The following is a 110,521-nucleotide window of genomic DNA, read 5'->3' on the forward strand; positions in this document are numbered from 1 at the left end:
GCGAGACCCAGCTGGCGGGTCAGATCGACCACGCGGGCCTCACCCCGGCCGAGCCGCAGCACGATGGCCAGCCGTGCCGGGTCGGCCAGCGATCGGAACAGCGCCACCGCCGGGCCGACATCAGGGCAACAATTCATCGCCATGGGGCAATGTTAGTCAGAGAGAACGATGAAGAAACACCGTGAGCCGGTCTCAGCGGGCGGGCCCCGGTGTCCGGTCCGTTCCCGGGCCGTTCTCAGGGGCCACTCGTCGTGGCCGGCCGCAGCATCGACCAGGTGCGGGGCCCGCCGCGCGGCCGGTCGACCTCGGCGGTGACCCGGGAGCCGGGGCGGGTGCGGAGCCGCACGTCCGACGCGAGCGAGGGCCGGGAGTCCGTCGCGGTCCACCCGGCCCGGCCCGTGCGGGACACCGACCTCGCGCACCAGCAGCTCCTGGCCGGCGCCCGGGCGTCGCGAGTGCTCGACCGCATCGATCGTGTGACGGGTGAACGGGTGGTCGAGGAGCGCCGCGCAGAGCAGTTCCGCGGCGGCGGGGACGTCGGAGGTCGTGGCGATCCCGGCGGTGCGTGTCGTCGGCGGCGGACGTCGACGGTGGCACGCCGCGCACGAGCCGGTTCCGGCCCACTCTTCCGGGGCGGATCCGTCCGTCGGGGGGTGCGATCCGGTGCCGGGAGTTCCCCCGGGTCAATACGACAGGGTGACGCGGTGACACGGCCGTGCAGAGGGTGCATCACGGAGCGTGTTCCGGGAAAAAGGTACGCGTCCGTTCGGGTCCACCGTGGTGACGATCCGTCGCGGACAGCGTCCGGAAGCGACGTCCACGCGGATTCCCGGCTGCCGGAAGAGAGCAATAACCTCGCGGGCAGTAATGCCCATCGTCCGATAGTGGTAGAAAGTTCGTTGGATCGGGGATGGACCGGATAGCGTTCTGTGCATCGGCGGGGCTCCCGAACCCACGCCGAACACGCCGGTCCGACATCGGACCCCGTACACGACGGAGAAATAACTGTGCTGAAGAAGGCTGGAATCCTGACCGCCGGCGTCACCGCTGGTCTGCTCGCCATCTCCCCGCTCGCCTTCGCGGGTGACGGCGGCTGGGACAAGGGCCACGGGCACGGCCACGGCGGCGACCGCATCAACGCCGACCAGATCAACAACCTGGAGAAGGACCGCGTCAGCGGCGACCAGACCGGTCTGGTCAACGTCGGCGACGTCAACGCCCTCAACAACGCCAACGTGCTCAGCTGCTCGCTGAACAGCGCCGACGTCGCCGCCAGCGTCCTCGGCATCCTGGGTGGCCAGGCCACCAACGGTGAGGACGCCCCGAGCTTCAGCGACTGCTCGCAGGGTGACAACCAGACCAACATCCAGGACTGAGTGCACCTGCACCACCGGGCACGATGACGGGACCGTCTTCCCGTCATCCGTGACCCTGCACTTCCGGAGATCCCCCGCTCTTCCGACCGGAGCGGGGGATATCCGCATTTCCGGGGACGACCGGAAAGACGAATGGTGGACCCGGAATTCAGGGGTGGTGCGGCAGGACCACGTGCGAGGGGTGCTCGGAATCGTGCAGGATCTCGTAGGAGATCCGTTCCCCGCCGACCGCGGTCGCCGTCCGTTCACCGGTTCCCGGGTTGCGGGCGAAGCGCGGGAACGCCGCGCCGGCGACCTGCACCCGGAGCCGGTGCCCGGCCCGCACGCGGTACCCGGTCGGGCTCAGCGTCATCCGGACGACCGTCGTGCCGTCCGGGGCGGTGGCCTCCCGGTCGGGCACCAGCCGGTGCATCGCGTCGGTGATGTTCATCGAGGTCCCGTCGGGGCCGACGTCGCACAGGCGTACGAACACGTCGCCGATCCCCGTCCCGGTCCGCACGTAGACCACGGCCGACACCGGACCGAGCAGGTCCAGGTCGGACTCCAGCGGCGGGCCGGTCCAGACGCACACGTCGTCGCGGGCCTCGACGGCGCGGTTGTCCAGCTGCTTGGACGGCGGCTGGAGCATCGGGCCCCCGACCGTCGGTGTCGGGTCGGCGGGGTCGTAGACGAACCGCGACGGCGGGGGTGTCCCGGCCGGCCGGTCCGGGCCCAGCCCGCCGTCGGCGTCGAGGTACCACTCGGTCGGGCGGGCCTCCGGCGGCGGCCAGCACGGCAGGTCGGTCCAGCGGTCGGCGTGCTGCACGTACACCCGGACCGGCGCGCGCTCGTCGTGCTCGCCGCCGTGCAGGTGCACGCCCAGCCAGTGGACCATCTCGTGGGCGATGGTCGACAGTGAGCCGCGGTCGCCGTGGGTCCACGGGCCGATCGTGATCCGCGCCGTCGCCCCGCCCCGCTGCAGCGCGGTGAAGTCCACCAGCTGACGGTCCAGGAACAGGTCCCACCAGCCGGTCACCATGCAGACCGGCGGCATCGCGGCGGCGTCGAAACCGTCGTGCTCGGCGGGCGCCCAGAACTCGCGCGGCTGCTCGGCGTGCTCGACGAAGTCCCGCCAGAACACCACCGGCGCCCCGGTCAGCGCGACGTCCGCGGCCTGCAGCGGCTGGGAGGTCACCGCGCGGCGCTTGCGACGGCTGAACACCGGCGTCGCGAGGAAGCCGGTGACCGCGCCGATGCGCTCCTGGCGGCCGATCTGGTTCACCCAGGTCGCGAGGTTGAGCAGGCCGGGCGCGCCGCCCGGGTAGAAGGTGCTGGTGAACTCCGACGCGGTGATGTCGGCGTTCATCGAGCACAGACCCGGGTCGGCGTAGGGGGCGACCGCCCACTGGGTGTGCCCGACGTAGCTGGGGCCGACCATCGAGACGCGGCCGTCGCACCAGCTCTGCCCGCGCACCCAGGCGAGCGTGTCCAGACCGTCGGAGCTCTCGTGCAGGAACGGGCGGAACTGCCCGCCCGAGCCGAAGGTGCCCCGGGTGGACTGCACCAGCACCTGGAACCCGCGGCGCGCCAGCAGCGAACCGATGATCGACCCGAGGCCGTCGCGGCCGTAGGGGGTGCGCATCAGCACCGTCGGACGCGGCCGGAGCGGGCCGGGGGCCCGGTAGAGGTCGGCGAGCAGGACGACACCGTCGGAGAGCGGGACCCGCAGGTCACGCTCGCGCACGTACGGCTCGTCGGCACCGAAGCCCAGCCTGCGGTCGACCAGTCGCTCCGTGAGCGCGGCCATGACACCTCCCCCTCGCCCGCCCCCTGCGGACAGGTCCGATCGTAGGAGAACCCGGTTGCCCCGACCGGGCGTGGCCGGTGACGGTGTCGACGTGACCGTCCCTCCCGTACTCACCGACGGGGTCGTGACCCTGCGCGCGCACACCGGATCCGACGTCCCCGGGATGCTCGAGGTGTACCGCGACCCCGACGTGCACCGCTGGACGTCGCTCGACCCGACCTCCGGGGAGGGCCGGGCCCGGGAGTGGATCGACCTCGCCCGTCGCCGGTGGGCCGACGGCCGTCAGTACGTGTGGGCGGTGGAGGCCGAGTGCGACGGCCGCCCGCGCTACGCGGGCTCGATCGACCTGCGTCGCGACCCGCTGCCGTCGGTCGGCTACCTGCTCGCGCCGTGGGCGCGCGGACGGGGGTTCGCGAGCCGTGCGCTGCGGCTGGCCGCGGACTGGGGCTTCGACGTCGCCGGGTTCGCCGCGCTGCACTGGGACTGCCGTGCCGGGCACGTCGCGTCCTGGCGGGTGGCACACGCCTGCGGGTTCCGGTTCGAGGGTGTCCGCACCCGCGCGCTGCGGGCCGGCGACGACCTCGTCGACGCCTGGACCGCCGTGCTGCTGCCCGGCACACCCGTCGCCGACCGGCCCCCGGCGACGACGTGGTGGCCGCACCCGGTGCTCGACGGCGACGGCGTCCGGCTCCGCCCGCCCACCGGGGCCGACCTCGCCCGGCACGTCGAGGCGTGCAACGACCCCCTCGCCCGCTGGTGGAGCGCCACCCTCCCGGTGCCCTACACCGACGACGACGCCCGTCGCTGGCTGCGCGACCACCCGCTGGAACGCTCCCTGGGCTCCGGTGTCGGCTGGGTGATCGCCGACCCGGACGACGACCGCTACCTCGGCACCGTCTCGGTGTTCGGCACCGACCGGGCCTACACCCCGACCGGTGGCGAGGTCGGCTACCGCGCCCACCCCGACGCCCGCGGCCGCGGCGCGGTGTCCGCCGCGGTCCGCCGGGTGGTGCGGCACGCGTTCACCCCGGTCGCCGACGGCGGGATGGGCCGGCACCGGCTGCAGCTCGGCGCCGCGGCGGACAACACCGCCAGCCGCCGCGTCGCCGAGCGCGCCGGGTTCCGGCTGTGGGGCCGCCCGCGGGCCGACGGTGTGCACGGCACGGAGAACGAGATCGTCGACGACGGGGTCTGGTACGACCTCCTCGCCACCGACCCGATCCCGGCGCCCACCGGAACTGTCGGGGGTGCCCCGTAGCCTGCCCGCCGTGCGGATCATGCGGATGTCCTGTTGCGGTACCGAGTGGGTGGGGCCGGACCGGGCGCACTGCTGCCGCCGGTTCGGCGGCTGCGGAGCCGTCTTCGACGACGCGCAGCTGTGGGACACCCACCGTCCCCGCGGGGTGTGCGTGACCGACCCGCGCGAGCTCGGCCTCGTCGCCACGCGCAACGGGATCTGGCAGCGGGCGCTCGACGCGGCGGGCTGACCCGACGCAGCGGACGCTCGACGCGGCGGGCCGGCTCGACACGGCGGGCCGAGGGGGACCGGGTCAGGGCGGCCCGCGGGTGATGCCGCGGAACACCGCCTCGTCCCGCCCGGGGTTGCGGACCCGGACCAGGTTCAGCCCGGTGAACCACAGCACCGACCCGGTACCGAAGGTCCGGCTCCCGCCCGCGGCGCAGCAGAGCTCGATCCGGCCGGCGTCGACCACGACGACGGCGCCCCGCCACTCGTCCTCGACGTGCGGGTGGACCTCGCCGGGGGCGAGCACGACGGTGCGGGTCCGCACCCGCGACGGCGCGTCGTCGTGCATGGGCCACCCCCCGGGTCCGGTGCGGGGCACGGTGCCCACACCGGTTCCGACCGCCCGGCCGCGCCGAAGTCATCGGCGCACGGGCAGGAGGGGGCTCAGGCCGCGGCGGCCGGGCCGTCGCGGACAGCACCGTCTCGTAGCCGATCCGGGCCGCGGCGGCGACCCGCCCGGGGTCGGTGGACAGGCCGTGGACGCCGGCGGGGGAGTGCGGACTCAGCGTCAGCAGGTGCGCCCCGGCCCGGTCCGGGTGCGCGGCGTCGGCGAGCAGGGGCAGGCACTCGCCGTGCCGGGCGGCGTCCTGCGCCATCCGGCCCAGGCCCGGCGCGAGCCGGTCCAGTGAGCGGGCCCACAGCGGGGTGCGGGCGTCCGGCGGGATGCCGGTGAGGTCGTCGGCGGTGCGCGTGAGCAGGGCCAGGACGTGCGTGGCGCCGTCGCGCAGGGCCCGTGCGACCGGGAGCGGGTCGCCGACCGAGCCGTCGATGAAGTCCTCGGCGTCCTCGCCCGAGCCGACACGTACCGCGGGGCCCGCCAGCAGCGGGATCGCCGCCGTCGCCCGCATCGCGGCCCTCCACGTGGCCCCGTCGGGCAGCGCGGTCAGCACCCGCGGACGCAGGTCGACCGCACCGGTGACCACGACGTTCAGCGGGACCGGCGGGTCCACCAGCCGCGACCAGTCGGTGGGGAGGGAGTCGACCAGGATCCGGTCGAACAGGTGGTCCAGCGACACCATCGGGCGACGGGTGCCGAACCGGCGCGGGTCGATGAACTCGCGGCAGGCCATGTCCCGTTCGAACACCCGGGACACCTCGGCTCCGTGCCCCATGACCAGCGCCGTCCCGACGAACGCCCCGGCCGAGCTGCCCCACACCTCGTCGACGCCGGCGGCGAGCCCGAGGTCGGACAGCGCGTGCACCATCCCGGCCGCGTAGGAGCCGCGCATCCCGCCCCCGCCGACGACCAGCGCGATCCGTGCCCCGTCGGCGTGCCGGCCGGGGCGGCGCCCGGTGTCGCGGCGGCGCTCGAGCAGGCGCAGGACCTCGGCGTCGCCGTGCGCGGCGGAGGTGAGGAGGGCGGGGGGCACGCCCCCATCATGGAGGTCCGCGGCCCGGCGGCGGCGGCGACCCGGTGTCCGGGGACCGCTCACGAGCCACCGACCGCGGGCCGTCCACCGCCCGGCGCCTCCCGGGTCGGGTGCCTCGCCTGCCAACTAGTACGTTCGCGCGACCAGCGCCGACGCCCTCGCGGAGGCCCGCTGGAGGGGGGAAGGACACCGTGACGCAACGACGCCGCCCGCGGTTGCAGGCGCTCGAGGCGACGTCACTGCCCGCGGCACACGCCAGGGCCCGCGACGCCCGTCGCCGCCATCCGGTGGTCGGGGACCACGCCGCCGCCGTCGTCGCGGACGACCTCGACCTGGGCTCGGCGCCCGGGCGGGCCGACACGCTCTCCACGCTGCTGCGGGTCGCCGTCCTCGACGAGTGGGTGCGCGGGTTCGCACGACGGCACCCGGGCGGGACCGTCGTCGAGCTGGGACCGGGGCTGGGTGACCGCGCGGGACGGCTCGGCGACGACGGCCCGGCGCACTGGGTCGACGTCGAGCTGCCCGGGGTGGCCGAGCTGCGCCGCGAGCTGCTGGCGGGCCCGGCGCACCTGGTGGCCGGGTCCGCGCTCGACGAGGACTGGCTGGAGCTGGCCCGCGACCTGCCGGGCCCGCACCTGGTCGTCTCCGACCGGGTGCTGACGCTGCTGCCCGAGCAGGGCGTGCAGCGGATCGTGTTCACCGCCGCGCGGATGCTCCCGGGCGCCGAGCTCGTCACCGACCTGCTGTCCCGGGGCGCGGCCGGGCGGCTCGCCGCGGGCCCGCTGCGCGAGCTGGAGGTCGACTGGACCTGCGAGGACCCGCGCGAGCTGGAGCCGTGGGGGCTGCGCCTGGCCGCCTCCTGCGACGCCGCGTCCCCACCCGCCGAGGTCGCGGCCCGGCTGCCGCGGGCGTCGCGGGCACTGGCGGCGGCGCTGCGGGCGACCGCGCTGCGCGGCGAGCGCCTGGCCCGCTACGAGATCGTGCCGGTCTGAGCCGCTCGGGTCCGCGTCGCTCCGGCCCGGCCGCGCCGTGGCCCGCCCGGGCTCCCCGTTCGGACCGGCCACGACGCGCGGGCGGGCACCGGCCCCCGCCGGCGTCCGCGTGCCCCGCAGGGCACTCCCGGTAGTACGAGCGGGCGTCCGCGGGGTGACGCGCCGGGCCGCAGGATCGTCAGAACTGTGGACGCGGCCCGCGGGTAGGGTCGTGATCGTGACCTCCCCGACCTTCGGCACGCTCGAGGCGGACCCGGCGGAGGTCGGCCTCGACCCCGCCCGGCTGGCCCGGATCGACAGCCACTTCCGCCGCTACGTCGACGACGGCCGCCTCGCCGGCGCGACGATCGCCGTCGCCCGGCACGACCGGCTCGCGCACCTGACCCACCTCGGCGTCCGCGACCTCGACTCCGCCGCTCCGGTGACCGACGACACGCTCTGGCGCATCTACTCGATGACCAAGCCGATCACCTCGGTCGCGGTCCTGATGCTCGCCGAGCGGGGCGCCCTGGAGCTCACCGACCCGGTGTCGCGCTACATCCCGGCGTTCGCCGAGCAGCGCGTCTACCGCGGTGGCTCGGCGCTCAACCCGGGGACCGACGCGGCCGTCGAGCCGATGCGGGTGCACCACCTGCTGACCCACACCGCGGGCCTGACCTACGGCTTCCACCACGCCCACCCCGTCGACGAGATGTACCGCTCCAAGGGCTTCGAGTTCGGCGCCCCGTCCGGGATGGACCTCGCGGCCGCGAGCGAGCACTTCGCGTCGTTCCCGCTGCTGTTCCAGCCGGGTCGCGAGTGGAACTACTCGGTGGCCACCGACGTGCTCGGCCGGGTCGTCGAGGTCGCGTCCGGGCGCCGGCTCGACGAGTTCCTCCGCGAGGAGATCACCGGCCCGCTCGGGATGACCGACACCGCGTTCTGGGTGCCGGAGGGGTCCGCGCAGGCCGGCAGGCTCGCGACGCTCTACAACGCCCGCCCCGGCGGCGGTCTGGTCGAGAACAAGGTGCTCGCCCGGTCCGCGACCCGCGAGCCCACCTTCCTCTCCGGCGGCGGCGGACTGCTGTCCACCACCGGCGACTACCTGCGGTTCGCCCGGATGCTCGCCCGCGGCGGCGAGCTCGACGGCGCTCGCATCCTCGGCCCGCGCACCCTGGCCCGGGCCACCCGCAACCACCTGCCCGGCGGCGCCGACCTCGACACCGTCGGGCGGCCCATCTTCTCCGAGTCGGCGTTCGCCGGTGTCGGTTTCGGGCTCGGCTTCTCCGTCGTCGTCGACGGGGCGGCGACGAAGGGCTTCGCCAACGAGGGCACCTTCGCCTGGGGCGGGCTGGCCTCCACCGCGTTCTGGGTGGACCCCGTCGACGACCTGGTGGTCGTCTTCATGACCCAGCTCGTCCCCTCCAGCACCTATCCGATCCGATCCCAGCTCCAGACGCTGGTCCAGCAGGCGGTGACCGACCGATGACCCCACCGAGCCCCGTGCTCACCTTCACCATCCGCACGCTCGTCGTCGCCGCCTCGTTGTGGGTGGCGACGGTGCTGGTCGGCGGCATCCGGCTGGACAGCGCCGGCACCTCCACCTCGATCCTCACGTTGATCGGCGTGGCCCTGGTGTTCGGCCTGGTCAACGCCGTGGTCAAACCGATCGTGGCGACGCTGGGCTGCCCGCTCTACATCCTCACGCTGGGTCTGTTCGCGCTCGTGGTGAACGCGCTCATGTTCCTGCTGACGGGCTGGCTGTCGTCGGTGCTGAACCTGCCGTTCACCGTCGACGGGTTCTGGGCGGCGTTCTGGGGCGCGATCGTCGTCGGGATCGTGTCGTTCTTCCTGCACCTGGTGATCCCGGACCGGCTCGACAACCGCTGAGGCGACCGGCCGGGCTCAGACCGGCCAGGTCTCCCGGCGGTACGCGCCGTCCCAGAACATCCACTCGTAGCGCGAGGTCGTCGTGAAGTGCTCGCGCATGCGGGCGAGCTCCGACGTCGACGCGGCGGCGCCGACCCGGTCGGTCGCGTCCAGCACGGCCTCGACGACGGCGTGGTACTCCTCGCCCGCGTACATGTCGATCCAGCGCTGGTAGACCGGGTCGGGGGAGCCTGCGCCGACCAGGTGCTCGCCGACCCGGCCGTAGATCCAGTAGCAGGGCAGCACCGCGGCGACGCCCTCGGCGTAGGACCCGCCGTAGGCGGCCGCCAGCAGGTAGCTGACGTAGGCGCGGGTGGCCGGGGCGACCGGCAGCTCGCGGGCCTGTTCCGAGGTGAGGCCGAGCGCGCCGAGCAGGTCGGCGTGCAGCTCCCGCTCGGCGGCGATCGCGCCGGCGGCGTGCTCGGCGAACATGAGGGTGTCGTCGTCGGTCGGGGCCTTCGCCGCGCACACGGCGAGCGCGGTGGCGTAGCCGCGCAGGTAGTGCGCGTCCTGGACGATGTAGTGCCGGAACGTCTCGTGCGGCAACGAGCCGTCGGTCAGCCCGGTGACGAACGGGTGGGCGAGGATCGCCCCGTACAGGGTGTCGACGTCGGACCAGAGCAGGTCGCGGGTGCGGTCGGCCATGCGGCCACGGTATCCACCGGGGCCCGGGCGGTCGTGTGATCGACCCCGCAACGCCGGCGTGACCGGCGGGGAACACCCCGGTGACACGGCGCCTGAGATCCTGCGCACGTCGCCCGGTACTGCGGCGTGGGGGTGTCACGATGGAACGCAGGCGAGCCACTCAGTGTGGAGGACGCGCCACGTCCAGTCCCCCTGACGTGGAGGTGAGGGTATGAGCGACCCGCAACCCATGGATCACCACGAGAAGATGCGGATCCGCGCGGCCGCGTTCCGTGCGACCCGGATCTACCCCGGGCCGGTCGGCGAGCTGATCTCGCGCGAGCTGCTCGGCTGGGAGGACTTCGGGTACCGCCTCGGCGGGAACCGCATGGTCCTGGACCTGGTCGACCACGTCATGAAGGCGGTGCCGCCGGACCGGGCGGCGCGCTCCGACGCGGCCTGACCCCGCTCAGCGCAGGGTCGTCACGGCCACCTCGGCGGCCGCACCGCTCGGCGGGGTGCCGTCGGCGAGCCCGGCCAGCGCGGCGGACAGGACCAGCATCGCCGCGATCGTGGTGATGCTTCCGACCCGGCCCAGGACGTCCAGGGTGCGTGCGACGGCCGACGGCCCGCCGGTGCGTCCGGCGCCGTCCCGGTCCGGGGCGACCGGGCCCCGCGCCGGGGTGCCGCCGAGCGGCCGGGCCGGGGTGCCGGTGCGGCGGGGCTCCGGGACGGAGCCGCCGGCCGGACGCGGTGCGGGGACGGTGCGGTGCTGCGCCGCCGGGCCCGGACGCGACGCCGACGACCCGGGCGACGCCGGTCGCGGTGCGGGGATGCCCGGCGCCAGCGGCGAGGTCGACCGCGGACGCTCCCGGCGCGGCGCCGGCAGGTCGACGTGGTCCTCGCGACGGCGGTGCCGCCCCTCGACCCGGTCCGCACGCCCGGTCCCACCGGCCCGCGGTGCGGGGACCGACGGGGTGGCGGGGGCGGCGCCCAGGGGACGGCGCGGGCTGGGGATGTGGACGGCGGGCGCGGACATGACGATCACCACGATCTCGGGGGAGTCGATACGGGGTTCTTCGGGATCCGGTGCGCGCCGCCGGCTCCTGCTTCCACCCGTCTGTCGTGTCGTACGACCAGCCTGTTATCCGGTCATCCCCTACGCCAACCGTAGGAGTGACTACTCCACCCATCGGACCTACTCGTCCACCCGTGCAGCGCCCGTTCCCTCACACAGAGTGGTTGATCGTCACTCCTTCGCCACGTCCGGGGACAGGGCCGGCAGCTGCTCGCGGAGGTCCCGCTTGAGCACCTTCCCCGCCGCCGAGACCGGGATCGCCCCGACGAGGTGCACCTCCCGCAGCCGCTGGTAGGGCAGCAGGCGCTCGTTCAGCCCGCCGACGGCGGCGCGGACCGCGGCCCCGTCGGCGCCGGGCACGGTGGTCAGGAACGCGACCGGGTGCTCGCCGTCGACCCCCACCGGGCGCCCGACGACGGCTGCACCGGTCACGCCCGGCAGCGCCAGCAGCCGCTCCTCCAGGTCGCGCGGGTACACGTTGTAGCCCTTGTGGAGCAGCATGTCCTTGAGCCGGTCCACGATGCGCAGGTAGCCGTCGCCGTCGAGGACGCCGACGTCGCCGGTGTGCAGCCACCCGTCGCCGTCGAAGGCGGCCGCGGTCTCGGCCGGGCGCCGGTGGTAGCCGCCGGTGACCTGCGGCCCGCGGATCCACACCTCGCCCTCGGCGCCGGCGTCGAGCTCCTCGCCGTCCGGTCCGGAGATGCGGATCTCGGTGCCCGCGATCGGCAGCCCGACGGTGCCCGGGCGCCGGTCCGCGGACCGGGCGGCGGGACCGAGGGTGGCGGCCATCGTGACCTCGGTCAGGCCGTAGCCCTCGGAGATGACCAGGTCCTCGCCGAACCAGTCGCGCAGCGCCCGGATGATCTCGACCGGCAGCGGTGCCGCGCCCGAGGTCAGCGACCGCACCGAGGACAGGTCCCCGGCGGCCTCGCGGTGAGCGAGCAGCGCCGCGTACACCGGTGGCGCGCCGGACAGCGAGGTGACGGCGAACCGGGTGGCGTCGGCCAGGTAGGCGCGCGGATCGAAGCGGGCGTGCACGATCGTCGTCGTCCCGGTGAGCAGCGGGACGTTGAGCCCGCCGATCGTGCCCATGGCGTGGAACCAGGGGGCGATGCCGATCGCCCGTCCGGTGCCGATCGGGGTCGGGAACTCCGACGCCGGACCGGGGTCGGCCAGGACGACGCCGGGCCCGTGCACGGTGGCGGTCACGTCCGGCCGGGCGCCGGTGCCCCAGCAGGCGGCCTGCAGCGCGTTGGTGAGCACGTGCCGGTGGGTGACCCGCACACCCTTGGACCGGCCGGTGGTGCCGCCGGTGTAGGCCAGGTGGGCGAGGTCGCGGTCCGGGTCCACCTCCAGGTCGGTGCCCGGCGGGGTGGCCGGCCTGCCGTCGAGGTGCGCGGAGAACCCGGTCACCTCCGGGGGCAGCTGCTCCGGGTCGCCGTGGGCACCGGTGACGAGCACGCGCTTCAGCGACGTCGCCGGCCGCGCGGCGAGCACCGCGGGCAGTGCCGCCTTCCAGCTGACGACGACGGCCGCCCCCGCGTCCGCGAGCTGTGCGCCCAGGTCGTCCGGGGCGAGCAGCGGGTTCGCCGGGGTGACGGTCGCCCCGGCCAGCAGCGTCCCCCAGTAGCCGATCGCGTACTGCGGGCAGTTCGGCAGGTGCAGCGCGACGACGTCGCCGCGGCCGACCCCGTCGGCGTGCAGCGCATGCGCGAACGCCGAGGCGCGGGCCAGCAGTCCGTGGAAGGTGACCTCGTGCCCGGCCTGGTGCAGGACCGTCGCGTCGCCGAACCGGTCGGCCGCGCCGCGGAGCGTCGCGGACGCGGGCAGGGCGGGCACGTCCAGGTCCGGGGCGGGCGAACGGGCGATCATGCGGTCACCCCCGCCCCGCTACCGGTCCGGGACGACGGGACGACCCCGTGGACGACCATGCGACCTCCATCGGTCTGCCGGTGACGTGCGGCACGACCGACCCTAGGCACGGCGGGTGGCACACGTCACGGCCCGCACGGGCCCGGTCCGGTCCGGAGGGGACAGACCGGCGGGCCCCGGCCCTCAGTCGCGGGGGCCGAGCAGACCCCGGGAGTGCGCGAGGGCGACCGCCTCGGCACGGCCGGAGGCGCCGAGTTTCGCCATCACCCGGGACAGGTGCACGCTCACGGTCTTCTCGGAGATGAACAGCCGCTCGCCGACGGCCCGGTTGGTCAGCCCGTGCGCGACCAGCTCCAGCACCGCGTGCTCGCGCGGGGTGAGCGGGGAACCACCGGCGCCCGACGGCGGTGCGGGCCGGGGACCGCCGTCGCCGGCCCGCAGCCGCAGCGCGGCGACGGCCTCGGCGAGCGGGCGCGCCCCGAGCCGGTCGGCCCCGGTGGCGGCGACGGCCAGGTCCTCGGCGGCGGCGCGGCGGTCGGCCTCGCCGTCGGTGCCGGGGCCACCGCGGTGCGCCCGTCCGAGCAGGGCCTCGGCCCGCCGCCACCGGGCCTCCGCGGCGCGGTAGCCGTCGCCGTACCCGGCGAAGGTCTCCACGACGGCGTCCCAGACCTGTGGTGCCGCCTCGCCGTGGGCCCGGGCGGCCTCGGCGCGGGCCCGGGCCAGCCACGCCCGGCCCTCCGGCCCGACCGCGGTCCCGCGGGGCAGGCCGCGCTCGGCGGTGAGCGCGGCCTCGTCGGCGAGGCCGGCCGCCGCCCGGCGTGCGCCTGCGCCCCCGCCGGGTCGCCCGCGGTACGGGCGGCCTCCGCGAGGTCGGCACGGGCCGCTGCGCCCAGTGCGCACAGCGCCAGCTCGCCGAGGTGGTGCGGGTACTCCGCCCGCAGCACCCCGAGCGCGGTGGCGACGCGGTCCACGGCCAGGGCCGCGTCGCCCCGCCAGCGCGCCGACTCGGCCCCGACGACGCCCTGCAGCAGCGCGGCCTGGTCGTGCACCGGTGGCTCGGTGGCCAGCACGGAGAGCAGCTCCTCGGCGCCGTCGAGGTCGCCGCGGGCCACGCCGACCAGCGCCCCCGCCACCGCCAGCTGCCCGGTGACGCGCAGCGGGAGCGTGGGGTCGACGTCCGCGGCGGTCCGGACGGCGGCGTCCCACTCCCCGCGCTGGACGTCGACGCGGACCTGCGCGATCCGGAACTCCAGGCCGTACCCGCCCCAGAGCAGGCCGTACGCGGCGGCCCGGCGGGCCCCCTCGGCGAGCTCGTCCGCGGCGGCGTCGAGCAGGCCGTCCTCGATGAACGACACCCCGCGGTTCCACACCGTCCGCAGCTCGACGACCCGGTTCCCCGACGCGGCGGCCAGCGAGGACGCCCCGGCGAGCCGGTCCCGGGCCGCCTGCGGGTCCCCCTCCATCCGGGCGCAGAAGGCCAGGGTGATCAGCGCGTCCGCGCAGACCGCGCTGAGGTCGCGGTAGGCGGCCGACCCCTCCGCGGGCGGTGCGGTGTCGTGGACGGCACGGGCCACCGCCAGCGACGCGCGGGCGTGCGACCAGGCGGGCTCGGCGTGGTCGGCGTTGAGGTGCGCCCGCGCGAGCACGGCGTGCGCCCAGGCCGGCTCCGTGCCGGGCGGGCCCCGGCCAGCAGCTCGACGGCCTCGGTGGCCGCGGCCACCGCCGCGTCCACCCGGGCCCCGCTGTCGAGCAGCCGCATCGCGTAGTGCCGGCGCGATTCGGCCCTGGCGTGCGGATCCTCGCCGAGGTCGGCGACCCGGACCGCGCGGGCCCCGAGGGCGATGCCCCGTTCCGGGTCGCCCGAGGCGCTCGCCGCCCAGGCCGCCTCCCGGGTCAGCGCGCTCTCGGAGACCCCGGTGAGCCGCTCGGGGTCCTCGACGGCGGACCACAGCTCCAGTGCCCGCTCGGCGTGGGCCAGCATCTCGGCCGGTCCGTGCCGCCGGTGGGCCTCCTCGGCGGCACGCACCGACGCCGCGAGCGCCCGCGGCAGGTCGTGCGCGGCCAGCGCGTGCCGGGCGAGCGCGGCGGCCACCCCGGGGTCGTCGTCCCGGCCGGCGAGCAGCGCGGTGAGCCGGGCGTGCAGCCGGACCCGTTCGGCCGGGAGCAGGTCGTCGTGGACGGCCTCGCGGAGCAGGGCGTGCCGGAAGGCGTAGGACTCCGCGCCCGGCGCCGGGTCCGGGACGAGCAGGTGGTGCGAGACCGCCTCCCGCAGCCCCGCCTCCAGGTCGGCCGCGGACAGCTCGGCCGCGTCGCGCAGCAGGTCGTGGGGGATGCTCCGCTCGGCCAGCGAGGCCACCCGCAGCACCTCGCGCGCCGGTCCGCCGAGCCGGTCCAGCCGGGTGAGCAGTACGTCGGCCAGGCCGCCCGGCAGGCCGTCGGACCCCGCCGCGACCAGCTCCTCGGCGTAGAAGGCGTTCCCCTCGCTGCGGGCGGCGATCCGGTGCAGGGTGGCCTCGTCGACACCCCCGGTGGCCGCCCGGGCCCGGACCAGGGCCAGTACGGCGTCGGGCGTGAGCGGGCCCAGCTCGACCCGGCGGACGGCGGGCAGCCGGATGAGCTCGGCCAGCGACGCGCGCAGCGGGTGCCTGCGGTGCAGGTCGTCGGAGCGGTAGGTGCCCAGCACCAGCAGCCGCTGCGAGCCCAGCCGGGCGAGCAGGAACGCGAGCAGCTCGCGGGTGGAGCGGTCCGCCCAGTGCAGGTCCTCCAGCACGACCAGCAGCGGCGCAGTCGCGGCCGCGTCGCGCACCGCACCGGCCACCGCGTCGAACACCTGCAGGCGCCCGGAGTCCCCGTCGCCCGCCGCGGGACGGGGTGCCTCCGCCGCGCCGGGAAGCAGCCCGTGCAGCACCGGCCGCAGCGCGGTGCCCGCCCGGGCCAGCGCGTCGAGCACCTCGGAGAAGGGCAGGTAGGGGAGTGCGGCGCCGCCTGCGTCGAGACACCGCCCGACGACGACCTGCGCGCCCGCCTCCGCAGCGGCCCGGCCGAGTGCGGTGGCGAGCCGGGACTTGCCGATCCCCGCCTCCCCGGCGAGCAGCACGGCGCGGGCCCGCCCGGACCGGGCGGCGTCGAGGTCGCGGAGCAGACCGGCGAGCTCGTCCGCGCGGCCCACCAGCTCGTCCGGGTCCGGGCCGGTCGCCCCGTCCCCGTGGGTCGCTCCCGCCGTCATGGAGCGCATCGTGGCACGGGCCACCGACACCCCGGGGGCGCGACGGCGGCACCCGACCGTCCGCGCGGTTCAGGCACGCGGCCCGGCCGGGACCCGCCCGTCCGGTGCCGCCGGGTCCCGCCCGGTCCCTACCGCGCCGCGGGGGGCCGCCGGGTGGGGTGCCCGGTGCGGTGCCGGTCCGGCGACGGCGGTCCCGCGGGGGCCCGGCCGCCGGGCGGTGAGCCGGGCCCGCAGCCGCAGCCACAGCCGTCCCACCGGCGACGGGCCGGCGGCGCCGCGCGCCAGCCGCTCCGTGCGGTACCGGTCCGCCTCCTCCCGCAGCCGGGCCTGCCGCTGCTCGGCGAGGGCGACGAGATGGTCCATCGGGATGTGCGTCATCAGCATGACGACGACACTGCGGCTGAGGGGCCGGCCGGGGCATCGGGCGATCACGCCGTCCCGCGGGCCGCCCGGGGCCCGCGGGTAAGGGGTGCCCTCAGCCCCGTCCGGCGGGCGGGGGCAGCAGGCCCCGGCGGTAGGCCGGGACGAGGGCGCGCGGCACCAGGTGACGGCGTCCCTCCAGGGTGAGCGGCACCAGGTCGGGTGTGGTCGCCTTCCACTGCGACCGGCGGTGCCGGGTGTTCGATCGCGACGTCCGTCGCTTGGGAACGGCCATCAGAGGTCTCCTTCTCGGTCGGAACGGACGGTGGGGTCGTCCAGGGCGGCGGGCCCCACGGGCTCGGACTCGGCGCAGGGCTCGTCGTGGGCCCAGCCGAACGGGTCGGGCAGGGCGGCCCAGGCGTCCTCGCCCGCGGCGATCTCGGCGTCGGTGAGCAGCGCGGAGCGCAGGGCGGCGTCGATCTCGTCGGGGTCGGCGTCGTGGCAGATCGCGACGATGTCCTGGGCGCGGTCGCCCCAGCGCGGGTGCCAGGCCAGGGCGGCCAGCGCCCGGCGCTGGTCGCCGGCCTCGGTCCACGCCTGCTCGTCGGCGCCGGCCAGCCAGTCGCCGGCGTGGCCGATCCGCATGCCGCCGCCCGCGCTCTCCACCCACAGCACCGCGTCGGGACGGGTGGCGAGCCAGACCCGGCCGCGGGCCCGCACGACGCCGTCGAGCAGGCTGTCGATCGCGTCGTGCAGCCGGTCCGGGTGGAACGGGCGTCGGGCGGAGAACAGCAGGGTGCGGACGCCGCTGTCGGCCTCCAGCGGGGGTGTCCCGCGCAGCAGCGGGTCGTGCACCCCGCCCGGGACACCGCGGCGGGACGCGGGGTCGAGCCCGTCGCAGAAGACCCGGTGGTCGGCCCGCCCGGCGAGCAGCCGGGGTGCGGTCGGGCACAGCCGGTCCAGGACGGCGGCGGTCCGGTCCGCGCCCCCGGGCCCGACCGCGCGGGTCAGCACCAGGACGTCGGCGAACTCGGCCTGCCCCACGGCGAGCTGGGCGACGGTCCGCTCGTCGTCGGGCAGCGTGGACAGCCCGCGCTCGGGCAGGGTCGCGTCCCCGGTGGCGTCGTCCAGCCAGTGGTCCGGGTCGAGCACGGCCACCACCCCGCGCAGGTCGACGAGGTCGGTCGCGGTGCAGGCCTCGCCGCCACCCGGCGGCTCGAACACCACCGCCCCCAGCGCCCAGCACACCGGCTCCGGCTCCAGGCGCGGGTCCAGGTGCAGCACCACCCGGTCCACCGTCCCGGCCAGCGCGGCCAGGGTCGGCAGCACGTCCTCGCGGATGGTGCAGCTCACACAGCCGTGGGCGAGCTCCAGCACGGTGCGCTCGTCGCGGCCCGCGTCCCGCAGCCGCCGGTGCACCACACCGCGGCCGAGGTCACGCAGATCGTGGTGGAGCACGACGACACCCGGGTCCAGCTCGCGCATCCGCGTGATCGTCCGCTCCACCCCGTCGGGCTCGGTCCCGCACAGGACCACCAGCTCGGTCATGTCTTCCTCCCGGAGTCGGACGTGGTCGCGGTCCGGTGTAGCGTAAACGAAAACGATTCCCATGTTGAGAGGAGGGGCGCGATGGCCAAGTCGACCGACGTCCGGCCGATCGTGAAGCTGCGCTCGACGGCGGGGACGGGCACGACCTACGTGACCCGCAAGAACCGCCGCAACGACCCGGACCGCCTGGTCCTGCGCAAGTACGACCCGAAGGTGCGCAGGCACGTCGAGTTCAAGGAGGAGCGCTGATGCCCGCACGTCCCAAGCCGGTGCGCGCGCCGCGACGCAAGGCCAACCCGTTGAAGCAGCGGGGGATCGAGCACGTGGACTGGAAGGACGCCGCGCTGCTGCGCACGTTCATCTCCGACCGCGGCAAGATCCGCGCCCGCCGGGTGACCGGACTCACCGGCCAGCAGCAGCGGCAGGTGGCCACCGCGATCCGCAACGCGCGGGAGATGGCCCTGCTGCCCTACCCGCACGCGGGACGGTGAGCGATGGCGAAGCGCTGTGACCTGACCGGCCGCGAGCCGGGCTTCGGCAAGTCGGTCTCGCACTCCCACCGGCGCACCAGCCGGCGCTGGGACCCCAACGTGCAGACCCGCCGCTACTGGCTGGCCGAGGAGAACCGCTGGGTGCGGCTCACGCTCTCGGTGAAGGGGATCAGGACGGTGGACCGGATCGGCGTCTCCGCCGCGGTGGCGAAGATCCGGGCGAACGGGGTGAAGGTCTGATGGCCACGACCGGACAGATCGCGAAGAACGAGCGGCGAAAGGAGATCGTCGCCCGCTACGCCGAGCGGCGGGCCGAGCTCAAGGCGCTCATCGCCCGCCCGTCGACGCCGGAGCCGGAGCGGGCCGCCGCGGTCGCCGAGCTGCGCCGCCAGCCACGCGACGCCAGCGCGACCCGGGTCCGCAACCGCGACTCGGTCGACGGGCGTCCCCGCGGGCACCTCCGCAAGTTCGGGGTGTCCCGGGTCCGGCTGCGCGAGCTCGCACACGACGGCGCACTGCCGGGTGTCCGCAAGTCGAGCTGGTGACGAACAGCGGTTGACCTGCAGGAACCGGGTTCCGGGACCCCCCGTTCGGGGGCCCGGGACCCCGGTGTAAAGTTCTTCCCGTCGGTGAGAGCGAGGCCCTCGGGCCCGCGTGACACCGGTGCTGCCGCCCCCTTAGCTCAGTCGGCAGAGCGTCTCCATGGTAAGGAGAAGGTCTACGGTTCGATTCCGTAAGGGGGCTCTACAAGGGGCCTCGCCGCATGCGGCGGGGCTTCTTGCATGACGGTGTAGCTCAGTTGGTAGAGCAAGCGGCTCATAATCGCTGTGTCGCCGGTTCAAGTCCGGCCATCGTCACCACGTTGGCGCATCATTCACGAGACATGCTGGGAGGCACCCGCGATGGCCAAGGCCACGGACGTGCGGCCGAAGATCACTCTGGCCTGCGAGGAGTGCAAGCACCGCAACTACATCACCAAGAAGAACCGGCGGAACGACCCCGACCGGCTCGAGATCAAGAAGTTCTGCCCGAACTGCGGCACCCACCGGGCGCACCGCGAGACCCGCTGAGTGCGTAGCGACTCCCGGAGCTGACGGTGGTCGACCAGTCCTGGGTCGGGCACAGCTCGGACCCGGTCGGGCCGTACCAGGTCGGTCGCGAGAAGATCCGCGAGTTCGCCGTCGCCATCGGTGACGGCGATCCGCTCTTCCGTGACGTGGACGCGGCACGTGCCGCGGGTCACGCGGACCTGGTGGCCCCGCCGACGTTCCCGACCTGCTTCACGATGCCGGTCATCGAGGGCTTCCTCCGGGAGCCCGCCTTCGGGTGGGACTACACCCGCATGGTCCACGGGGACCAGCGGATCACGTTCCGCAGGCCGGTCGTCGCCGGCGACGAGCTCACCACGGTGCTGCACGTCGACGAGCTGCGCACCCGGGCCGGCAACCACATGCTGACGCTGCGCTGCGAGGTCACCGACGCGGCGGGCGAGCCGGTGGCGACCACGCACTCGATGCTGGTCAGTCCCGCCGGTGAGGACACGGGCGGCGAGGGGGACGCGTGAGTGCACCGCTGACCCCGCAGACCGCCGCCGCCTGCGCCAAGGGCGACGCGCTGCCGTCGCTGACCGTGCAGGTCACCCGCGCCGACCTGGTGCGCTACGCCGGTGCCTCCGGCGACCTCAACCCGATCCACTGGAGCGACCGCGTCGCCGCGGTCGCCGGGCTGCCCGGTGTGATCGCGCACGGGATGCTCTCGATGGCCCTCGCCGGCCGCGTGCTGACCGCGTGGACCGGGGACCCGGCCGCGATCCGCAGCTACGGCACCCGCTTCACACGGCCCGTCGTCGTCCCGGACGACGATGCCGGCGCCACCGTCGAGCTCTCCGGCACCGTCGCCGAGGTGCGCGAGGAGGGCGGGGAGCGGATCGCCGTCGTCGATCTCAAGGCGGCCTTCGAGGGGAAGACGGTGCTCGGCCGCGCCCGCGCCGAGGTCGTCCTCCCGGGGTGAGGCGACCCGGGGTACGGGCCCGCGGAAGCGGGTGCGTACACTCGTTCCAGCCGGACGCACCGGACGATCCGTTGCGTCCGCCCCGCCGCCACGTGGCGGATCGGGGCAAAGGGGTGTAGCTCAATTGGCAGAGCAGCGGTCTCCAAAACCGCAGGTTGCAGGTTCAAGTCCTGTCACCCCTGCCACGACGCCGCAGGCTGCCGGAGATCACGGCGGCGCGGCCGACGGCACGGACGGCGAAGCGACGAGGGTTCTCCCGAAGCGGAGGACGTGACCGAGGGCGGGCGGACGCCCGCCACGTGCGGAGGGCGACACGCGTGAGCGACGAGCACGAGTCGGAGCGGCCCGGGCGGGAGCGCCCGAGCAACGCCGCCGACCGTCGTGGGCGGCGGGCCTCCGGCTCCGCGAGCACCCCCGGCAAGGGCCGTGCCACCCCGACCCGCGCCACCGCGGCGACGAAGGAGAAGAAGCCGTCGCTCTTCGCCCGGCTCGCCCGGTTCCTGCGGGAGGTCGTCGCCGAGCTCCGCAAGGTCATCTGGCCCGACCGCGGCCAGATGGTGAAGTACACCATCGCGGTCCTGATCTTCGTGTCGATCATGGTGGCGCTGGTGTTCGTGCTGGACTCGGCGTTCGCCGAGGGCGTCGCCCTGCTGTTCGGCAACTGACGCGAGTACGAACGCCGACCGGCTCCGACCGACACCGAACAATGGAAGCGAGTAGGACGTGACCTCCGACAGCAAGGCGTACGACGAGGCGGCCGACGAGGCCGCGATCGACGCCGTCGCCGAGAACGCGGCCGACGAGACGCTGCCCGAGCAGTCCGTCCAGGACGCCGACGTCGAGGCGGCGCACGGTGAGGACGCCGTCTCCGGCGACTACACCGAGGCCGACGACGACAGCACCCCCGGCGCCGAGGCGGAGACGCTGGACGGCGAGGGCGAGACGGTCCCGACCGCCGGGGACGCGGACGACGCCGACTCCGGGGACGCCGACACCGAGGGTGCCGACGCCGTCGCGGAGGAGCCGGCCGAGGACGTGGACCCGGAGGAGGAGCTGCGCGCCGCACTGCGTCGCGCGCCCGGCGACTGGTACGTCGTCCACTCCTACGCGGGCTACGAGAACAAGGTGAAGTCGAACCTCGAGACTCGGGCGCAGACCCTGGACGTCGAGGACTACATCTTCCAGGTCGAGGTGCCCACCGAGGAGGTCACCGAGATCAAGAACGGGCAGCGCAAGAAGGTCCAGCGCAAGGTGCTGCCCGGCTACATCCTGGTGCGGATGGAGCTCAACGACCAGTCCTGGGGCGCGGTGCGGAACACGCCGGGCGTCACCGGTTTCGTCGGCGCGACGTCCAAGCCGTCGCCGCTGACGATCAACGAGGTCGTGAAGTTCCTGCTGCCGAAGGTCGAGGCCCCCAAGAAGGAGGCCGAGGCCGGCAGGACCGCGTCCGGCGGCGGCTCCGGCTCGTCCGGCGGCGCCCCCACCATCGAGGTCGACTTCGAGGTCGGCGAGTCGGTCACCGTCATGGACGGCCCGTTCGCCACGCTCCCCGCGAGCATCTCCGAGGTCAACGTCGACGCCCAGAAGCTCAAGGTGCTGGTCTCGATCTTCGGCCGGGAGACCCCGGTCGAGCTCGGGTTCAACCAGGTCTCCAAGATCTGATCGCACCCGTGAGGAACGTCCGCGGCATGGCAGGGCCGCGCGGCGTGCACATCGATCACTGAGGAACGGACATGCCCCCCAAGAAGCGGAAGCTCTCCGCGATCATCAAGCTCCAGATCCAGGCAGGCGCAGCGACGCCGGCCCCGCCGGTCGGCCCCGCACTGGGCCAGCACGGCGTCAACATCATGGAGTTCTGCAAGGCCTACAACGCGGCGACCGAGGCCCAGCGCGGCAACATCGTGCCGGTCGAGATCTCGGTCTTCGAGGACCGGTCGTTCTCCTTCGAGCTGAAGACCCCGCCCGCGGCGCGGCTCCTGCTGAAGGCGGCCGGTGTCGAGAAGGGCTCCGGCGAGCCGCACAAGACCAAGGTCGCCAGCGTGACCATGGCCCAGGTCCGGGAGATCGCCCAGGTCAAGATGAACGACCTGAACGCGAACGACCTCGACCAGGCCGCCAAGATCATCGCCGGCACCGCCCGGTCGATGGGCATCACGGTCGACGGCTGAGCGAGCCCCCCACACCACCCGTACGCGTGGGAGAGCCGGGCGCGGCTCCGACCACGACCTGACCTCTCTAAGGAGACGAGGACAGATGGCACAGCGCAGCAAGGCCTACCGTGAGGCCGCCGCGAAGATCGACGCGGACCGCCTCTACTCGCCGCTCTCGGCGGCGAAGCTGGCCCAGGAGACGTCCAGCAAGAACACCGACGCGACCGTCGAGGTCGCGATGCGGCTGGGCGTCGACCCCCGCAAGGCGGACCAGATGGTCCGCGGCACCGTGAACCTGCCGCACGGTACCGGCAAGACCGCCCGGGTGATCGTGTTCGCCACCGGTGACAAGGCCGCCGAGGCCGAGGCCGCCGGCGCCGACGCCGTGGGCGCCGAGGACCTCATCGAGCGGATCCAGGGCGGGTGGCTCGACTTCGACGCCGCCATCGCGACCCCGGACCAGATGGCCAAGGTCGGCCGCATCGCCCGCATCCTCGGCCCGCGTGGCCTGATGCCGAACCCGAAGACGGGCACCGTGACGCCGGACGTCACGAAGGCCATCAACGAGATCAAGGGCGGCAAGGTCAACTTCCGGGTCGACAAGCAGGCCAACCTGCACCTCGTCATCGGCAAGGCCTCGTTCGACACCGAGAAGCTGGTGGAGAACTACGGCGCCGCCTACGACGAGATCCTGCGGCTCAAGCCGTCGGCGGCCAAGGGCCGCTACGTCAAGAAGATCACCGTCTCCACCACCACCGGGCCGGGCATCCCGGTGGACCCGAACCGCACCCGCAACCTGCTGGTCGCGGACGAGGAGACCGACTGATCGTCTGATCAGCGCCTGACCCGACGACGCCCCCGGTTCCCTGCGGAACCGGGGGCGTCGTCGTGTGCGGGGTCAGGCCCAGTCGCGCAGGACGTCCTCGACGCTCTCCGGGCCGGTGCCGCGACCGGCGGTCTCGGTGAGCGTGCGGGAGAAGCGCGGTGCCGGGGCGGCCTGGGGCACGCCGTCGGAGGTGACGATGGTGCCGCGCGCGGTCAGGTGCGCGTTCTCGCGGGCCTCGGCGAACGACAGCACCGGGGTGGTGCAGGCGTCGGTGCCCTCGAAGACCGCGGCCCACTCGTCGCGGGGCTTGGAGGCGAACACCTCGGCGAACCGGGCCCGCATGGCCGGCCAGCCGCCGCGGTCGTACTGCGGGCCGAGCTCGTCCTCGGTGAGCCCCAGGCCGGCGACGAGCTGGGCGTAGAACTGCGGCTCCAGTGCCCCTACGGCCATGTGCCTGCCGTCGGCGCAGGTGTAGGTGTCGTAGAACGGGGCGTGCCCGTCGAGCAGGTTGGAGTCGCGCTCGTCGACCCAGGCGTCCTGGGACAGGAAGCCCCAGAACATCTGGTTCAGCACGCTGACGCCGTCGACCATGGCGGCGTCGACGACCTGGCCCTGCCCGGAGGCCTTCGCCTCCCAGATCGCGGCCAGCACGCCGACGACGAGCAGCATCGACCCGCCGCCGAAGTCCCCGACCAGGTTCAGGGGCGGGACCGGACGCTCCCCGGCGCGGCCGATCGCGTGCAGCGCACCGGTCAGCGAGATGTAGTTCAGGTCGTGCCCGGCGCGCGGCGCCATCGGGCCGTCCTGGCCCCAGCCGGTCATCCGCCCGTAGACCAGGCGCGGGTTGCGGGCGTGGCAGTCCTCGGGGCCGACGCCGAGGCGCTCGGTGACGCCCGGCCGGTAGCCCTCCAGGAGGACGTCGGCGGACTCGACCAGCCGCAGCACGGTCTCCCGGCCCGCCGGGTCCTTCAGGTCCGCGGTGACCGAGCGCCGACCGCGCGCCGTCGGGTCGGGTACCGCGTCGGACCCGAGCTTCAGCCCGCCCGACGGCCGGTCGACGCGGACGACGTCCGCCCCGAGATCGCCCAGGATCATCGCCGCGTGCGGCCCCGGCCCGATCCCGGCCAGCTCGATCACCTTCAGTCCGGCCAGCGGACCCTTGCCCCGTGTCACCGTGGACCTCCTCGTCGCGCGATCGGTTCCCGGCGACGGTAGCGACCCGGCGCCGGTGCTCAGCCGGTCGACTCGCGAGCCGGCTCCTCGTAGTCCCAGATGTCCTTGCCGATCTCACGGACGGGATGGTCGGTCGCGTCCCGTTCCTGGATCGTGTAGGCGTAGCGGCCGTGCTGCCAGCCGTCCCGCGTCGCGACCTCCAGCAGGCAGGCCTCGGCCCAGCCGTGCCACTCGTCGAAGTCGCGGGGCAGCGGGTCGGGTGCGTCGCACTCGATCTCGGTCATCCGGTGCAGCACGCCCCGCAGGGGCTGCCAGGCGTGCACGTCCAGCCAGATGTTGTCCATCGCCGGCGCCTCCGTCGGGTGGGGTCGACCCCAGTCTCGGCGGGCGCCGTCGTGGCGGGCCCGACGGCCGGGGGTCTTCACCCGATCGTGGTCAGGCCTTCAGCAGGTCCTCGCGGCCCTCGGCCTCGAGCTTCGCCTTGTACGGGCCGAAGAGCTGCTTGGCGATCGGCAGCAGCTTGAGGACCTTCGAGACCGGGCCCTTGGCGCGGACGTCGCCCTTGGCCATCGCGACCGGGAGGATGACCTTGCCCAGCCAGAACCGGTTGCCGGTGTCGGCGGACATGAACAGCTCGATGTTCGGGTCGGGGCCCTGCCCGGCGCCGGTGTGGATCTCGGAGTTCGGCATGTCCACGGTCAGGACGGCGTCCGGGTTCGTGTACGTGATCCGCAGGACGACCCCGGACGGCTGCAGCTTCGCCACCAGGTCCGGATCGGCCATCCCGATCCGGAACACCCCGCCCAGGTACTCGTAGACCTCGGCCTCGTCGGCGAACACGGCCATCAGCGCCTCCTCGCGAGATGTGGCCGGGCAGGATGCCGCCCGGCACGTCGCCGCGAGTCTGTCCCGCGCCGTCCGGGGCGCGCAGCCGATCACCGGGCCAGGCTTGGCCCGTCCGGGCCGTGCGGCGCGCCGTCGCGGACCTCAGCGGCCGGCCGGGTGCTCGTCGAGCAGCCCGCAGCGCCCCGCCAGCGCGGCCGCCTCGATCCGGTTCGCCGCGCCCAGCTTGTGCAGCAGGGAGGCGATCATGCGCTTGGCGGTGCGCTCGCTGACCAGCATCGGGCGGGCGATGTCGGCGGTCTCCAGGCCCCGCGCCAGCAGCGTCCACAGCTCGATGTCGCGCTCACCGAGCCGGTCGAGCAGGCCGTCGGCGGTGCGGTCGGCCGCGACGAGCAGCGCGTCGAGCAGCTCCGCACGCAGTACCCGCACTCCGGCCACGATCGACAGCAGCGGCGCGATGAGCACCTCCGGGTCGGCGGACTTGCCCAGGTAGCCGTCGGCGCCGGCGCGCATCGCGGCGGCGGCGAGGTCCAGGTCCTCGGTGCCCGACAGCGCCAGCACCCGGGTGGCGGGGTAGGCGGCCTTGACCCGGCGGATCGTCTCCACCCCACCCAGCGGGGGGAGCGCGAGGTCGACGATCGCGATCCCGGCCCGGTGCCTCCCGACCAGCGCGACGGCGTCCTCCCCGGCGGTGGTCGAGCCCGCGACCCGGAAGGTGTCCCCGGCGCGGGACTCCAGCAGCAGAGCGAGGCCCTGTGCGAACAGGGCGTGGTCGTCGACGATGACGACCACGTGCGGTGCTGTCGGCACGGGCGGCATGGTCGGTGAGCCTAGTGTGGCCGCCGACCCCGTCCGCTCCCGAGAGGCCCCGACCGTGACCGCGCACGCCGGTGAACTGCCCGAACGCACCCGGGAGGAGCGCCAGGCCGTCGTCCTGAGGATCTGCGTCGTGCTCGGCGCTGTCGGCCTGCTGGTGGCCCGGCCGGACCTCACCGGAGCCCGGCCGGTCGTCGCCGCCGTCCTGATCGGGCTGAGCGCGGTCTACGCGGCCGCGCTCGGCGTCGTCTCGGTGCTCCGCGGGCGGCTGCCCGTCCCGCCGGCCGTGCTGACCGGGATCGACGGTCTGCTCGCCCTGCTCGCCTGCGGACTCACCGGCGGGGTGGCGAGCCCGATGGTGGCCGCGCTGCCGCTGGTCGTCATCGCGATCGCGCTCCGCGGCGGGCACCGGCTCGGGCAGCTCGTCGCGCTCGGTCTCGGCGTCGGCTACACCGTGGCGGCGCTGCTCGGCTCCGACCCGGGGGTCACGGTCGGCGCCGCGGTCGTCGCGGGACTGTGGTGGACCGGTTTCCTGTTCGCGACGGCGGTGCTCACCGGGGTGCTCGTGCGCCTGCTGGAACGCCAGCTCGCCGACATCGCCACCACCCGGGCCCGGGCCGAGAGCGAGCACGAGCGTTACCTGTCCGAGCGCGCGCTGCGGGACCGGATCGTGTCCCAGAGCCGGGCCCGGCTGGACGGGGCCCGCGTCGTGCTGCACGAGTTCCGGACCCCGGTCGCCTCGCTGACCGCGCTGTCGGCCGACCTCGCCGCGGGCAGGCTGGGCGGGGACGCCGCCCGGCGGGCGTCGCGGCTGCTCGCCGACCACGCCGCCCACCTCCAGGACATGCTCGACGGGCTGGCCGACCTGGCCGTCGCCGACGGCAGCCCGCTCGGGCGCGACCGGCCCCGCCGCGTCGCGCTCGCCGAGCTGGCCGACGCCGTGCTCGACGCCGCCGGGATCGCCGCGCACCGGCGGCACCCGGTCGTCGAACCGGCCGGGGCCGCGGTCCACTGCGACCCGCAGCGGCTGCGCCGGATGCTCACCAACCTGGCCGAGAACGCCGCCCGGCACTCCGGTGACGAGGTCGTGGAGCTGCACCTGGCCCACGACGGCGCCGTGCTCACCGCCGAGGTCCGCGACCGCGGGCCCGGGCTGCCCGCGGGTCAGGAGGGCGTCGTGACGGCCAAGGGAGTCGCGCTGGGGGAGCGCCGCGGTACCGCCGGGCTGGGCCTGTGGATCGCCGAGGCGCTCGCGTCCGCGATGGACGGTGAGCTGAGCCTGCTCCCGCGTGAGGGCGGCGGGCTGGTCGCCCGGCTCACCCTGCCGCTCGCCGGCGCCTGAGGACCTCCCCTGGCACCCGGGGGCCAGCGCTGGCGCGGGCGACGGCTGTGCCGGAGGTCTCCGCACGGCCAGGATCGACCGCCATGCGTACGACGGCAGCGGTGCTGTGGGAACCCGGTGGCAAGTGGGAGATCGAGGAGGTCGAGCTCGACTCCCCGAACGCCGGGGAGGTCATGGTCGAGCTGACCGCATCGGGGCTGTGCCACTCCGACGAGCACCTCGTGACCGGTGACCTACCCGCGGTCCTGCCGATGGTCGGCGGCCACGAGGGCGCGGGCCGGGTCATCGAGGTCGGCCCGGGCGTCACCGAGCTCGAGGTCGGCGACCCGGTCGTCATGACCTTCCTGCCCTCCTGCGGGCGCTGCCCGTACTGCTCCAAGGGCCAGCCGAACCTCTGCAACGACGGCGCCGGCGCCACCCTCGGCCCGCAGCTCGACGGCACCTACCGGTTCCACGCCCGTGGCGAGGACCTGGGCCAGATGTGCCTGCTCGGCACGTTCGCCCGGCACACCGTGGTCCCGGTGAAGTCCGCCGTGAAGATCGACGAGGGCTTCCCGCTGGACCTGGCCGCGCTGGTCGGCTGCGGCGTCACCACCGGCTTCGGCTCCTCGGTGCGCACCGCGGACCTGCGGGCCGGGGACACCGCCGTGGTCATCGGGATCGGCGGCATCGGCGCGAACGCGGTGCAGGGCGCCCGAGCGGCGGGCTGCCGGTACGTCGTGGCCGTCGACCCGGTCGAGCACAAGCGTGAGCGCTCCCGCGAGCTGGGCGCCACGCACGTCGCCGCGAGCATCGACGAGGCCTGGGAGATCGTCAGCGAGCTGACCCGCGGGCAGATGGCCGAGGCGGCGGTCCTGTGCACGGGCGTCGCGATGGGCGATGACCTGCAGCCCGCGCTGCAGCTGGTCGGCAAGCGCGGCCGGGTCGTCGTCACGGCGCTGGCCCGGGCCGAGGAGGAGACGGCGTCGCTGTCGCTGCTCGACCTCACGCTCTACGAGAAGCAGATCCGCGGCGCGCTGTTCGGCAGCTCCGCGGCCCAGTTCGACATCCCGCGGCTGCTGGAGATGCACAACCTCGGCCACCTCAAGCTCCGTGAGCTGATCACCAAGGAGTACACCCTCGACCAGGTCAACGAGGGCTACGAGGACATGCGTTCCGGACGCAACATCCGTGGACTGATCCGCTACTGACCGCCCCCGGCGCGCACCGACGGCCCCGGCCCGCACGAGCGGGACCGGGGCCGTCGGCGTGGGGGAGCGGGTCAGCCGTCGACGAGCTCGCGCACGGTGCGCAGCTGCTCCGGGCTGCCGTCGACGACCATCGTCGTGACCAGCGAGTCGCGGAACACCGGTAGCTCCTCGGCGATCTTCGCCTTCGGGCCGATCAGGGCCACCTGCTCGACCATCGAGGTCGGGACGGCCTTCGCGGCCGCGTCCTTGTCCCCGCCCAGGTAGAGCTCCTGGATGCGGGCGCACTCGTCGTCGTAGCCCATGCGGGCGAAGACCTCGTAGTGGAAGTTCGCGCCCTTGGCGCCCATCCCGCCGATGTAGAGCGCGAGGAACGGGCGGATCCGGTCCGCGGCGGCCTCGACGACGTCGTCGACGACGACCTGCACCATGCAGACGACCTCGAAGCCGTCCGGGCGCCCGCCGCGGGCGGCGAACCCGGCGTCGAGGGACTCACGGTAGTGCGCGTCGTGCCGGGGCGCGTAGAACAGCGGCTGCCAGCCGTCGGCGATCTCGGCGGCCAGCGCGACGTTCTTCGGGCCCTCGGCCGCGAGCAGGATCGGCAGGTCGGTCCGGTACGGGTGCAGCGTCGAGCGCAGCGGCTTGCCCAGCCCGGTGCCGCCCGGGTACGGGATCGGGTAGTGCGGCCCGTCGGAGCCGACCTTCTCCCGGGCGATCGTGTCCCGCAGGACCCGCACGTACTCCCGGGTGCGGGCCAGCGGCCTCGGGTACGGCTGCCCGTACCACCCCTCGACGACCTGCGGCCCGGACGCGCCGATGCCCAGCACCATCCGGCCGCCGGACAGGTGGTCCAGGGTCATGGCGGCCATCGCCGTCGCGGTCGGGGTGCGCGCGGACATCTGCACGACCGAGGTGCCCAGGCGCATCCGCGTGGTCCGGGAACCGAGCCAGGACAGCGGGGTGAACGCGTCCGAGCCGTAGGCCTCGGCCGTCCACATCGAGTCGAAGCCGAGGTCCTCGGCGGCGTCGACCTTCTCCACGGTCCCCGGCGGCGGCCCGGCACCCCAGTAGCCGAGTGCCAGACCGAGCTTCACGTGCCCGTCCCGAAGGTCACCGGCAGCCGCTTGATGCCGTTGATGAAGTTGCCGGTCAGCCACTCCGGCTCGCCGACCGACAGGTCCGGGACGCGGGTGAGCAGCTGGTGGAACAGCGCCCGCAGCTGGGTCTTGGCCAGGTGGTGGCCCAGGCAGAAGTGCGGGCCACCGCCGCCGAAGCCGACGTGCGGGTTCTCGGACCGGGTGATGTCGAAGACGTGCGGGTCGGCGAACACGGCGTCGTCGCGGTTGCCGGAGTGGTAGAACAGCACGACCCGCTCGCCCTCGGCGATCCTCTGCCCGCGGATCTCGGTGTCCCGGGTCGCGGTGCGCCGGAAGGTCAGCACGGGGCTGGCCCAGCGGACGAACTCCTCGACGGCCGGCGTGATCCGGTCGTCGAACTCCTCGGTCAGCAGCCGCTTCTGCCCGGGGTTGCGGTCCAGCGCGAGGATCGCGTGGCTGGAGGTCTGCCGGGTGGTGTCGTTGCCCGCGACGCAGAGCAGGACGAAGAACGCCGCGATCTCCTCGTCGGTCAGCGCGTCGCCGTCGACCTCGGCCTGCACCAGGGCGGTCATCAGGTCGTCGGCGGGGTCCTCGCGGCGCAGCGCGGACAGCTCGAACGACGCCGTGTGCAGCGTCATCAGCCCGTTGAGCAGCACCGCCATCGGGTCGCCCTCGCCGATGTAGTCCGGGTCGTTCCAGCCGACCATGGCGTTGGCGGCGTCGGCGACCTCCTGCCGCTTCTCCGGCGGGATGCCGATCATCTGCGAGATCGTCCACATCGGCAGCCGCGCCGCGACCGCGGTCACGAAGTCCGCCGAGCCGTCGCCGGCGAGCAGGTCGTCGACGATGAGCCGGGCCTGCTCGGCGATCTGCTCCTCGATCTGCCGGACCCGGCGCGGGGTGAACACCGAGCTGATGACCTTGCGCTGGCGGTGGTGGCGCGGTGCGTCCATCGCGAGGATGGAGTGCGCGGCCTCCAGCATGTCCTCGGGCACGTCCTCCAGCATCACGCCGCCGTACTGCTGGCCGGACGCGAAGGTCTCGGCGTCGCGGCTGACGGCCTGGATGTCGGCGTGGGTGACCAGCGCCCAGAACCCGGGGGCGTCCGGGTCGGGCAGCAGATCGGTCTCGGCCGGCGGGTGCCAGGACAGCGGGCGCTCGCGGCGCAGCTCGGCGAACCGCTCCTCGCGGGCGTCCGGGGTCTGTGCCCAGAACGCCTGGGTGGAGATGTCGAGCGGGTCGTACGGGCGCTTCTCCGTGGTGGTCACGGGGTTGCCTCCTCGCGGTTGCGTCGTCGGAACCGGATCAGATCTCGGGTGGGGGGATCATGCCCGTCAGCACGGCACCGTTGATGCCGCCGTCGGCGACGAGCGCGTGCCCGTTGATCCAGGCGGACTCCGGGCCGGCCAGGAACAGCACCGGTCCGGCGATGTCGGCGGGGTCCGCGTGCCTGCCGAGGAACGCGGCGAGCGCGTCGAGGTTCTCCTTGCCCATGGACTCCTCGAAGTCGCCGAGGACGGGTGTCTCGACCGGTCCGGGGCAGACGGCGTTCATCCGCACCCGACGTTCACGATCGCGCCACCGGGGCGGATCCGTTCGACGACCGACTCGGTGAGATGACGGAGCCCGAGCAGGTTCACCCGCAGCACGAGCTCCGCGGGCGCGGTGCCGGGTACCCCGGCCACGTTGCAGAGGGCGTCGAACTCCCCGTCCAGGGCGGCGACGGCGGCGTCGATCGACGCGACGTCGGACAGGTCGCAGTGCACGTGCCGCGCGACGCCGACGGAGGTGTCCTTCAGGTCCAGCGAGACGACCTCGTCGCCGGCGTCGACGAACCGGCGCGCGACCTCGGCGCCGATCCCGGACGCGGCACCGGTCACCAGTACCCGGCGGCTCACGTGGTGATCAGGAGGTCCTCGCGGCCGTCGGCCTCGAGGCGCTCGACGTAGGTCGGGAACAGGCGCTTGGACAGCGGCGCGAGCTGCAGGAGCTTGGTGACGGTGCCGTCGACCTTCACCTTGCCCTTGGCCATGGCGAAGGTCAGGTTGACGGTGCCCTGCCAGTAGGCGTTCGCGGTCTCGGTGGACATGGTCATCGTGGCCTGCGGCTCGGGGGCGCCGGCGTCGGAGCCCTTCCAGACCTTCGCACCGGGCAGGTCGATGATCAGCGCGGAGTCGGGGTCGGTGCACTGCTGGCGCAGGACCAGTCCGGTGCCGCGGAGCTTGGGCTCCAGTTCGGGGTCGGCCAGTGCGGCCTCGAAGATGCCACCGATGTAGCGGTACAGCTCGTCCTCGTCGGCGAATCCGGGCACGGTTCCTCCACGTCGTCGTGAGTGTGTGACCTTATACCCGGAACGTAACGTAGATTATGTTACTGGGGAATTACCCGACCCCGACGACGTGGGAGAGCCGCCGATGAGCGTGACCGAGACCGGTGGGCCCACCGGTGCCGTGGGAGCGGACGCCGGCGGGCCGTCCGTCGCCGAGCAGGTGGCCCGGCTGCGCGCCACGTTCCGTGGTGGCCGGACCCGTGACCGGAGCTGGCGGCTGCGCCAGCTGGGCGGTCTGGAGCGGATGCTCACCGAGGCCGAGGACGAGTTCGTCGCGGCCCTGGCCGCGGACCTCGGCCGTCCCCGCGTCGAGGCATGGATGGCCGACCTGGCCCCGACCGTCGCGGAGTCCCGCCACGCCCGGAGGCACCTGCGCCGCTGGATGCGCCCGCACCGGGTCGGTCTGCCGCTGTCGGTGCAACCGGGGTCGGCGCGCTGGGTGCACGAGCCGCTCGGGGTCGTGCTGGTCATCGGGCCGTGGAACTACCCGGCATACCTCACGCTCGCGCCGCTGGTCGCCGCGTTCGCGGCCGGGAACTGCGCCGTGGTGAAGCCGTCGGAGTACGCGCCCGCGACCGCCGAGGTGCTCGCCCGGCTGCTGCCGCGCTACACCGATCCGGACGCCGTCGCCGTCGTCACCGGGGGGCCGGGGGAGACCCAGGAGCTGCTCGCGCAGGGCCTGGACCACGCGTTCTTCACCGGTAGCCCGGAGGTCGGGGCGAAGGTGATGGCCGCCGCGGCGCCGCACCTGACCCCGGTCACGCTCGAGCTGGGCGGGAAGAGCCCGGTGATCGTCGCCGCGGACGCCGACGTCGAGGTCGCCGCGCGCCGGATCGCCTGGACCAAGCTCATGAACTCCGGCCAGACCTGCGTCGCCCCGGACTACCTGCTCGTCGACTCCGCCGTCCGCGACGAGCTGGTCGAGCGGCTCGTCGCCGAGACCGCGCGGATGCGCGGCGGCGCGGGCGGGGGCGTGCGGATCGTCGACGCCCGGCAGGCGGCGCGGCTCGCGGGCCTGCTCGCCGACGACCACGGGGGCACCGTGGTGGCCGGCGGCACGATCGACCCGGAGGCCCGCACCGGGGAGCCGACGGTCGTGCTCGACCCGCGGCCGGGGTCCCGGCTGCTGACCGAGGAGATCTTCGGCCCGATCCTGCCGGTGCTGACCGTCGACGGTGTCGACGCCGCGATCGCGCACGTCAACGCCGGCCCGAAGCCCCTGGCCGCCTACGTGTTCACCGGCTCGTCGCGCACCGCGGAGCGGGTCACCCGCGAGGTCCCCGCCGGGGCGACCGTCGTCAACCACCTGATGTTCCACGTGCTGGTGCCCCGGCTGCCCTTCGGGGGAGTGGGGCGCAGCGGTTCCGGCGCCTACCACGGGCGGTTCGGGTTCGAGACCTTCTCGCACCGGCGGGCGGTGCTGCGCAAGCCGGCCCGGCCCGATCCCGGCATCGTCTACCCGCCCTACGACGGGCGGACCGAACGCCTGCTGCGCAGGATCTTCTGATCGGACACGCGTCCGGCGTGGCACCCTGGTGGGTCGGCACGGGTCGTGGAGAGGGGGCGGGCGGGTGGCCAGGAGAGCGGGTCGGCAGATCGCTGCCGAGCAGTACTACGACGCCGCGATGTCGATCCTCGCGCGCGAGGGCGCGGCCGGGCTCAAGATCGGTCCGTTGTGCCGGTCGCTCGGCGTGACCAGCGGGTCGTTCTACCACCACTTCGGCGGCTGGGCGGGCTTCGTCCGTGGCCTGCTGCGCTACTGGGAGGCCGAGCAGACCGACCGGATCGTCGAGCTGGCCCGGGCGACCGCGGACCCGGTCGAGCGGATCGACGTGGTCAAGCAGCTCACGGTGGCCCTGCGGCACGACGCCGAGGCCGCGATCCGGGCGTGGGCGCAGATCGACCCCGAGGTCGGCCGCGCCCAGGCGCGGGTGGACGTGCAGCGCCGGATCGCGCTGGAGCAGGTGGTGGCCGACGTCGTGCCCGACCCGGACGACGCCCGCAGGCTCGCCGTCTTCGGCATCTCGCTGATGGCCGGCTACCAGCAGACCTGCGACCCCCGCGACCGGGATCTCCTGCGTGCCCTGTTCGACGACTACCAGCGCCTCATCCTGTCGCACGCCCCGCACGTGACGCCGCCGATCGGGTGATCCTCCGTGCGGGTGGGGGCGTGGTCGCCGACTCGGTCGTACCGCGGCAATCGGGCCGTTCGGACCAGCGCTGCTACCCGGCCGGGAGCACTGTTACCCACGGTCCGCAACATTGCACGGTAATCTGTAACCCACGGTAACCATAACTTAGATTACGGCATGGTCACCGATCGGCGACCCCGCCGACCCGCCAGTAACCCCCGACGCGCAGACTCGTTGTGCCGTTCAGCACCGACAACTGGCCCCCGCTCCCCAGCGTTCCCGGGCCCCGGTGCGGTTCGTCGGTCTATTGCGCGAGGAGGCGACACGTGACCGGTGTCGAGGTGAAGGTCGAGGGGCTGACGAAGTCCTTCGGTCGGGCCAACATCTGGTCGGACGTGACCCTGACGCTGCCCGCGGGCGAGGTGTCGGTGCTGCTCGGACCGTCGGGTACCGGTAAGTCGGTGTTCCTGAAGTCCCTGATCGGGCTGCTCAAGCCGGAGCGGGGATCGATCGTCATCGAGGGCGTCGACCTGTGCAAGTGCTCGGAGTCCGAGCTGTACGAGATCCGGAAGCTGTTCGGGGTGCTGTTCCAGGACGGTGCGTTGTTCGGGTCGATGAACCTGTTCGACAACATCGCGTTCCCGTTGCGGGAGCACACGCGTAAGTCGGAGTCGGCGATCCGGGACATCGTCATGGAGAAGATCGACATGGTCGGTCTGGTCGGTGCCGAGGGCAAGCTGCCGGGTGAGATCTCGGGTGGTATGCGTAAGCGGGCGGGGCTGGCGCGGGCGTTGGTGCTGGATCCGAAGATCATTCTTTTCGACGAGCCGGACTCGGGTCTGGACCCGGTGCGCACGGCGTATCTGAACCAGCTGATCATCGATCTGAACGCGATGACGGACTCGACGTTCCTGATCGTGACCCATGACATCAACTCGGCGCAGACGGTGCCGGACAACATCGGGCTGCTCTACCGCAAGCATCTGTCGATGTTCGGTCCGCGGGAGGTGTTGCTGACCTCCGACGAGCCGGTGGTGGCGCAGTTCCTGAACGGGCGTCGGGAGGGGCCGATCGGGATGTCGGAGGAGAAGGACGCCGCGCAGGCCGCCCGTGAGATGGAGGAGGCCGGTGAGCTCGAGGGCCGTCCGCCGATGAAGCCGCAGCTCGTCGCGTCGACCGGGATGCCCGACCGGCAGGCGGTGCACCGTCGTCGGGAGCGGGTGGAGGCGATGATGCACGAGCTGCCGGAGTCGGCGCAGGAGGCGATCCGGGAGCAGCACGCCGACAGCGACGCGCAGGCCGGCGGCGGTCCGTCGCAGGACGGCACCACCCGTCAGATGGCCCGCAGCGGCGCGACGGTGAGCGACGACCGTCCCACCGACATCCACCCGCGCATCACCGACGACACCCCCGACCCCGGCGGTCGTCACCAGCTCTCCGGCGGTGACCGGTGAGCATCCCCAGCCCCGTCACGCGGGCGCTCACCCCGGTCGGCAAGTTCTTCGGCCTGTTCGCCGAGATCGGCCGCCAGGGACTGCGCCGGCCGTTCCAGTGGCGCGAGCTCGTCGAGCAGACCTGGTTCGTCACCAAGGTCTCGGCGCTGCCGACCGCCCTGTTCACCATCCCGTTCGGCGCGACGATCGCGCTGCTGCTCGGTGAGCTGACCCGCCAGTTCGGCGCCCAGTCCCAGACCGGCGCCGGTGCGGTCCTCGCGATCGTGCAGCAGGCCGCCCCCATCGTCACCGCGCTGCTGATCTCCGGCGCCGGTGGCTCCGCGGTCTGCGCGGACCTCGGAGCCCGGACCATCCGCGAGGAGATCGCGGCGATGGAGGTGCTCGGCATCTCACCGATCCAGCGCCTGGTCGTGCCGCGGGTGCTCGCCATGGGCATCACCGCGCTGGTCCTGAACGGGCTCGCGACCTGCGTCGGCGTCGCGGGCGGCTACTTCTTCAACGTGATCATCCAGGGCGGGTCGCCCGGTGCGTACATCAACAGCTTCTCGGCGATCGCGCAGGTCAGCGACATCGTCGTGTCGGAGCTGAAGGCGTTCCTGTTCGGCATCGTCGCCGGTGTCGTCGCCGCTTTCCGCGGCCTCAACCCGCCGCCCGGTGCGAAGGGTGTCGGTGACGCGGTGAACCAGGCCGTCGTCATCTCCTTCGTGCTCGTCTTCCTGATCAACCTCGTGCTCACCGCCCTGTACCTCGAGCTCGTCCCGCCGAAGGGCTTCTGATCCATGGCCACCCCACTCGGAACGCGGGCCCGACGGGCCGCCCAGGCGCCGCTGAACCAGCTCGAGGAGCTCGGCGACCAGCTGTCGCTCTACGTCCGGTCGATCCTCTGGATCCCGAAGACGCTGACCCGGTACAAGAAGGAGGTCGCCCGGCTGCTCGCCGAGGTCTCCTTCGGCTCCGGGGCGCTGATCGTCATCCTCGGGACCGTCGGCGTGATGGCGTCGTTGTCGCTGTTCGTCGGCTCGCTGGTCGGCCTGCAGGGCTTCCGGGCCCTGGACGCCCTGGGCGTCGAGGCGCTGACCGGCTTCATCACCGCTTACTTCAACACCCGCTCGATCGCCCCGCTGGTCGCCGCCTCGGCGCTGACCGCGACGCTCGGCGCGGGCTTCACCGCCCAGCTGGGCGCCATGCGGATCTCCGAGGAGATCGACGCGCTGGAGGTCATGGCGGTGCCCTCGGTGCCCTACCTGGTGACCACCCGGGTGGTCGCCGGCATCGTCGCGATCATCCCGATCTACACGCTCGGCCTGCTCGCCAGCTACGCCGCCTCGCGGATCAACGTCACGCTGATCAACGGTCTGCCCGGTGGTACCTACGACCACTACTTCGACCTGTTCCTACCGGTCAGTGACGTACTGCTGTCCTACCTCAAGGTGATCGTGTTCGCGACGGTGATCATCCTGATCCACTGCCACTACGGCTACTCCGCCAAGGGCGGCCCCGCCGGCGTCGGTGTCGCGGTCGGTCGGGCGGTGCGGCTGTCGATCGTGAGCACCGCCATCCTGGACTTCTTCCTGACGCTGGTCATGTTCGGCACCTCGACCTCGGTGCGGGTGGCCGGATGAGGTCCCCGAAGCGAGTGCTGCAGGGCCTGGCCTTCGTCTCGGTCATCGTCGTCCTGCTCGGGCTGGCCGTCGCCCAGTACGTCGGCGCCTTCTCCTCCGGTGTCCCGGTGACCCTGAACGTCGCCCGGGTCGGCACCCAGATGCAGGAGCGCTCCGACGTCAAGGTCAACGGCCTGATCGTCGGCCAGGTCGACCAGGTCGTCTCGAACGGCACGGACACCAGCATCGAGATGTCGATGGACCCGCAGTTCCTCGACCAGATCCCGGAGAACGTCACCGCCCAGCTGCTGCCCAAGACGCTGTTCGGCGAGAAGTTCGTGTCGCTGGTCCCGCCGGCCGCGCCGTCGACGGCCCGGCTGGCCGCGGGCGACGTCATCCCCGAGGACCGCAGCCAGGCCGCGCTGGAGGTCGAGCGGGTGCTCGACGAGCTGCTGCCGCTGCTGCAGACCGTCCGTCCGCAGGACCTGGCGACCACGCTCGGCTCGCTCTCCCAGGCCCTGCAGGGCCGGGGCAACCAGCTCGGGGAGACCCTGACCCAGCTGAACACGCTGGTCGAGGGCCTGAACCCGGCCGTGCCGGACCTGCAGGAGGACATCCGCCAGCTGGCGACCTTCTCCGACAACCTGAACCAGGCCGCGCCCGACCTGCTCGACGCGCTCGACAACCTCACGGTCACCAGCCGCACCGTCGTCGAGAAGCGCGAGGGTCTGCGGAACCTCTACCGCTCCATCACCGGTGCCTCGGACGACCTGCGGGCCTTCCTCGACGCGAACGGCGAGAACATCATCGGGCTCTCCGCCGCGAGCCGGCCGACGCTGGAGACCCTGGCCCGGTACTCGCCGGAGTTCCCCTGCCTGACCCGCCAGCTCGTCGAGCTGATCCCGAAGATCAACGACGCGTTCCGGCCGGGCACCGACCGGGTGGGCGTCAACATCACCCTCGAGATCGTGGCGAGCAAGGGCAAGTACCTGCCGAACCAGGACGAGCCCGAGTACGGCGACGACCGCGGTCCGCGCTGCTACCCGATCCCGGTCCCGACCGGCACCCAGTACCCGCCGGACGGCCCGTTCCGGGACGGCTCCGTCCCGGGCCCGGCCCCGGCCGGGCAGCCGATGGGCAACCCCGAGGACTTCGGGGTCGACACCTTCGGCACCTACGACGGCACCGACAGCTTCGGTCTCATCCAGGACCAGAGCGCGGAGAACGGCGCGGGCGTGCTCCCCCCGCTGACCACCGCGCTCGGTCAGGCGGGCATCCAGCCGTCGTCCTACGACGGGACGCACCAGAGCGGCTCGGTCGACATGGGCGTCGCGAACTCCGCCGGTGAGCAGGACGTCGTCGCGCAGCTGCTGGCCGCCCAGCAGGGCGGCTCCCCGCAGGCCGTGCCGGCCTGGAGCAGCACGATGGTCGGCCCGCTCCTGCGCGGCACGGAGGTGACGCTGACGTGAGCAGGCTCCCGATCTCGGCGCTGGTCAAGTTCCTGGTCTTCGCGCTGGTCACGGCGCTGGGCACGACGCTGCTCGGCCTGACCATCGCGAACGCCCGGGGCGGTCAGGTCACCGAGTACACCGCCCGGTTCAGCGACGCGACCGGTCTGCTGGCCGGCGACGACGTCCGCATCGCCGGCGTCGTCGTCGGATCGATCAAGGACGTCCGCATCGTCGACCAGCGGGTCGCCGAGGTGGCGTTCGACGTCGACTCGTCGAACCCGCTGCCGTCGACGGTCGGCGCGACCCTGAAGTACAAGAACCTCATCGGCCAGCGGTACATGGCGCTGGACCAGGGCGCGGGCCCGACCGGGGAGGACCTCCCCGCCGGCGGTCAGATCCCGATCGACCGGACCCGCCCCGCGGTCAACCTGACCGTGCTGTTCAACGGCTTCCAGCCGCTGTTCCAGGGCCTGGACCCGGACCAGATCAACAAGCTGTCGATGGAGATCGTCCAGGTCCTGCAGGGCGAGGGCGGCACGGTGCAGAGCCTGCTGGCCTCGACGTCGTCGCTGACCAACTCGATCGCCGACCGCGACCAGGTCATCGGCCAGGTCATCGACAACCTGAACCTGACCCTCGACACCGTCAACCGCAACGACGAGGGCCTCAACGAGCTGATCAGCTCGCTGCAGGCGCTGGTGTCCGGGCTGGCCCAGGACCGCGAGCCCATCGGCAACGCGATCCAGTCCATCGGCGAGCTGACCCAGGTCACGGGGTCGTTCCTGGAGGACGCCCGCCCGCCGCTGCGCGACGACATCCGCAACCTCGGCGACCTCGCGACCCAGCTCGACCAGGGCCGCCCCGCGATCGAGCGGTTCCTGCAGTACACGCCGTTCAAGCTGAACCGGATCGCCCGCGTCGGCTCGTACGGCAGCTGGTTCAACTTCTACCTCTGCGGCCTCGACGGCCAGATCGGCATCTCGCCGATCCTGCAGCCGACCTCGCTGGAGGACCTGGGCATCGGCCCGATCAGCAACCCCGAGCGGCGCTGCGGCCCGGACCCGTCCGGGATCGGGGCCGGCAACACCGTCCCGACCGACGGTTCGCAGCCCGGCGACCCCGCGGACAACCGCGCCGAGGACAACCCGTTGATGCGTGAGCCGACCACCGAGTCGGTCGGCGGCCTGCTGGACCAGGCGGCCGGCCGTGGCCCGGTCGACTCGAGCAGCGACCCGACCGCAGCGCTGCAGCCGGGAGGCAACTGATGGCACAGGCAGGGCAGAAGCGCCCCGTCCTGACGGCGGTGATCGGACTCGTGCTGATCGCGGCGCTGACACTGGCCGCGTTCAACTACGAGGCGATCTTCTCCGGGGCCACCCGCTACACCGCGGAGTTCCCCGAGGCGGCGGGCCTGCAGGCCAACGACCGCGTCACCGTGGCCGGGGTCGAGGCGGGCCGGGTGCAGGACGTCTCCCTCGACGGCGACCACGTGAAGGTCGAGTTCACCGTCGAGGACGCCTGGGTCGGCAACCGGACCACGGCGTCGATCGAGATCGCCACGCTGCTGGGGTCGAAGTTCCTCGCCCTCGACCCGCGCGGCGACGCCGAGCAGGACCCCGACCAGCCGATCGGCCGGGACCGGACCAAGTCCCCGTTCGACGTCGTCGACGCCTTCAACGGCCTCTCCGGCACGATCGACCAGCTCGACACCACGCAGCTCGCGTCGAGCCTGACCACGCTCTCGGACACCTTCCGCGACACCCCGCCGGAGATCCGCGGGGCCCTCGATGGGCTGTCCCGCCTGTCGAACACGATCTCCAGCCGGGACGCCGAGCTGAAGAAGCTGCTCGCCAACACCCGGCAGCTGTCGACCACGCTGGCCGACCGCCGCGGCGACGTCGTGAAGCTGGTGAACGACGGCAACCTGCTGCTCGGTGAGCTGCAGCGGCGCAAGGACGCGATCGCGAACCTGCTCGACGGCGTGCAGCGCCTGTCGATCCAGCTGCGCGGACTCGTCGCCGACAACCAGGCGCAGCTGCGCCCGGCCCTGGAGACCCTCGACCGCGTGCTGGCGGTACTCGAGGAGAACCGCGACAACCTCGGCGAGATCCTCGACAAGGAAGCGGTGTTCGTCCGCGTGTTCGGCAACGTCCTCGGCAACGGCCGTTGGCTCGACAACTACCTGTGCGGCCTGCTGCCGCCGGTCGTGCCGCTCGGGGGTGACTGCTGATGGGGTCCTGGGCCAACGACCGGCGCCAGATCCAGTTCGGTGCCCTGATCGCCGTCGTCGCCGTCCTGGTGGCGAGCGCGATCTGGCTGATCACCTCCGGCGGCGGCCGTCCGGTCACCGCCTACTTCACCAGCTCCGCCGCGCTGTTCCAGGACAACGACGTGCGGGTGCTCGGCGTCCCGGTCGGCAAGATCGACCGGATCACGCCCGAGGGGGACCGGGTGCGGGTCGACATGACCATCACCGACGACGAGGTGCGCCTGCCCGCCGACGTCAAGGCCGCCGTCGTCTCGCCGAGCCTGGTCACCGGCCGCTACGTGCAGCTGACCCCGGTGTGGACCGGCGGCCCGGAGTGGAACGGCGAGCCGATCCCGCTGGAGCGCACCGCGTTCCCGCTCGGTGTCGACGACCTCACCCGGACCGCGACCGAGCTCTCCCGGGCGCTGGGCCCGCAGGGAGCGAACAAGGACGGCGCGCTCAACGACGTCCTGGACGTCACCGCACAGAACCTCGACGGCAACGGGCGCGCACTCAACGACACCATCCGCAACCTCGGTGGGCTCTCGGCGACGCTGAACGGGTCCAGCGGCGACCTGTTCGGCACCATCACCGAGCTGCAGAAGTTCGTCGGGACGCTGCGCGAGAACGACCCCGGCATCCGCGAGCTCAACGGGAAGCTGGCCGACGTGACCGGCTTCCTCGCGAGCCAGCGTGGCGAGCTCGGTGGCGCGCTGAACCAGCTGTCCTTCGCGCTCGGCGAGGTCGCCGACTTCGTGCAGGACAACCGGTCGACGCTGCGGTCGAACGTGGACAAGCTCGCGAGCGTCTCGCAGGAGGTCGTCGACCACCAGCGGGCGCTGTCCGAGATCGCCGACGTGGCCCCGGCCGCGCTGGGCAACCTCACCAACATCTACAACGGCTCGTCGGAGACCCTCGACACCCGGGCCAACATCAACGAGCTGGCCTACCCGCTGCCGGTCGCGATCTGCGAGATCCTCCGCCGCGGCGCGGGTGCGATCCCGGGTGGCCTGGACCAGCCCACCGCCGCGCTCTGCGACGGCCTGGCCCCGATCCTCGACGGCGCGGTGCCGCTGCCGACCCCGCAGCAGGTGCTCGAGCAGCTCCAGGCCGGCGGCTCCGGGGTCAACCCGGCGGTGCCCCAGCTGATGCCGGGCTCGCCGCTGTCGCTGACCGACCCGGGCTCGCAGCTGCGCGCCCCGGCCGACCCGCAGGCTCCCGCCCCCGGTGGGCAGCCCGCACCGGGCGCCACCGGCGCCCCGGCCACCCCGGCGCCGTCGACGACGACGGCCCCGCAGGCCACTCCCACCCCGGTCCCCGAGACCGAGGAGCGCGGGGGCGGCGGACTGTTCGGCCTGTTCGGAGGTGGATCGTGATCGGCTCCAGCGGCCGTGTCGGCCGGGTGTCGGCGCTGCTGACCGCCGTGGCCCTGTTCGCGGGCGGCTGCGGCGCGGTGGACGGCGGCCTCCGGGGCATCCCGCTGCCCGGTGGCGCGAACCTGGGCGACGACCCGTACTCGGTGCAGATCGAGTTCGCCGACGTCGTCGACCTCGTCCCGCAGTCGATCGTGCGCGTCGGTGACGTGCCGGTCGGCGCGGTCGAGACCGTCGCCGTCGAGCCGGGGTCGTGGAACGCGCTGGTCACCGTCGCGGTGAACCGCGACGTCACGCTCCCGGCCAACGCCACCGCGCGGGTCCGCACGACCTCGCTGCTCGGTGAGAAGTTCGTCGAGCTGTCCCAGCCGACCGTCCCCGCCGAGGGCGACCTCGCCCGGAGCGGGAGGATCGGACTGCAGGCCAGCGGGCGCGCGGCCGAGGTCGAGGAGGTCCTCGGGGCCCTGTCGCTGCTGCTCAACGGCGGCGGCGTGGCCCAGATCCGGACCATCTCCACCGAGCTGAACAACGCACTGTCCGGTCGCGAGCCGCAGATCCGCGGTCTGCTGGACAACCTGGACCGGCTCGTCGGCTCGCTCGACAGCTCCAAGGACGACATCAACCGCGCCCTCGACGGCCTCAACCGGCTCTCGGCCACCCTCGCCGAGCGTCGCCCGCAGATCGAGAACGCCCTGCAGAACATCAGCCCCGGCCTGCGTGAGCTCGAGTCCCAGCGCACCCAGCTCGTCGGCATGCTGCAGGCCCTCGACCGGCTGTCCGGCGTCGCCACCAACGTGGTCAACCGGTCCCGCGACGACCTGCTGGCCGACCTGGAGGCGCTGCGCCCGGTGCTGCGGAACCTGGCCGACTCCGGCCAGAACCTGCCGGACTCGCTGCAGCTGCTGCTGTCGATCCCGTTCACCGATGCGGCCACCGACGCCGTCGCCGGTGACTACGCCAACCTGTACGTGGACCTGGACCTGGACCTCGGTTCGGTCCTGCGCAACATCCTGAACTCCAACCAGCTCGGGCTGCCGCTCGACCCGACGCAGCTGGCCCAGCTGCCGCCCACCGCGCAGCTGCTGACGCCGCTGCTCGGCGCCACCCCGCGGCAGCCGGACCCGGCGGTCCCCGGTGCGCCCGCGCTGCCGCTGCTCGGGACCGAGCAGCCCACCACCGCGCCGGCGCCGCCCGCCTCGGGCACCGCGCCGGCCACCCCGGCACCGTCGGCGACCCCGGCACCGAGCCCGACGCCGGAGCAGGGCTCCGGTGGCGGCGGCCTGCTCGGCGGACTCTTCGGAGGCGGATCGTGATCACCAAGACCGTCCGCTGGCAGCTGACCGCGCTGGTGCTCGTCACCATCGTGGCGGTCGGCTACGCGGGCTTCCGCTACGCCGGTCTCGACCGCGTCTTCGGGGCGACGACGTACCCGGTCACGGTGGAGCTCGCCGACTCCGGCGGGATCTTCAGCGGCGCCGACGTCACCTACCGCGGCGTGAGTGTCGGCCGGGTCGGGCCGCTGTCGCTGACCGCCCGCGGCGTCGACGTCCAGCTCGACATCGAGAACTCCGCGCCGGCCATCCCGGCCGACGCCCGGGCCGTCGTCGGGAACCTCTCGCCGATCGGTGAGCAGTACGTCGACCTCCAGCCGGTGGCCGACGGAGGCGAGGCGCTCGCCTCCGGCTCGGTCATCCCGCAGGACCGCACCCGGACCCCGGTCCAGATCAACACCTTCCTGACCGAGCTGGACCAGCTCGTGTCGACGGTGCCGAAGGACTCGCTGCAGACCGTCGTCCGCGAGCTCGGCCAGGGCTTCGAGGGCACCGCGCAGCCGCTGCAGCAGCTGCTCGACACCACCGGGGAGTTCACCCGGGCCGCCACCGACGCGCTGCCGCAGACGACCGCGCTGATCCGCGACGCCCGCCCGGTGCTCACCACGCAGAACGAGGTGGCCCCGCAGTTCCAGGAGTTCAGCCGCGGCCTGCGCGAGGTCACCGAGCAGCTCAAGCAGTCCGACCCGGACCTGCGCCGGATCATCGACGACGGCCCCCGCCTGGGCGACCAGGTCAGCGGCCTGCTGCGGGAGAGCGGCCCCGGGCTCGGCGAGTCGATCGCGAACCTGCGGACGGTGACCGAGCTGCTGGCCCCGCGCCAGGCGGGTCTGCGCCAGCTGCTCGTGACCTACCCCGGCCTGGTGGCCGTCGCGCCGAAGGTCGTGCCCGGCGACGGGACCGCGCACCTCGGCCTGGTCGTCAACATCGCCGACCCGCCGGTCTGCGCCCGGGGCTACGAGGGCACGCCCAACCGCGGTGGCCTCGACGTCTCCGAGCGACCGGTGAACGAGGACGCCCGCTGCACCGAGCCCCCCGGCAGCCCCACCAACGTGCGCGGAATGCAGAATGTCCAGAGGCCCCAGCCGCTCGAGGTGCCGGACTACTCCGGCAACTCGGGGTTCGGCGGCCACGGTGACGGTCCCCACGGCGGCGACACCGCCGACGGACCGGCCCCGCGGCCGAACGCCGGGTCGCTCGGCGACGACCGCGCCGAGCGGGTCGCGACGCCGGGCCTGGTGACGAGCTTCGCCCAGATCCTGGGCGGTTGAGCACGACGGTCGCGCCCCGTCCGGGGCGTCACCGGCACGACGGCCGGGCCACACCCGGGCCCGGCCGGCACGACGACCGCGGGGGGACCGCCGTCCGCCGGACGGCGCGGACCCCCACGGCCGGCCCACGGCCGCCCGGTGCGGTCGCCGAGCGGCTGTGCCCCCGCAGCCGGGAGGAGGAACGCTCCCCGATGAACACCGACGTTGCCGGCTCCGACGCCGACACGAAGGCCGACCCGACGGCCGACACCCCCGACGGTTCCGCGCCCGTGGAGCCTGCCACCGGTCCGGACGGCGGCCAGGCCCCGCCCGGACCGCTCGCCAGGGCCCTGCCCGTGGCCGCCGTCGTCGCGGCGGTGCTCGCGCTCGTGCTGGGCGGCCTGTGGCTGTTCGCGCTGAACAGCGACGCCACCCAGGTCGCCCAGGCCCGCGACGAGGCGCTCCGTGACGCCCGCCAGGCCGTGATCAACCTGAACACCCTGGACCACAAGGACGCCCAGAAGGGCCTGGACCTGTGGATCCAGTCCTCGGCCGGGTCGGTCCGCGACGAGTTCGTGTCCAACCGCGACGCCTACGCCAAGCTCGTCACCGACCAGAAGCGCACCACCGCCGCGACCGTCACCGACGCCGCGGTGACCGAGGTCGACCCGCGCGCCGGGACCGCCCGGGTGCTCGCCGGCGTCGACGTGACCGTCACGCCCGAGGGCGGTCAGCCCGCCGTGACCCGCCAGCGCATCGAGCTCGGCATGGTCCGCACCGACGACGGCTGGAAGGTCGACGCACTGGAGCCGCTGGTCACCCCGGGTACGGGCTGACCCTCCGGCCCGACCCCCGGCCCCCGGCGGTGCCCCGCACCGCCCCGCTCCCAGGTCGACCACCCCAGGAGGTCACCGCATGTCCACCCCCCGCCGCCGCCCTGCGGGCGGCATCCGTAGGCCCCAGGTCGCGGGCCGCCCGCGCACCCGCGCCGACGAGCCCGACGAGGAGGAGACCGGCACCGGCGGTGTCGCCCTCGACGAGCGCTCCGGTGACGCGGTCCCGTCCGCCGCACCGGTCCGCTCCGGCGACGCCGGGCGCACCGACGCCCCCGGCACCGACGCCCCCGGCACCGACGCCGACGCCGACCCGGCCGACGCCGACGGCGCCCCGCGTCGGTCGTTGCTGGCCGCCCCGACGACCCGGCGCGCGACCGGCCTGCTGCTCGCCGTCACGGTGCTGCTCGTCGCGGCCGCCGCGTTCTTCGGCGCCGAGTGGTACCGCACGACCTTCACCGGGTCGGCGTCCAACACCGCGCTCACCGACGTCGGCACCACCGCGCAGGTCAGCGAGCAGGTCGGTGAGGCGATCACGAAGGTCTACTCCTTCGACTACGCCCGCCTCCAGCAGGCCGAGGACGACGCCCGCGGCGTCATCACCCCGGGCTTCCAGCCGGAGTTCGACAAGATCTTCGGCAGCGTGAAGGACCTCGCCCCGCAGCAGAAGGCCGTGGTCACCGCGACGATCCCGAAGCTCGCCGTGGCGAGCATCGACGGCGACCGCGCGACCGTCTACGCCTTCGTCAACCAGGTCATCCGCCGCCAGGCCGACGGCGGCGCCCCGCAGGAGGGTGCCGCGGCGGCCCGGCTGCGGGTCGACGCCCAGTTCGTCGACGGCCGCTGGAAGATCTCCGCGATGACGCCGGCCTGAGCAGGCCCACCCCGCCGTACCCCCGGGTGAACCGGGGGTACGGCGAGGAGCTACAGTTACTCCCGATCCACCGAAGACCGCAGGTCCGCGTCCTTCCCGAAGGGCGTACGAAGGTTCCGGGAACGTCCGGACGGCCCGCGCAGGAGGACGAGGCGACACCGGGCGCGCGAGCGCCCCACGAACTTCCGACGCCCCGTGCTGCTGCGCACGGGGCGTTCGTCGTCTCCGGGGTCGGAGTGGGAACTGCGTCGGTGGCACCCCCAAGCACGTCCCACGTGCACGAGACCGACCCCCGAGAGGAGGGCAGCGATGGCAGCACCTGAGAAGGTCGCAGCGGTCGAGGAGATCACCAACCGCTTCCGCGAGTCGGACGCCTCGGTCGTGACCGAGTACCGCGGGCTCAGCGTCGCCAAGCTGACCCAGCTGCGCCGGGACCTGGGTTCGGACGCGAACTTCCGCGTCGCGAAGAACACCCTGGTCAAGCGCGCGGCGGCGGAGGCCGGGGTCCAGGGCCTGGACGACCTGCTCGCCGGCCCGACGGCCATCACCTTCATCAAGGGTGAGCCCGTCGAGGCCGCGAAGGCGATCAAGCAGTTCGCGAAGGACAACCCCGGTCTGACGATCAAGGGCGGGTACATGGACGGGCGCGCCCTGTCCACCGCCGAGGTCGAGCAGCTGGCGGACCTCGAGACCCGCGAGGTCCTGCTGGCCAAGCTGGCCGGCGCGATGAAGGCCAACCTGTCCAAGGCCGCCGGGCTGTTCAACGCCCCGGCCTCGCAGGTCGCCCGCCTCGCGCAGGCGCTGGCCGACAAGAAGGCCGAGTCCGGCGAGTCCGCCGCTCCGGCCGAGGCCGACGGCGACTCCGCCGAGAGCTGACCACCACCCCCATCTGTCTTTCGTAGAGAAAGGACCGCCACCATGGCGAAGCTGTCCACCGACGAGCTGCTCGACGCCTTCAAGGAGCTCACCCTGCTCGAGCTCTCGGACTTCGTGAAGAAGTTCGAGGAGACCTTCGAGGTCACCGCGGCCGCCCCGGTCGCCGTCGCCGCCGCGGGTGCCCCCGCCGCCGGTGCCGCCCCCGCCGAGGAGGAGAAGGACGAGTTCGACGTCGTCCTCGAGGCCGCCGGTGACAAGAAGATCCAGGTCATCAAGGTCGTCCGTGAGGTCGTCTCGGGCCTGGGCCTGAAGGAGGCGAAGGACCTCGTCGAGTCCGCGCCGAAGCCGCTGCTCGAGGGTGTCGCCAAGGAGGCCGCCGAGGCCGCCAAGACGAAGCTCGAGGAGGCCGGCGCCAAGGTCTCGCTCAAGTGACCTGAGCACCGCTCGCACGACGGGGCGCCGACCCACCGGGTCGGCGCCCCGTCGTCGTCTCCACCGGTCAGGTCTGCTGGCGGGCCCGCAGCTCGCGGCGCAGCACCTTGCCCGTGACGGTCTTGGGCACCTCGTCGAGCAGCTCCACCTGCCGCGGGTACTTGTAGGCCGCCATCCGCTCCCTGGTGAACGCGATCAGCTCCTCCGGGGTGGCCGAGGCACCGGCCCGCAGTGACACGAACGCCTTGACCGTCTCGCCCCGGTACTCGTCGGCGACGCCGACCACCGCGGCCTCCCGCACCGCGGGGTGCTCGTAGAGCACGTCCTCCACCTCGCGCGGCCACACCTTGTAGCCACCCGCGTTGATCTGGTCCTTCTTGCGGTCGACGATGTAGAACCAGCCGTCGGCGTCCATGTAGCCGACGTCCCCCGTTCTGAGTTCGGGCTGCGCGAGTTCCCCGGTGGGGAACGCGTGGGCCGTCTCCTCGGGCTTGCCCCAGTAGCCCGCGACGACCTGCGGCCCGGACGTGCAGATCTCCCCGATCTCGCCGGGCGGGAGCTCCCCGCCGTCGTCGTCGAGGATGCGCACGACGGTGCCGTAGATCGGAACGCCCACCGACAGCGCCCCGGACGCGGAGTCCACCGGCCCCTGGGTGCCGATCGGCGTCGCGTGCGACGGCGAGGTGGTCTCGGTCAGCCCGTAGATGTTGTGGATCCACAGCCCGAACGCCTCGTGGAACGCGGTGACCGTCGACGGCGGGATCGGCGCCCCGCCCGAGCAGATCGTGCGCAGCGACGCGAGCGCCTCCCGGTCGGCGTTCGGGGCGTTCATCAGCGCGATGAACACGGTGATCGCCCCGACGGTCAGGGTCGGCCGGTGCTCCCGGATGACGTCGACGCCCAGCGACGGCTCGAACCGGTGGAACAGCACCAGCGGCGCGGCCAGGTACTGGGCGAGGGTCACGTGCGCGATCAGCCCGGTGATGTGGAACAGCGGGGCGATGCCGAGGACGACCTCGTCGTCGCCGAGGCCGCACCAGGTGGCGTAGGCCTGGCTGGTGAAGACGACGTTGCCGTGGGTGTTCATCGCGCCCTTGGGCGGCCCGGTGGTCCCCGAGGTGTAGGTGAGGAACGCCGTGTCGCCGGCGGCGAACGACACCGGCGGGGGAGTGCTGCCCCGGTGCGTCCCCAGGAACGCGCCGAGGTCGGTGACGTCGTCGCCGGACAGGTCCGGCCGCGCGGTCCCGGGGAGGGCACGCGGGTCGTCACGGGTCTGGAACTCGCGTTCGGAGGTGGTGAGCACGGTGCGCACACCCGGCTGCCCGGCCAGCACGGTCCGCGCGACGCCGTCGTAGAGCGACTCCAGACACACCAGCACCGACGACCCGGAGTCGCGCAGCAGCAGCTCCAGCTCCCGCTCCCGGTTCATCGGGTTGACCGACACCGCGACGCCGCCGGCCTTCCAGGTGCCGACCAGGCCGAGGACGAACTGCGGCACGTTCTGCAGATACATCGCGACGCGCTCGCCCGCGGTGAACCCGCCGGCGAGCAGCCCGGCGGCGAAGGCGTCGGTGAGCTCGTCGAGCTCGCGGTAGGTGAGCGCGCCGTCGAAGTAGCGGATCGCGTCGCCGTCGGGGTTCCGCGCCACCGCGGCGCGGAACATCGACAGCGCGTCCGGGAAGTCCGGGGTGATGTCGTGCGGCTGGCCCTCGGCGTAGCGGGCCAGCCAGGGGCGGTCGGCGTAGGACATCAGCGGATCACGATCGGGTTCACCGGTGCCCCCGTGCCGTTGACGACCTTGAGCGGGGCCGCGGCGTAGAGGAAGCTCCACCGTCCGTCGGCGGCGCAGGCCTCGGCGAGGTCGTCGAGCCAGGCGATCTCGGTGAGGGCGACGCCGAGGTTGCGCATCAGCGCGCAGTGCAGCGGGAGCGCGACGCCGGTGTGCGGCTCGCTGGTCACCTCGTTGGCGATCGTGTCGGTGACGAGGTTCGGGATCTCCTTGCGCTGGAACCACTCCACGAGCTCGCGTGAGTAGGTGAGCCCGGGCTCGGTGAAGTCGGTGTAGAAGGTGGCCGGGTCGTTGAGCTCGTACCAGTACTTCATCCATCCGGTGCGGATGACGAGCACGTCGTGCGGCTCGAGCGTGACGCCCTGTGCCTGCGCGGCGGCCTCGAGGTCGGTGTGGTCGAAGGTCTCGCCCTTGTCCAGCCACTCCTTGCCGCGGTGCCGGGCCATGTCGACGAGCACGCCCCGCCCGACGACGCCCTTCTCGGCGATCGGCAGCACCGAGGCCCGGTCCATCGCGTCGACGGTGGAGCGCGCGTCGTAGCCGTTCCAGAGCTTGCCGTCGTACCAGACGTGGCCGAGCGCGTCGTACTGCGTGGAGCCCTGCAGGAAGATGAGGGCGGTGTCGTCGGCGTAGTGCAGACCGCCGGGGAACTGCGGTGCGTCGGCCGAGTCCCAGGTGCCCTCGTCCATGACGTTCTGGCGCTTGATGCCCTCGCGGCCCGGCCACAGCGGGTCGCCCGGCGCCTCGGTGCGTCCCATGTGGATCTGCAGGGTGAACACCTCGCCGGAACGGACGTGCTGCACGCCCCGCAGGACCTCGCCCGCGTCCAGGTAGTTCAGGCAGCCCAGCTCGTCGTCGGGACCCCACTTGCCCCAGTTGCTGGGGGCGTCGTCACCGAGGAGCTCGCGCATGGGAGGAGTGCTGTCGGACATCGTCGTCCTTTCGTCGCCGCCGGCCGTCACCGACCTGTGACCGATCGTTGGCGCCCCGACGACACCGTGTCAACCGTCACGCGGAGCGACCTGGACGGGCGTCGGTGGACCGGTCGTCCCGGCAGGATGACCGCTCGTCGACGAAGTGGGACTTGACTCGGTGCGGCGTGCAGGTCACTCTTGGGCAACGGTGGTTGCCTGGATGCTGGAATCGGCGACCTGTCTCGACAGCTGCGCTCGCAGCGTCTATAGTCATTCTTTGCGCTGTCTGCGTCCAGGCTCACGCGCTCATGACCGGGGAAGACTTCCGGACCGATCCGTCGGCCGCCGGAGAGGGTTCGGCGGATATGGGTGCGGGGGTTCGTTCGTCCGTCAGCGCCCGACAACAGACGGCGTGCGACGTGGCCGGCTACCGGCTTCTCGATCCGGGGGGACCCCGATCGGATCGAGGGAGACGGTAGCGCCCGCCACCGGCGCACGCCAGACGAGAAGCGCAGTTCTCGGAAGGACGCATCTTGGCTGTCTCCCGCGCCGCCGCGACCACCTCGACCCTCTCCGCTTCGGCGAACCCGAACTACCCCGGCGCACCCACCCGGGTCACCTTCGCGAAGATCGCCCAGCCGTTGGAGGTCCCCGACCTTCTCGACCTGCAGATCCAGTCGTACGAGTGGCTGGTCGGCAGCGAGGCCTGGTTCCAGCGCCGGATCGAGGCCGGTGACGATCTCCCGGTGAGCGGTCTGGAGGAGATCCTCACCGAGATCTCGCCGATCGAGGACTTCTCGGGCTCGATGTCGCTGTCCTTCTCCGACCCCCGCTTCGACGAGGTCAAGGCCTCCGTCGAGGAGTGCCGGGACAAGGACATGACCTACGGTGCCCCGCTGTTCGTGACGGCGGAGTTCACGAACAACACCACCGGTGAGATCAAGTCCCAGACGGTCTTCATGGGCGAGTTCCCCGTGATGACCGACAAGGGCACTTTCATCATCAACGGCACCGAGCGCGTCGTCGTGTCGCAGCTCGTCCGTTCGCCGGGTGTCTACTTCGACCACGCGATCGACAAGACGACCGAGAAGGACGTCTACTCGGTCAAGATCATCCCGAGCCGGGGTGCGTGGCTGGAGTTCGACGTCGACAAGCGCGACACCGTCGGTGTCCGCATCGACCGCAAGCGCCGTCAGCCGGTCACCGTGCTGCTGAAGGCCCTGGGGTGGACCGCCGAGCAGATCGGTGAGCGTTTCGGGTTCTCCGAGACGATCATGACGACGCTCGAGAAGGACAACACCGCAGGCCAGGACGAGGCGCTGCTCGACATCTACCGCAAGCTGCGCCCCGGCGAGCCGCCGACGCGCGAGTCGGCCCAGGCGCTCCTGGAGAACCTGTTCTTCAAGGACAAGCGCTACGACATGGCCAAGGTCGGTCGCTACAAGGCCAACAAGAAGCTCGGCCTCGACATCGACAACTCGGTCGGCACGCTGACCGAGGAGGACGTCGCCACCACCATCGAGTACCTCGTCCGGCTGCACGCCGGCGAGACCACGATGGCCGTGGGCTCCGGTGACTCCGCGCGGGAGATCCCGGTCGAGACCGACGACATCGACCACTTCGGCAACCGGCGCCTGCGCACCGTCGGCGAGCTGATCCAGAACCAGGTCCGGGTCGGTCTGTCCCGCACCGAGCGGGTCGTCCGCGAGCGGATGACCACCCAGGACGTCGAGGCCATCACGCCGCAGACCCTGATCAACACCCGGCCGATCACGGCCGCGATCCGGGAGTTCTTCGGCACCTCGCAGCTGTCGCAGTTCATGGACCAGCACAACCCGCTGGCCGGACTGACCCACAAGCGCCGCCTGTCGGCGCTCGGCCCGGGTGGTCTGTCCCGTGAGCGTGCCGGCATGGAGGTCCGCGACGTCCACCCGTCGCACTACGGCCGCATGTGCCCGATCGAGACCCCGGAGGGTCCGAACATCGGTCTGATCGGCTCGCTGGCCTCGTTCGCGCGGGTCAACCCGTTCGGCTTCATCGAGACGCCGTACCGCAAGGTCGTCGACGGCGTCGTCACCTCGCAGATCGACTACCTGACCGCCGACGAGGAGGACCGCTTCGTCGTCGCCCAGGCGAACGCCCGCCTCAACGAGGACGGCTCGTTCGCCGAGGAGCGCGTCCTGGTCCGCCGCAAGGGCGGCGAGGTCGACCTGATCTCGCCCTCGGGCGTGGAGTACATCGACGTCTCGCCGCGCCAGATGGTGTCGGTCGCGACGGCGATGATCCCGTTCCTCGAGCACGACGACGCGAACCGCGCGCTGATGGGCGCGAACATGCAGCGCCAGTCGGTGCCGCTGCTGCGCTCGGAATCGCCGCTGGTCGGTACCGGTATGGAGCTGCGTGCCGCCGTCGACGCCGGTGACGTCGTCACCGCCGAGTCCGCCGGTGTCGTCGAGGAGCTGTGCGCCGACTACATCACCGTCATGGACGACGAGGGGCAGCGTCAGACCTACCGTCTGAACAAGTTCCGCCGCTCGAACCAGGGCACCTGCAACAACCAGAAGCCCATCGTCGACGAGGGGCAGCGGGTCGAGGTGGGCCAGGTGCTCGCCGACGGTCCCTGCACCGAGAACGGCGAGATGGCGCTGGGCAAGAACCTGCTCGTGGCGATCATGCCGTGGGAGGGCCACAACTACGAGGACGCGATCATCCTGTCGCAGCGCCTCGTGCAGGACGACGTGCTCACCTCGATCCACATCGAGGAGCACGAGATCGACGCGCGCGACACGAAGCTGGGCGCCGAGGAGATCACCCGGGACATCCCGAACGTCTCCGAGGACGTGCTGGCCGACCTCGACGAGCGCGGCATCATCCGGATCGGCGCCGAGGTCCAGCCCGGCGACATCCTGGTCGGCAAGGTCACGCCCAAGGGCGAGACCGAGCTGACCCCGGAGGAGCGCCTGCTCCGCGCGATCTTCGGTGAGAAGGCGCGCGAGGTCCGCGACACCTCGCTGAAGGTCCCGCACGGCGAGAACGGCAAGGTCATCGGCATCCGGGTCTTCTCCCGCGACGACGACGACGAGCTGGCCCCGGGCGTCAACGAGCTGGTCCGCGTCTACGTGGCCCAGAAGCGCAAGATCTCCGACGGCGACAAGCTCGCCGGCCGGCACGGCAACAAGGGCGTCATCGGCAAGATCCTCCCGCAGGAGGACATGCCGTTCCTCCCGGACGGCACGCCGGTCGACATCATCCTGAACACCCACGGTGTGCCGCGTCGTATGAACATCGGCCAGATCCTGGAGACCCACCTCGGGTGGATCGCCAAGTCCGGCTGGGAGATCGAGGGCACGCCCGAGTGGGCGGCGCAGATGCCCGAGGAGCTCTACTCGGTGCCCGCCGACACGAACACCGCGACGCCGGTGTTCGACGGTGCGCGCGAGCACGAGATCACGGGTCTGCTGGGCTCGACCCGTCCCAACCGGGACGGTGAGCGGATGGTCGGTCCGGACGGCAAGGCGCAGCTGCTCGACGGCCGCTCCGGTGAGCCGTACCCGTTCCCGGTCGCGGTCGGCTACATGTACATCCTGAAGCTGGCCCACCTGGTGGACGACAAGATCCACGCCCGGTCGACGGGCCCCTACTCGATGATCACCCAGCAGCCGCTGGGCGGTAAGGCACAGTTCGGTGGCCAGCGCTTCGGTGAGATGGAGTGCTGGGCGATGCAGGCGTACGGCGCCGCCTACACCCTGCAGGAGCTGCTGACGATCAAGTCCGACGACGTCGTGGGCCGCGTGAAGGTCTACGAGGCGATCGTCAAGGGCGAGAACATCCCGGAGCCGGGGATCCCCGAGTCGTTCAAGGTGCTCCTCAAGGAGCTGCAGTCGCTCTGCCTGAACGTCGAGGTGCTCTCCAGCGACGGTGCGGCGATCGAGATGCGGGACGCCGACGACGAGGACCTCGAGCGTGCCGCGGCGAACCTGGGCATCAACCTGTCCAGCCGCCCGGGCTCGGAGTCGATGACCGTCGACGACGTCGTCAACTGACCCCCGTCCGACCAGCCGCCCTTTAAACGAAGAAACAGAGGACATACGTGCTCGACGTCAACTTCTTCGACGAACTGCGCATCGGCCTGGCCACCGCCGAGGGCATCCGCCAGTGGTCGCACGGTGAGGTCAAGAAGCCCGAGACCATCAACTACCGCACCCTGAAGCCGGAGAAGGACGGGCTCTTCTGCGAGAAGATCTTCGGTCCGACCCGGGACTGGGAGTGCTACTGCGGCAAGTACAAGCGCGTCCGCTTCAAGGGCATCATCTGCGAGCGCTGCGGCGTGGAGGTCACGCGCGCCAAGGTGCGTCGTGAGCGGATGGGCCACATCGAGCTGGCCGCCCCGGTCACGCACATCTGGTACTTCAAGGGCGTCCCGAGCCGGCTGGGCTACCTGCTCGACCTGGCCCCCAAGGACCTCGAGAAGATCATCTACTTCGCGGCGTACGTGATCACCTCGGTGAACACCGAACTGCGGCACAACGACATGTCCACGCTCGAGAACGAGATGAGCGTGGAGCGCCGTCGGGTCGAGCAGACCCGCGACGCCGACCTCGAGGCCCGCGCCCAGAAGCTCGAGGCCGACATCGCCGAGCTCGAGGCCGAGGGTGCCAAGGGCGACGTCCGCCGCAAGGTCAAGGACGGCGGCGAGCGCGAGATGCGTCAGCTGCGCGACCGTGCCCAGCGCGAGCTGGACCGGCTCGACGAGATCTGGACGACGTTCACCAAGCTCGACGTCCAGCAGCTCATCGCGGACGAGTCCATCTACCGCGAGCTCTACGACCGCTACGGCGACTACTTCACCGGTGCCATGGGTGCCGAGGCGATCCAGAAGCTGCTGGAGAACTTCGACATCCCGGCCGAGGCCGAGAAGCTGCGCGAGATCATCCGGTCCGGCAAGGGCCAGAAGAAGCTGCGTGCGCTCAAGCGCCTGAAGGTCGTCGCGGCGTTCCAGACCACCGGCAACTCGCCGATGGGCATGGTGCTCGACTGCGTGCCGGTCATCCCGCCGGACCTGCGCCCGATGGTGCAGCTCGACGGTGGCCGCTTCGCGACCTCGGACCTGAACGACCTGTACCGCCGGGTCATCAACCGGAACAACCGCCTCAAGCGACTGATCGACCTCGGCGCGCCCGAGATCATCGTCAACAACGAGAAGCGGATGCTCCAGGAGTCCGTCGACGCGCTGTTCGACAACGGCCGTCGTGGCCGGCCGGTGACCGGTCCGGGCAACCGCCCGCTCAAGTCGCTGTCCGACCTGCTGAAGGGCAAGCAGGGCCGGTTCCGGCAGAACCTGCTCGGCAAGCGCGTCGACTACTCGGGCCGTTCGGTCATCGTCGTCGGCCCGCAGCTGAAGCTGCACCAGTGCGGTCTGCCCAAGCAGATGGCGCTGGAGCTGTTCAAGCCGTTCGTGATGAAGCGCCTGGTGGACCTCAACCACGCGCAGAACATCAAGTCCGCCAAGCGGATGGTCGAGCGCGGCCGCTCGCAGGTGTGGGACGTGCTCGAGGAGGTCATCTCCGAGCACCCCGTGCTGCTGAACCGTGCGCCCACGCTGCACCGTCTCGGCATCCAGGCCTTCGAGCCGCAGCTGGTGGAGGGCAAGGCCATCCAGCTGCACCCGCTGGTCTGCGAGGCGTTCAACGCGGACTTCGACGGTGACCAGATGGCGGTGCACCTGCCGCTGTCGGCCGAGGCGCAGTCCGAGGCCCGCGTGCTGATGCTGTCGTCGAACAACATCCTGTCCCCGGCGTCGGGTCGCCCGCTGGCGATGCCGCGTCTGGACATGGTCACGGGTCTGTACCACCTGACCCGTCTCCGCGAGGACGCCCACGGCGCCGGGAACCACTACGGCTCCGCGGCCGAGGCGATCATGGCCTACGACCGCAAGGTCCTCCACCTGCAGGCGCCGATCAAGATCCGGCTCCCGCAGGTCACCCCGACCCCGGGCACGGACGCCGAGACCGTGACCGAGGACGGCGTCTGGACCGCGGAGACCACGCTCGGGCGGGTGCTGTTCAACGAGCTCCTGCCGGCGGACTACCCGTTCGTCAACGAGCCGCTGCCGAAGAAGCGCCAGGCCACGATCGTTAACGAGCTGGCCGAGCGCTACTCGATGACCGAGGTCGCGCAGGTCCTGGACCGGCTGAAGGACGCGGGCTTCTACTGGGCCACGCGCTCCGGCGTCACGATCTCGATCGCGGACGTGCTGGTCCCGCCGGCCAAGGCGGGCATCCTCGAGGAGTACGAGGCGAAGGCCGACCAGATCAACAAGCGCTACCAGCGTGGTGCCCTGTCGCACCAGGAGCGCAACGACGAGATGGTCAAGATCTGGAGCCGGGCGACCGAGGAGGTCGCCAAGGCGATGGAGCAGAACTTCCCCGAGGACAACCCGATCCCGACGATCGTGCAGTCCGGGGCCGCGGGCAACATGACCCAGATCCGCCAGCTGGCGGGTATGAAGGGTCTGGTCGCGAACCCCAAGGGCGAGTTCATCCCGCGTCCGATCAAGGCCTCGTACCGTGAGGGCCTGTCGGTGCTGGAGTACTTCATCTCCACGCACGGCACCCGTAAGGGTCTGGCGGACACCGCGCTGCGGACCGCGGACTCCGGGTACCTGACCCGTCGTCTGGTCGACGTGTCGCAGGACGTCATCGTCCGCGAGGTCGACTGCGGCACCGAGCGCGCCATCCCGATGGCGGTCACCGAGGAGACGAGCGACGGTCGGTTCATCCCGCACCGTTACCTGCGCACCTCGGTGTACGCCCGGACCTCCGGCGAGGAGATCACCGCGGCGGACGGCACCGTGCTGGTCCGCAAGGGCGACGACCTCGGCGACGCCGTGCTCGACGCGCTCGTCGCGGCCGGCGTCAAGACGGTCCGGGTCCGCTCCGCGCTGACCTGTGCCTCGGCCACCGGTATCTGCGGCATGTGCTACGGCCGCTCGATGGCCACCGGCAAGCTGGTGGACGTCGGCGAGGCCGTCGGCATCGTCGCCGCACAGTCCATCGGTGAGCCCGGTACCCAGCTGACGATGCGTACGTTCAAGCAGGGTGGCGTCGCGGGTGACGACATCACGACCGGTCTGCCGCGTGTCACCGAGCTGTTCGAGGCCCGGGTCCCGCGCGGCAAGGCGCCGATCGCCGACGTCGACGGCCGCATCCGCATCGAGGACGGCGACCGGTTCTGGAAGATCACGCTGATCCCGGACGACGGCGGCGAGGAGATCGTCTACGAGAAGCTGTCCAAGCGGCAGTGGCTCGGGATGACCACCGTCGACGGCACCGAGCGTCCGCTCGCGGACGGCGACCACGTGACGGTCGGCCAGCTGCTCCTCGAGGGCATGGCGGACCCGCACGAGGTGCTGCGTGTCATGGGCCCGCGTGAGGTGCAGCTGCACCTCGTGCGTGAGGTGCAGAAGGTGTACCGCACGCAGAGCGTGGACATCCACGACAAGCACATCGAGGTCATCGTCCGGCAGATGCTGCGCCGGGTCACGATCATCGACTCGGGTGCGACCGAGTTCCTGCCCGGTGCACTGGCCGAGCGGGGCGAGTTCGAGTCCGAGAACCGCCGGGTCGTCGCCGAGGGTCTGGAGCCGGCCTCCGGCCGTCCGGTCCTGATGGGGATCACCAAGGCCTCGCTGGCGACGGAGTCGTGGCTGTCCGCGGCCTCGTTCCAGGAGACCACCCGCATCCTCACCGATGCCGCGATCAACGGGAAGCGCGACAAGCTCGTCGGGCTCAAGGAGAACGTGATCATCGGTAAGCTGATCCCGGCCGGTACCGGCATCAACCGGTACCGCAACATCCAGGTCCAGCCGACCGAGGAGGCCCGCGCGGCCGCCTACGCGCTGCCGAGCTACGACGACGGCTACTACAGCCCGGACGTCTTCGGCACGGGCACCGGTGCCGCGGTGCCGCTGGACGACTACGACTTCGGTCGCGACTACCGCTGAGGTAGCCGTCCGGTCCGGACCCACGACGGTGGGTCCGGACCGTGACCGGACAGGTCCCGGACGGGGCCGGACACCGCGCTCCCGTGGCGGTGCCCGGCCCCGTTCGTGCGTTCCGGGTCCGCCCCGCGGGGAGCGGGCCTCAGCGCAGGCAGTCCGCCCGCAGGGCCAGGCCCAGGGTGCGCAGCGAGGCGTCGGCCTCCGCCAGCAGCCCGGCCAGCGTCGGGAAGGCGTGCCACATGCCGGGCGCGCGCTCGTAGGTGACCGGTGTCCCGGCCGCGCGGGCGCGCTCGACGAGGGTGTCGGCGTCGTCGACGAGGATCTCGTCGGCACCGGCGACGACGTGCAGCGGCGGCAGCCCGGCCAGGTCCGCGTCGAGAGGCAGGAGCTCGGGGGCGCCGGTGTGCGGGCCCGCGTAGTCGGTGACGGCGTCGGGCAGCCACGACGGGTCCAGCATCGCGTCGGAGGCGACGTTGCGGGTGAGCGCGTCCGCGGTGCAGGACAGGTCCAGCCAGGGCGAGATCAGTCCGATCGAGCCCGGGAGATCCTCGCCGGTCGCACGCAGTCGCAGCAGCAGCGACATGGTCAGCCCGCCGCCCGCGGAGTCGCCGGCCACCGCGATGTGCCGGGCCGGGATCCCCGCGGCCCGCAGGGCGGCCCAGGCGGCGTACGCGTCGTCGAGGGCGGCCGGGAACGGGTGCTCCGGGGCGAGCCGGTAGTGCGGAGCGAGGACCGCGCCGCCGGTGGCGTGCGCGAGCCCGGCGAGCAGCGGCCGGTGCGACGCCGAGGACCCCACGAGGTACCCGCCGCCGTGCAGGTAGAGCACCCGGTGCGGGGCCAGCGGCCCGGGCGGTGCGACGACCGCGGTGGGCACGCCGCCCAGCGTCCCGAGGTCACGGCGGGTGCCGCGGGGGAGCGGGAGCGAGGCGCCGACGAGGTCGAGTCCACGCCGTCTCAGGGCGACGGGTAGTGTCGGGGCGAGCAAGGGCGCGATGAGTGCGCGCGTGGCGAGGCGGTTGACGGCCGTCGGCAGGTGCATACCGGACCGTAACCGTCCCTCCGTCGCCACCGTCCACAGGGTGATCCACACCGTGATCGACACGGCGGGATCGTGCTGTGGCGCAGTCGTCGCCCACACCGATCCGACCGCGACGAGCGGCCGTCGATCTGCGACGAGCGGGTGAGTCCGCTTGCCAGTGACGGCGTCGTACGGCATCGTCGGGTCATCACAGGTCTCCTCCGGGGCGTCGTCCCGGGGGATCCGAGGACCATCGAAGCCCCCGATGGTCCCGAAGGCAGGTCCGAGGCGAACGCCCGGAACGGACCCGCTTTGACCGTGTCGAAGAGGGCCGGGTATTCTCATGTCCTGTGCTCGGCTCCGGTCGGGCAGGTCCGCGTGTCCCGTGGTGTGCACCGATCCGTTGGTTCCGACCCTCAGATCTGTGGTTGCGCCCCGGAGCAGGGCACGCCGGACGTCCCGACAGCCTCCGCGGGGCCCTTCCGGCCCCGAGCGTGCCCGGGACGACACGCCCGACCTCGGGGTCCGGCGCGACGGTGGCGGAGTCCGGCGAGAGCCGGCAGCCACGTCGGCGCCCGGAGCCCGGGACACCGAACGAAGATCACCAGTGTCACGGCGAGCGAGACAGTCGAGCCACGTCGACGGGAAGAAGTAGACGGTTCATGCCCACGATCCAGCAGCTGGTCCGCAAGGGCCGCGAGGACAAGGTCTCCAAGACCAAGACCGCCGCGCTGAAGGGAAGCCCCCAGCGCCGCGGGGTCTGCACCCGCGTGTACACCACCACGCCCAAGAAGCCGAACTCGGCGCTGCGCAAGGTCGCCCGTGTGCGCCTGTCCAGCGGCATCGAGGTCACCGCGTACATCCCCGGTGAGGGCCACAACCTGCAGGAGCACAGCATCGTGCTCGTGCGCGGTGGTCGTGTGAAGGACCTCCCCGGCGTGCGCTACAAGGTCATCCGTGGGTCGCTGGACACCCAGGGCGTGAAGAACCGCAAGCAGTCCCGCAGCCGCTACGGCGCGAAGAAGGAGAAGAGCTGATGCCCCGCAAGGGCCCCGCCCCGAAGCGTCCGCTGGTCTCGGACCCGGTCTACGGCTCGCCGCTGGTCACCCAGCTGGTGAACAAGGTCCTCAAGGACGGGAAGCGGTCGCTCGCCGAGCGCATCGTCTACGCCGCCCTCGAGGGCACCCGTGACAAGACCGGCACCGACCCGGTCGTCACGCTGAAGCGCGCTCTCGACAACGTGAAGCCGGCCCTCGAGGTCCGCAGCCGCCGCGTCGGTGGCGCGACCTACCAGGTCCCCGTCGAGGTCCGTGCCGTCCGGCAGACCACCCTGGGGCTGCGTTGGCTGGTCACCTACTCCGGCCAGCGCCGTGAGAAGACCATGGTCGAGCGCCTCATGAACGAGCTGCTCGACGCCAGCAACGGCCTCGGCGCCAGCGTCAAGCGGCGCGAGGACATGCACAAGATGGCGGAGTCGAACCGCGCCTTCGCCCACTACCGCTGGTGACCGGCCGACCGTCGGGCGCCAACTCGCGATCCAGGGAGAGCTGAGCAGTGGCAGCACAGGACGTGCTGACGGACCTCACCAAGGTCCGCAACATCGGCATCATGGCCCACATCGACGCCGGTAAGACGACCACGACCGAGCGGATCCTGTACTACACGGGGATCAACTACAAGCTCGGCGAGGTGCACGACGGCGCCGCCACCATGGACTGGATGGAGGAGGAGCAGAAGCGCGGCATCACGATCACGTCGGCCGCGACGACCTGCTTCTGGAAGAACCACCAGATCAACATCATCGACACCCCCGGGCACGTCGACTTCACCGTCGAGGTGGAGCGGTCCCTGCGGGTTCTCGACGGCGCGGTCGCGGTCTTCGACGGCAAGGAGGGGGTCGAGCCGCAGTCCGAGCAGGTCTGGCGGCAGGCCACCAAGTACGACGTCCCCCGCATCTGCTTCGTCAACAAGATGGACAAGCTGGGCGCGGACTTCTACTTCACCGTTCAGACGATCAAGGACCGCCTGAACGCGACCCCGCTCCCGCTCCAGATCCCGATCGGCTCCGAGAACGACTTCATCGGTGTCGTCGACCTGGTCGAGATGCGCGCGCTCACCTGGCGCGGCGAAGTGGCCAAGGGCGAGGACTACACCGTCGAGGAGATCCCGGCGGACCTCCAGGCCAAGGCCGAGGAGTACCGCACGGCGCTCGTCGAGGCCGTCGCCGAGACCGACGACGAGCTCATGGAGCTCTACCTCGGTGGCGAGGACCTGACGACCGAGCAGATCAAGACCGGTGTCCGCGCGCTGGTGACCAACCGCGCCGCCTACCCGGTCCTCTGCGGCTCGGCCTTCAAGAACAAGGGCGTCCAGCCGATGCTGGACGCGGTGATCGACTACCTGCCGTCGCCGTACGACGTGCCGCCGGTCGAGGGTTTCCTCACCGACGGCGAGACGCCGGCGAGCCGCAAGCCGTCGAAGGACGAGCCGTTCTCGGCCCTCGCCTTCAAGATCGCCGCGCACCCGTTCTTCGGCAAGCTGACCTACATCCGGGTGTACTCGGGTCAGGTCGCCGCCGGCGCCCAGGTCATCAACTCGACCAAGGACCGGAAGGAGCGCATCGGGAAGCTCTTCCAGATGCACTCCAACAAGGAGAACCCGGTCGACGAGGCCGTGGCCGGCCACATCTACGCGGTCATCGGCCTGAAGGACACGACCACCGGGGACACGCTCTGCGACCCGCAGAACCCGATCGTCCTCGAGTCGATGACCTTCCCGGACCCGGTCATCCAGGTCGCCGTCGAGCCCAAGTCGAAGGCGGACCAGGAGAAGCTCTCGCTGGCGATCCAGAAGCTGGCGGAGGAGGACCCGACGTTCCAGGTCTCCCTGGACGACGAGACCGGCCAGACCATCATCGCCGGTATGGGCGAGCTGCACCTCGAGGTGCTGGTCAACCGGATGAAGTCCGACTACAAGGTCGAGGCCAACATCGGTAAGCCGCAGGTTGCCTACCGGGAGACCATCAAGAAGGCCGTCGAGAAGTTCGAGTACACGCACAAGAAGCAGACCGGTGGCTCGGGCCAGTTCGCCCGCGTCATCATCAAGCTCGAGCCGCTCACCAGCGGTGACGGTGCGCTGTACGAGTTCGAGAACAAGGTCACCGGTGGCCGTGTCCCGCGGGAGTACATCCCGTCGGTCGACGCCGGTGCCCAGGACGCCATGCAGTACGGCATCCAGGCCGGCTACCCCGTCGTCGGTGTGAAGCTCACGCTGCTGGACGGTCAGTACCACGAGGTCGACTCCTCGGAGATGGCCTTCAAGGTCGCCGGTTCGATGGCGTTCAAGGAGGCGGCCCGCAAGGCGAGCCCCGCCATCCTCGAGCCGATGATGGCCGTCGAGGTGATGACGCCCGAGGACTACATGGGTGACGTCATCGGCGACCTGAACTCCCGCCGCGGCCAGATCCAGGCCATGGAGGAGCGGGCCGGTGCCCGTGTCGTGAAGGCGACCGTGCCGCTGTCCGAGATGTTCGGCTACGTCGGCGACCTGCGGTCGCGGACCCAGGGCCGGGCGAACTACACGATGGTCTTCGACTCCTACGCCGAGGTTCCGGCGAACGTGGCGAAGGAGATCATCGCGAAGGCCACGGGCGAGTAAGAGCTCCCCGGGGCGGGCCCCAGTGCCCGACCTGCTCGGAGGGTGCGGTCCGCGGATCGGTAAGGTCCGCGGCCCGCACCACCCGACACCCACAGACCTGCCGTCAGCACGGCGGAGTACAGACACGAGTCCAGGAGGACCCAGCAGTGGCGAAGGCGAAGTTCGAGCGGACCAAGCCGCACGTCAACATCGGCACCATCGGTCACATCGACCACGGCAAGACCACGCTGACGGCGGCCATCACCAAGGTTCTGCACGACAAGTACCCGAACCTCAACGAGGCTTCGGCGTTCGACATGATCGACAAGGCGCCGGAAGAGCGCCAGCGCGGTATCACGATCTCCATCGCGCACGTCGAGTACCAGACCGAGAAGCGGCACTACGCGCACGTCGACTGCCCCGGGCACGCCGACTACGTGAAGAACATGATCACCGGTGCCGCCCAGATGGACGGCGCGATCCTGGTGGTCGCCGCGACCGACGGCCCGATGCCCCAGACCCGTGAGCACGTTCTGCTCGCGCGTCAGGTCGGCGTGCCGTACATCGTCGTCGCCCTGAACAAGGCGGACATGGTCGACGACGAGGAGATCATGGAGCTCGTCGAGATGGAGGTCCGCGAGCTCCTGTCGGATCAGGACTACCCGGGCGACGACCTCCCGATCGTGCGCGTCTCGGCGCTGAAGGCGCTCGAGGGCGACGACAAGTGGGCCGAGGCCATCGTCGAGCTCATGGACGCGGTCGACGAGGCCATCCCGGAGCCCGAGCGCGACATCGAGAAGCCGTTCCTCATGCCCGTCGAGGACGTCTTCACGATCACCGGTCGCGGCACGGTCGTCACCGGCCGTATCGAGCGCGGCATCGTCAAGGTCAACGAGACCGTCGACATCGTCGGCATCCGGCCGAACAAGACCTCGACCACCGTCACCGGTGTCGAGATGTTCCGCAAGATCCTCGACGAGGGTCGCGCCGGCGAGAACGTGGGTCTGCTCCTGCGCGGTATCAAGCGTGAGGACGTGGAGCGCGGCCAGGTCGTCGTGAAGCCGGGTTCGATCACCCCGCACACCGAGTTCGAGGGCCAGGTGTACATCCTGGGCAAGGACGAGGGCGGCCGTCACACCCCGTTCTTCAACAACTACCGTCCGCAGTTCTACTTCCGGACGACCGACGTGACCGGCGTCGTGACCCTCCCGCAGGGCACCGAGATGGTCATGCCGGGTGACAACACCACCATGAGCGTTCAGCTGATCCAGCCGATCGCCATGGAGGAGGGCCTGCAGTTCGCCATCCGTGAGGGTGGCCGCACCGTGGGCGCCGGCCAGGTCACCAAGATCAACGCGTGATGTGACGGGGCCGTCCCCCGGGGCGGCCCCGTTACCCACCCCCCCGGTCGAGGGTGCCGCACAGCGGTGTGTCATCCTTGACGGGTTGCACGATGAGCATGGCGCGTGGAAGCGCCGCCTCTGTTCCCGGTCTCCGGTAGTCCAGGGGTCGCGCACCACGCGCCATGCTCGTTGTCAGCCCCGGTTCTGCGGTCCGCCGTGTTACCGGGGAGATTCCGAGCGACATGCCCGCCCCAGATGGGGGTGGGACGCGGTGACCCGGGCACAACCATGCGGGCAGGGCGCGACACGCCCGACCTCGTGGACCGGAGAGCCCCGGCAGGACGAGTGCTCCAGGGAACTGGACGCGCGACTCCGGGCCGACAGAGACCTGAACAGAGCACGGGCCGCAGCCGGCCCGCCGGACATCCGGTGGCAGCACGGCGCGAGTTCTTACGGGGCCGAACCGCGACACCCCCGCGGCAGGAAGAAGAGGACGACCGACGACCATGGCGGGACAGAAGATCCGCATCAGGCTCAAGGCCTATGACCACGAGGCAATCGACGCGTCTGCTCGCAAGATCGTGGAGACCGTGACGCGTACCGGTGCCCGGGTCGTCGGCCCCGTGCCGCTGCCTACCGAGAAGAACGTGTACTGCGTCATCCGCTCGCCGCACAAGTACAAGGACTCGCGCGAGCACTTCGAGATGCGCACGCACAAGCGACTCATCGACATCCTCGACCCGACGCCCAAGACGGTCGACGCGCTCATGCGCATCGACCTGCCGGCGAGCGTCGACGTCAACATTCAGTGACGGCGGGGTGGAGACGATGACTGCTGCATTCAAGAAGACGACTGCCACCAAGCAGACGAAGAAGGTCACCGGCCTCCTGGGCACCAAGCTCGGGATGACCCAGTTGTTCGACGAGAACAACCGCATCGTGCCGGTCACCGTGGTCCAGCTCGGGCCGAACGTCGTGACGCAGGTGCGCTCGCAGGAGACCGACGGCTACACCGCCGTCCAGCTGGCCTACGGGGCCATCGACCCGCGCAAGGTGAACAAGCCGGAGTCCGGCCACTTCGCCAAGGCCGGCGTCACCCCCCGTCGTCACGTCCTGGAGCTCCGCACCTCCGACGCCGCCGAGTACACCACCGGCCAGGAGGTCACCGTCGAGGCGTTCGCCGAGGTGGCCGAGGTCGACGTGGTGGGCGTGACCAAGGGTAAGGGCTTCGCCGGTGTCATGAAGCGCCACGGGTTCAAGGGCCTGGGCGCCTCGCACGGCACGCAGCGCAAGCACCGTTCGCCGGGCTCCATCGGCGGCTGCGCCACCCCGGGCCGCGTGTTCAAGGGTGTGCGGATGGCCGGCCGGATGGGTTCCGACCGCCAGACCACGCAGAACCTGAAGGTCCACCGGGTGGACGCCGAGCGCGGGCTGCTGCTCGTCAAGGGCGCCGTCCCCGGTCCGCGCGGTGGCCTCGTCGTGGTGAAGACCCCCGCGAAGGGTGATGGCAAGTGAGCACCGTGCAGATCAAGACTCCCGAGGGTTCCGCCTCCGGCAGCGTCGAGCTGCCGGACCACGTCTTCGACGTGACGGCGAACATCGCCCTCATGCACCAGGTGGTGACCGCGCAGCTCAACGCCGCGCGTCAGGGCACGCACGACGTGAAGGGTCGCGGCGAGGTCCGCGGCGGTGGCAAGAAGCCGTACCGGCAGAAGGGCACCGGTCGCGCCCGTCAGGGCTCGATCCGCGCGCCGCAGTTCGCCGGTGGTGGCATCGTCCACGGCCCGACGCCCCGCGACTACTCGCAGCGGACCCCGAAGAAGATGAAGGCCGCCGCCCTGCGTGGCGCCCTCTCCGACCGGGCCCGCGCCGGCGCCGTGCACGTCGTGTCCGCCTTCTCCGAGGGCGACGCGCCGTCGACCAAGGCCGCCCGCAAGGCGATCGAGGCCGTCGTGCCCGACGCCCGCCGGGTGCTCGCGGTCGTCGAGCGTTCCGCGGAGAACGCCCTGCTGAGCCTGCGCAACCTGCCGCAGGTCCACCTGATCGCGCCCGACCAGCTGAACACCCACGACGTGCTCGTCAACGACGTCGTGCTGTTCACGCAGGCGGCGCTGGACGAGTTCCTGGCCGGCCCGATCGCGAAGCCGAAGGCTGCCGGCCGCCGCGCTGAGGAGGCCGACAAGTGATCACGGACCCGCGGGACGTGCTGCTCGCGCCGGTCGTCTCGGAGAAGAGCTACGGGCTGCTCGACGAGCGCCAGTACACCTTCGTCGTGGCACCGGACGCGAACAAGACCCAGATCAAGATCGCCGTGGAGAAGGTGTTCGGGGTCAAGGTGACCAGCGTGAACACGCTGAACCGCCCGGGCAAGCGCAAGCGCTCCCGCACCGGCTACGGCAAGCGCAAGGACACCAAGCGCGCGATCGTCACGCTCTCCGAGGAGAGCAAGTCGATCGACGTCTTCGGTGGCCCGGCGAGCTGAGGGAGCGAGCTGACCCATGGCCATTCGTAAGTACAAGCCGACCACCCCGGGCCGTCGTGGCTCGAGCGTGTCGGACTTCGCCGAGATCACCCGGGACACCCCCGAGAAGTCGCTGCTGCGCCCGCTGCACAACAAGGGCGGCCGCAACGCGCACGGGCGGATCACCACCCGTCACCAGGGTGGCGGGCACAAGCGCGCCTACCGTCTGATCGACTTCCGTCGTAACGACAAGGACGGCGTGCCGGCGAAGGTCGCGCACATCGAGTACGACCCGAACCGCACCTCGCGGATCGCACTGCTGCACTACGCCGACGGCGAGAAGCGCTACATCATCGCGCCGGCGAAGCTCAAGCAGGGCGACAAGATCGAGAACGGTCCCCGGGCCGACATCAAGGTGGGTAACAACCTGCCGCTGCGCAACATCCCGACGGGCACCGTGGTGCACGCGATCGAGCTCCGCCCCGGTGGCGGCGCCAAGATCGCGCGCTCGGCCGGTGTCGGCGTCCAGCTGGTCGCCAAGGACGGGCCCTACGCGCAGCTGCGGATGCCCTCCGGCGAGATCCGCTACGTCGACGTGCGCTGCCGCGCCACCGTCGGCGAGGTGGGCAACTCGGAGCACGCCAACATCAACTGGGGTAAGGCCGGCCGTATGCGGTGGAAGGGCAAGCGCCCGACCGTCCGTGGTGTCGTCATGAACCCGGTGGACCACCCGCACGGTGGTGGTGAGGGCAAGACCTCCGGTGGCCGCCACCCGGTGAACCCGGCCGGTACGCCCGAGGGCCGTACCCGCCGCAACAAGCCGTCCGACAAGTTGATCGTCCGCCGGCGTCGTACCGGCAAGAAGCGCTGAGCAGGGAGGTAAGACATGCCGCGCAGCCTGAAGAAGGGCCCCTTCGTGGACGACCACCTGCTCAAGAAGGTGGACGTCCTCAACGAGTCCGGCAAGAAGACCGTCATCCGCACGTGGTCCCGTCGGTCCACGATCATCCCGGACATGATCGGTCACACCATCGCCGTGCACGACGGCCGCAAGCACGTCCCGGTGTTCGTGTCCGACTCGATGGTCGGTCACAAGCTGGGCGAGTTCGCCCCCACCCGGACCTTCCGGGGTCACATCAAGGACGACCGCAAGGCGCGTCGGCGCTAGTAGCCGGCCCGAGTAGCGACTAGGAGAGGTGGAGAAAATGGCAGAGACCACTGCCGAGACCACCGGCGCTGCGCTCGAGCCGACTCGTGCGCGCGCCGTGGCGCGGTTCGTCCGCAGCTCGCCGACGAAGACCCGTCGTGTCGTGGACCTGGTCCGCGGCCTGCCGGTCGACGAGGCGCTGGCGATCCTGCGGTTCTCGCCGCAGGCCGCGGCGGAGCCCGTCGCGAAGGTCGTGGCGAGCGCCGCGGCCAACGCCGAGAACAACCTGGACCTGGACCCGGAGACCCTCGTGGTCGCCGTGGCGATGGTCGACGAGGGCCCGACGTTGAAGCGGATCCGGCCGCGCGCCCAGGGGCGTGCGTACCGCATCCGCAAGCGGACGAGCCACATCACCATCGAGGTCGAGTCGGTTCCGCAGAAGGCCGGCCGTCGTGGTGCGAAGGGGAGGGCCCGCTGATGGGGCAGAAGATCAACCCGCACGGCTTCCGCCTGGGCATCACCACGGACTGGAAGTCGCGCTGGTACGCCGACAAGCAGTACTCCGAGTACGTCAAGGAGGACGTCGAGATCCGCCGCATGCTCTCCAAGGGCATGGAGCGGGCCGGCATCTCCAAGGTCGAGATCGAGCGCACCCGGGACCGCGTGCGGGTGGACATCCACACCGCGCGTCCCGGCATCGTGATCGGCCGTCGTGGCGCGGAGGCCGACCGGATCCGGGGCAACCTCGAGAAGCTGACCAAGAAGCAGGTCCAGCTGAACATCCTCGAGGTCAAGAGCTCCGAGTCCGATGCGCAGCTCGTCGCCCAGGGCGTCGCCGAGCAGCTGTCGAACCGGGTCGCCTTCCGGCGTGCGATGCGCAAGGCCATCCAGTCGGCCATGCGCAGCCCGCAGGTCAAGGGCATCCGGGTCCAGTGCTCGGGCCGCCTCGGCGGTGCCGAGATGTCGCGGTCGGAGTTCTACCGCGAGGGTCGGGTCCCGCTGCACACGCTGCGTGCGGACATCGACTACGGCCTGTTCGAGGCCCGGACCTCCTTCGGCCGCATCGGCGTGAAGGTCTGGATCTACAAGGGCGACGTCGTCGGTGGCCGCCGCGAGGGCGTCCCGGCCGCTGCCGAGGCCCCGGGCCGTGGCCCGCGCCGTGAGCGTCCGGCCCGGCGCCGTTCCGGTGCCTCGGGCACCACTGCGACCAGCACCGAGGCCGGGCGTGCCGCGCAGAGCGCGGGCCAGGCCGGCGGCGCCGCGACGGCGACCGCCGAGGCTCCGGCCTCCGGTGAGAACCAGAGCAACGGTGGGGAGAGCTGACCGATGCTGATCCCACGCAAGGTCAAGCACCGCAAGCAGCACCGTCCCAAGCGCAAGGGCATGGCCAGCGGTGGTACCGCGGTCACCTTCGGCGACTGGGGCATCCAGGCGCTGGAGCCGGCCTACGTGTCGAACCGGCAGATCGAGTCGGCGCGTATCGCGATCAACCGGCACATCCGTCGTGGCGGGAAGATCTGGATCAACGTCTTCCCGGACATCCCGATGACCAAGAAGCCGGCCGAGGTCCGCATGGGTTCCGGTAAGGGTTCGCCCGAGAAGTGGGTCACGAACGTCAAGCCGGGCCGGGTGCTCTTCGAGATGAGCTTCCCGAACCGCGAGGTGGCGCACGAGGCCCTGACCCGTGCGATCCACAAGCTGCCCATGAAGTGCCGGATCGTGTCCCGTGAGGGTGGTGACATCTGATGGCGAGCAGTGGCAACACCAAGGCCGCCGAGCTGCGCGAGCTCTCCGACGAGGAGCTGGTCGTGCGTGTCCGGGAGGCCAAGGAGGAGCTGTTCAACCTCCGCTTCCAGATGGCCACCGGGCAGCTGGACAACAACCGGCGGCTGCGGGCCGTCCGTCACGACATCGCGCGGTGCTACACCGTGATGCGCGAGCGTGAGCTCGGCCTTTCCGCCGCACCGACCGAGAGCGAGGGCGCGGCGTGAGCGACGAGCAGAAGAACGACGAGCGCGGGGAGCGCAAGGTCCGCGAGGGCCTGGTCGTGTCCGACAAGATGGAGAAGACGATCGTCGTCTCCCTCGAGGACCGGGTGAAGCACCCCCTGTACGGCAAGGTCATCCGCCGGACCAGCAAGGTCAAGGCGCACGACGAGGGGAACACCGCCGGTATCGGCGACCGTGTCCGCCTCATGGAGACCCGTCCGCTGTCGGCGACCAAGCGCTGGCGGCTGGTGGAGATCCTCGAGAAGGCCAAGTAGGAGTCGAAGTGATCCAGCAGGAGTCGCGGCTGCGCGTCGCCGACAACACCGGTGCCAAGGAGATCCTGTGCATCCGGGTGCTGGGCGGCTCCGCGCGGCGCTACGCCGGGATCGGCGACGTCATCGTCGCCACGGTCAAGGAGGCCATCCCCGGCGCCGGCGTGAAGCGTGGTGACGTCGTCAAGGCGGTCATCGTGCGCACCAAGAAGGAGAAGCGCCGTCCCGACGGCAGCTACATCCGTTTCGACGAGAACGCCGCCGTGCTGATCAAGGCGGACAACGGACCTCGGGGGACCCGTATCTTCGGCCCGGTCGGGCGCGAGCTGCGCGACCGCAAGTTCATGAGGATCATCTCCCTGGCCCCGGAGGTGCTCTGACATGAAGGCGAAGATGAAGGTCAAGAAGGGCGACACCGTTCTGGTGATCGCCGGCAAGGACAAGGGTGCACGGGGCAAGGTCATCGCGGCCTACCCGGAGCGCCAGCGCGTGCTGGTCGAGGGCGTGAACCGGATCAAGAAGCACACCCGGATCAGCCAGAACCAGCGCGGGGCCGAGAGCGGCGGGATCGTCACCCAGGAGGCCGCCATCCACGTCTCGAACGTGATGGTGTGCGACTCCGACGGCAAGCCGACCCGTATCGGCAAGAAGGCCGTCGAGGGCGAGGACGGCACCACCCGCCGCGTCCGGATCTCCAGGCGCAACGGGAAGGAGATCTGAGATGACCACGGCTGAGAAGACCGTGCCGAGGCTCAAGCAGCGGTACCGCGACGAGATGCTCGACAAGCTCCGCGAGGAGTTCGGCTACACCAACGTCATGCAGATCCCCGGCCTGACCAAGGTCGTGGTGAACATGGGTGTCGGTGACGCCGCCCGCGACTCGAAGCTGATCGACGGTGCGCTGCGGGACCTGGCCACCATCACCGGCCAGAAGCCGCAGCTGCGTCGCGCCACCAAGTCCATCGCGCAGTTCAAGCTGCGCGAGGGCATGCCGATCGGTGCGAAGGTGACCCTCCGCAACGACCGGATGTGGGAGTTCCTCGACCGTCTCCTGACCATCGCGCTGCCCCGTATCCGCGACTTCCGTGGCCTCGAGGGCAACCAGTTCGACGGGCGTGGCAACTACACGTTCGGCCTGAACGAGCAGTCGATGTTCCACGAGATCGACCCGGACTCCATCGACCGGCCGCGGGGCATGGACATCACGGTCGTGACCACCGCGACCACGAACGCCGAGGGCCGGGCGCTGCTGCGCCACCTGGGCTTCCCGTTCAAGGAGAGCTGAGCGAATGGCGAAGAAGGCGCTCATCAACAAGGCGAACGCGAAGCCGAAGTTCGCCGTGCGGGGTTACACCCGCTGCAACAAGTGCGGCCGGCCGCGTGCCGTGTTCCGCAAGTTCGGCCTCTGCCGCGTGTGCCTGCGAGACATGGCGCACGCCGGCGAGCTGCCGGGTGTGAGCAAGTCCAGCTGGTGATCCGACCGCCCCGCGTCCGCGGGGCAGCGGATCCGATCGCCGCAGGCCCGCACCGGTGCGGTGCCCCGCACAGGGGCACCGCGCCGGTACGAGGAACCACGGCGGGAAAGAGACAGACACCATGACGATGACCGATCCGATCGCAGACATGTTGACCCGTCTGCGGAACGCGAACTCGGCCTACCACGACCGCGTCGTGATGCCCCACTCGAAGCTGAAGGTCGCCATTGCGGAGATCCTTCAGAAGGAGGGCTACATCGCGGCACACCACACCGAGGACGCCGAGGTCGGCAAGTCCCTGGTCGTCGAGCTGAAGTACGGCCGCAACCGTGAGCGCAGCGTCGCCGGTCTGCGCCGGGTGTCGAAGCCCGGTCTGCGTGTGTACGCGAAGTCGACGAACCTGCCGCGGGTCCTGGGTGGCCTCGGCATCGCGATCATCTCGACCTCTCAGGGTCTGATGACCGACCAGCAGGCCTACCGGAGCGGCGTGGGCGGGGAAGTCCTCGCCTACGTCTGGTGAGAGAGGGGTAACGAACGATGTCACGCATCGGAAAGCTGCCCATCACCGTCCCGTCCGGCGTGGAGATCACCATCGACGGCCGCACGGTCACCGCGAAGGGCCCCAAGGGCACCCTGTCGCACACCGCCGTCGAGCCGATCACGATCGAGCGCGATGACGACGGCACGGTGCTGGTGAAGCGGCCGAACGAGGAGCGCGAGACCCGGGCCTACCACGGCCTGACCCGCTCCCTCGTCAACAACATCGTGGTCGGCGTCAGCGCCGGCTACGAGAAGAAGCTGGAGATCCACGGCGTGGGTTACCGCGTGCAGCTGAAGGGGCAGAACCTCGAGTTCGCCCTGGGCTACTCGCACCCGGTCGTCATCGAGCCGGCGGAGGGCATCACCTTCGCGGTCGAGTCGCCGACCCGGTTCTCGGTCTCCGGCATCGACAAGCAGCTGGTCGGCGAGACCGCTGCCAACATCCGGAAGCTGCGCCGCCCCGACCCGTACAAGGGCAAGGGTGTGCGGTACGCCGGCGAGCAGGTCCGCCGCAAGGTCGGAAAGACGGGTAAGTGATGGCCGAGACGAACGAGACGGTGTCGGGTTCCGCCCGCCGCCGGATGGCGTCCCAGGTGGCGCGCAAGCGCCGCGACTCGCGCATCCGCCGGCACGCCCGGCTCCGGAAGAAGATCTCCGGGACGCCGGTGCGTCCGCGGCTGGCGGTCAACCGCTCCTCGCGGCACATCACCGTCCAGCTGATCGACGACCTGGCGGGCCACACGCTGGCCTTCGCGTCCTCGCTGGACGCCGAGGTGCGTGGCGTCGAGGGCGACAAGAAGGCCAAGGCGGCCAAGGTCGGCGAGCTCATCGCCGCCCGGGCCAAGGAGGCGGGCATCTCCACGGTCGTGTTCGACCGCGGCGGGCTGGCCTACCACGGGCGCATCGCGGCCCTGGCCGACGCCGCCCGCGAGGGAGGCCTGGAGTTCTGATGAACCAGACCGAGAAGATCGAAGGGACTGTCTGATGCCGGGACGTACGCGGCGTGACGGCGGAGCCCCGGGCGGCAGCGGTGGGAACGACAACCGCAACAACCGGGACCGCCGGGACGGTGGCCGTGGCGGGGCGGCCCAGGACAAGACCCCGTACATCGAGCGGCTGGTCACGATCAACCGCGTGGCCAAGGTCGTCAAGGGCGGCCGCCGGTTCAGCTTCACCGCGCTGATGATCGTCGGCGACGGTGACGGCCTGGTGGGTGTCGGCTACGGCAAGGCCAAGGAGGTGCCGGCCGCGATCGCCAAGGGCGTGGAGGAGGCGAAGAAGAACTTCTTCCGCGTCCCCCGCATCGGCGGCACGATCGTGCACCGCGTGCAGGGTGAGGCCGCCGCCGGCGTCGTCATGCTGCGCCCGGCCTCCCCGGGTACCGGTGTCATCGCCGGCGGCCCGGTCCGCGCGGTGCTGGAGTGCGCGGGGATCTCGGACATCCTGTCCAAGTCCCTCGGCTCCGACAACGCCATCAACATCGTGCACGCCACGGTGGCGGCGCTGAAGTCGGTGCAGCGTCCGGAGGAGGTCGCGGCCCGCCGCGGCCTGCCGCTGGAGGACGTCGCCCCGGCGAGCATGATGCGCCAGCGCGCCGAGGCCGACGCGGCGAAGGTGTGAGCGACATGGCCACGTGGAAGATCACCCAGGTGAAGAGCCGGATCGGCTGCAAGCAGAACCAGCGCGACACGCTGCGCTCGCTCGGCCTGCGCAAGATCCGGCAGTCGGTGGTGCGTGAGGCGGACCCGCAGACCCGCGGTTACGTCCACACCGTGCGCCACCTCGTGACCGTGGAGGAGGTGCAGTCGTGAGCGAGAACGAGAACTCCGTCATCAAGCTCCACGACCTGCGGCCGGCCCCGGGCTCGAAGAAGGCGCGGACCCGTGTGGGTCGCGGTGAGGGCTCCAAGGGCAAGACCGCCGGTCGCGGTACCAAGGGCACCAAGGCCCGCAAGACGGTGTCCCCGCGCTTCGAGGGCGGGCAGATGCCGCTGCACATGCGGCTCCCGAAGCTCAAGGGCTTCAAGAACCGCTTCAAGGTCGAGTACCAGGTCGTGAACGTCGGCGAGCTGGCCACCCTGTTCCCGAAGGGTGGCGAGATCGGTCCGGCCGAGCTGGTCGAGGCGGGCGCGGTTCGCAAGAACCAGCTCGTGAAGGTCCTCGGCGAGGGTGAGCTCTCGGGCGTCGCCCTGACTGTGAAGGCCCACAAGTTCTCCGCGTCCGCGCGCGAGAAGATCTCGGCGGCCGGCGGCTCGGTCTCCGAGCTGTAGGCCCCACCGCACGTCCCCCGGCGCCGTCCGTGGCGCCCGCTCCACCCCAGGTGGACCGGGCCCGTGGGCGGCGCCGAGGCGTTTCCGGGCCGCTGTTACAGTCACTTCCGGACCGAGTGTCCACCGATTACCTGGCGCGCCTCGAGGCGCGCAGCCCCCGCCGGTACACACCGGCCCGGGTGACCCGCGAGGCGCGGAACGCGCGTCGACCAACCCGGCCGACCCCTCAGGGGCCGGCGCAGGCGGTGTCGGGCCGCCGACGTCGTAGGAGGATCACCGAGTGCTCAGCGCAGTCCGGGCGGCCCTGACCACGCCGGATCTCCGCAAGAAGATCCTCTTCACGCTGGCGATCGTGGCGGTGTACCGGCTCGGGGCGAACATCCCCTCGCCGGGGGTGTCGTACCCCAACATCCAGGAATGTGTCCGTCAGGTCGAGGGCGGCGACAACGCCAGCGTCTACTCCCTGATCAACCTGTTCTCCGGCGGGGCACTGCTCCAGCTGTCGATCTTCGCGCTGGGCATCATGCCCTACATCACCGCGAGCATCATCGTGCAGCTGCTGCAGGTCGTCATCCCGCGGTTCGAGCAGTTGAAGAAGGAAGGCCAGTCCGGCCAGGCCAAGCTCACGCAGTACACGCGGTACCTGACGATCGGCATCGCGGTGCTGCAGGCCACCGGCTTCGTGGCGCTGGCCGAGCGCGGTCAGCTGTTCCAGGGCTGCGCGCTTCCGATCATCCCGGACTCGTCGGTCTTCACGCTGATCGTCATCGTGATCGTCATGGTCGCCGGGACCACGCTGGTGATGTGGCTGGGCGAGCAGGTCACCGAGCGCGGCATCGGCAACGGCATGTCGCTGCTGATCTTCGCCTCCATCGCGCACCGCATCCCCGCCGAGGGCCGGCTGATCCTGGAGAACTCCGGCGGCCTGGTCTTCGCCGGCGTCTGCGTCTTCGGTCTCGCGATCATCGCCAGCGTCGTGTTCGTGGAGAACGGCCAGCGCCGGATCCCGGTGCAGTACGCCAAGCGCATGGTCGGCCGCCGGATGTACGGCGGCACCTCGACCTACCTGCCGCTCAAGGTCAACCAGGCCGGTGTCGTGCCGGTGATCTTCGGTAGCTCGCTGCTCTACCTGCCCGACCTGGTCGCCCGGCTCGCCGGGAACGACGGCGGCTGGTTCCAGCAGTTCGTGCAGACCTATCTCGTCGATCAGTCCAATCCCGTGCACATCGTGTTGTACGTAGCACTGATCATCTTCTTCACGTACTTCTACGTCGGCATCACGTTCAACCCCGATGAGCGCGCCGAGGACATGAAGAAGTACGGCGGATTCATCCCGGGCATCCGCCCGGGCCGGCCCACCGCGGAGTACCTGAACTTCGTGCTCAGCCGCATCACGCTGCCGGGATCGCTGTACCTGGGCCTCATCGCGGTGCTCCCGAACTTCTTCCTCGGGATCACCGGCAGCGGCCAGAACCAGAACTTCCCGTTCGGCGGCACGGCCGTGCTGATCATGGTCACCGTGGGCCTCGACACCCTGAAGCAGATCGAGAGCCAGCTCATGCAGCGGAACTACGAGGGTTTCCTGCGTTAGGCTCGCCGGAACGTGGCCGAGCGGGAACCCGGTGCGGGGCCCCGGCCCCGATCGTGGTGCCTCGGGCATCGTGTGCCGGCGAGGACGCCGGCGCCATGGACGACAAGACTTCAGGAGGTCGGGTCTCGTGCGACTCGTTCTGGTGGGACCGCCCGGTGCCGGCAAGGGGACCCAGGCTGAGCAGATGGCCAAGCGGCTCGACGTCCCGCACATCTCGACCGGGGATCTGTTCCGGGCGAACCTGCGTGACGAGACCGAGCTCGGTCGCGAGGCGAAGCGCTACATGGACGCCGGGGACCTCGTCCCCGACGAGGTGACCGTCGCGATGGTGCGCGACCGGCTCGGCGACGCCGACACGGCGAGCGGTTTCATCCTCGACGGCTTCCCGCGCAACGTGGCCCAGGCGGGCTCCCTGTCGGAGATCCTGTCCGACAAGGGCCTGGAACTCGACGCCGTCGTCCAGTTCGACGTCGACGACGAGGTCGTCGTGCAGCGGCTGCTCGGCCGCGGCCGCAGCGACGACAACGAGGACACCATCCGCAACCGGCAGCGGGTCTACCGCGAGGAGACCGCTCCGCTGCTGGACCACTACCGTGACCGGCTGGTCACGATCGACGCCGTCGGCGAGATCGACGAGATCACCGACCGGGTCTTCTCGGCGTTGCACACCCGCAACGGCTGAGACCCGGTCGGCGCCGGCACCACCGGCGCCACGGCGGGGAACCGAGGGACGGACACATGAACGGTCGCGGCGGTATCCGCGGGGCCATCGCCCGCTACCGGGGTCGGGACATCGAGCTCAAGACCCACGGTCAGCTCGAGGCGATGCGGGTGGCGGGTGCGTTGGTCGCGGCCACGCTGGCCGCGGTCACCGAGCACGCGAAGCCCGGTGTCAGCACGGCCGAGCTCGATGCGCTCGCCGAGCAGACGATCCGCGACGGCGACGGTGTCCCCTCGTTCCTCGGTTACCACGGTTTCCCGGCGAGCATCTGCGCCTCGGTGAACGAGCAGATCGTGCACGGCATCCCGTCGCCGAAGCAGGTGCTCGCCGAGGGAGACCTGATCTCGGTGGACTGCGGCGCGATCGTCGACGGCTGGCACGGCGACTCCGCGGTGACCATCGCCGTCGGGGACGTGTCGCCGGAGGACCTCGCCCTGTCCGCGGCCTGCCGCGGCGCGATGGAGGCGGGGATCCTCGCCGTCCGCGACGGGGCCCGGCTGACCGACGTCTCGTACGCCATCCAGGAGGCGTGCCGGTCCGCGGCGCTGGCCGACCGCGCCGACTACGGGATCGTCGCCGAGTACGGCGGCCACGGCATCGGCACCTCGATGCACATGGACCCGTTCCTGCCCAACCACGGCGAGCCGGGCAAGGGGCCGCGGCTGCGCCCGGGCATGGCCCTGGCCGTCGAGCCGATGCTCGTCGCGGGGGACCCGGACACCCTGGAGCTCGAGGACGGCTGGACGGTCGTCACCGCGGCGGGCGGCCGGGCCGTGCACTGGGAGCACACCGTCGCCGTCACCGAGGACGGGCCGTGGCTGCTGACCGCGCCCGCCGGCGCACCGGACCGCCCCGGAGCCTGAGCCCCGCGCCACCGGTACCCGACGCGCTCCGCGCGGGTACTGGTCCGTGACCGGGTCGGTCCGTTACCGTCGGTCTGCCGGGCGTCTACCACGCCCGTCACCCCCGCCTGCACCGGCCTCGCACGGCCTCCGTACACTGGACCATCGGCGCGTCCTGTGACGTCCGCTCCGTGTGCTCCGTGTATCCCACAGTGTTCCCGGTCCGGCTCCGTCCGCGCGCGCCGAACCGGTCGTCGGCACCGCTGTCGACCGGGGCAACCGACACCTGTCACGGATAGCGGAGGACATGGCCAAGAAGGACGGGGCGATCGAGGTCGAGGGCCGGGTCGTCGAACCCCTGCCGAACGCGATGTTCCGGGTGGAGCTGGAGAACGGCCACCGGGTACTCGCGCACATCAGCGGGAAGATGCGCCAGCACTACATCCGGATCCTTCCGGAGGACCGGGTGGTCGTCGAGCTGTCGCCCTACGACCTCAGCCGCGGCCGCATCGTCTACCGCTACAAGTGACGACCAGCTCCACCACGGTCGGTCGCGAGACCCACAAGAACGACACACAGAGGCAGACGACGTGAAGGTCAAGCCGAGCGTCAAGAAGATCTGCGACAAGTGCCAGGTGATCCGCCGTCACGGCCGGATCATCGTGATCTGCTCGAACCTGCGCCACAAGCAGCGCCAGGGCTGAGCAGAGCGGTACCGGTCGCGATCCTCTGATCGCGCAGCAGAAGCCCCCGATGCACCTGCCGGGCCACACGGGCCCGGTAGTACCCCCGGAACCAGGCCGGGGCCCGTTCAGCTCAGCGGCGGAACGGGACGGGCATCGGGAAGACCTGGGACGACAACAAGGAGACCACGCCGCATGGCACGTGTTGCCGGCGTCGACCTCCCCCGCGAAAAGCGGTTGGAGATCGCGCTCACCTACATCTTCGGGGTCGGACGTACCCGGTCCAAGGAGATCCTCGAGGCCACCGCGCTGAGCCCCGACCTCCGGTCGAAGGACCTGACCGACGAGGACGTCAGCAAGCTCCGCGAGTACATCGAGGCGAACCTGCAGGTCGAGGGTGACCTGCGCCGTGAGATCCAGGCGGACATCCGCCGGAAGATCGAGATCGGTTCGTACCAGGGCATCCGTCACCGTCGCGGCCTTCCGGTCCGCGGCCAGCGCACGAAGACCAACGCGCGCGGCCGCAAGGGTCCGAAGAAGACCGTCGCCGGTAAGAAGAAGGCAGGTAAGAAGTAATGCCGCCCCGCGCACGTCAGGGTGCCGGACCCAAGAAGGTCCGCCGTCGCGAGAAGAAGAACGTCGCGCACGGTCACGCCCACATCAAGTCCACGTTCAACAACACGATCGTGTCGATCACCGACCCGACCGGTGCCGTCATCGCCTGGGCCTCGTCCGGGCACGTCGGCCTGAAGGGCTCCCGGAAGTCGACGCCGTTCGCCGCGCAGCTCGCCGCCGAGAACGCCGCCCGCAAGGCGATGGACCACGGCATGAAGAAGTGCGACGTCTTCGTCAAGGGCCCCGGCTCCGGACGTGAGACGGCGATCCGTTCGCTGCAGGCGGCCGGCCTCGAGGTCGGCACGATCTCCGACGTGACCCCGCAGCCGCACAACGGCTGCCGTCCGCCCAAGCGGCGCCGGGTCTAGGGGAAGGGAGAACCACCATGGCTCGCTACACCGGCCCCATGACCCGCAAGTCCCGCCGACTGAAGACCGACCTCGTCGGCGGCGACCAGGCGTTCGAGCGTCGTCCCTACCCGCCCGGCCAGCACGGCCGGATCCGGATCAAGGAGACCGAGTACCTCCTGCAGCTGCAGGAGAAGCAGAAGGTCCGCTTCGGCTACGGCCTGCAGGAGAAGCAGCTCCGCGCCTACTACGAGGAGGCGCACCGTCGCGAGGGCAAGACCGGCGACGAGCTGCTGCAGATCCTCGAGTCGCGCCTCGACAACGTCGTGTACCGCGCGGGCCTCGCCCGCACCCGGCGCATGGCCCGTCAGCTGGTGAACCACGGCCACTTCCTGGTCAACGGGAAGAAGGTCGACATCCCCAGCTACCGGGTGTCGCGCTACGACATCATCGACGTCAAGGACAAGTCGCGGAACACCGACCCGTTCGTCATCGCCAAGGAGACCCAGGGCGACCGCCCGGTCCCGGCGTGGCTGCAGGTCGTCCCGTCGACCCTGCGGATCCTGGTCCACCAGCTGCCCGAGCGCGCTCAGATCGACACCCAGGTCACCGAGCAGCTCATCGTCGAGTTCTACTCGAAGTAGCTCGACACGCCGTCGCCCCGCAGGGAGGGGCGACGGTTCCCACTGCGACATCAAATAGCGGTTGTCGCAGGTGCGAAGGAGGCACACACCCATGCTGATCTCTCAGCGACCCTCACTGGCCGAGGACGTCGTCACCGAGACCCGGTCGCGGTTCGTCATCGAGCCGCTGGAGCCGGGCTTCGGCTACACCCTCGGTAACTCCCTGCGCCGGACGCTGCTGTCGTCGATCCCCGGTGCCGCCGTCACGTCCATCCGGATCGACGGCGTCCTGCACGAGTTCACCACCGTGCCGGGGGTCAAGGAGGACGTCACCGACATCATCCTCAACCTCAAGGAGCTCGTCGTGAGCTCCGAGGAGGACGAGCCGGTGACGATGTACCTGCGCAAGCAGGGCCCGGGTGCGGTCACCGCGGGGGACATCGTCCCGCCCGCCGGTGTCACCGTGCACAACCCGGACCTGCACATCGCCTCGCTCAACGACAAGGGCCGGCTCGAGGTCGAGCTCGTCGTCGAGCGCGGTCGCGGGTACGTCCCGGCGATGCAGAACAAGGCCACCGGTGCCGAGATCGGCCGTATCCCGGTCGACTCGATCTACTCGCCGGTGCTGAAGGTGACCTACAAGGTCGAGGCCACGCGAGTCGAGCAGCGCACCGACTTCGACAAGCTCATCCTCGACGTCGAGTCGAAGCCGTCCATCACCCCGCGGGACGCGCTGGCCTCGGCCGGCAAGACCCTGGTCGAGCTGTTCGGCCTGGCCCGCGAGCTGAACGTGGACGCCGAGGGCATCGAGATCGGCCCCTCCCCGCAGGAGGCGGACACCATCGCGGCCTTCGCGATGCCGATCGAGGAGCTGGACCTCACGGTCCGGTCCTACAACTGCCTCAAGCGCGAGGGCATCCACACGGTCGGCGAGCTCGTCGGCCGCAGCGAGGCGGACCTGCTCGACATCCGCAACTTCGGCGCCAAGTCGATCGACGAGGTCAAGATGAAGCTCGTCGGTCTCGGCCTGGCCCTCAAGGACAGCCCGCCCGGGTTCGACCCGTCGGCGGCGGCGAGCGACTACGGCGTCGACGGTGGGAGCGGGTTCGACCCGGACACCTTCGGTGACGACGGTCAGGACTACGCAGAAACGGAGCAGTTGTAGCCATGCCCCAGCCCACCAAGGGTGCCCGCCTCGGCGGGTCGCCCGCGCACCAGCGGCTGATCCTGGCCAACCTGGCGACCTCGCTGTTCGAACACGGCCGGATCACCACCACCGAGGCCAAGGCCCGGCGGCTGCGTCCGTACGCGGAGCGGCTGATCACCAAGGCCAAGGCCGGCGACCTGCACAACCGGCGCGAGATCATGAAGGTGATCCGCGACAAGTCGGTCGTGCACCGCCTCGTCACCGAGATCGGCCCGTTCTTCGCGGACCGCAACGGTGGCTACACCCGGATCACCAAGACGATGCCGCGCAAGGGCGACAACGCCCCGATGGCGGTCATCGAGCTGGTCCAGCAGAAGACGGTGACCGACGAGGCCAACCGTGCCCGTCGTTCGGCCGCGTCGCAGGCCGCGGCCTCCGCCCCGGCCGCCGCGTCCTCGGACGAGGAGACCACGGTCGAGTCGACCGAGGCCACCGAGGCCGAGGTCACCGCCGCCGACGAGGCCCAGGAGGCCGCCGAGAAGGCGGTCGACGCCGCGGTCGAGGCCGAGGAGGTGGCCCCGGGTTCCGAGGCCGCCGACAAGGCCGTCGACGCCGCCGCCGCGGAGGAGGCCGCCGAGGAGGCTGCCGACGCCGCCGAGGACTCGAAGAAGGAGTCCGGCTCCTGAGCCGAGCGCACCACACCGACGAGCCCGCCGTCACCGACGGCGGGCTCGTCGGCGTTTCCGGTGCCCCCGATCCGGGGGCCGGGACCGTCCGGCTGCGGCTCGACGTCGCCTACGACGGCACCGACTTCTCCGGATGGGCCCAGCAGCCGACCCGGCGCACCGTGCAGGGCGTGCTCACCGAGGCCCTGTCGACCGTGCTGCGCACCCCGCTGCGGCTCACCGTCGCCGGGCGCACCGACGCCGGGGTGCACGCGTCCGGCCAGGTCTGCCACGTCGACCTCCCGGAGACGCTCGCACCGCAGATCGACGGCCTGCTGCGGCGGTTGAACCGGCTGCTCCCACCCGACGTGCGGGTGCACGGTCTCGGGCGGGTCCCCGACGCCTTCGACGCCCGCTTCTCCGCGCTGCGCAGGCACTACCGCTACCGGGTCACCACGGCCCCGTTCGGGGCCGAGCCGCTGCGGGCGCGGGAGACCGTCGCCTGGCCGTACCCGCTGGACCCGGAGCCGATGAACGCCGCCTCGGCACTGCTGCTGGGCGAGCACGACTTCGCCGCGTTCTGCAAGCGCCGCGAGGGCGCGACGACCGTACGCGCGCTGCAGCGCTTCGACTGGTCGCCCGCGCCGGGCGAGCCGGACGTGCTGGTCGCGGCGGTCTCCGCGGACGCGTTCTGCCACTCGATGGTCCGCAGCCTGGTCGGCGCGGTGTTCGAGGTCGGCCGTGGGCGCAGGCCCGCCGACTGGCCCGCGGGACTGCTGCGCCGCGAGCTGCGCGCCTCCGAGGTGACCGTCGCGCCGCCGCACGGCCTGTCGCTGACCGGCGTCGACTACCCCGCCGACGACGAGCTCGCCGCCCGCGCCGAGCGGACCCGGCGGATCCGGGTACCGGGCGAGGGCTGAGCAGACCCCGCCGGGGCCGGCCGGACGCGGCCGGCCGGGTGGGGCCGGGACCGGCCCCGGTGTGACCGGTCCGGACGGCGCGGACGGGGACCTCGCGGACGGCGCGAGCGGCCTCAGGAGACCGGCCGCACCCAGGCCGGGTGCGGCGGCCCGGGGACCCGGTGCGTCCGGCGGGCGTCGAGCGCCAGGGCCACGCCCAGCCAGACCAGTGACACCGACCAGCCGGCGAGGGCCAGCGAGCCGAGGACGTACAGCGGCTCGGTCGGCCCGGCGGGCAGCCCGGCCGACTCCAGCAGCACCGTCAGCGGGGCGCGCACCGAGTCCGCGGTGTCGCCGAAGTCGGGCATCAGCAGCCCGCCGGCGAGCAGGAACCCGGCGCAGGCGACGAACGGGGCGGTCACCGCCGGGCCGAGCACCCGGCGTCGCAGCACGGTCAGCGACAGCACCGTCGGGACCGTCAGGAGGGCCGGGCCGACCAGGGTCATGATCAGGATGATCAGGAACCACCCCGGCGCGGTGAACCGCAGGGCCGCGAAGGCCAGGAGGGCGCCGGCCTGCAGGGCCACGTTCAGGTTCGTCCGCATGCCGACGATCGTGGCGGACCGGGTCCGGCCGCGGAATCCGCAGGACTACGGGCCGGACGGAGCAACCCGTGTCAACAGTCGGTTACCGAGGTTCCGTCCCGCCCGGTCCGCGGGTCACAGTGGCGCGGTGACCACCGAGAACACCGTCGGCGCGGCCGCGGACCGCGGGTACGGCGACCGCATCGTCGCCGTCGAGCCCGGCTCCACCGAGCCCGTGCCGGACTCCGAGCGGCACGGCAGACCCCGCCAGCTGTTCTGGACGTGGACCTCGCCGAACCTGGAGTTCGCGACGATCTTCGTCGGCGTGCTGTCGGTGACGGCGTTCGGGCAGTCGGTGCCCGCGGCGGTCGCGGCGATCGTCGTCGGGAACCTGCTCGCCGCGCTCGCCCACGGGATCCTGTCCGCCCGCGGGCCGGCCGCCGGGGTGCCGCAGATGGTGCTGGGGCGGCTCGCGTTCGGCCACCGCGGCAACGCACTGCCCGCCGCGTTGATGACGATCACCTCGGGCTTCGGCTGGTTCGCGGTGAACAGCGTCAGCGCCGCCTTCGCCCTGTCGGCGATCACCGGCGGCGGGACGGTCGCGTGGCTGGTGGCGGTGGTCGTCGTCCAGGTCGCCGTCGCGTTCTTCGGGCACAACCTGGTGCAGGCGTTCGAGCGGCTCGCCTTCCCGCTGCTCGCGGTCGTGCTCGGGGCCGGGGCGGTGCTGGTGCTCGCCGCGTCCGACCCGGGGGCGGCCGCGTCGCCGGACGGGGTGGGCGGGGTCGGGGGGTTCCTGCTGACCGTCGGTGCCGTCGTCGGGTACTCGGCGGGCTGGAGTCCCTACGCCGCGGACTACTCCCGCTACCTGCCCCGCTCGGTGTCGGCGCGGGCCACCGGCCTCGCCGCGGGCGGCGGCCTGTTCCTGTCCACCACGGTGCTCATGACGGTCGGTGCGGCGTCGGTCGGTGCGGCGACGGCGGCCGGGCTCGACTCGGACAACCCGGTGGCGAACTACACCGGCCTGCTGCCCGGGTGGCTGGCCGTGCTGACCCTGGTCGCCATCGCGGTGGGGGCGGTCGCGGCGAACGTCCTCAACGTGTACTCCGGGGCGATGGCGTTCCTCGCGCTCGGCATCGACGTGCCGCTGGCGCGGGCGCGGGCCGTCGTCGCGGTGGCGTTCGGGGCGGTCGGGTTCGTGATCGCGCTGGTCGCCCTCGGCGACGCCGCGGCCGGGTACGAGGCGTTCCTGCTCGTCGTCGTGTACTGGGTCGGGCCGTGGCTCGGGGTGGTGCTCACCGACCAGTGGCTGCGCCCGACCGACCCCGGTCTGCTCTACGACCGCACCCACCGCAACCACGCGGGCCCGGTCGCGCTGGCCGTCGGCATCGTCGTGTCGGTGCTGCTGTTCGCCAACCAGGAACTGTTCACCGGGCTGGTGCCACGGCTGCTGCCCGGGATCGGTGACGTGACCTTCCTGGTCGGACTGCTGCTCTCGGCCGGGCTCTACGCGCTGCTGGTGCGCCGCACCGCCGCCGGAACGCCCGGGGGTACCCGGTGAACGCGCTCATCCCGACCGTGGACCTGGCCGCGCCGGACCCGGCCGCGGTGGACACCGCGCTGCAGCGGGCCGGGTTCCTGCAGGTCGTCGGGCACGGGATGCCGGACGACGCGGCCTGGGCGGTACGGGCCGCCGCACGGGACTTCTTCGCGCTGCCCGAGACGGTCAAGCGCGGCTACGCGGTCGGAGTCGGCGGGCGGGGGTGGCTGCCGCCCGGCGTCGAGGCCAACGACCGCGTGGAGGGCGGTGACTCCCCGCCGGACCTCAAGGAGTCCTTCGCGGTGGGACCGTTCGCGCCGACCGGTGACGCGGAGACCGACGCGGTGTGGTTCCCGCCGAACGTCTGGCCGGCGCAGGTCCCGGCGCTGCGGGAGGCGGTGACCGCCTACTGCACGGCGATGACCCGTGTCGCGGGCGCGCTGCTGGAGCTGTGCGCGGGGGCGCTCGGGCAGGAGCCGTCGACACTGCGCGACCTCGCGACGCACCCGACGTGGACGTTCAACATCAACCGCTACCCGCCGATGACCGAGACCGGGACCCCGCTGCCCGGGCAGTTCCGGATCGGCCCGCACACCGACTTCGGCACCGTCACCCTGCTCGACCGCGAGCCGGGGGCGGGCGGGCTGCAGGTCGACGTCGAGGGGCACGGCTGGACCGACGCGCCGTACACCCCGGGTGGGCTGACGGTGAACGTCGGCGACCTGCTCGCGCACTGGACCGGGCACCGCTGGCGGGCCGGGCGGCACCGGGTGCTGCCGCCGCAGGCCCACGCCCCGGCCGAGGACCTGGTGTCGCTGGTGTTCTTCTTCGAGCTGGACCACGACGCCGTCGTCACGCCGCTGGCCCCGCCGCTCGGCCGGACGGCGCTGGAGCCGGTGGTGTCCGCGCCGTTCCTGCGCGAACGCCTGGACGCGATCTCGGTATAGGTTCGCGCGCATGGATCCGAGCTGGCTGGACGTCGCGGTGGAGCAGGCCCGGGCCGGGCTGGCCTCGGGCGGCATCCCGATCGGCGCCGCACTCGTCGGACCCGACGGGGAGGTCCTCGGGCGCGGCCACAACCGTCGGGTGCAGGACGGCGACCCGACGGTGCACGGCGAGACCGCGGCGTTCCGCGACGCGGGCCGCCGCCGCGACTACCGGTCCACGACGATGGTCACCACGCTCTCGCCCTGCTGGTACTGCTCGGGGCTGATCCGTCAGTTCGGGATCGGCGCGGTGCTCGTGGGGGAGGCCCGGACCTTCCACGGCGGGCACGACTGGCTGGCCGAGCACGGGGTGCGCGTGCAGGTGCTCGACGACGCGCGCTGCGTGGACATGATGACCGCGTTCGTCGCCGAGCGCCCCGACCTGTGGAACGAGGACATCGGCGTCGCGGAGTAGCGCTCAGCCCGCCGTGAGCGGGACGTCCGGGTCGAGCTCGATCGCGACCTCGCGCAGCGCCACGTCGAGCACCGACCAGACCCACCGGGCCAGGTGCTCGGCGAGCTCGTCGAGCGGGATCGGGTCCGCCGAGGAGAGCCAGCGCTCGGTCGCGCCGTCGACCAGCCCGACCGCGCCGGCGGCCAGCGGCGCCGCGACGGTCGCGGGCAGTCCGGGGTAGCCACCGGTCAGCAGGCCGGTCATCCGGTCGGCGATGCGGTGCCGGATGTCGGTGACGGCCGTCGTGACCCCGGCGGCGCGCAGCACGTACCGGTAGAGCTCGGTGTGCGCGGCGAGCCACCGCACGTGCGCGGCGATGGCGGCGACGAGCATCTCCCGCGGCGTCCCGCGCGGGCTCCACACCGGCGCGAGCGCCTCGGAGTAGAGCCCCAGCGCGGCCTCGGCGATCGCGCCCTGCAGGTCCTCCAGGCCGTCGAAGTGCCGGTACAGCGCGGGCCGGGGCACACCGGCGCGACCGGCGATCTGCTCGGTCGTGGCCTCCGGTCCGTGCTCGGCGATCGCGGCCATCGCGGCCTCGACGACCTCGGCCCGCCGGGCCGCCCGCTGCCCGGCCCAGCGACGGGCGCGGCCGTCGCCGGGGGTCACGGATCCGTTCACCCGGCCATCATCCCGCGCCCGGTTGACACCGCGCCCGGTGCCACCGATGATTCGGCGATAAGGGGTACGCATTGTACGGGATACTTTCTGTCACGGATGCGGCCCGACCGTCGACGACGACCGGAGGACCGACCGTGACCGAGACGGCGACCGACACCGGGTCCGGCCCACGCCCCCGCAGGCTGACCGGCGGCGACGTCGGCATCCCGCCGCGGCACCTGGACTTCCGGCTGCCCGAGCAGATGGTCCGCTGGGCCTACGCCGACAACGCGACCGCGACGCTGTTCCTCGCGATGCTCTCGGCGATCTTCCCGCCGGGGGAGGACTTCTTCGTCCGCTCGGTGATCCACTTCCGGGACCGGGTGACCGACCCGGAGCTGCGCGCCCGGGTCGCCGGGTTCACCGCGCAGGAGGTCATCCACAGCCGCGAGCACGACCGGCTCAACGAGGCGTTCCGTTCCCGCGGTTTCCCGGTGCACGTACCGGAGTCCGCGGTCGCGCTCGCGCTGAAGGTCCTCGACCGCACCTCGCCGCGGCAGCAGCTCGCCTGCACCGCGCTGATGGAGCACTTCACCGCGGTGATGGCCGAGGACATCCTCGGCAGCGACGAGTTCGCCGAGCGCGTGCACGCCGACATCCGCGAGCTGTGGCACTGGCACGCGCTCGAGGAGCTCGAGCACAAGTCCGTGACCTGGGACGTCTACGAGCTCATCGGCACCGACGGCCCCGAGCGCGGCCGCGCCGCACCGCTGGTGGTCGCCACCGTGCTGCCCGCGGTCGTGTTCGGGTGGGCGTACCTGCTCGTGCAGCAGGGCGTCTGGCGGCGGCCGCGGGACCTGCGCGAGGGCTACCGGCTGCTGTTCGGGCGCGGCCAGTTCCTGCGCCGCGTGCTGGGCCGGATGCCCGTCTTCGGGCACCCGCGCTTCCACCCCGACCGGCACGACACCCGGGCACTGGAGCAGCGCTGGCGCGACACCCTCTTCGGCGACGACGGCGCCCTGGCCGAGCAGCTGCGCCGTCCGGTCCGCGAGGCCTGACTCAGCTCCACGGCCGCAGCACCCGCCCGGCCCACGCCGCGAGCAGCGCCTCGTCGTGGCTGACGGCGAGGACGCCGAGCCCGCGGCCGTCGACCTCGGCGGCGACGACCGAGACCAGGGCCGCGGTGCTCGACGCGTCGAGCATCGCGGTCATCTCGTCGCACAGCAGGTAGTCCGGTCGGGGCGCGAGCGCACGGGCCAGACAGGCGCGCTGGAGCTGGCCGTCGGACACCTCGTGCGGCCGGCGTCCGCGCAGCTCGGCGGTCAGCCCGACCTGCGCGCACACCTCGTCGACGCGGGCGGTGACCCCGGGCGCCCGGGCGGCGCGCAGCGGCTCGGCCACGATCTCCTCGCAGGTCAGCCGCGGGTCGGTCGAGGCCCGCGGGGACTGGAACACCACTCCGATCCGGCGGCGCAGCGGCGCGGGCGCGTCGAAGCGGAACCGGCGGACCGGCTCGTCGTCGACGGTCACCCGGCCCGACCACGGTGCGTGCAGCAGCGCCAGCACCCGGGTCAGCGTCGACTTCCCGCACCCCGACGGCCCGGCCAGCCCGAGCACCGACCCCCGTTCCACGGCCAGGTCCACGCCGTCGACGACGGCGTGCCCGGCCCGCCACCCGGCCCGCACCCCTCCGCGCGCAGGCTCACCGCGACCCCGCCCCGGACCGGGCCGCCGCGGGGAGCGCGGGGGCGGTCGGCGGATGGCAGGACACGCTCCGCCCACCCCGGCGGACCGGGACGGGGTCGCCGGAGCAGTCGCCGGCGACCGGGCAGCGTGGGGCGAACGCGCAGCCGTCGGGCAGCGCGGACAGCTCCGGCGGGTGCCCGGGCACCGGGGTGAACCCGGCGTCGGGCAGCGCACCGAGCAGGCCGGCGGTGTAGGGGTGCCAGGGGGCCGCGAACACGTCGTCGGCGGGGCCGGTCTCGACCAGCCGCGAGGCGTACATGACGGCGACGTCGTCGGCGACGGCGCGGGCGGCGCGCAGGTCGTGGGTGATCAGCAGAACGGCGCGGCCCTCCGCGGCCAGCCCGGCCAGCAGCGTCGTGACGTGGTCGACCAGCGGCCGGTCGAGCCCGGCGGTCGGCTCGTCGGCGAGCAGCACCGGTGGGTCCCCGGCGAGCGCGGCGGCGAGCCCGGCGCGCTGGGCCTGCCCGCCGGACAGCTCGTGCGGGTGCAGCGCGGCGACGTGGCGGGGCAGTGCGGCGCGGTCGAGCAGGTCGGCGACGGTGGCCGTCGCGCCGAGCCGGGCCAGGGTCTCGCGCAGCTGGGCGCCGACGGTGCGGGTGGGGGTGAAGTGGGTGGCGGCGGACTGGGGGACCAGCCCGACGAGCCGTCCGCGGACCCGGTCGCGCAGCACGGACTCGGGTGCGGTGAGGAGCTCCACCGGATCGGACCGCTCCGGCGGGGTCAGGAGTGCCGACCCGCGGATCGACGCGGTGCCCGGCAGCAGCCCGGTCAGGGCCTCGGTGAGCACCGACTTGCCACAGCCGGACTCCCCGACGAGCGCGGTCAACCGTCCGGCACGCAGGTCCAGGTCGGCGTCGGTGACCGCGCGGACCGTGCGGGCGCGACGCCCGCGCCCGACCCGGAAGGCGACGTCGAGGCCGCGCACCGCGAGCACCGTGCCGGGTGCGGCGCCACCGGGCCCGGTCACAGCGCCTGCTCCGACCGCCGGCGCGGGAGTGTGCGGTCCCGCCACCAGGCCGCGATGCCGGCGACGCACAGCGTCGTCGCGGCCAGCAGCACGCTCGGGAACACCACGATCCACCAGGAGCCGAGCAGCACGGCCTGTCTCCCCTCGCCGAGGATGGTGCCCAGGCTCGCCAGGTGTGGTGGCAGGCCGAGGCCGAGGAAGCTCAGTGCGGTCTCGTGCCACACCGCGTGCGGCAGGATCAGCACCGCCGAGAGCACCGCCTGCGGCGCGACCGCGGGCAGCAGATGCCGGCGCAGGACCCGGCGCCGGGACGCGCCGCCGGAGATGGCGGCGTCGACGAACGGGCGGGTGCGCAGGGTCAGGATCTCCGCGCGCACGACGCGGGCCACCGTCGTCCAGTGGGTCAGCCCGATCGAGGCGATCACCGCGAGCACGCTGCCCCGGTAGAGCGCGACGATCACGATGCCGAGCAGCAGGTGCGGGACGGCGTTGACGGCGTCGACCAGGCGCATCGCGATCCGGTCCCACCAGCCGCCGAGCAGCCCGGACAGCGCCCCGAACAGGGTGCCGATCACCGTCGAGAGCACGGCGCAGGCCGCGGCGACCTGCAGCGACACCCCCAGCCCGGCGAAGCTGCGCAGCAGCACGTCACGGCCCACGGAGTCGGTGCCGAACGGGTGCGCGGGCGAGGGCGGCAGCCGGACCGCGGTGTAGTCCACGGCGCCCTCGTCGAGCCCGCCGAGCCACGGCACTCCTACCGCGGCCGCGACGAGCAGGACCAGCCCGCCGGCGCCGGCGACCAGCCGGGCCCGCCCGGACCGGCGACGGCCGCGGGGCGAGCCGGGGCGCGGCCGGCCGGCCGGGAGCCACGGGCGGGGGGCGACGGCGGTCTCAGACATCGGCGTCCACCCGCGGGTCCAGCAGCAGCACGGTCAGGTCGGCGACGAGCGACCCGGCCAGCACCGCCACCGCCGAGAGGAGGGTCAGCGCGGCGAGCAGCGGGAAGTCCACCGCCAGCGCCGCGGTGACCACGGCCGCCGCGATCCCCGGCCAGGAGAACACCGTCTCCACCAGCACGGCGCCGGTCACGAGCTCCGGCAGCCGGTTGCCCAGCACCGTCACGAACGGCAGCAGCGCGGTCGGCAGGGCGTGGCGCAGCACGACGAGACGCTCGGGCAGCCCGCGGGCCCGGGCGCCCGCGACGTGGTCGTCGTCGAGGGAGGCCAGCAGCGAGGCCCGCACGTGCAGCACCAGCCACGGCGTCTGGGAGACCCCCAGCACCAGCGCAGGCAGCACCAGGTGCCTGCTCACCTGGCCGAACGTGGGTGCGGCCCCGGCATCGGTGAGCCCGGCGACCGGCAGCACCGGCCAGGCCACGGCGAACACCGCGATCGCACCCAGGGCCAGCACGAACGGCGGCAGCCCCTCCAGGGTGTGCCCGACCGCGGTGACGGCCCGGTCGAACCAGCCGCCCTGACGCCACGCCGCGACGGTCCCGGCGGCCAGGGCCAGCACCAGCGACACGAGCAGGGCCAGGGTGACCAGCAGCAACGTCCACGGGAGCCGCTCGGCGACCACCTGGGCCACCGGCTGCCGCATCGACAGGCTCTGCCCGAGGTCGCCGGTCAGCAGCCCGCCCAGCCACCGGAGCAGCTGTTCGCCCACGCTCGCGTCCAGCCCGAGCGAACGTTCGGCGGCGGCGATGTCGGCGTCGCTCGCGGAGAAGATCCCGACCCCGAAGTACTGGTACACCGGCCGGAACGGCGACGCCGCCGCCAGCAGGAACACCCCGACCGCGACCAGCAGCACCGTCGGGACGCCGAGCAGCAGCCGCAGCCCGGCCAGCCGGGCCACCGCGCGGCCGCGGTGCCGGCCCGGGAGCACGGCCGTCACGAGCGGGGCGTCCAGTCCTGCAGGTTCCACCACGGGCCCCAGGTGGTGCCGTGGGTGTGCGGCTCGACGACGGGGGTGTAGCCGTCCCAGGCGTCGCGGGTGACGTAGCTGTGGCCGAGGAAGGCCAGGAAGACCATGCCGGGGTCGGCGACGTAGGCCCGCTGGAACTCCTTCACCGCCGCGGTGCGGGCGGCCTCGTCGGGCGCCCGCAGCGCGGTGTCCAGTGCCGCGTCGACGGCGGCGTTGCGGTAGGAGCCGGGGTTGTTGAACCCGTCGGCGGCGTTCGACGAGTGCAGCAGCTGCCACGCCTTGAACCCCGGGTCGAACGGGTCGCCGCCGCCGAGCACGAGCGCGTCGGCGCCCATCCGCGGCTCGATCGCCTCCCAGCCGAGTCCCTCCAGCCGGACGTCGATCCCGGCTGCGCGCACGTCGGAGGCGAACGCCTGGGCCAGGTCGCGGCGCACGGTGTCGGTGGCCGGGTACATCAGCGTGAAGCGCGCGGCCTGCCCGCCGCGGACGCGCACCCCGTCGGGCCCGGGGACCCAGCCGGCCCGCTCCAGGATCCGGCCCGCCTCCGCGGGGTCGAAGGTGAACGTCGCCGAGGGCTCGACCTGCTCGGGCAGCACGCCCGGGATCGGGTGGTGGGCCGGTTCGCCCTGGCCCGCGAGGAACGCGTCGATCATGCCCTGGCGGTTCACCGAGCGGTTGAGCGCCGCGCGGATCGCCGGGTCCGCGGTGACCGGGTTCGCGAACGGCAGCGCGACGGTGCGGTAGTCGGCGCTGGCGTGCTCGCGCAGCGCCAGCCCGCTCTGCTGCGCGACCGCGCGGGCCAGCGCCGGCGGCAGCACGGTCCCGTCGAACTCACCGGCGGCGGTGCGCTGGGCACGGGTGTTGTCGTCGGTGGCGAACACGACGGTCACCCGGGTCACCGAGGGTGCACCGCCCCAGTAGCCGGGGTTCGACTCCATGACCATCGTGTCGCCGCGCCGCCACTCGGCGAGCCGGTACGGGCCGGTGCCGACGGCCCGGGTGTTCACCGGCAGGTCGGAGACGGGGCCGCCGCCCTCGAGGACCTCCGACGGCAGGATCCCGGAGGTGAGCCGGGCCGGGAACGCGCCGTAGGGGTAGGACAGCCGGAACCGCACGGCGTCGTCGCCGACGGCCTCGACCCCGGCGAGCATCGGCACGCTCGACCGGATCGTCGCGGCGCGGGCCGGGTCGAGGATCGCCGCGTAGGTGGCGACGACGTCCTCGGGCCCGAAGGCCGACCCGTCGTGGAAGGTGACGCCGGGGCGCAGCGGCACCGTCCAGGACAGGCGGTCCGGTGACGACGTCGCCGGGCCGGAGGCGAGCGCGGGCTGCAGGGTGCGCTGCGCGTCGCGGGCGTAGAGACCGTCGTAGAACTTGCTCGCGCCCTCCGCCCCGTAGCCGAGCAGCGGGTTGAGGTCGTCGGGCTCGTAGCCGTCGGCGAGGGTCATGGTGGTGGCGTCCCCGGCCGGGCCCGCCTCGCCCGGGGCGGCGGTGGGCGCGGAGCAGCCGGCCACGAGGGCGGCGGCCACCAACGGGACGACGATGTTCCGGAGGGTGATCACGCAACGGCACATTATGGGCAACAGAGTGAGGGTGGCAACGAACTGGACCGATCGGTCAGGTGGCGTACTTCTACGCAGTGACCGCGGACCGGCTCCGCCGGGGCCGCGGCCGTCCTACCGTCCGGGCGGTGCGCACCGATCCCGCCCCCGCGCGCGTGCAGCGCGCCCCGGCGACCCGCGACCAGGTCGACGCCCACCGGTTCGGTGTGCGCCGGATGGAGGCCGCGCTGGTGCGGGGGACCCGGTGCCGCTGCACGAGCAGATCCGCTCGCAGCGGCGCGCCGTGTTCGCCGGAGTGCTGGTCGGGCTGCTCGCGCTCGGGGTGGCGGCGCTGCTGGCCCGGGTCGACCCGGCCACCGACTGGCGCTCCCGGGCGCTGGTGCAGGGGCAGCGCAGCGGCGTGCTCTACGCCGTGGTCCGCGACCCCGACCGGTCCGCGCTGCTCGTGCCGGTGCCCGACCCGGTCGCGGGACGGCTGGTCCTCGCCGCGCACGGTCGCGACGACGGTGCCACCGCCGTGCCCGTCCCGGTGCCCGACGACGCACTGGCCGCCGCGCCGCGCACCGCGCCGGCGGCCGTCCCCGGCACCGTCGGCGTCCCGCTCGACGGGGTCCCGGTCCCACCCGCGTGGGCGGTCTGCGACACCCGCGGCGAGGGCTCCGGCGCCGGGACCACGACGGTGCTCGCGGGGTCGCTCGGACCCGTCCCGGCCGGACCGGAACCGGTGGCCCTGCTGACCGCCGAGGGCGGCGCGACCTACCTGGTCCACGACGGCGCCCGGCACCGGATCGACCCGTCCGACCGGAACGCCCTCGACGGGCTCGGCCTGCTCGGCGCGCCCGTCCGCCGGGTCGGCGACGGTCTGCTCTCCGCGATCCCGGAGGGCGCGCCGCTGCGGGTCCCCGCCCCCGGACCGACACCCGTCGCGGGGCTGGGGCGGAACGGGGACGTCGTGCGCAGCCAGTCGCTCGGGGCGGGGTCGACGTACTTCCTGGTGGTCGACGACGGGCTCGCCCGGATCCCGGTCACCCTCGCCGACGCCGTCCGCTCCCGGACCGGGCAGGCCGAACCGGCGACGCTGCCGCCCGGACTGGTCGACGACGTCGGGCAGACGCGGGTGCCCGGGGCCGAGGCCTGGCCCGCCGCCCGGGCCGAGGTCACCGAGGTGCCCCCGGTGCTGTGCGGGACCTGGCGCGAGGGACGGCGCGCACTCGTCGCCGGCACCGGGGAGCCGGTCGCGCCCGGCGCGGTGCGGGTGCGCCTCGCCGGTGCCGACGACGCCGGGCCGGGTCTCGACACCGTGGTGCTGCCGGGGGCGGCCCGGGGCCGCTGCGGACCGGGCCGGCCGACACCGGCGGCGGTGACGGCGGGACGCGGCTGCTGCTCGCCGCGTCCGGTGCGGTGCACGGCGTCGCGGACGCCGGGACCGGGCGGGCGCTCGGGATCGGGGAGGCGGGGGACGCACCGGCGGAGATGGTGCGCCTGCTGCCGCGGGCGGGGGTGCTGAGCGTCGCGGCGGCGCGGGAGGTGGCGGACCTGCCGGGCTGAGCCGCGGTTCAGGGCCGGCGCCGCAGCCCCGCCAGCGCCGCGACGAGCGCCCCGCCGACCGCCGCGACCGCGCCGACCCCGGCCACCACGGGCAGGTCCGGTGGCGGGGCCGCCGCGAGCGGCAGCGGGGCCCGGCCCGCCCCGGGCGGGCCGGCGCGGCCGCCGGGACCGGCGGGGTCGTCCGGGGTCAGGAGCAGCGGTTCCGCGGTCAGCGCGGCCCCCGGGTCGAGCACACCGTGGCCGGTGCGGCCGTCGCCCGCGGTGGGGCGGGCCGTGGCGCGCAGCCGGTCTCCGACCTGGCGCGGGGTGAGCATCGGGAACCGTTCGCGCAGCAGCGCCGCGGTCCCCGCGACCAGCGGCGCCGAGTACGACGTGCCGCGGACCACCGCACCGGCCGGTCCGGACGGACGGGGCAGGTCCGCCCCCGGAGCGGCGAGGTCCACCCAGGGGCCCGGCACGGAGAAGTCGCCGGGGACGTCGTCGCCGTCGACCGCGCCGACGGCGAGGACCGTGTCGTAGGACGCGGGTAGCGGTCGCAGGTCCGGGTCGCCGGTGCAGGTGCCGCTCCCGTCGATGTTCCCGGCCGCGGCGACGACCAGCACCCCGGCCCGCTCGGCGCCCTCGACGGCCTCGCGCAGCGCGGCCCCCGCGGAGTCGACCTGCGCGGACGGCACGCACACCACCTCGGACACGTTGACGACGCTCGCGCCGAGTGCGACGGCCCGGTCGATCGCCGCGGCCAGGGTGCGGATCTCCCCGGCGGGTCGCTCGGTGCCGTCGGTGCCGCGGACGGCGAAGCGCCCCGAGGACTGGCGCAGGGACAGGATCCGCGCGCCCGGCGCCATGCCCGCGCCGAGCCCGGTGACGGGGTCGGCGGCTCCGGCGAGGAGCAGCGCGACATCGGAGCCGTGGCCGTCGCAGTCGGTGAGACCGTCGCCGCCGGTGAGGTAGTCCCCGCCGCCGCTGAGCCGTCCGGCCAGCCGGGGCAGCGGCGCCACCCCGGTGTCGACGACGGCGACGAGCTGCCCCGCACCGGTCGCGAGATCCGGGGCGGCTGCGGGACCGCACCGCGGGCGGCGCCCGGGCCGTCGTCGCCGGGCGGGGTGCAGGCGCGCGTCTGCCGCAACCCGTCGGCCGGTCCCGGCGGTCCGGGCTCGGCCGCCGCGGCGACCGGCCGCGGCCACACCCCGTCGCCTGCCCCCACACCCGCTGCGGGGGTGTGGCGACCCCGCAGGGGGTGTGGACGGCGCACGACGCGGCGGGGGTGACGGAGGGGGCGGCAGCGGGCGGGGTGGGCAGGGGGAGAGCGAGCAGGGATGCCGCCAGCAGCGGCACGGCCCGCCGGGCCTGGCCGGTCACAGGGTGCGGACCAGGGCGAACAGGCCCATCGCGGCCAGTGCGGCGGGCACGGCGGCGGCGGTGAGGACGAGCTCGCACACGTCGAGCGCCCGGCGGGCCGGCGGTGACGGGTTCGTCCGCGCGGCCGCGGCACCCGCGCCGACGGCGAGCAGCAGCCCGGCCGCGACGGCGAGCCGCGGCGCGGGGTCCAGCGTGAGCGCGGCCGGGACGGCGGCGGTGGCGACCGCGACCACCGCGGCCCCGGTCAGGACGCGGGCCGCCGCGGGCTCGACGAGCGCACGGGCCCGCAGGAGCAGCACCGCCGCCGTCACCACCAGCAGCAGGCCGCCGGTCCAGCCCCCGGTCGCGGCGACGGCGGCGGCCCGGCGGCCGCGACCGCGGTGCCGGCCAGCGTCCCGGTGTGCAGGCCGCGGGCCAGCCCGGCCCGGGCGGTCAGCTCCGCACCGGGCAGCACCCGCTCGGCGCCCGCGACGGACTCGGCGTCGGTCGGGACGGCCGGGGCCGGGATCCCGGCCAGGCGCAGCGCCAGCCGGGGCAGCAGGGGCCCGGCGGCCAGGGCGGGCGCCGCGAGCCCGGCCGCGACGGCCGTCACCGGGGCCTCCAGCAGCAGTCGGGCCAGCGCCGCGGCGGCGGTCCCGGAGGCGGCCAGGGAGACCGCGAGCAGGACCGGGGACACCGCCCGCGCGATCGCCTGACCCGCGGCGGCGGCCAGACCGGTCCCGGCGGCGGCGAGCAGCAGCGCCCCCGCCCCGGCAGGTGCGGGCAGCGCGGTGAGCCCGGCCGTCGCCGCGGCGGGGACGGCACAGAGCGCGGCGGCGGTCGTGAGCCGGTCGTCGTCGCGGGCACGGTGGGCGACCAGCAGCGCCCCGACGGCGCCGGCGGCGGCGAGCGCGCACGCCCACGCCCGCCATGAACCGTCCACGGTGGACAGCACGGCGCCCGCGGCGGCCGTCGCCAGCACGGCCGCGGCCGTCCCGGACCAGCGCGCCGTCCCGGCGGCGTCGGCCGCACCGCGCACCGCGGCGGCGACGGTCTCGGCGGCGTCGTCGAGCACCGGCGGCGCGGGCGCCGGGCGCGGCGGGCCCAGGTGCAGCAGCTCGCCCTCGTGGACACCGAGCTCGTCGAGGGTGGCGCCGGCGGGCAACGGGCCGCCCGCCGGGCCGGTGAACCGCCAGGCCTGCGGGGTGTCGGTGGCTGCGCGGCCCAGCAGCTCGCGCACCATCGGGACCAGCTCGGCGACGGCGACGTCGGCCGGCAGCGCCACGTCGAGGCGCCCGCGCGGGGTGTGCACCCCGACCCGGGTCCAGCGGCCGGGCACCGGCCCGTGCGTGGTGGCGGGCACCGCGTCGCCGGGGCCGGTCGCGGCCGGTGCGGGCAGGACGGAGGTCACGGGCGGCTCCTGAGGCAGATCTCCCCGAACGGCCCCGGCGGGCCCGGGGCGGCTGCGAGTATCCGACGGCCCCGGCGCCGCCGTGGGCGTTCGGGAGAACCGTGAACAGGAGGCGCGTGGCGATGGCGGGGACCGTCGGGATGCGACGTCCGCGGCGCTCGGTGCCCGAGCTGCCCGGCGGCGAGCTGGTGCTCGAACCGCCGCCCGAGCCGGAACGCCCGGTCCCCGGCGGCCTCGCGGCGCGGCTGCTCCCGCTGGCGATGGTCGGCGGGGCGCTGCTGTTCGTCGTGCTGGGCCGCGGGGACACGAGCACCTGGCTGTTCGGCGGGATGTTCGCGCTGTCCGCGCTGGGCATGCTCGCCGGCGGCGGCCGCGGCGCCGGCGCGCGCACCGCGACGATGGACGAGGACCGCCGCGACTACCTGCGCTACCTCGACGTCCTGGGCGGGCGGGCCCGCGCGATCGCCGCCGAGCAGCGGCACGCGCTGGAGAGCGTGCACCCCGACCCGGCCGCCTGGCCGGACGTGCTCGCCGCGGACCGGCTGTGGGAGCGCCGCCCCGGTGACGACGACTTCGGCCGACTGCGCGCCGGGCGCGGCGCCCAGCGCCTCGCCACCCGGCTTACCGCCCCGCACACCGGTCCGATGGAGACACTCGAACCGTTGTCCGCGCTGGCGCTGCGCCGTCTCCTGCGCCAATGGTCCACCGTGGACGATCTGCCGGTCGCCGTCGACACCCGCGCCTCGGCGACGATCTGGCTCGAACCGGACCCGGACGCCGCCCCGGTACTCGACCTCGCCCGGGCACTGGTCGCCCAGTACGTCACCTGGCACGGTCCCGACGACGCGCGGCTCGCCGTCGTCGCGCCGGGGGGTGCGGTCGCGCGCTGGGAGTGGGCGAAGTGGCTGCCGCACGTCGCCCACCCGCGGCTCGCCGACGCCGTCGGGCCGGTCCGGATGATCACCGACGACCCGGACCGGGTGCGGCGCTGGTGGGTCGACGAGCCGTCCGCGGCCCAGCAGCACCTGCTCGTCGTGCTCGACGGGGCCGCCGACACCCCGGGCGCGTGGGCCGGGCTGCCCGGCGTCACCGTGCTGCGGCTGGGGCCCGCGGGCGGGCGCAGGCCCGCGGCGTCGGTGCTGCGCCTCGCCGCCGGGACCGGGCCCGACGGCGTGCGCACGCTGCGCCGGGGCGGTCCCGGCGGCCGGGACGTCGGCGTCCCCGACGGGCTCGTCGTCGCCGAGGCGCTGGCACTCGCGCGCCGGCTCGCGCGCTACCGCCCGGACGGCGGCGGCGACGTCGTCACGTCCGGCGTGGACAGCGGGGCGACCGGGTTGCCGTCGCTGCTCGGACTGTCCACGACGGACCCGTCCGGTGTCGCTGCGCTACGCGGCCGGCGGGGGCCGGGGGAGCGGCTGCGGGTCCCGCTGGGTACCGACGACGGCGGCCGGCCGGTGCTGCTCGACCTCAAGGAGTCCGCGCAGGGCGGTGCGGGTCCGCACGGGCTGTGCATCGGCGCGACCGGCTCCGGCAAGAGCGAGCTGCTGCGCACCCTCGTCCTCGGGCTGGTCGCGACGCACACCGCCGAGGAGCTCAACCTGGTGCTCGTCGACTTCAAGGGCGGCGCGACGTTCCTCGGGCTCGCCGGACTGCCGCACACCTCCGCGGTGATCACCAACCTGGCCGAGGAGCTGACCCTGGTCGACCGGATGGCCGACGCGCTCGCCGGGGAGATCACCCGCCGCCAGGAGGTGCTGCGCGCCGCGGGGAACCTGTCGTCGCTGGCCGAGCACGACGCGCTGCGCCGGGACGGGGCACCGCTGGCGGCGCTGCCGTCGCTGCTGGTCGTCGTCGACGAGTTCTCCGAGCTCCTCGCCCAGCGGCCGGAGATGATCGACCTGATGGTGACCGTCGGGCGGCTCGGACGCTCGCTCGGCATCCACCTGCTGCTGGCCTCGCAGCGACTGGAGGAGGGCCGGCTGCGCGGGCTCGAGTCGCACCTGTCCTACCGGATCGCGCTGCGCACCTTCTCCGCCGCGGAGTCCCGCGCGGTGCTGGGCGTGCCCGACGCGCACCTGCTCCCGCCGACGCCCGGCGCCGCGTACCTGTCCGCGGGCACCGACGAGCTGGTGCGCTTCCGGGCCGCCTACGTCTCCGGCCCGGACACCCCGCGGGCCGAGCGCCGCCGCGCACCCGGCGCGCCGCGGCTCGCGCTGCCGTTCCGCGCGGGCCCGGTCGCGCTGCCCGCCTCGGCGCAGCTCCCGGCGCCGGACCCCGGGCCCGCGCCCACCGGCACCGTTCTCGACCGCATCGCCGGCGCGGTGTCCGGGCCCGGTCCGCGCGCGCACCGGGTGTGGCTGCCGCCGCTCGCGGAGCCGCCGCCGCTGCCGGTGGTGCTCGGCGACCCGTTGGTCCGGGCCGGGCGCGGGCTGTGTGCACCGGGACCGGTCGGCCGGCTCGCCGCGCCGGTCGGGCTCGTCGACCGGCCCTACGCCCAGCGGCGCGACCCGCTGGTGCTGGACCTGTCCGGCGCGGCCGGGCACCTCGCCGTCGTCGGGGGGCCGCGGTCGGGGAAGTCGACCGCGCTGCGCACCGTCGTCACCGCGCTCGCGCTCACCCACACCCCCGGCGAGTTGGGCGTGCACGTGCTCGACCTCGGCGGCGGCACGCTCGCCCCGCTGGCCGGGCTGCCGCACGTCGGGACCGTCGCCGACCGCCGCGCCGGCGACCTGGTGCGACGGGTGGTGGCCGAGACCGTCGCCGCCGTCGACGAGCGCGAGCAGCTGTTCGCCGCGCACGGCGTGGCCGGGATCGAGGAGTTCCGGGCCCGGCGCGCCGCGGGCGGGTTCGCCGGGGTGACCGCCACCGACCTGCTGCTCGTCGTCGACGGCTACGCGGCGCTGCGCGCCGGGTTCGAGGACCTGGACGAGAAGCTGACCGCCCTCGCCGCCCGCGGGCTCGCCTACGGCGTGCACCTCGCGCTGTCCGCCGCCCGCTGGGCCGAGATCCGCCCCGCGCTCAAGGACCAGCTCGGCAGCCGGGTCGAGCTGCGGCTGGGCGACCCGTCCGACTCCGAGGTGGACCGCCGTCGTGCCGCCGCGGTGCCCGCACTGCCCGGGCACGGCCTGTCCGCCGACGGCGAGGCCACCGTCGTCGCCGCGCCCTGCCTGGTCCCCGGCACCGACCCGGCCCGGGAGATCGACGACGCCTGGGACGGCCCGTCGGTCGGCCCGGTGCGGCTGCTGCCCACCCGGATCGAGGTCACCGAGCTCCCGAGCGGCCCGGGCCGCGGCCCCGCGCTCGGCGTCGACGAGGACCGGCTCGCCACCGTCGAGCTCGACCCGGACGAGCCGCACCTGCTCTGCTTCGCCGACTCCGGCGGCGGCAAGACGACCCTGCTGCGGACCCTCGCCCACGGCATCGCCGCGCGGTGGACGCCCGAGCAGGCGCGGATCGTCGTCGTCGACCACCGGCGGACGCTGCTCGGCGGGGTCCCGCAGAGCCATCTGCTCGCCCACACCTCGACCGCGCAGGCCACCACCGACGCCTGCGCCGAGATCGCGGGCTCGCTCGGACGGCGGCTGCCCGGCCCGGACGTCACCCCGGCCCAGCTGCGGGAACGGTCCTGGTGGAGCGGGCCGGACGTGTGGCTGCTCGTCGACGACTACGACCTCGTCGTCCCCGCGGCAGGGTCGGCCGGCACGCACCCGCTGCTCGCGCTCGCCGAGTACCTGCCGCAGGCCCGCGACGTCGGGCTGCACGTCGTCCTCGCGCGACGCACCGGCGGGGCCGGGCGGGCGCTGTTCGATCCGGTCCTCGGGCGGCTGCGCGAGCTGGGCGCCCCCGGCCTGGTCGGCTCCGGCAGCCCCGACGAGGGCGCGCTGCTGGAGAAGGTCCGCCCCGGGCCGATGCCACCCGGACGCGGCGTGCTCGTCGACCGGCGGGCCGGGGCGCGACGGGTGCAGCTGGCCTGGACCGAGCCGGGGTGAGCGGCGTCGCGGTCGCCGTGCACGACCGCCGCGACGCGGTGCTGCTCGCCGCCGCGGACGCCGCCGGGCTGCGCCTGGTCGCCGCGGCCCCGCCCGGCACACCCGCGGCGACGGCCGTCGCGGACTTCTTCGGCGACGAGCCGCCCGGGGTCGTCGTCCGGGTCGGGACGACGGCGGGCGGCGCCTTCCCCGGAGGCCCGCGGGTGCTGGTGGTCCCGGCCGCGGTCGCGGTGCTCGCGGCGGAGCCGGAGCTGCCGGACGGGCCGGTCCTGGTCGTCGACGACGACGTGGTGCTGGTCCGCGACGGGGTGCCGGAGCGGGTGGGGGAGCGGGGCTCCGACCTCGCGTCGCTCGTGCGGGCGACCGGTGCGGAGCTGGTCGTGGTCGCCGGGACGGTCGGCCCGTTCCTCCCCGTGGAGCACACTGCGGCCGACACCCGGGCCGCCGACACCCGGGCCGCCGACACCCGGATCGCGGACTCCCGGACCGCGGGCACTCGGCCCGCGGACAGCCGGGCCGCGGGCACTCGGGCTGCGGGGCGGCCCGGCGGCCCGGCCGGGTACCGGCTCCCGTGCCCGGTGCGCGTCGCCGGGCGGCGGCCCGACGGCGGCGAGCCCTGGGGCCCGGAGGCGGCGGCGGTGGTCGGGGCTGCGGTGCTGGGCGCCTCCGTGCTCGCCGACCCCGGCCCCGACACGGTCGTCCCGCCGCCCGGCGCGGGCGAGGCGCCGGAGGAACCGGACTGGCCCGGTGCGCCCGACCCCGCCACCCCGCCTGCCGAGGGCCCGGACCGCGCCCGGGCGGCGATCGTCGTCGCGGGGGTGCTGGGAGCGGTCCTCCTCGGTACCGGGCTGCTGCTCGGTGGCCCGCGCCCGGTGACGCCGGCCGGGGCCACGGTCGCCCAGTACGGCTACGCCGCCGCGCTGCCCACCGGCTGGGAGCACACCGGCGGCGACCCGCAGCGCCGACGCGTGCTGCTCACCCCCGCCGGCGGCCCGGACGGGGCCGACCTCCTCGTGCTGGAGCGCAGCCCGCTCGGCTACGACGCCGGACGCGAGCCCGACCGGGCCCGCCGCGAGCTCGCCGCGCTGGTCGGTGACCCCGGGCCGGTGCCCGCGACGGTCGGCGGCCGCGCGGTCCTGCGCTGGACCGAGACACCGGGCGACGGGACCGTCGTCGACTGGCACGTCGTGTTCTCCGGCACCGACGAGCTCGTCGCCGGGTGCCGGCGGCCGGTGGGCGCCCCGGTCGCCGCCGCCTGCGCCGAGGTCGTCGCGACGCTGCACCGGGTGCCCTGAGGCCCCGGCGTTCCCGGTCGCGAACGGTCCGCCCGGAACGGCCACGGCCACCGGCGCGCCCTGCCACTGTGCGCGGGCCGGGGGCACCGCGCCCCCGGGCCCGGGAGCCGTCGACACGGCCGCGCCGGGGTCCGATCAGGGGACGAGGTGGGACGTATGGCCGACGGGTTCGGCACGACGACCGAGGAGATGGTCCGCGCGGCGGGCCAGGTGCGGGCGGTGAGCGACGCCGTCAACGGCGAGCTCGGCCGCCTGCGCAGCCGGCTGGGACCGCTGCAGGGCCAGTGGTCCGGCACCGCGGCGACGGCGTTCGCCCAGCTGATGGCCAAGTGGGACACCGAGGCGCGGCGGCTGAACGAGGCGCTGGGCGCGATCGGTGAGCAGCTCGGCGGCACGGCGACGACGTACCAGCAGCAGGAGGACCAGAACCGCACCGCCATCACGTCGGTGCTCGGGTGAGGGGGAGCCACACCATGGGATCCGAGATCAAGGTCACCTTCAGCGCGCTCGAGACGGCGTCGGCCGACACCGTCGCGACGACCGCACGCATCAACTCCCAGCTCGAGGACCTCCGGCGGCAACTGGCGCCGATGGTCGCGACCTGGACCGGCGACGCGGCGGCCACCTACCGGGCGTCGCAGCAGAAGTGGGACACCTCGGCGGCCGAGCTGACCACCACCCTGGGCACCATCGGGAAGCTCGTCGGCCAGGCCGGTCAGAACTACCGGGCCACCGAGCAGGCGAACCGGGCCCGGTTCGCCTGACACCCGGTCCGGGGGCCCGGACGACCCCCTTGCGTCCGCCCCCGGAACCGGCGGGTACGCTTGGCTCTCGTTGTGCAGCGGTGGAGACCCGCGGGCGCCGTCCTCCGGCGACAGCGGCGGGATCGAGCGTCCCTCCGGCGTCCACCAGCAGCACGCTGAGGAACCAGAGACTAGAGAGTGGGCCGGAACCCGTGCGGACGGCCCACCAGCCGAGAACGACGACGAGGTAGATCCGTGCCCACGTACAGCCCCAAGCCCGGCGACATCCAGCACGCCTGGCACGTGATCGACGCCGAGGACGTGCGCCTCGGTCGGCTCGCCACCCACGCTGCCACGCTGCTGCGCGGGAAGCACAAGCCGACCTACGCCCCGCACGTCGACAACGGCGACTTCGTGGTCATCGTGAACGCGGAGAAGATCTCGGTGTCCGGCAACAAGCGTGCCGACAAGTTCATCTACCGCCACTCCGGCTTCCCGGGTGGCCTCCGCCAGCGCTCCGTCGGCGAGATGATCGACAGCCAGCCCGACCGACTCGTCGAGAAGGCGATCAAGGGCATGCTGCCGAAGAACCGTCTCGGCCGCGCCATGGCCAAGAAGCTGAAGGTCTACGCCGGCCCGGCGCACCCGCACGAGGCCCAGAAGCCGCAGCCGTTCGAGATCAAGCAGGTCAGCCAGTGACCACCCCGAGCAACGAAGAGGGACAGCCCGTGACCAGCCCCGAGAACGGACCCGACGAGGTCGTCGACGCGGTCGAGACCGAGGGTGCGGCCGCCGAGGCGACCGAGACCGAGGCCACCGAGACCGAGGTCGCCGACGTCGACTACACCATCGGTGACGCCGCCGACTTCGACGCCGACGAGTTCGCCGCCGAGGCACCCGTGCTGGGTGACCGCCCGGTCCAGACCGTCGGCCGCCGCAAGGAGGCCGTCGTCCGCGTCCGGCTGCTGCCGGGCACCGGTGGGTTCACCCTCAACGGCAAGCCGCTCGAGGTGTACTTCCCGAACAAGCTGCACCAGCAGATCGTGAAGGAGCCGCTGGTCCTCCTCGAGAAGACCGAGCGCTTCGACATCTTCGCCAACCTCAAGGGTGGCGGCACCGCGGGTCAGGCCGGCGCGCTGCGCCTGGCCATCGCCCGTGCGCTGGTCGAGCTGGACTCCGAGGACCGCCCGCCGCTGAAGAAGGCCGGCTGGCTGACCCGTGACGCCCGCGCCGTCGAGCGCAAGAAGTACGGCCTCAAGAAGGCCCGCAAGGCGCCCCAGTACTCCAAGCGCTGATCGCACACCGGATGCCTCGTCTCTTCGGAACCGACGGCGTCCGGGGCCTGGCCAACGGCGAACTCCTCACTCCGGAGTTCGCCGTTGGCGTCTGTGCCTCGGCCGCCCGCACGCTCTCGAACGGCTCCGGCCGCCGGCCCCTCGCGGTCGTCGGACGCGACCCCCGCGCGAGCGGCGAGATGCTCGAGGCCGCGGTCGTCGCCGGGCTCACCTCGGCCGGTGCCGACGCGATCCGGGTCGGTGTGCTGCCGACCCCGGGCGTCGCGCACCTGGTCGCCGAGACCGGCGCCGACCTCGGCGTGATGATCTCCGCGTCGCACAACCCGATGCCCGACAACGGCATCAAGCTCTTCGCCGCGGGCGGCCACAAGCTGCCCGACGACGTCGAGGACGCGATCGAGCAGCAGCTGGCCGCCGGGCTCGGCGCCCGCCCCACCGGGGAGGGCATCGGCCGCGTCTGGGACGCCCCGGACGCCACCGACGTCTACGTCGCGCACCTGCTCTCCGCCGCGCCCGGCTCGCTGTCCGGGCTGCGCGTGGTCGTGGACTGCGCGCACGGCGCCGCGGCGCTGGCCGCGCCGGAGGCCTACCGCCAGGCGGGCGCGGACGTGATCGCGCTGCACGCCGAGCCGGACGGGCTCAACATCAACGACGGCGTCGGGTCCACCCACCTGGAGCCGCTGCGGTCCGCGGTGCTCGAGCACGGCGCCGACCTCGGCATCGCCCACGACGGCGACGCCGACCGCTGCCTGGCCGTGGACGGGACGGGCGCCGTCGTCGACGGTGACCGGATCATGGCCGTGCTGGCGCTCGCCATGCGCGACGCCGGCGAGCTCGCCCACGACACGCTCGTCGCCACGGTGATGAGCAACCTGGGCCTGCACATCGCCATGCGCGAGGCCGGGATCACGCTGGACACCACCAGGGTCGGCGACCGCTACGTGCTGGAGCGGCTGCGCGAGGGCGGGTTCACCCTCGGCGGCGAGCAGTCCGGGCACGTGGTGCTGCCGGGCCACGCCACCACCGGCGACGGTCTGCTCACCGCCCTGCGGCTCATGTCGCGGGTCGCGCAGACCGGCACGTCGCTGGCCGAGCTCGCCTCGGTGGTCACCGTGCTGCCGCAGGTGCTGCGCAACGTGGCCGTCGCGGACAAGGACGCGGTCGCCGGGTCGGCGGACGTGGCCGAGGCCGTCGCCAAGGCCGAGGCCGAGCTGGGGGACACCGGCCGAGTGCTGCTGCGCCCGTCGGGCACCGAGCAGCTCGTCCGCGTGATGGTCGAGGCGCCCAGCGCGGGCGAGGCCGACGCCGTCGCGGGCCGGCTGGCCGAGGTCGTCGCCGCCGCGCGCTGACCCGCACACGCCGATCGGGGCCGTCACCCACACCGGGGGCGGCCCCGACGTCGTTGTCCGGGGCCCCGGAGCCCTGCCGGGCGTCCCCCCGTCGGTCGCAGCGGGGGCACGCGTTCGCGGTCGCGAACGGGATCGGCGGTTCGGGGGCGGTGCGGGTGCGACCGGGCGCAGGCTGGTCCGATGCGACCGGACGTGCGGCGGGACCCCGAGGCGCTGGACCGTGCCGCGCGCGGGATGGAGGAGCTGGCCGCCGGGCTGACCGCGGCCCCCGCGACCGGGCCCGGTGACGGGGACCGCGTGGTGCGGCTGCGGCGGGTCACGGACGAGCTGACGGCGCTGGCCGACGCGACGCGGCGCGCCGCGGCCTCGGCCCGGGCGGTGGACGCCGGCGCGGCCACGGTGTTCCGGGCCGTCCCGGGTGTCGATCAGCACCTCTCCGCCCTCGGCGGGGCGGAGACGTGCTGATCGACGGAACGGACGCCGGCGTCGCGGACCAGGGCAGGGCCCTGCGGGCGCTGGTGGGCCGGCTCGACGACACCGCCGGGCTGCTGGCCGGGATCCGTGACGCCGTCGCCGACGCGTGGGACGACCCGGCCGGGCACGCGGTGACGGCCCGGCTCGACCTCGTCGGGCGCGAGCTGCGCCGGCTGGCCGACGAGGGCGCGCGGGACGCGGCCCGGGCGGAGGACACAGCCCCCGCCGATACGGCGCGGCACGGTCCTCCGGCACACCACGACCCGGCGATGCCCGGACGCCCGTCGCGGTCGGGTGCGACGGAGCCCGAGGCCGCGGGCCCGGTACCCGCGGACGTTCCCGGCATGCGCCTTCCCGGCCTCACCGGTACGCGCGTCACCGGCCGGCGCGGACCCGTGGCCCCGTCGTTCGCGGACCCGCCCGAGCGCTGAGCCGGGCCACCGCGGCCCGGCTCCCCGGACACCGGGACCGCCTCGCTCCCGGTTGCGGCCGCCATCGGCCCTCGGGTCCGCGCGCTGATCCGCGGCCCGCGCGCGTCCGGACGCACGCGAGGAGCGGATCACCGCGCGGGCAGCGGATCACGGCGCGGGCGGATCACCGTGCGGGCGGCGGATCACCGTGCGGGCGGCGGATCACGGCGCGGGCGGCGGATCACGGCGCGGGCGACGGATCGCCGCGGCGCGGTGGTCGCGCCGCGGGGTCAGCCGCCGATGCCCAGCAGCCCCGACGACGGCTGCTGGTCCTGCTCGCCGTCGGGCTCCGGCGTGAGGTCCACCACCGGCGCCCCGGGGACGTTCCCCGAGGTCAGCGAGGACACCCGCTTCTCGTTCTGCAGCTCCTGCATGAGGAACGCCGTCACCAGCGCCCGGGTGATCTTCCGGGTCCGGTGCTGCGGGCGGTTCTGCAGCAGGAAGCTCGTCCAGTGCCTGCCCTCGCAGAACCCGAGGTGCCCGGCCTTCTCGATCTCGCGGAGCGTCACGTCGGTGCCGGCCTCGTGCTGGGCGGCGGCGATCCGCTGCGCGTGTCCCTCCATGGGGGCCAGCGAGTCGACGGCGGCGGCGAGGTGCAGCGTCGGGACGGTCACCGCGGCGGCCGCCTCGATCGCGGACGGCTTCACCTCCGACGCGGCGAGGGTCACCAGCGCGCCGAGGCGCTCACGCCGGGCCGCGGCGAGGACGGCGGCGCCGCCCCCGGTGCCGTGCCCGACCAGCGCGGTCTTGCGGGCGTCGACGCTGACGTGGCCGTCGCCGAGCCGGACGCCGACGCACACGTCGAGGACGGTGTTCAGGTCCGTGGCGAACCGGGCGACGCTCGGGACCGGGCCGCGCTGGGTGTTCGGCGCGGCGGCGACGAAACCCCAGGTCGCGAGGTGGCGCAGCAGCTCGTGGTAGCGGTGCGCGGGCTGCAGCCACGCGTGCCCGATCACCACGGCGGGCAGCTGGTAGCCCTCCGCGGGGGTGTAGACGATGCCCGGCAGACCGATCAGTCCCAGGTCGCCGTGCTTCACCGGGTTCGGCCCCGGACGCGACAGCACACCGAGGGCGTCCTTGGCCCCCTTCATCGACGGGGGTCGGGTCACGCTGGTCCGGGCCACGGTCGGCACCGTACCGGTGCAGGTCACCGCGTGCCCGACTCGCACGGACGTCCGGCGTGGCGCCGGACCGACCCCGTCGCCGGAAGATCGGCAACCGGGCGTCGATACGCTCATCCGTATGTGTGGCATCGTCGGTTACGTCGGTCATCGGTCCGCACTCGACGTCGTCCTCGGCGGCCTGCGACGACTGGAGTACCGCGGTTACGACTCCGCCGGCGTCGCGCTGCCGGACGGCGGTGAGCTGCTGGTCGAGCGCAAGGCCGGAGCCCTGGCCAACCTGGAGGCACGCCTCGAGGAGATCGGTCGCGACCGGTTCACCGGGACCTCGGGCATCGGGCACACGCGGTGGGCCACGCACGGCCCGCCCACCGACCGCAACGCCCACCCGCACCGCAGCAGCGACGGCAAGGTCGCGGTCGTCCACAACGGCATCATCGAGAACTTCCTGGAGCTGCGCGCCGAGCTGGAGGCCCGTGGCATCTGGGCGGAGTCCGACACCGACACCGAGACCGCCGCGCACCTGGTGGCGCTGGCCCACGCCGACGGCCCGACGAAGGGCGATCTGCCCGCGTCGGTCCGCGCCGTCGCCCGCCGGCTGGAGGGCGCGTTCACCCTGGTCGTGACGCACGCCGACGAGCCGGAGCGGATCGTCGCCGCCCGCCGCAACTCGCCGCTGGTGCTCGGCATCGGCGAGGGGGAGACGTTCCTGGCCTCCGACGTCGCGGCGTTCATCGAGTTCACCCGCGACGCCGTCGAGCTCGGCCAGGACCAGGTCGTGACGATCACCCGCGACGGCTACGACGTCACCGACTTCCACGGTGAGCCGGTCGGGGTCAACCCGTTCGAGGTGACCTGGGACCTCGCCGCCGCCGAGAAGGGCGGCCACGACTACTTCATGCTCAAGGAGATCGAGGAACAGCCGACCGCGATCGCCGACACCCTGCGCGGGCACCTCGTCGAGGGCCGGATCGTCCTCGACGAGCAGCGTCTGACCGACCAGGACCTGCGCGACGTCGACAAGGTCTTCGTCGTCGCCTGCGGCACCGCCTACCACTCCGGGCTGCTCGCGAAGTACGCGATCGAGCACTGGACCCGGATCCCGGTCGAGATCGAGCTGGCCAGCGAGTTCCGCTACCGCGACCCGGTGCTGGACCGCTCGACGCTGGTCGTCGCGATCTCCCAGTCCGGCGAGACCGCCGACACCCTGGAGGCGCTGCGCCACGCGAAGGAGCAGAAGGCGCGGGTGCTGGCCATCTGCAACACCAACGGGGCGCAGATCCCGCGCGAGTCCGACGCGGTGATCTACACCCACGCGGGTCCGGAGATCGGCGTCGCCGCGACCAAGACGTTCACCGCCCAGGTCGCGGCGAACTACCTTATCGGCCTGGCCCTGGCCCAGGCCCGCGGGACCAAGTACCCCGACGAGGTCGTCCGCGAGTACGAGGCGTTGGAGGCGATCCCGGCGGCCGTCGCCGAGGTGCTGGAGTCCCTCGGCGAGGCCCGTGCGCTCGGGCAGGAGCTGGCGCCGTCGAAGGCGGTGCTGTTCCTCGGCCGCCACGTCGGCTACCCGGTGGCGCTGGAGGGCGCGCTCAAGCTCAAGGAGCTCGCCTACATGCACGCCGAGGCCTTCGCGGCGGGCGAGCTCAAGCACGGCCCGATCGCGCTGATCGAGGACGGGCTGCCGGTCGTGGTGGTGATGCCGTCGCCGAAGGGGCGCGCGGTCCTGCACTCCAAGCTGCTGTCCAACATCCAGGAGATCAAGGCGCGCGGGGCGCGGACCGTGGTCCTCGCCGAGACCGGCGACGAGACCGTGCGCCCGTTCGCCGACCACCTCTTCGAGCTGCCCGCGGTGCCGACGCTGCTGCAGCCGCTGGTCGCGACGATCCCGCTGCAGGTCATCGCGGCCGAGATCGCCCGGGCCCGCGGCTACGACGTCGACAAGCCCCGCAACCTGGCGAAGTCGGTCACCGTCGAGTGATCACCGGTCGTGGAGCGGAGCGTCCGCGACGCGGGCGTCCCGCTCCACAACCGTCGATCATGGTCGCCCGGCGCTAGCCTCGCGGCCATGCACGGGCTCCACACCGCGGACCAGGTACGGGCGGCCGAGGCGGCCATGATGCGCACCGTCGGCGACGGGGTGCTGATGCGCCGGGCCGCGGCGGGGCTCGCGCACCACGTGCGGGAGTTCCTCGGCGCGACCTACGGCCGCCGGGTGGTGCTGCTCGTCGGGGCGGGCGACAACGGCGGCGACGCCCTGTGGGCCGGTGCCGAGCTGCGCCGCCGGGGCGCGCACGTCACCGCGGTGCTGCTGGCGCCGGCCCGTGCGCACCCGGCGGGCCTCGCCGCGCTGCGCGCCGCCCG

119 protein-coding genes, 3 tRNA genes and 4 pseudogenes (2 of these 126 only partly in view) are annotated in these 110,521 nt (G+C 73.1%); 92 read left to right on the forward strand and 34 right to left on the reverse strand.

Annotated features, from left to right (window positions below):
* On the reverse strand, nt 1-143 hold the start of the coding sequence (locus tag AC0GKK_RS19145; protein WP_405414912.1) for an ArsR/SmtB family transcription factor. Its footprint begins 214 nt before the window's first position; only the first 143 of its 357 coding nucleotides appear in the window; it begins with the start codon at nt 141-143; the stop codon falls past the left edge of the window.
* An 864-nt stretch (nt 144-1,007) separates the two neighbouring features.
* On the opposite strand from AC0GKK_RS19145, the gene AC0GKK_RS19150 reads away from it, so the two are divergent.
* Nucleotides 1,008-1,376 (forward strand): hypothetical protein, encoded by a 369-nt coding sequence (locus AC0GKK_RS19150; RefSeq protein WP_405414914.1) that lies wholly within the window; start codon nt 1,008-1,010, stop codon nt 1,374-1,376.
* A 148-nt stretch (nt 1,377-1,524) separates the two neighbouring features.
* Here AC0GKK_RS19150 and AC0GKK_RS19155 read toward each other — a convergent pair whose 3' ends face one another.
* The gene (locus AC0GKK_RS19155) at nt 1,525-3,162 is read right to left on the reverse strand and encodes a CocE/NonD family hydrolase (RefSeq protein ID WP_405414916.1); all 1,638 of its coding nucleotides are present in this window, start codon (nt 3,160-3,162) and stop codon (nt 1,525-1,527) included.
* 91 nt (nt 3,163-3,253) lie between these two features.
* Between AC0GKK_RS19155 and AC0GKK_RS19160 the strand changes: the two genes are divergently transcribed.
* Together AC0GKK_RS19160 and AC0GKK_RS19165 are read left to right on the forward strand one after the other, a co-directional pair.
* A complete protein-coding gene (locus AC0GKK_RS19160) occupies nt 3,254-4,420 on the forward strand; it encodes a GNAT family N-acetyltransferase (RefSeq protein WP_489882254.1) in 1,167 nt (388 codons plus the stop codon).
* Between the two features lie 19 nt (nt 4,421-4,439).
* Complete coding sequence (locus tag AC0GKK_RS19165; protein WP_202417011.1) at nt 4,440-4,649, forward strand: FDXHR family putative zinc-binding protein; 210 nt, start codon at nt 4,440-4,442, stop codon at nt 4,647-4,649.
* Between the two features lie 63 nt (nt 4,650-4,712).
* On the opposite strand, the gene AC0GKK_RS19170 is transcribed toward AC0GKK_RS19165, so the two are convergent.
* Nucleotides 4,713-4,976, reverse strand: a complete 264-nt coding sequence (locus tag AC0GKK_RS19170; protein WP_179761782.1) for a hypothetical protein — start codon at nt 4,974-4,976, stop codon at nt 4,713-4,715.
* Nucleotides 4,977-5,475: 499 nt separating this feature from the next.
* A pseudogene (locus AC0GKK_RS19175) lies at nt 5,476-5,916 on the reverse strand (patatin-like phospholipase family protein); the annotation flags it as partial.
* A 332-nt stretch (nt 5,917-6,248) separates the two neighbouring features.
* Between AC0GKK_RS19175 and AC0GKK_RS19180 the strand changes: the two are divergent.
* From AC0GKK_RS19180 to AC0GKK_RS19190, 3 genes are all read left to right on the forward strand, one after another.
* The gene (locus AC0GKK_RS19180; RefSeq protein ID WP_179761784.1) at nt 6,249-7,049 is read left to right on the forward strand and encodes a class I SAM-dependent methyltransferase; all 801 of its coding nucleotides are present in this window, start codon (nt 6,249-6,251) and stop codon (nt 7,047-7,049) included.
* A gap of 217 nt (nt 7,050-7,266) precedes the next feature.
* On the forward strand, nt 7,267-8,517 hold the full coding sequence (locus tag AC0GKK_RS19185; protein ID WP_073576872.1) for a serine hydrolase domain-containing protein: 1,251 nt from the start codon (nt 7,267-7,269) through the stop codon (nt 8,515-8,517).
* On the forward strand, nt 8,514-8,918 hold the full coding sequence (locus AC0GKK_RS19190; RefSeq protein WP_073576508.1) for a phage holin family protein: 405 nt from the start codon (nt 8,514-8,516) through the stop codon (nt 8,916-8,918). The genes AC0GKK_RS19185 and AC0GKK_RS19190 overlap by 4 nt, the downstream gene beginning before the upstream one ends.
* Nucleotides 8,919-8,933: 15 nt before the next feature.
* Here the strand turns inward: AC0GKK_RS19190 and tenA are convergent, their stop codons facing one another.
* Entirely contained in the window at nt 8,934-9,602 is a 669-nt protein-coding gene (gene tenA / locus AC0GKK_RS19195) for a thiaminase II (protein ID WP_179761785.1), read from the reverse strand.
* A 211-nt stretch (nt 9,603-9,813) separates the two neighbouring features.
* On the opposite strand from tenA, the gene AC0GKK_RS19200 reads away from it, so the two are divergent.
* The gene (locus AC0GKK_RS19200; protein ID WP_224401401.1) at nt 9,814-10,044 is read left to right on the forward strand and encodes a hypothetical protein; all 231 of its coding nucleotides are present in this window, start codon (nt 9,814-9,816) and stop codon (nt 10,042-10,044) included.
* A gap of 6 nt (nt 10,045-10,050) precedes the next feature.
* On the opposite strand, the gene AC0GKK_RS19205 is transcribed toward AC0GKK_RS19200, so the two are convergent.
* From AC0GKK_RS19205 to mrf, 8 genes are all read right to left on the reverse strand, one after another.
* A complete protein-coding gene (locus tag AC0GKK_RS19205; RefSeq protein ID WP_179761786.1) occupies nt 10,051-10,620 on the reverse strand; it encodes a hypothetical protein in 570 nt (189 codons plus the stop codon).
* 210 nt (nt 10,621-10,830) lie between these two features.
* Complete coding sequence (locus AC0GKK_RS19210; protein ID WP_489882255.1) at nt 10,831-12,531, reverse strand: class I adenylate-forming enzyme family protein; 1,701 nt, start codon at nt 12,529-12,531, stop codon at nt 10,831-10,833.
* 183 nt (nt 12,532-12,714) lie between these two features.
* Nucleotides 12,715-12,891 (reverse strand): LuxR C-terminal-related transcriptional regulator, encoded by a 177-nt coding sequence (locus tag AC0GKK_RS19215; protein WP_489882256.1) that lies wholly within the window; start codon nt 12,889-12,891, stop codon nt 12,715-12,717.
* Nucleotides 12,864-14,105, reverse strand: a complete 1,242-nt coding sequence (locus AC0GKK_RS19220; protein WP_489882257.1) for a tetratricopeptide repeat protein — start codon at nt 14,103-14,105, stop codon at nt 12,864-12,866. The genes AC0GKK_RS19215 and AC0GKK_RS19220 overlap by 28 nt, the downstream gene beginning before the upstream one ends.
* On the reverse strand, nt 14,018-15,757 hold the full coding sequence (locus AC0GKK_RS19225) for an ATP-binding protein (protein ID WP_489882258.1): 1,740 nt from the start codon (nt 15,755-15,757) through the stop codon (nt 14,018-14,020). Before AC0GKK_RS19225 ends, AC0GKK_RS19220 begins: the two co-directional genes overlap by 88 nt.
* A gap of 69 nt (nt 15,758-15,826) precedes the next feature.
* Nucleotides 15,827-16,141 carry a hypothetical protein gene (locus tag AC0GKK_RS19230; protein ID WP_179761789.1) on the reverse strand — a complete coding sequence of 105 codons (315 nt, stop codon included), beginning with the start codon at nt 16,139-16,141 and terminating at the stop codon, nt 15,827-15,829.
* A 91-nt stretch (nt 16,142-16,232) separates the two neighbouring features.
* Entirely contained in the window at nt 16,233-16,412 is a 180-nt protein-coding gene (rpmF, locus tag AC0GKK_RS19235; protein ID WP_073576503.1) for a 50S ribosomal protein L32, read from the reverse strand.
* Nucleotides 16,412-17,665 (reverse strand): ribosome hibernation factor-recruiting GTPase MRF, encoded by a 1,254-nt coding sequence (mrf, locus tag AC0GKK_RS19240; RefSeq protein WP_179761790.1) that lies wholly within the window; start codon nt 17,663-17,665, stop codon nt 16,412-16,414. The genes rpmF and mrf overlap by 1 nt, the downstream gene beginning before the upstream one ends.
* Before the next feature lie 81 nt (nt 17,666-17,746).
* Between mrf and rpmG (AC0GKK_RS19245) the strand changes: the two genes are divergently transcribed.
* From rpmG (AC0GKK_RS19245) to rplA, 14 genes are all read left to right on the forward strand, one after another.
* On the forward strand, nt 17,747-17,914 hold the full coding sequence (gene rpmG / locus AC0GKK_RS19245; RefSeq protein WP_020623297.1) for a 50S ribosomal protein L33: 168 nt from the start codon (nt 17,747-17,749) through the stop codon (nt 17,912-17,914).
* On the forward strand, nt 17,914-18,156 hold the full coding sequence (rpsR, locus tag AC0GKK_RS19250; RefSeq protein ID WP_179761791.1) for a 30S ribosomal protein S18: 243 nt from the start codon (nt 17,914-17,916) through the stop codon (nt 18,154-18,156). Before rpmG (AC0GKK_RS19245) ends, rpsR begins: the two co-directional genes overlap by 1 nt.
* 3 nt (nt 18,157-18,159) lie before the next feature.
* Nucleotides 18,160-18,396 carry a 50S ribosomal protein L28 gene (rpmB, locus tag AC0GKK_RS19255; RefSeq protein ID WP_179761792.1) on the forward strand — a complete coding sequence of 79 codons (237 nt, stop codon included), beginning with the start codon at nt 18,160-18,162 and terminating at the stop codon, nt 18,394-18,396.
* Entirely contained in the window at nt 18,396-18,701 is a 306-nt protein-coding gene (gene rpsN, locus AC0GKK_RS19260) for a 30S ribosomal protein S14 (RefSeq protein WP_073576499.1), read from the forward strand. The genes rpmB and rpsN overlap by 1 nt, the downstream gene beginning before the upstream one ends.
* Nucleotides 18,702-18,827: 126 nt before the next feature.
* Nucleotides 18,828-18,900: transfer RNA gene (locus tag AC0GKK_RS19265), tRNA-Thr, on the forward strand.
* A 40-nt stretch (nt 18,901-18,940) separates the two neighbouring features.
* Nucleotides 18,941-19,016, forward strand: a tRNA-Met gene (locus AC0GKK_RS19270).
* A gap of 42 nt (nt 19,017-19,058) precedes the next feature.
* Nucleotides 19,059-19,226 carry a 50S ribosomal protein L33 gene (gene rpmG, locus AC0GKK_RS19275; protein WP_020623293.1) on the forward strand — a complete coding sequence of 56 codons (168 nt, stop codon included), beginning with the start codon at nt 19,059-19,061 and terminating at the stop codon, nt 19,224-19,226.
* A 26-nt stretch (nt 19,227-19,252) separates the two neighbouring features.
* Nucleotides 19,253-19,720: a MaoC family dehydratase N-terminal domain-containing protein gene (locus tag AC0GKK_RS19280; protein WP_178375966.1), complete on the forward strand. Its 468-nt coding sequence runs from the start codon at nt 19,253-19,255 to the stop codon at nt 19,718-19,720.
* The gene (locus AC0GKK_RS19285) at nt 19,717-20,166 is read left to right on the forward strand and encodes a MaoC family dehydratase (protein WP_139282878.1); all 450 of its coding nucleotides are present in this window, start codon (nt 19,717-19,719) and stop codon (nt 20,164-20,166) included. Before AC0GKK_RS19280 ends, AC0GKK_RS19285 begins: the two co-directional genes overlap by 4 nt.
* 109 nt (nt 20,167-20,275) lie before the next feature.
* Nucleotides 20,276-20,351: transfer RNA gene (locus AC0GKK_RS19290), tRNA-Trp, on the forward strand.
* 132 nt (nt 20,352-20,483) lie between these two features.
* The gene (gene secE / locus AC0GKK_RS19295) at nt 20,484-20,831 is read left to right on the forward strand and encodes a preprotein translocase subunit SecE (protein WP_062397901.1); all 348 of its coding nucleotides are present in this window, start codon (nt 20,484-20,486) and stop codon (nt 20,829-20,831) included.
* 58 nt (nt 20,832-20,889) lie between these two features.
* Nucleotides 20,890-21,828 (forward strand): transcription termination/antitermination protein NusG, encoded by a 939-nt coding sequence (gene nusG, locus AC0GKK_RS19300; protein WP_226367648.1) that lies wholly within the window; start codon nt 20,890-20,892, stop codon nt 21,826-21,828.
* 71 nt (nt 21,829-21,899) lie between these two features.
* A complete protein-coding gene (gene rplK / locus AC0GKK_RS19305; protein ID WP_073576496.1) occupies nt 21,900-22,334 on the forward strand; it encodes a 50S ribosomal protein L11 in 435 nt (144 codons plus the stop codon).
* A gap of 85 nt (nt 22,335-22,419) precedes the next feature.
* Entirely contained in the window at nt 22,420-23,142 is a 723-nt protein-coding gene (gene rplA / locus AC0GKK_RS19310; protein ID WP_149665504.1) for a 50S ribosomal protein L1, read from the forward strand.
* Nucleotides 23,143-23,214: 72 nt separating this feature from the next.
* On the opposite strand, the gene AC0GKK_RS19315 is transcribed toward rplA, so the two are convergent.
* The 4 genes from AC0GKK_RS19315 to AC0GKK_RS19330 form a co-directional block, all read right to left on the reverse strand.
* Nucleotides 23,215-24,315, reverse strand: coding sequence for a CaiB/BaiF CoA transferase family protein (locus AC0GKK_RS19315; protein ID WP_179761793.1), 1,101 nt, complete (start codon nt 24,313-24,315; stop codon nt 23,215-23,217).
* 59 nt (nt 24,316-24,374) lie between these two features.
* Nucleotides 24,375-24,659 (reverse strand): hypothetical protein, encoded by a 285-nt coding sequence (locus AC0GKK_RS19320; RefSeq protein WP_073576493.1) that lies wholly within the window; start codon nt 24,657-24,659, stop codon nt 24,375-24,377.
* 91 nt (nt 24,660-24,750) lie between these two features.
* On the reverse strand, nt 24,751-25,161 hold the full coding sequence (locus AC0GKK_RS19325; RefSeq protein ID WP_062397890.1) for a sterol carrier protein: 411 nt from the start codon (nt 25,159-25,161) through the stop codon (nt 24,751-24,753).
* A 141-nt stretch (nt 25,162-25,302) separates the two neighbouring features.
* Nucleotides 25,303-25,977 (reverse strand): response regulator, encoded by a 675-nt coding sequence (locus AC0GKK_RS19330; protein WP_179761794.1) that lies wholly within the window; start codon nt 25,975-25,977, stop codon nt 25,303-25,305.
* A 55-nt stretch (nt 25,978-26,032) separates the two neighbouring features.
* On the opposite strand from AC0GKK_RS19330, the gene AC0GKK_RS19335 reads away from it, so the two are divergent.
* Together AC0GKK_RS19335 and AC0GKK_RS19340 are read left to right on the forward strand one after the other, a co-directional pair.
* Entirely contained in the window at nt 26,033-27,316 is a 1,284-nt protein-coding gene (locus tag AC0GKK_RS19335) for a sensor histidine kinase (RefSeq protein ID WP_312888756.1), read from the forward strand.
* A gap of 83 nt (nt 27,317-27,399) precedes the next feature.
* Complete coding sequence (locus AC0GKK_RS19340; RefSeq protein ID WP_179761796.1) at nt 27,400-28,506, forward strand: NDMA-dependent alcohol dehydrogenase; 1,107 nt, start codon at nt 27,400-27,402, stop codon at nt 28,504-28,506.
* Nucleotides 28,507-28,577: 71 nt separating this feature from the next.
* Here AC0GKK_RS19340 and AC0GKK_RS19345 read toward each other — a convergent pair whose 3' ends face one another.
* The 4 genes and pseudogenes from AC0GKK_RS19345 to AC0GKK_RS19360 form a co-directional block, all read right to left on the reverse strand.
* Nucleotides 28,578-29,597 (reverse strand): LLM class F420-dependent oxidoreductase, encoded by a 1,020-nt coding sequence (locus tag AC0GKK_RS19345; RefSeq protein ID WP_179761797.1) that lies wholly within the window; start codon nt 29,595-29,597, stop codon nt 28,578-28,580.
* Entirely contained in the window at nt 29,594-30,868 is a 1,275-nt protein-coding gene (locus AC0GKK_RS19350; protein ID WP_179761798.1) for a cytochrome P450, read from the reverse strand. Before AC0GKK_RS19350 ends, AC0GKK_RS19345 begins: the two co-directional genes overlap by 4 nt.
* Before the next feature lie 37 nt (nt 30,869-30,905).
* Nucleotides 30,906-31,498: pseudogene (locus tag AC0GKK_RS19355) on the reverse strand (SDR family oxidoreductase).
* A complete protein-coding gene (locus tag AC0GKK_RS19360; RefSeq protein WP_179761799.1) occupies nt 31,495-31,911 on the reverse strand; it encodes an SCP2 sterol-binding domain-containing protein in 417 nt (138 codons plus the stop codon). Before AC0GKK_RS19360 ends, AC0GKK_RS19355 begins: the two are co-directional and overlap by 4 nt.
* 103 nt (nt 31,912-32,014) lie before the next feature.
* Between AC0GKK_RS19360 and AC0GKK_RS19365 the strand changes: the two genes are divergently transcribed.
* The 15 genes and pseudogenes from AC0GKK_RS19365 to rplL all read left to right on the forward strand — a co-directional run bounded on the left by AC0GKK_RS19365 (nt 32,015) and on the right by rplL (nt 47,784).
* Nucleotides 32,015-33,436 carry an aldehyde dehydrogenase family protein gene (locus AC0GKK_RS19365; RefSeq protein ID WP_179761800.1) on the forward strand — a complete coding sequence of 474 codons (1,422 nt, stop codon included), beginning with the start codon at nt 32,015-32,017 and terminating at the stop codon, nt 33,434-33,436.
* 64 nt (nt 33,437-33,500) lie between these two features.
* Nucleotides 33,501-34,079 carry a TetR/AcrR family transcriptional regulator gene (locus tag AC0GKK_RS19370; RefSeq protein ID WP_161152751.1) on the forward strand — a complete coding sequence of 193 codons (579 nt, stop codon included), beginning with the start codon at nt 33,501-33,503 and terminating at the stop codon, nt 34,077-34,079.
* Between the two features lie 308 nt (nt 34,080-34,387).
* Nucleotides 34,388-35,515 (forward strand): ATP-binding cassette domain-containing protein, encoded by a 1,128-nt coding sequence (locus AC0GKK_RS19375; protein WP_179761801.1) that lies wholly within the window; start codon nt 34,388-34,390, stop codon nt 35,513-35,515.
* Entirely contained in the window at nt 35,512-36,291 is a 780-nt protein-coding gene (locus AC0GKK_RS19380; RefSeq protein WP_161152753.1) for an MlaE family ABC transporter permease, read from the forward strand. Before AC0GKK_RS19375 ends, AC0GKK_RS19380 begins: the two co-directional genes overlap by 4 nt.
* Before the next feature lie 3 nt (nt 36,292-36,294).
* On the forward strand, nt 36,295-37,137 hold the full coding sequence (locus tag AC0GKK_RS19385) for an MlaE family ABC transporter permease (protein ID WP_161152754.1): 843 nt from the start codon (nt 36,295-36,297) through the stop codon (nt 37,135-37,137).
* A complete protein-coding gene (locus AC0GKK_RS19390; protein WP_179761802.1) occupies nt 37,134-38,585 on the forward strand; it encodes an MCE family protein in 1,452 nt (483 codons plus the stop codon). Before AC0GKK_RS19385 ends, AC0GKK_RS19390 begins: the two co-directional genes overlap by 4 nt.
* Nucleotides 38,582-39,601 (forward strand): annotated as a pseudogene (locus tag AC0GKK_RS19395) (MCE family protein); the annotation flags it as partial. The gene AC0GKK_RS19390 and the pseudogene AC0GKK_RS19395, both read left to right, overlap by 4 nt.
* A 230-nt stretch (nt 39,602-39,831) precedes the next feature.
* Nucleotides 39,832-40,797, forward strand: coding sequence for an MCE family protein (locus AC0GKK_RS19400; protein WP_179761804.1), 966 nt, complete (start codon nt 39,832-39,834; stop codon nt 40,795-40,797).
* The gene (locus AC0GKK_RS19405) at nt 40,797-42,191 is read left to right on the forward strand and encodes an MCE family protein (RefSeq protein ID WP_179761805.1); all 1,395 of its coding nucleotides are present in this window, start codon (nt 40,797-40,799) and stop codon (nt 42,189-42,191) included. Before AC0GKK_RS19400 ends, AC0GKK_RS19405 begins: the two co-directional genes overlap by 1 nt.
* Nucleotides 42,188-43,501 (forward strand): MCE family protein, encoded by a 1,314-nt coding sequence (locus AC0GKK_RS19410; RefSeq protein ID WP_179761806.1) that lies wholly within the window; start codon nt 42,188-42,190, stop codon nt 43,499-43,501. Before AC0GKK_RS19405 ends, AC0GKK_RS19410 begins: the two co-directional genes overlap by 4 nt.
* The gene (locus AC0GKK_RS19415; protein ID WP_357458847.1) at nt 43,498-44,790 is read left to right on the forward strand and encodes an MCE family protein; all 1,293 of its coding nucleotides are present in this window, start codon (nt 43,498-43,500) and stop codon (nt 44,788-44,790) included. The genes AC0GKK_RS19410 and AC0GKK_RS19415 overlap by 4 nt, the downstream gene beginning before the upstream one ends.
* Before the next feature lie 191 nt (nt 44,791-44,981).
* Nucleotides 44,982-45,605 carry an Rv1363c family protein gene (locus AC0GKK_RS19420; protein WP_476652680.1) on the forward strand — a complete coding sequence of 208 codons (624 nt, stop codon included), beginning with the start codon at nt 44,982-44,984 and terminating at the stop codon, nt 45,603-45,605.
* Nucleotides 45,606-45,684: 79 nt separating this feature from the next.
* Nucleotides 45,685-46,476 carry a nuclear transport factor 2 family protein gene (locus AC0GKK_RS19425; protein ID WP_179761809.1) on the forward strand — a complete coding sequence of 264 codons (792 nt, stop codon included), beginning with the start codon at nt 45,685-45,687 and terminating at the stop codon, nt 46,474-46,476.
* Nucleotides 46,477-46,785: 309 nt separating this feature from the next.
* On the forward strand, nt 46,786-47,352 hold the full coding sequence (gene rplJ / locus AC0GKK_RS19430; protein WP_020622230.1) for a 50S ribosomal protein L10: 567 nt from the start codon (nt 46,786-46,788) through the stop codon (nt 47,350-47,352).
* A 42-nt stretch (nt 47,353-47,394) separates the two neighbouring features.
* Nucleotides 47,395-47,784: a 50S ribosomal protein L7/L12 gene (gene rplL / locus AC0GKK_RS19435; RefSeq protein ID WP_062397856.1), complete on the forward strand. Its 390-nt coding sequence runs from the start codon at nt 47,395-47,397 to the stop codon at nt 47,782-47,784.
* A 67-nt stretch (nt 47,785-47,851) separates the two neighbouring features.
* Here rplL and AC0GKK_RS19440 read toward each other — a convergent pair whose 3' ends face one another.
* Nucleotides 47,852-49,534 (reverse strand): AMP-binding protein, encoded by a 1,683-nt coding sequence (locus tag AC0GKK_RS19440; protein WP_489882259.1) that lies wholly within the window; start codon nt 49,532-49,534, stop codon nt 47,852-47,854.
* Nucleotides 49,534-50,505, reverse strand: a complete 972-nt coding sequence (locus tag AC0GKK_RS19445; protein ID WP_179761811.1) for a cyclase family protein — start codon at nt 50,503-50,505, stop codon at nt 49,534-49,536. Before AC0GKK_RS19445 ends, AC0GKK_RS19440 begins: the two co-directional genes overlap by 1 nt.
* A 515-nt stretch (nt 50,506-51,020) precedes the next feature.
* Here AC0GKK_RS19445 and rpoB point away from each other — a divergent pair.
* Entirely contained in the window at nt 51,021-54,530 is a 3,510-nt protein-coding gene (gene rpoB / locus AC0GKK_RS19450) for a DNA-directed RNA polymerase subunit beta (RefSeq protein ID WP_179761812.1), read from the forward strand.
* Between the two features lie 47 nt (nt 54,531-54,577).
* Nucleotides 54,578-58,489, forward strand: coding sequence for a DNA-directed RNA polymerase subunit beta' (locus AC0GKK_RS19455; protein WP_179761813.1), 3,912 nt, complete (start codon nt 54,578-54,580; stop codon nt 58,487-58,489).
* Between the two features lie 139 nt (nt 58,490-58,628).
* On the opposite strand, the gene AC0GKK_RS19460 is transcribed toward AC0GKK_RS19455, so the two are convergent.
* Nucleotides 58,629-59,525: an alpha/beta hydrolase gene (locus AC0GKK_RS19460; RefSeq protein ID WP_489882260.1), complete on the reverse strand. Its 897-nt coding sequence runs from the start codon at nt 59,523-59,525 to the stop codon at nt 58,629-58,631.
* 641 nt (nt 59,526-60,166) lie between these two features.
* Between AC0GKK_RS19460 and rpsL the strand changes: the two genes are divergently transcribed.
* From rpsL to truA, 36 genes are all read left to right on the forward strand, one after another.
* A complete protein-coding gene (gene rpsL / locus AC0GKK_RS19465; protein WP_020622943.1) occupies nt 60,167-60,541 on the forward strand; it encodes a 30S ribosomal protein S12 in 375 nt (124 codons plus the stop codon).
* The gene (gene rpsG / locus AC0GKK_RS19470; protein ID WP_020622942.1) at nt 60,541-61,011 is read left to right on the forward strand and encodes a 30S ribosomal protein S7; all 471 of its coding nucleotides are present in this window, start codon (nt 60,541-60,543) and stop codon (nt 61,009-61,011) included. Before rpsL ends, rpsG begins: the two co-directional genes overlap by 1 nt.
* 101 nt (nt 61,012-61,112) lie before the next feature.
* Entirely contained in the window at nt 61,113-63,161 is a 2,049-nt protein-coding gene (gene fusA / locus AC0GKK_RS19475; protein ID WP_244327203.1) for an elongation factor G, read from the forward strand.
* Between the two features lie 146 nt (nt 63,162-63,307).
* Nucleotides 63,308-64,501, forward strand: a complete 1,194-nt coding sequence (gene tuf / locus AC0GKK_RS19480; protein ID WP_073576471.1) for an elongation factor Tu — start codon at nt 63,308-63,310, stop codon at nt 64,499-64,501.
* Between the two features lie 488 nt (nt 64,502-64,989).
* On the forward strand, nt 64,990-65,295 hold the full coding sequence (rpsJ, locus tag AC0GKK_RS19485; protein ID WP_003938093.1) for a 30S ribosomal protein S10: 306 nt from the start codon (nt 64,990-64,992) through the stop codon (nt 65,293-65,295).
* Between the two features lie 16 nt (nt 65,296-65,311).
* On the forward strand, nt 65,312-65,998 hold the full coding sequence (gene rplC, locus AC0GKK_RS19490; RefSeq protein ID WP_051050086.1) for a 50S ribosomal protein L3: 687 nt from the start codon (nt 65,312-65,314) through the stop codon (nt 65,996-65,998).
* Nucleotides 65,995-66,669, forward strand: a complete 675-nt coding sequence (gene rplD / locus AC0GKK_RS19495) for a 50S ribosomal protein L4 (protein ID WP_073576470.1) — start codon at nt 65,995-65,997, stop codon at nt 66,667-66,669. The genes rplC and rplD overlap by 4 nt, the downstream gene beginning before the upstream one ends.
* Nucleotides 66,666-66,965, forward strand: coding sequence for a 50S ribosomal protein L23 (gene rplW, locus AC0GKK_RS19500; RefSeq protein WP_062397845.1), 300 nt, complete (start codon nt 66,666-66,668; stop codon nt 66,963-66,965). The genes rplD and rplW overlap by 4 nt, the downstream gene beginning before the upstream one ends.
* Before the next feature lie 16 nt (nt 66,966-66,981).
* A complete protein-coding gene (gene rplB / locus AC0GKK_RS19505; protein ID WP_073576468.1) occupies nt 66,982-67,815 on the forward strand; it encodes a 50S ribosomal protein L2 in 834 nt (277 codons plus the stop codon).
* Between the two features lie 15 nt (nt 67,816-67,830).
* Complete coding sequence (gene rpsS, locus AC0GKK_RS19510) at nt 67,831-68,112, forward strand: 30S ribosomal protein S19 (RefSeq protein ID WP_062397841.1); 282 nt, start codon at nt 67,831-67,833, stop codon at nt 68,110-68,112.
* A 37-nt stretch (nt 68,113-68,149) separates the two neighbouring features.
* On the forward strand, nt 68,150-68,569 hold the full coding sequence (gene rplV / locus AC0GKK_RS19515) for a 50S ribosomal protein L22 (RefSeq protein ID WP_062397838.1): 420 nt from the start codon (nt 68,150-68,152) through the stop codon (nt 68,567-68,569).
* Nucleotides 68,569-69,414 carry a 30S ribosomal protein S3 gene (gene rpsC / locus AC0GKK_RS19520; RefSeq protein ID WP_253066732.1) on the forward strand — a complete coding sequence of 282 codons (846 nt, stop codon included), beginning with the start codon at nt 68,569-68,571 and terminating at the stop codon, nt 69,412-69,414. The genes rplV and rpsC overlap by 1 nt, the downstream gene beginning before the upstream one ends.
* Before the next feature lie 3 nt (nt 69,415-69,417).
* Nucleotides 69,418-69,837, forward strand: a complete 420-nt coding sequence (rplP, locus tag AC0GKK_RS19525; RefSeq protein WP_020622932.1) for a 50S ribosomal protein L16 — start codon at nt 69,418-69,420, stop codon at nt 69,835-69,837.
* Complete coding sequence (gene rpmC / locus AC0GKK_RS19530; RefSeq protein ID WP_020622931.1) at nt 69,837-70,082, forward strand: 50S ribosomal protein L29; 246 nt, start codon at nt 69,837-69,839, stop codon at nt 70,080-70,082. The genes rplP and rpmC overlap by 1 nt, the downstream gene beginning before the upstream one ends.
* Before the next feature lie 68 nt (nt 70,083-70,150).
* Nucleotides 70,151-70,354 (forward strand): 30S ribosomal protein S17, encoded by a 204-nt coding sequence (gene rpsQ / locus AC0GKK_RS19535; RefSeq protein WP_233147801.1) that lies wholly within the window; start codon nt 70,151-70,153, stop codon nt 70,352-70,354.
* A gap of 8 nt (nt 70,355-70,362) precedes the next feature.
* Complete coding sequence (gene rplN, locus AC0GKK_RS19540) at nt 70,363-70,731, forward strand: 50S ribosomal protein L14 (RefSeq protein WP_010228481.1); 369 nt, start codon at nt 70,363-70,365, stop codon at nt 70,729-70,731.
* Nucleotides 70,732-70,744: 13 nt separating this feature from the next.
* Nucleotides 70,745-71,071: a 50S ribosomal protein L24 gene (rplX, locus tag AC0GKK_RS19545; RefSeq protein ID WP_062403788.1), complete on the forward strand. Its 327-nt coding sequence runs from the start codon at nt 70,745-70,747 to the stop codon at nt 71,069-71,071.
* Nucleotide 71,072: 1 nt separating this feature from the next.
* Nucleotides 71,073-71,636 carry a 50S ribosomal protein L5 gene (rplE, locus tag AC0GKK_RS19550; protein WP_062397831.1) on the forward strand — a complete coding sequence of 188 codons (564 nt, stop codon included), beginning with the start codon at nt 71,073-71,075 and terminating at the stop codon, nt 71,634-71,636.
* A gap of 4 nt (nt 71,637-71,640) precedes the next feature.
* Complete coding sequence (locus AC0GKK_RS19555; RefSeq protein ID WP_020622927.1) at nt 71,641-71,826, forward strand: type Z 30S ribosomal protein S14; 186 nt, start codon at nt 71,641-71,643, stop codon at nt 71,824-71,826.
* Nucleotides 71,827-71,947: 121 nt separating this feature from the next.
* The gene (gene rpsH, locus AC0GKK_RS19560; protein ID WP_062397829.1) at nt 71,948-72,346 is read left to right on the forward strand and encodes a 30S ribosomal protein S8; all 399 of its coding nucleotides are present in this window, start codon (nt 71,948-71,950) and stop codon (nt 72,344-72,346) included.
* Nucleotides 72,347-72,363: 17 nt separating this feature from the next.
* Complete coding sequence (rplF, locus tag AC0GKK_RS19565; protein WP_062397827.1) at nt 72,364-72,903, forward strand: 50S ribosomal protein L6; 540 nt, start codon at nt 72,364-72,366, stop codon at nt 72,901-72,903.
* A complete protein-coding gene (gene rplR, locus AC0GKK_RS19570; RefSeq protein WP_280118285.1) occupies nt 72,903-73,316 on the forward strand; it encodes a 50S ribosomal protein L18 in 414 nt (137 codons plus the stop codon). The genes rplF and rplR overlap by 1 nt, the downstream gene beginning before the upstream one ends.
* 34 nt (nt 73,317-73,350) lie before the next feature.
* On the forward strand, nt 73,351-73,986 hold the full coding sequence (rpsE, locus tag AC0GKK_RS19575) for a 30S ribosomal protein S5 (protein ID WP_062397823.1): 636 nt from the start codon (nt 73,351-73,353) through the stop codon (nt 73,984-73,986).
* A 5-nt stretch (nt 73,987-73,991) separates the two neighbouring features.
* Entirely contained in the window at nt 73,992-74,177 is a 186-nt protein-coding gene (gene rpmD, locus AC0GKK_RS19580) for a 50S ribosomal protein L30 (protein WP_062403786.1), read from the forward strand.
* On the forward strand, nt 74,174-74,635 hold the full coding sequence (rplO, locus tag AC0GKK_RS19585; RefSeq protein WP_208622979.1) for a 50S ribosomal protein L15: 462 nt from the start codon (nt 74,174-74,176) through the stop codon (nt 74,633-74,635). The genes rpmD and rplO overlap by 4 nt, the downstream gene beginning before the upstream one ends.
* A gap of 280 nt (nt 74,636-74,915) precedes the next feature.
* Nucleotides 74,916-76,226, forward strand: a complete 1,311-nt coding sequence (gene secY / locus AC0GKK_RS19590) for a preprotein translocase subunit SecY (RefSeq protein WP_073576464.1) — start codon at nt 74,916-74,918, stop codon at nt 76,224-76,226.
* A gap of 127 nt (nt 76,227-76,353) precedes the next feature.
* Complete coding sequence (locus tag AC0GKK_RS19595; protein WP_062397818.1) at nt 76,354-76,908, forward strand: adenylate kinase; 555 nt, start codon at nt 76,354-76,356, stop codon at nt 76,906-76,908.
* A gap of 56 nt (nt 76,909-76,964) precedes the next feature.
* Complete coding sequence (gene map / locus AC0GKK_RS19600; RefSeq protein ID WP_062397816.1) at nt 76,965-77,810, forward strand: type I methionyl aminopeptidase; 846 nt, start codon at nt 76,965-76,967, stop codon at nt 77,808-77,810.
* 286 nt (nt 77,811-78,096) lie between these two features.
* Entirely contained in the window at nt 78,097-78,318 is a 222-nt protein-coding gene (gene infA, locus AC0GKK_RS19605) for a translation initiation factor IF-1 (protein WP_010228514.1), read from the forward strand.
* A 61-nt stretch (nt 78,319-78,379) separates the two neighbouring features.
* On the forward strand, nt 78,380-78,493 hold the full coding sequence (rpmJ, locus tag AC0GKK_RS19610; RefSeq protein WP_020622917.1) for a 50S ribosomal protein L36: 114 nt from the start codon (nt 78,380-78,382) through the stop codon (nt 78,491-78,493).
* A 174-nt stretch (nt 78,494-78,667) separates the two neighbouring features.
* Nucleotides 78,668-79,048 carry a 30S ribosomal protein S13 gene (gene rpsM / locus AC0GKK_RS19615; protein ID WP_020622916.1) on the forward strand — a complete coding sequence of 127 codons (381 nt, stop codon included), beginning with the start codon at nt 78,668-78,670 and terminating at the stop codon, nt 79,046-79,048.
* Nucleotides 79,048-79,455, forward strand: a complete 408-nt coding sequence (gene rpsK, locus AC0GKK_RS19620) for a 30S ribosomal protein S11 (protein ID WP_020622915.1) — start codon at nt 79,048-79,050, stop codon at nt 79,453-79,455. The genes rpsM and rpsK overlap by 1 nt, the downstream gene beginning before the upstream one ends.
* 17 nt (nt 79,456-79,472) lie before the next feature.
* Nucleotides 79,473-80,078 carry a 30S ribosomal protein S4 gene (rpsD, locus tag AC0GKK_RS19625; RefSeq protein WP_489882261.1) on the forward strand — a complete coding sequence of 202 codons (606 nt, stop codon included), beginning with the start codon at nt 79,473-79,475 and terminating at the stop codon, nt 80,076-80,078.
* A gap of 91 nt (nt 80,079-80,169) precedes the next feature.
* Nucleotides 80,170-81,222, forward strand: coding sequence for a DNA-directed RNA polymerase subunit alpha (locus AC0GKK_RS19630; RefSeq protein ID WP_062397812.1), 1,053 nt, complete (start codon nt 80,170-80,172; stop codon nt 81,220-81,222).
* A gap of 2 nt (nt 81,223-81,224) precedes the next feature.
* A complete protein-coding gene (gene rplQ, locus AC0GKK_RS19635) occupies nt 81,225-81,890 on the forward strand; it encodes a 50S ribosomal protein L17 (RefSeq protein WP_482638357.1) in 666 nt (221 codons plus the stop codon).
* Nucleotides 81,891-81,982: 92 nt separating this feature from the next.
* Complete coding sequence (gene truA / locus AC0GKK_RS19640; RefSeq protein WP_253066740.1) at nt 81,983-82,789, forward strand: tRNA pseudouridine(38-40) synthase TruA; 807 nt, start codon at nt 81,983-81,985, stop codon at nt 82,787-82,789.
* 113 nt (nt 82,790-82,902) lie between these two features.
* Here the strand turns inward: truA and AC0GKK_RS19645 are convergent, their stop codons facing one another.
* The gene (locus AC0GKK_RS19645; RefSeq protein ID WP_062397808.1) at nt 82,903-83,373 is read right to left on the reverse strand and encodes a hypothetical protein; all 471 of its coding nucleotides are present in this window, start codon (nt 83,371-83,373) and stop codon (nt 82,903-82,905) included.
* Between the two features lie 127 nt (nt 83,374-83,500).
* Here AC0GKK_RS19645 and AC0GKK_RS19650 point away from each other — a divergent pair, with 127 nt between their 5' ends.
* Genes AC0GKK_RS19650 through AC0GKK_RS19660 form a run of 3 tightly spaced genes read left to right on the forward strand, consistent with a single transcriptional unit; the run spans nt 83,501 to nt 86,290 of the window.
* Complete coding sequence (locus tag AC0GKK_RS19650) at nt 83,501-84,910, forward strand: purine-cytosine permease family protein (protein ID WP_489882262.1); 1,410 nt, start codon at nt 83,501-83,503, stop codon at nt 84,908-84,910.
* Nucleotides 84,907-85,836, forward strand: coding sequence for an isopenicillin N synthase family dioxygenase (locus AC0GKK_RS19655; RefSeq protein ID WP_489882263.1), 930 nt, complete (start codon nt 84,907-84,909; stop codon nt 85,834-85,836). Before AC0GKK_RS19650 ends, AC0GKK_RS19655 begins: the two co-directional genes overlap by 4 nt.
* A gap of 10 nt (nt 85,837-85,846) precedes the next feature.
* Nucleotides 85,847-86,290, forward strand: coding sequence for a nucleoside deaminase (locus tag AC0GKK_RS19660; protein ID WP_060710562.1), 444 nt, complete (start codon nt 85,847-85,849; stop codon nt 86,288-86,290).
* A 3-nt stretch (nt 86,291-86,293) separates the two neighbouring features.
* Here the strand turns inward: AC0GKK_RS19660 and AC0GKK_RS19665 are convergent, their stop codons facing one another.
* Nucleotides 86,294-86,947, reverse strand: a complete 654-nt coding sequence (locus tag AC0GKK_RS19665; RefSeq protein ID WP_476652665.1) for a TetR/AcrR family transcriptional regulator — start codon at nt 86,945-86,947, stop codon at nt 86,294-86,296.
* Between the two features lie 134 nt (nt 86,948-87,081).
* On the opposite strand from AC0GKK_RS19665, the gene AC0GKK_RS19670 reads away from it, so the two are divergent.
* The gene (locus AC0GKK_RS19670; RefSeq protein ID WP_405414998.1) at nt 87,082-87,984 is read left to right on the forward strand and encodes a metal-dependent hydrolase; all 903 of its coding nucleotides are present in this window, start codon (nt 87,082-87,084) and stop codon (nt 87,982-87,984) included.
* Nucleotide 87,985: 1 nt separating this feature from the next.
* On the opposite strand, the gene AC0GKK_RS19675 is transcribed toward AC0GKK_RS19670, so the two are convergent.
* From AC0GKK_RS19675 to AC0GKK_RS19695, 5 genes are read right to left on the reverse strand one after another with little or no spacing between them, the layout of a single operon-like run.
* The gene (locus tag AC0GKK_RS19675) at nt 87,986-88,612 is read right to left on the reverse strand and encodes an ABC transporter ATP-binding protein (protein ID WP_489882264.1); all 627 of its coding nucleotides are present in this window, start codon (nt 88,610-88,612) and stop codon (nt 87,986-87,988) included.
* A gap of 16 nt (nt 88,613-88,628) precedes the next feature.
* Entirely contained in the window at nt 88,629-89,639 is a 1,011-nt protein-coding gene (locus AC0GKK_RS19680; RefSeq protein ID WP_346104669.1) for an oligopeptide/dipeptide ABC transporter ATP-binding protein, read from the reverse strand.
* Nucleotides 89,636-90,538 (reverse strand): ABC transporter permease, encoded by a 903-nt coding sequence (locus tag AC0GKK_RS19685; protein WP_489882265.1) that lies wholly within the window; start codon nt 90,536-90,538, stop codon nt 89,636-89,638. The genes AC0GKK_RS19680 and AC0GKK_RS19685 overlap by 4 nt, the downstream gene beginning before the upstream one ends.
* Entirely contained in the window at nt 90,531-91,532 is a 1,002-nt protein-coding gene (locus AC0GKK_RS19690; RefSeq protein ID WP_062397797.1) for an ABC transporter permease, read from the reverse strand. The genes AC0GKK_RS19685 and AC0GKK_RS19690 overlap by 8 nt, the downstream gene beginning before the upstream one ends.
* Nucleotides 91,529-93,124, reverse strand: coding sequence for an ABC transporter substrate-binding protein (locus AC0GKK_RS19695; RefSeq protein ID WP_489882266.1), 1,596 nt, complete (start codon nt 93,122-93,124; stop codon nt 91,529-91,531). The genes AC0GKK_RS19690 and AC0GKK_RS19695 overlap by 4 nt, the downstream gene beginning before the upstream one ends.
* Nucleotides 93,125-93,368: 244 nt before the next feature.
* On the opposite strand from AC0GKK_RS19695, the gene AC0GKK_RS19700 reads away from it, so the two are divergent.
* Nucleotides 93,369-94,631, forward strand: coding sequence for a type VII secretion protein EccB (locus tag AC0GKK_RS19700; protein ID WP_489882267.1), 1,263 nt, complete (start codon nt 93,369-93,371; stop codon nt 94,629-94,631).
* A gap of 49 nt (nt 94,632-94,680) precedes the next feature.
* Here AC0GKK_RS19700 and AC0GKK_RS19705 read toward each other — a convergent pair whose 3' ends face one another.
* On the reverse strand, nt 94,681-95,670 hold the full coding sequence (locus AC0GKK_RS19705) for a S8 family serine peptidase (RefSeq protein ID WP_489882268.1): 990 nt from the start codon (nt 95,668-95,670) through the stop codon (nt 94,681-94,683).
* A gap of 357 nt (nt 95,671-96,027) precedes the next feature.
* Nucleotides 96,028-97,421: pseudogene (gene eccD / locus AC0GKK_RS19710) on the reverse strand (type VII secretion integral membrane protein EccD).
* 122 nt (nt 97,422-97,543) lie between these two features.
* Between eccD and eccCa the strand changes: the two are divergent.
* The 9 genes from eccCa to AC0GKK_RS19755 all read left to right on the forward strand — a co-directional run bounded on the left by eccCa (nt 97,544) and on the right by AC0GKK_RS19755 (nt 106,997).
* Entirely contained in the window at nt 97,544-101,410 is a 3,867-nt protein-coding gene (gene eccCa, locus AC0GKK_RS19715; protein WP_489882269.1) for a type VII secretion protein EccCa, read from the forward strand.
* On the forward strand, nt 101,407-102,705 hold the full coding sequence (locus AC0GKK_RS19720) for a type VII secretion-associated protein (RefSeq protein ID WP_489882270.1): 1,299 nt from the start codon (nt 101,407-101,409) through the stop codon (nt 102,703-102,705). The genes eccCa and AC0GKK_RS19720 overlap by 4 nt, the downstream gene beginning before the upstream one ends.
* A 156-nt stretch (nt 102,706-102,861) precedes the next feature.
* Nucleotides 102,862-103,164 (forward strand): WXG100 family type VII secretion target, encoded by a 303-nt coding sequence (locus AC0GKK_RS19725; protein ID WP_073576448.1) that lies wholly within the window; start codon nt 102,862-102,864, stop codon nt 103,162-103,164.
* A gap of 14 nt (nt 103,165-103,178) precedes the next feature.
* Nucleotides 103,179-103,469, forward strand: a complete 291-nt coding sequence (locus tag AC0GKK_RS19730; RefSeq protein ID WP_062397784.1) for a WXG100 family type VII secretion target — start codon at nt 103,179-103,181, stop codon at nt 103,467-103,469.
* A 234-nt stretch (nt 103,470-103,703) separates the two neighbouring features.
* Nucleotides 103,704-104,147, forward strand: a complete 444-nt coding sequence (gene rplM / locus AC0GKK_RS19735; protein ID WP_062397782.1) for a 50S ribosomal protein L13 — start codon at nt 103,704-103,706, stop codon at nt 104,145-104,147.
* 29 nt (nt 104,148-104,176) lie between these two features.
* Nucleotides 104,177-104,743, forward strand: coding sequence for a 30S ribosomal protein S9 (gene rpsI / locus AC0GKK_RS19740; protein ID WP_083474823.1), 567 nt, complete (start codon nt 104,177-104,179; stop codon nt 104,741-104,743).
* Nucleotides 104,744-104,754: 11 nt separating this feature from the next.
* Entirely contained in the window at nt 104,755-106,092 is a 1,338-nt protein-coding gene (glmM, locus tag AC0GKK_RS19745; RefSeq protein ID WP_251784393.1) for a phosphoglucosamine mutase, read from the forward strand.
* 180 nt (nt 106,093-106,272) lie between these two features.
* Nucleotides 106,273-106,557 (forward strand): hypothetical protein, encoded by a 285-nt coding sequence (locus AC0GKK_RS19750; protein WP_405415033.1) that lies wholly within the window; start codon nt 106,273-106,275, stop codon nt 106,555-106,557.
* Nucleotides 106,551-106,997, forward strand: a complete 447-nt coding sequence (locus tag AC0GKK_RS19755; RefSeq protein WP_253069462.1) for a hypothetical protein — start codon at nt 106,551-106,553, stop codon at nt 106,995-106,997. Before AC0GKK_RS19750 ends, AC0GKK_RS19755 begins: the two co-directional genes overlap by 7 nt.
* 269 nt (nt 106,998-107,266) lie before the next feature.
* Here the strand turns inward: AC0GKK_RS19755 and AC0GKK_RS19760 are convergent, their stop codons facing one another.
* Nucleotides 107,267-108,160 (reverse strand): dienelactone hydrolase family protein, encoded by an 894-nt coding sequence (locus AC0GKK_RS19760; protein ID WP_405415034.1) that lies wholly within the window; start codon nt 108,158-108,160, stop codon nt 107,267-107,269.
* A 118-nt stretch (nt 108,161-108,278) separates the two neighbouring features.
* Here AC0GKK_RS19760 and glmS point away from each other — a divergent pair, with 118 nt between their 5' ends.
* Together glmS and AC0GKK_RS19770 are read left to right on the forward strand one after the other, a co-directional pair.
* Nucleotides 108,279-110,138, forward strand: coding sequence for a glutamine--fructose-6-phosphate transaminase (isomerizing) (gene glmS / locus AC0GKK_RS19765; RefSeq protein WP_489882271.1), 1,860 nt, complete (start codon nt 108,279-108,281; stop codon nt 110,136-110,138).
* Nucleotides 110,139-110,225: 87 nt separating this feature from the next.
* On the forward strand, nt 110,226-110,521 hold the 5' end (the start) of the coding sequence (locus tag AC0GKK_RS19770; protein ID WP_179761831.1) for an NAD(P)H-hydrate dehydratase. Its footprint extends 1,291 nt past the window's final position; the window shows 296 of its 1,587 coding nt (coding positions 1-296); its start codon is at nt 110,226-110,228; the stop codon falls past the right edge of the window.

It is taken from the genome of Pseudonocardia sp. P-1 (assembly GCF_058111925.1).

Bases quoted from the DNA above. Each gene is read 5' to 3' on its own strand.
- rpmF (WP_073576503.1), bottom strand. From the start codon at position 16,412: ATGGCCGTTCCCAAGCGACGGACGTCGCGATCGAACACCCGGCACCGC.
- AC0GKK_RS19660 (WP_060710562.1), top strand. From the start codon at position 85,847: ATGGATCCGAGCTGGCTGGACGTCGCGGTGGAGCAGGCCCGGGCCGGG.
- rplK (WP_073576496.1), top strand. From the start codon at position 21,900: ATGCCCCCCAAGAAGCGGAAGCTCTCCGCGATCATCAAGCTCCAGATC.
- mrf (WP_179761790.1), bottom strand. From the start codon at position 17,665: ATGACCGAGCTGGTGGTCCTGTGCGGGACCGAGCCCGACGGGGTGGAG.
- tenA (WP_179761785.1), bottom strand. From the start codon at position 9,602: ATGGCCGACCGCACCCGCGACCTGCTCTGGTCCGACGTCGACACCCTG.
- AC0GKK_RS19190 (WP_073576508.1), top strand. From the start codon at position 8,514: ATGACCCCACCGAGCCCCGTGCTCACCTTCACCATCCGCACGCTCGTC.
- AC0GKK_RS19385 (WP_161152754.1), top strand. From the start codon at position 36,295: ATGGCCACCCCACTCGGAACGCGGGCCCGACGGGCCGCCCAGGCGCCG.
- AC0GKK_RS19230 (WP_179761789.1), bottom strand. From the start codon at position 16,141: ATGCTGATGACGCACATCCCGATGGACCATCTCGTCGCCCTCGCCGAG.
- AC0GKK_RS19365 (WP_179761800.1), top strand. From the start codon at position 32,015: ATGAGCGTGACCGAGACCGGTGGGCCCACCGGTGCCGTGGGAGCGGAC.
- rpsJ (WP_003938093.1), top strand. From the start codon at position 64,990: ATGGCGGGACAGAAGATCCGCATCAGGCTCAAGGCCTATGACCACGAG.
- rplR (WP_280118285.1), top strand. From the start codon at position 72,903: ATGGCCGAGACGAACGAGACGGTGTCGGGTTCCGCCCGCCGCCGGATG.
- AC0GKK_RS19155 (WP_405414916.1), bottom strand. From the start codon at position 3,162: ATGGCCGCGCTCACGGAGCGACTGGTCGACCGCAGGCTGGGCTTCGGT.
- rplX (WP_062403788.1), top strand. From the start codon at position 70,745: ATGAAGGTCAAGAAGGGCGACACCGTTCTGGTGATCGCCGGCAAGGAC.
- rplJ (WP_020622230.1), top strand. From the start codon at position 46,786: ATGGCAGCACCTGAGAAGGTCGCAGCGGTCGAGGAGATCACCAACCGC.
- rpsS (WP_062397841.1), top strand. From the start codon at position 67,831: ATGCCGCGCAGCCTGAAGAAGGGCCCCTTCGTGGACGACCACCTGCTC.
- AC0GKK_RS19165 (WP_202417011.1), top strand. From the start codon at position 4,440: ATGCGGATGTCCTGTTGCGGTACCGAGTGGGTGGGGCCGGACCGGGCG.
- rpsC (WP_253066732.1), top strand. From the start codon at position 68,569: ATGGGGCAGAAGATCAACCCGCACGGCTTCCGCCTGGGCATCACCACG.
- eccCa (WP_489882269.1), top strand. From the start codon at position 97,544: ATGGCGGGGACCGTCGGGATGCGACGTCCGCGGCGCTCGGTGCCCGAG.
- AC0GKK_RS19730 (WP_062397784.1), top strand. From the start codon at position 103,179: ATGGGATCCGAGATCAAGGTCACCTTCAGCGCGCTCGAGACGGCGTCG.
- rpmC (WP_020622931.1), top strand. From the start codon at position 69,837: ATGGCGAGCAGTGGCAACACCAAGGCCGCCGAGCTGCGCGAGCTCTCC.
- fusA (WP_244327203.1), top strand. From the start codon at position 61,113: ATGGCCCACATCGACGCCGGTAAGACGACCACGACCGAGCGGATCCTG.
- glmS (WP_489882271.1), top strand. From the start codon at position 108,279: ATGTGTGGCATCGTCGGTTACGTCGGTCATCGGTCCGCACTCGACGTC.
- rplE (WP_062397831.1), top strand. From the start codon at position 71,073: ATGACCACGGCTGAGAAGACCGTGCCGAGGCTCAAGCAGCGGTACCGC.
- rplB (WP_073576468.1), top strand. From the start codon at position 66,982: ATGGCCATTCGTAAGTACAAGCCGACCACCCCGGGCCGTCGTGGCTCG.
- AC0GKK_RS19325 (WP_062397890.1), bottom strand. From the start codon at position 25,161: ATGGCCGTGTTCGCCGACGAGGCCGAGGTCTACGAGTACCTGGGCGGG.
- rpsG (WP_020622942.1), top strand. From the start codon at position 60,541: ATGCCCCGCAAGGGCCCCGCCCCGAAGCGTCCGCTGGTCTCGGACCCG.
- AC0GKK_RS19645 (WP_062397808.1), bottom strand. From the start codon at position 83,373: ATGCGGACGAACCTGAACGTGGCCCTGCAGGCCGGCGCCCTCCTGGCC.
- rpsM (WP_020622916.1), top strand. From the start codon at position 78,668: ATGGCACGTGTTGCCGGCGTCGACCTCCCCCGCGAAAAGCGGTTGGAG.
- rpsE (WP_062397823.1), top strand. From the start codon at position 73,351: ATGCCGGGACGTACGCGGCGTGACGGCGGAGCCCCGGGCGGCAGCGGT.
- AC0GKK_RS19330 (WP_179761794.1), bottom strand. From the start codon at position 25,977: ATGCCGCCCGTGCCGACAGCACCGCACGTGGTCGTCATCGTCGACGAC.
- AC0GKK_RS19225 (WP_489882258.1), bottom strand. From the start codon at position 15,757: ATGACGGCGGGAGCGACCCACGGGGACGGGGCGACCGGCCCGGACCCG.
- rpmB (WP_179761792.1), top strand. From the start codon at position 18,160: ATGGCGAAGCGCTGTGACCTGACCGGCCGCGAGCCGGGCTTCGGCAAG.
- rplQ (WP_482638357.1), top strand. From the start codon at position 81,225: ATGCCCCAGCCCACCAAGGGTGCCCGCCTCGGCGGGTCGCCCGCGCAC.
- AC0GKK_RS19405 (WP_179761805.1), top strand. From the start codon at position 40,797: ATGGGGTCCTGGGCCAACGACCGGCGCCAGATCCAGTTCGGTGCCCTG.
- AC0GKK_RS19320 (WP_073576493.1), bottom strand. From the start codon at position 24,659: ATGGACAACATCTGGCTGGACGTGCACGCCTGGCAGCCCCTGCGGGGC.
- rpsK (WP_020622915.1), top strand. From the start codon at position 79,048: ATGCCGCCCCGCGCACGTCAGGGTGCCGGACCCAAGAAGGTCCGCCGT.
- rpsR (WP_179761791.1), top strand. From the start codon at position 17,914: ATGCCCGCACGTCCCAAGCCGGTGCGCGCGCCGCGACGCAAGGCCAAC.
- AC0GKK_RS19205 (WP_179761786.1), bottom strand. From the start codon at position 10,620: ATGTCCGCGCCCGCCGTCCACATCCCCAGCCCGCGCCGTCCCCTGGGC.
- rpsN (WP_073576499.1), top strand. From the start codon at position 18,396: ATGGCCACGACCGGACAGATCGCGAAGAACGAGCGGCGAAAGGAGATC.
- rpmD (WP_062403786.1), top strand. From the start codon at position 73,992: ATGGCCACGTGGAAGATCACCCAGGTGAAGAGCCGGATCGGCTGCAAG.
- rplC (WP_051050086.1), top strand. From the start codon at position 65,312: ATGACTGCTGCATTCAAGAAGACGACTGCCACCAAGCAGACGAAGAAG.
- rpmG (WP_020623293.1), top strand. From the start codon at position 19,059: ATGGCCAAGGCCACGGACGTGCGGCCGAAGATCACTCTGGCCTGCGAG.
- AC0GKK_RS19685 (WP_489882265.1), bottom strand. From the start codon at position 90,538: ATGTCTGAGACCGCCGTCGCCCCCCGCCCGTGGCTCCCGGCCGGCCGG.
- infA (WP_010228514.1), top strand. From the start codon at position 78,097: ATGGCCAAGAAGGACGGGGCGATCGAGGTCGAGGGCCGGGTCGTCGAA.
- rplV (WP_062397838.1), top strand. From the start codon at position 68,150: ATGGCAGAGACCACTGCCGAGACCACCGGCGCTGCGCTCGAGCCGACT.
- AC0GKK_RS19440 (WP_489882259.1), bottom strand. From the start codon at position 49,534: ATGTCCTACGCCGACCGCCCCTGGCTGGCCCGCTACGCCGAGGGCCAG.
- AC0GKK_RS19400 (WP_179761804.1), top strand. From the start codon at position 39,832: ATGGCACAGGCAGGGCAGAAGCGCCCCGTCCTGACGGCGGTGATCGGA.
- AC0GKK_RS19170 (WP_179761782.1), bottom strand. From the start codon at position 4,976: ATGCACGACGACGCGCCGTCGCGGGTGCGGACCCGCACCGTCGTGCTC.
- AC0GKK_RS19200 (WP_224401401.1), top strand. From the start codon at position 9,814: ATGAGCGACCCGCAACCCATGGATCACCACGAGAAGATGCGGATCCGC.
- map (WP_062397816.1), top strand. From the start codon at position 76,965: ATGAACGGTCGCGGCGGTATCCGCGGGGCCATCGCCCGCTACCGGGGT.
- AC0GKK_RS19340 (WP_179761796.1), top strand. From the start codon at position 27,400: ATGCGTACGACGGCAGCGGTGCTGTGGGAACCCGGTGGCAAGTGGGAG.
- AC0GKK_RS19425 (WP_179761809.1), top strand. From the start codon at position 45,685: ATGTCCACCCCCCGCCGCCGCCCTGCGGGCGGCATCCGTAGGCCCCAG.
- rpmG (WP_020623297.1), top strand. From the start codon at position 17,747: ATGGCCAAGTCGACCGACGTCCGGCCGATCGTGAAGCTGCGCTCGACG.
- glmM (WP_251784393.1), top strand. From the start codon at position 104,755: ATGCCTCGTCTCTTCGGAACCGACGGCGTCCGGGGCCTGGCCAACGGC.
- AC0GKK_RS19725 (WP_073576448.1), top strand. From the start codon at position 102,862: ATGGCCGACGGGTTCGGCACGACGACCGAGGAGATGGTCCGCGCGGCG.
- rpsD (WP_489882261.1), top strand. From the start codon at position 79,473: ATGGCTCGCTACACCGGCCCCATGACCCGCAAGTCCCGCCGACTGAAG.
- AC0GKK_RS19445 (WP_179761811.1), bottom strand. From the start codon at position 50,505: ATGTCCGACAGCACTCCTCCCATGCGCGAGCTCCTCGGTGACGACGCC.
- AC0GKK_RS19630 (WP_062397812.1), top strand. From the start codon at position 80,170: ATGCTGATCTCTCAGCGACCCTCACTGGCCGAGGACGTCGTCACCGAG.
- rpsQ (WP_233147801.1), top strand. From the start codon at position 70,151: ATGGAGAAGACGATCGTCGTCTCCCTCGAGGACCGGGTGAAGCACCCC.
- AC0GKK_RS19750 (WP_405415033.1), top strand. From the start codon at position 106,273: ATGCGACCGGACGTGCGGCGGGACCCCGAGGCGCTGGACCGTGCCGCG.
- rplF (WP_062397827.1), top strand. From the start codon at position 72,364: ATGTCACGCATCGGAAAGCTGCCCATCACCGTCCCGTCCGGCGTGGAG.
- AC0GKK_RS19390 (WP_179761802.1), top strand. From the start codon at position 37,134: ATGAGGTCCCCGAAGCGAGTGCTGCAGGGCCTGGCCTTCGTCTCGGTC.
- AC0GKK_RS19460 (WP_489882260.1), bottom strand. From the start codon at position 59,525: ATGCACCTGCCGACGGCCGTCAACCGCCTCGCCACGCGCGCACTCATC.
- rplL (WP_062397856.1), top strand. From the start codon at position 47,395: ATGGCGAAGCTGTCCACCGACGAGCTGCTCGACGCCTTCAAGGAGCTC.
- AC0GKK_RS19210 (WP_489882255.1), bottom strand. From the start codon at position 12,531: ATGATCGCCCGTTCGCCCGCCCCGGACCTGGACGTGCCCGCCCTGCCC.
- rpsH (WP_062397829.1), top strand. From the start codon at position 71,948: ATGACGATGACCGATCCGATCGCAGACATGTTGACCCGTCTGCGGAAC.
- rplA (WP_149665504.1), top strand. From the start codon at position 22,420: ATGGCACAGCGCAGCAAGGCCTACCGTGAGGCCGCCGCGAAGATCGAC.
- rpsL (WP_020622943.1), top strand. From the start codon at position 60,167: ATGCCCACGATCCAGCAGCTGGTCCGCAAGGGCCGCGAGGACAAGGTC.
- AC0GKK_RS19420 (WP_476652680.1), top strand. From the start codon at position 44,982: ATGAACACCGACGTTGCCGGCTCCGACGCCGACACGAAGGCCGACCCG.
- rplP (WP_020622932.1), top strand. From the start codon at position 69,418: ATGCTGATCCCACGCAAGGTCAAGCACCGCAAGCAGCACCGTCCCAAG.
- AC0GKK_RS19555 (WP_020622927.1), top strand. From the start codon at position 71,641: ATGGCGAAGAAGGCGCTCATCAACAAGGCGAACGCGAAGCCGAAGTTC.